Source organism: Turicibacter sp. H121 (assembly GCF_001543345.1).
In the GTDB taxonomy this organism is placed as follows: Bacteria; Bacillota_I; Bacilli_A; order MOL361; family Turicibacteraceae; genus Turicibacter; species Turicibacter bilis.
Genome location: NZ_CP013476.1, coordinates 2355686 through 2471028, shown reverse-complemented (window position 1 = coordinate 2471028; position 115343 = coordinate 2355686). Strand labels below are relative to the sequence as shown.

General features: G+C 34.7%; 120 protein-coding genes (2 of these 120 running past the window's edge). 19 read left to right on the top strand and 101 right to left on the bottom strand.

Translation table 11 applies throughout. The annotated features are described in order from the left end of the window. Nucleotides 1-858, bottom strand: the 5' portion of a protein-coding gene (locus AT726_RS11865) for an MATE family efflux transporter (RefSeq protein ID WP_055275736.1). It extends 561 nt beyond the left edge of the window; only the first 858 of its 1419 coding nucleotides appear in the window; it begins with the start codon at nucleotides 856-858; its stop codon lies beyond the left edge, outside the window. 286 nt (nucleotides 859-1144) lie between these two features. Continuing rightward, a complete protein-coding gene (locus tag AT726_RS11860; RefSeq protein WP_006785622.1) occupies nucleotides 1145-1345 on the bottom strand; it encodes a cold-shock protein in 201 nt (66 codons plus the stop codon). A 479-nt stretch (nucleotides 1346-1824) separates the two neighbouring features. Here AT726_RS11860 and nhaC point away from each other — a divergent pair, with 479 nt between their 5' ends. Further along, nucleotides 1825-3222 (top strand): Na+/H+ antiporter NhaC, encoded by a 1398-nt coding sequence (gene nhaC, locus AT726_RS11855; protein ID WP_068759659.1) that lies wholly within the window; start codon nucleotides 1825-1827, stop codon nucleotides 3220-3222. A 42-nt stretch (nucleotides 3223-3264) separates the two neighbouring features. On the opposite strand, the gene AT726_RS11850 is transcribed toward nhaC, so the two are convergent. The 4 genes from AT726_RS11850 to AT726_RS11835 form a co-directional block, all read right to left on the bottom strand. Beyond that, the gene (locus AT726_RS11850; protein ID WP_068759658.1) at nucleotides 3265-3717 is read right to left on the bottom strand and encodes a hypothetical protein; all 453 of its coding nucleotides are present in this window, start codon (nucleotides 3715-3717) and stop codon (nucleotides 3265-3267) included. Between the two features lie 2 nt (nucleotides 3718-3719). Beyond that, nucleotides 3720-4262: a GNAT family N-acetyltransferase gene (locus tag AT726_RS11845; RefSeq protein WP_068759657.1), complete on the bottom strand. Its 543-nt coding sequence runs from the start codon at nucleotides 4260-4262 to the stop codon at nucleotides 3720-3722. An 18-nt stretch (nucleotides 4263-4280) separates the two neighbouring features. Beyond that, entirely contained in the window at nucleotides 4281-4868 is a 588-nt protein-coding gene (locus AT726_RS11840) for a hypothetical protein (protein WP_068759656.1), read from the bottom strand. Nucleotides 4869-5011: 143 nt separating this feature from the next. Continuing rightward, nucleotides 5012-5491, bottom strand: a complete 480-nt coding sequence (locus AT726_RS11835; RefSeq protein ID WP_068759655.1) for a hypothetical protein — start codon at nucleotides 5489-5491, stop codon at nucleotides 5012-5014. A gap of 195 nt (nucleotides 5492-5686) precedes the next feature. Here AT726_RS11835 and AT726_RS11830 point away from each other — a divergent pair, with 195 nt between their 5' ends. Both AT726_RS11830 and AT726_RS11825 read left to right on the top strand, forming a co-directional pair. Next, a complete protein-coding gene (locus AT726_RS11830) occupies nucleotides 5687-7201 on the top strand; it encodes a bifunctional metallophosphatase/5'-nucleotidase (RefSeq protein WP_068759654.1) in 1515 nt (504 codons plus the stop codon). 410 nt (nucleotides 7202-7611) lie between these two features. Further along, nucleotides 7612-9564 carry an aryl-sulfate sulfotransferase gene (locus tag AT726_RS11825; protein ID WP_055275722.1) on the top strand — a complete coding sequence of 651 codons (1953 nt, stop codon included), beginning with the start codon at nucleotides 7612-7614 and terminating at the stop codon, nucleotides 9562-9564. Between the two features lie 208 nt (nucleotides 9565-9772). Here AT726_RS11825 and AT726_RS11820 read toward each other — a convergent pair whose 3' ends face one another. Together AT726_RS11820 and AT726_RS11815 are read right to left on the bottom strand one after the other, a co-directional pair. Next, nucleotides 9773-12556 (bottom strand): calcium-translocating P-type ATPase, PMCA-type, encoded by a 2784-nt coding sequence (locus AT726_RS11820; protein WP_082704909.1) that lies wholly within the window; start codon nucleotides 12554-12556, stop codon nucleotides 9773-9775. Nucleotides 12557-12581: 25 nt separating this feature from the next. Beyond that, entirely contained in the window at nucleotides 12582-13436 is an 855-nt protein-coding gene (locus tag AT726_RS11815; protein ID WP_055305845.1) for an SGNH/GDSL hydrolase family protein, read from the bottom strand. Between the two features lie 273 nt (nucleotides 13437-13709). Here AT726_RS11815 and AT726_RS11810 point away from each other — a divergent pair, with 273 nt between their 5' ends. Continuing rightward, nucleotides 13710-15080 (top strand): MATE family efflux transporter, encoded by a 1371-nt coding sequence (locus tag AT726_RS11810; protein WP_055275719.1) that lies wholly within the window; start codon nucleotides 13710-13712, stop codon nucleotides 15078-15080. A 50-nt stretch (nucleotides 15081-15130) separates the two neighbouring features. Here the strand turns inward: AT726_RS11810 and AT726_RS11805 are convergent, their stop codons facing one another. The 12 genes from AT726_RS11805 to AT726_RS11750 all read right to left on the bottom strand — a co-directional run bounded on the left by AT726_RS11805 (nucleotide 15131) and on the right by AT726_RS11750 (nucleotide 25541). Continuing rightward, nucleotides 15131-15517: a Fur family transcriptional regulator gene (locus AT726_RS11805; protein ID WP_055243631.1), complete on the bottom strand. Its 387-nt coding sequence runs from the start codon at nucleotides 15515-15517 to the stop codon at nucleotides 15131-15133. 124 nt (nucleotides 15518-15641) lie between these two features. Beyond that, nucleotides 15642-15890 carry a GIY-YIG nuclease family protein gene (locus AT726_RS11800; protein ID WP_055275717.1) on the bottom strand — a complete coding sequence of 83 codons (249 nt, stop codon included), beginning with the start codon at nucleotides 15888-15890 and terminating at the stop codon, nucleotides 15642-15644. Between the two features lie 611 nt (nucleotides 15891-16501). Further along, nucleotides 16502-16858 (bottom strand): hypothetical protein, encoded by a 357-nt coding sequence (locus AT726_RS11795; RefSeq protein ID WP_055243626.1) that lies wholly within the window; start codon nucleotides 16856-16858, stop codon nucleotides 16502-16504. 534 nt (nucleotides 16859-17392) lie between these two features. Then, nucleotides 17393-17524, bottom strand: a complete 132-nt coding sequence (locus tag AT726_RS13460; protein WP_257720686.1) for a hypothetical protein — start codon at nucleotides 17522-17524, stop codon at nucleotides 17393-17395. A gap of 264 nt (nucleotides 17525-17788) precedes the next feature. Next, nucleotides 17789-18052, bottom strand: a complete 264-nt coding sequence (locus AT726_RS11790; RefSeq protein ID WP_068759653.1) for a DUF1294 domain-containing protein — start codon at nucleotides 18050-18052, stop codon at nucleotides 17789-17791. A 1-nt stretch (nucleotide 18053) separates the two neighbouring features. Next, nucleotides 18054-18536, bottom strand: coding sequence for a Cys-tRNA(Pro) deacylase (gene ybaK / locus AT726_RS11785; protein WP_055305851.1), 483 nt, complete (start codon nucleotides 18534-18536; stop codon nucleotides 18054-18056). Nucleotides 18537-18677: 141 nt separating this feature from the next. Next, on the bottom strand, nucleotides 18678-20330 hold the full coding sequence (gene aspD / locus AT726_RS11780; protein WP_055305852.1) for an aspartate 4-decarboxylase: 1653 nt from the start codon (nucleotides 20328-20330) through the stop codon (nucleotides 18678-18680). Nucleotides 20331-21161: 831 nt separating this feature from the next. Further along, the gene (locus AT726_RS11770; RefSeq protein WP_055243617.1) at nucleotides 21162-21713 is read right to left on the bottom strand and encodes a type II toxin-antitoxin system PemK/MazF family toxin; all 552 of its coding nucleotides are present in this window, start codon (nucleotides 21711-21713) and stop codon (nucleotides 21162-21164) included. Between the two features lie 4 nt (nucleotides 21714-21717). Continuing rightward, entirely contained in the window at nucleotides 21718-21891 is a 174-nt protein-coding gene (locus AT726_RS11765; protein ID WP_237252561.1) for a hypothetical protein, read from the bottom strand. 765 nt (nucleotides 21892-22656) lie between these two features. Then, nucleotides 22657-22896 (bottom strand): hypothetical protein, encoded by a 240-nt coding sequence (locus AT726_RS11760; RefSeq protein WP_055243611.1) that lies wholly within the window; start codon nucleotides 22894-22896, stop codon nucleotides 22657-22659. Nucleotides 22897-22960: 64 nt separating this feature from the next. After that, complete coding sequence (locus tag AT726_RS11755; RefSeq protein ID WP_055275712.1) at nucleotides 22961-23608, bottom strand: hypothetical protein; 648 nt, start codon at nucleotides 23606-23608, stop codon at nucleotides 22961-22963. 220 nt (nucleotides 23609-23828) lie between these two features. After that, nucleotides 23829-25541 (bottom strand): glycoside hydrolase family 13 protein, encoded by a 1713-nt coding sequence (locus AT726_RS11750; RefSeq protein WP_055243607.1) that lies wholly within the window; start codon nucleotides 25539-25541, stop codon nucleotides 23829-23831. A 727-nt stretch (nucleotides 25542-26268) separates the two neighbouring features. On the opposite strand from AT726_RS11750, the gene AT726_RS11745 reads away from it, so the two are divergent. Further along, nucleotides 26269-27129, top strand: coding sequence for a hypothetical protein (locus AT726_RS11745; protein ID WP_055305855.1), 861 nt, complete (start codon nucleotides 26269-26271; stop codon nucleotides 27127-27129). Nucleotides 27130-27211: 82 nt separating this feature from the next. On the opposite strand, the gene AT726_RS11740 is transcribed toward AT726_RS11745, so the two are convergent. The 3 genes from AT726_RS11740 to AT726_RS11730 all read right to left on the bottom strand — a co-directional run bounded on the left by AT726_RS11740 (nucleotide 27212) and on the right by AT726_RS11730 (nucleotide 30154). Beyond that, nucleotides 27212-27823 (bottom strand): hypothetical protein, encoded by a 612-nt coding sequence (locus tag AT726_RS11740; protein WP_144436977.1) that lies wholly within the window; start codon nucleotides 27821-27823, stop codon nucleotides 27212-27214. Then, nucleotides 27817-29088, bottom strand: a complete 1272-nt coding sequence (locus tag AT726_RS11735) for an ISL3 family transposase (protein WP_068759650.1) — start codon at nucleotides 29086-29088, stop codon at nucleotides 27817-27819. The genes AT726_RS11740 and AT726_RS11735 overlap by 7 nt, the downstream gene beginning before the upstream one ends. A gap of 556 nt (nucleotides 29089-29644) precedes the next feature. Continuing rightward, nucleotides 29645-30154, bottom strand: coding sequence for a Yae1 family protein (locus tag AT726_RS11730; protein WP_068759649.1), 510 nt, complete (start codon nucleotides 30152-30154; stop codon nucleotides 29645-29647). Between the two features lie 194 nt (nucleotides 30155-30348). Between AT726_RS11730 and AT726_RS11725 the strand changes: the two genes are divergently transcribed. Continuing rightward, nucleotides 30349-31011, top strand: a complete 663-nt coding sequence (locus AT726_RS11725) for a hypothetical protein (protein ID WP_068759648.1) — start codon at nucleotides 30349-30351, stop codon at nucleotides 31009-31011. A gap of 87 nt (nucleotides 31012-31098) precedes the next feature. Here the strand turns inward: AT726_RS11725 and ltrA are convergent, their stop codons facing one another. From ltrA to AT726_RS11630, 19 genes are all read right to left on the bottom strand, one after another. Next, complete coding sequence (gene ltrA / locus AT726_RS11720) at nucleotides 31099-32376, bottom strand: group II intron reverse transcriptase/maturase (RefSeq protein WP_068759647.1); 1278 nt, start codon at nucleotides 32374-32376, stop codon at nucleotides 31099-31101. Nucleotides 32377-33071: 695 nt separating this feature from the next. After that, nucleotides 33072-33866 (bottom strand): endonuclease/exonuclease/phosphatase family protein, encoded by a 795-nt coding sequence (locus AT726_RS11715; protein ID WP_055306062.1) that lies wholly within the window; start codon nucleotides 33864-33866, stop codon nucleotides 33072-33074. A 10-nt stretch (nucleotides 33867-33876) separates the two neighbouring features. Continuing rightward, nucleotides 33877-35532: a PTS transporter subunit IIBC gene (locus AT726_RS11710; RefSeq protein WP_068759646.1), complete on the bottom strand. Its 1656-nt coding sequence runs from the start codon at nucleotides 35530-35532 to the stop codon at nucleotides 33877-33879. A 36-nt stretch (nucleotides 35533-35568) separates the two neighbouring features. Then, nucleotides 35569-37233, bottom strand: coding sequence for a glycoside hydrolase family 13 protein (locus AT726_RS11705; protein WP_068759645.1), 1665 nt, complete (start codon nucleotides 37231-37233; stop codon nucleotides 35569-35571). 293 nt (nucleotides 37234-37526) lie between these two features. Continuing rightward, nucleotides 37527-38480, bottom strand: coding sequence for a carbohydrate kinase family protein (locus AT726_RS11700; protein ID WP_055275467.1), 954 nt, complete (start codon nucleotides 38478-38480; stop codon nucleotides 37527-37529). Between the two features lie 155 nt (nucleotides 38481-38635). Further along, the gene (locus AT726_RS11695) at nucleotides 38636-38938 is read right to left on the bottom strand and encodes a Dabb family protein (RefSeq protein WP_055243468.1); all 303 of its coding nucleotides are present in this window, start codon (nucleotides 38936-38938) and stop codon (nucleotides 38636-38638) included. Nucleotides 38939-39031: 93 nt separating this feature from the next. Next, nucleotides 39032-40408 (bottom strand): CehA/McbA family metallohydrolase, encoded by a 1377-nt coding sequence (locus tag AT726_RS11690; RefSeq protein WP_068759644.1) that lies wholly within the window; start codon nucleotides 40406-40408, stop codon nucleotides 39032-39034. 131 nt (nucleotides 40409-40539) lie between these two features. Continuing rightward, nucleotides 40540-41088 carry a hypothetical protein gene (locus AT726_RS11685; RefSeq protein WP_068759643.1) on the bottom strand — a complete coding sequence of 183 codons (549 nt, stop codon included), beginning with the start codon at nucleotides 41086-41088 and terminating at the stop codon, nucleotides 40540-40542. 18 nt (nucleotides 41089-41106) lie between these two features. Then, nucleotides 41107-41466, bottom strand: coding sequence for a zinc ribbon domain-containing protein (locus AT726_RS11680; protein WP_055243465.1), 360 nt, complete (start codon nucleotides 41464-41466; stop codon nucleotides 41107-41109). Next, nucleotides 41463-41747 (bottom strand): hypothetical protein, encoded by a 285-nt coding sequence (locus tag AT726_RS11675; protein ID WP_055243464.1) that lies wholly within the window; start codon nucleotides 41745-41747, stop codon nucleotides 41463-41465. Before AT726_RS11675 ends, AT726_RS11680 begins: the two co-directional genes overlap by 4 nt. Nucleotides 41748-41790: 43 nt before the next feature. After that, nucleotides 41791-42204, bottom strand: coding sequence for a sigma-70 family RNA polymerase sigma factor (locus AT726_RS11670; RefSeq protein ID WP_237297116.1), 414 nt, complete (start codon nucleotides 42202-42204; stop codon nucleotides 41791-41793). A 237-nt stretch (nucleotides 42205-42441) separates the two neighbouring features. Then, the gene (locus AT726_RS11665; RefSeq protein WP_201023061.1) at nucleotides 42442-43443 is read right to left on the bottom strand and encodes a PTS transporter subunit IIC; all 1002 of its coding nucleotides are present in this window, start codon (nucleotides 43441-43443) and stop codon (nucleotides 42442-42444) included. A gap of 266 nt (nucleotides 43444-43709) precedes the next feature. Continuing rightward, nucleotides 43710-44237, bottom strand: coding sequence for a transcription repressor NadR (locus AT726_RS11660; protein ID WP_068759640.1), 528 nt, complete (start codon nucleotides 44235-44237; stop codon nucleotides 43710-43712). Between the two features lie 103 nt (nucleotides 44238-44340). Continuing rightward, entirely contained in the window at nucleotides 44341-45522 is a 1182-nt protein-coding gene (deoB, locus tag AT726_RS11655) for a phosphopentomutase (protein WP_068759639.1), read from the bottom strand. 75 nt (nucleotides 45523-45597) lie between these two features. After that, nucleotides 45598-46539, bottom strand: coding sequence for a site-specific tyrosine recombinase XerD (gene xerD / locus AT726_RS11650; protein WP_068759638.1), 942 nt, complete (start codon nucleotides 46537-46539; stop codon nucleotides 45598-45600). Between the two features lie 48 nt (nucleotides 46540-46587). After that, on the bottom strand, nucleotides 46588-47037 hold the full coding sequence (locus AT726_RS11645) for a Fur family transcriptional regulator (RefSeq protein WP_055243458.1): 450 nt from the start codon (nucleotides 47035-47037) through the stop codon (nucleotides 46588-46590). Nucleotides 47038-47082: 45 nt separating this feature from the next. Further along, complete coding sequence (locus tag AT726_RS11640) at nucleotides 47083-47805, bottom strand: stage II sporulation protein M (RefSeq protein WP_055243457.1); 723 nt, start codon at nucleotides 47803-47805, stop codon at nucleotides 47083-47085. Nucleotides 47806-47997: 192 nt separating this feature from the next. After that, the gene (locus AT726_RS11635) at nucleotides 47998-48543 is read right to left on the bottom strand and encodes an NUDIX hydrolase (protein ID WP_055243456.1); all 546 of its coding nucleotides are present in this window, start codon (nucleotides 48541-48543) and stop codon (nucleotides 47998-48000) included. A gap of 2 nt (nucleotides 48544-48545) precedes the next feature. After that, nucleotides 48546-49736: a DNA polymerase IV gene (locus AT726_RS11630; RefSeq protein WP_055275454.1), complete on the bottom strand. Its 1191-nt coding sequence runs from the start codon at nucleotides 49734-49736 to the stop codon at nucleotides 48546-48548. A 95-nt stretch (nucleotides 49737-49831) separates the two neighbouring features. On the opposite strand from AT726_RS11630, the gene AT726_RS13085 reads away from it, so the two are divergent. After that, on the top strand, nucleotides 49832-49975 hold the full coding sequence (locus AT726_RS13085; protein ID WP_172676275.1) for a hypothetical protein: 144 nt from the start codon (nucleotides 49832-49834) through the stop codon (nucleotides 49973-49975). 377 nt (nucleotides 49976-50352) lie between these two features. Here the strand turns inward: AT726_RS13085 and AT726_RS11625 are convergent, their stop codons facing one another. The 15 genes from AT726_RS11625 to AT726_RS11565 form a co-directional block, all read right to left on the bottom strand. Continuing rightward, a complete protein-coding gene (locus AT726_RS11625; protein WP_068759637.1) occupies nucleotides 50353-51033 on the bottom strand; it encodes an Ltp family lipoprotein in 681 nt (226 codons plus the stop codon). A 194-nt stretch (nucleotides 51034-51227) separates the two neighbouring features. Continuing rightward, nucleotides 51228-51353: a hypothetical protein gene (locus tag AT726_RS13455; protein WP_257720685.1), complete on the bottom strand. Its 126-nt coding sequence runs from the start codon at nucleotides 51351-51353 to the stop codon at nucleotides 51228-51230. Then, entirely contained in the window at nucleotides 51347-51553 is a 207-nt protein-coding gene (locus AT726_RS11620) for a hypothetical protein (RefSeq protein ID WP_068759636.1), read from the bottom strand. Before AT726_RS11620 ends, AT726_RS13455 begins: the two co-directional genes overlap by 7 nt. Before the next feature lie 10 nt (nucleotides 51554-51563). After that, a complete protein-coding gene (locus AT726_RS12900; RefSeq protein WP_158508554.1) occupies nucleotides 51564-51767 on the bottom strand; it encodes a hypothetical protein in 204 nt (67 codons plus the stop codon). Between the two features lie 264 nt (nucleotides 51768-52031). Then, entirely contained in the window at nucleotides 52032-53867 is a 1836-nt protein-coding gene (locus tag AT726_RS11615; RefSeq protein WP_068759635.1) for a glycoside hydrolase family 10 protein, read from the bottom strand. 188 nt (nucleotides 53868-54055) lie between these two features. Beyond that, entirely contained in the window at nucleotides 54056-54865 is an 810-nt protein-coding gene (gene spo0A, locus AT726_RS11610) for a sporulation transcription factor Spo0A (RefSeq protein ID WP_055243453.1), read from the bottom strand. 207 nt (nucleotides 54866-55072) lie between these two features. After that, entirely contained in the window at nucleotides 55073-56251 is a 1179-nt protein-coding gene (spoIVB, locus tag AT726_RS11605) for a SpoIVB peptidase (RefSeq protein ID WP_055243452.1), read from the bottom strand. Between the two features lie 129 nt (nucleotides 56252-56380). After that, nucleotides 56381-58066, bottom strand: coding sequence for a DNA repair protein RecN (recN, locus tag AT726_RS11600; RefSeq protein WP_068759634.1), 1686 nt, complete (start codon nucleotides 58064-58066; stop codon nucleotides 56381-56383). A 12-nt stretch (nucleotides 58067-58078) separates the two neighbouring features. Continuing rightward, nucleotides 58079-58885 (bottom strand): TlyA family RNA methyltransferase, encoded by an 807-nt coding sequence (locus AT726_RS11595; protein WP_068759633.1) that lies wholly within the window; start codon nucleotides 58883-58885, stop codon nucleotides 58079-58081. 16 nt (nucleotides 58886-58901) lie between these two features. Further along, nucleotides 58902-60773, bottom strand: coding sequence for a 1-deoxy-D-xylulose-5-phosphate synthase (gene dxs, locus AT726_RS11590; RefSeq protein WP_055275443.1), 1872 nt, complete (start codon nucleotides 60771-60773; stop codon nucleotides 58902-58904). Nucleotides 60774-60959: 186 nt separating this feature from the next. Next, a complete protein-coding gene (locus AT726_RS11585) occupies nucleotides 60960-61835 on the bottom strand; it encodes a polyprenyl synthetase family protein (RefSeq protein WP_055243448.1) in 876 nt (291 codons plus the stop codon). 3 nt (nucleotides 61836-61838) lie between these two features. Continuing rightward, nucleotides 61839-62066 carry an exodeoxyribonuclease VII small subunit gene (gene xseB, locus AT726_RS11580; protein ID WP_055275441.1) on the bottom strand — a complete coding sequence of 76 codons (228 nt, stop codon included), beginning with the start codon at nucleotides 62064-62066 and terminating at the stop codon, nucleotides 61839-61841. A 14-nt stretch (nucleotides 62067-62080) separates the two neighbouring features. Further along, a complete protein-coding gene (gene xseA / locus AT726_RS11575; RefSeq protein WP_068759632.1) occupies nucleotides 62081-63433 on the bottom strand; it encodes an exodeoxyribonuclease VII large subunit in 1353 nt (450 codons plus the stop codon). 15 nt (nucleotides 63434-63448) lie between these two features. Beyond that, a complete protein-coding gene (gene nusB / locus AT726_RS11570; RefSeq protein WP_055243445.1) occupies nucleotides 63449-63928 on the bottom strand; it encodes a transcription antitermination factor NusB in 480 nt (159 codons plus the stop codon). Nucleotides 63929-64074: 146 nt separating this feature from the next. Next, nucleotides 64075-64446 carry an Asp23/Gls24 family envelope stress response protein gene (locus tag AT726_RS11565; RefSeq protein ID WP_055243444.1) on the bottom strand — a complete coding sequence of 124 codons (372 nt, stop codon included), beginning with the start codon at nucleotides 64444-64446 and terminating at the stop codon, nucleotides 64075-64077. 431 nt (nucleotides 64447-64877) lie between these two features. Here AT726_RS11565 and AT726_RS11560 point away from each other — a divergent pair, with 431 nt between their 5' ends. Continuing rightward, nucleotides 64878-65111 (top strand): FeoA family protein, encoded by a 234-nt coding sequence (locus AT726_RS11560; protein ID WP_055243443.1) that lies wholly within the window; start codon nucleotides 64878-64880, stop codon nucleotides 65109-65111. A gap of 17 nt (nucleotides 65112-65128) precedes the next feature. Then, a complete protein-coding gene (gene feoB / locus AT726_RS11555; protein ID WP_068759631.1) occupies nucleotides 65129-67261 on the top strand; it encodes a ferrous iron transport protein B in 2133 nt (710 codons plus the stop codon). Between the two features lie 258 nt (nucleotides 67262-67519). Here the strand turns inward: feoB and AT726_RS11550 are convergent, their stop codons facing one another. The 14 genes from AT726_RS11550 to AT726_RS11490 form a co-directional block, all read right to left on the bottom strand. Then, nucleotides 67520-68347 (bottom strand): Cof-type HAD-IIB family hydrolase, encoded by an 828-nt coding sequence (locus AT726_RS11550; protein WP_068759630.1) that lies wholly within the window; start codon nucleotides 68345-68347, stop codon nucleotides 67520-67522. Between the two features lie 102 nt (nucleotides 68348-68449). Continuing rightward, a complete protein-coding gene (locus tag AT726_RS11545; protein WP_055243440.1) occupies nucleotides 68450-68629 on the bottom strand; it encodes a hypothetical protein in 180 nt (59 codons plus the stop codon). A 183-nt stretch (nucleotides 68630-68812) separates the two neighbouring features. Continuing rightward, nucleotides 68813-68986, bottom strand: a complete 174-nt coding sequence (locus tag AT726_RS13080; protein ID WP_172678165.1) for a hypothetical protein — start codon at nucleotides 68984-68986, stop codon at nucleotides 68813-68815. A 135-nt stretch (nucleotides 68987-69121) separates the two neighbouring features. Continuing rightward, entirely contained in the window at nucleotides 69122-69640 is a 519-nt protein-coding gene (locus tag AT726_RS11540) for an amidase domain-containing protein (protein ID WP_055245327.1), read from the bottom strand. Nucleotides 69641-69725: 85 nt separating this feature from the next. Further along, a complete protein-coding gene (locus tag AT726_RS11535) occupies nucleotides 69726-70655 on the bottom strand; it encodes an ATP-binding cassette domain-containing protein (protein WP_055244523.1) in 930 nt (309 codons plus the stop codon). Next, nucleotides 70655-71722, bottom strand: coding sequence for an ABC transporter ATP-binding protein (locus tag AT726_RS11530; RefSeq protein WP_068759629.1), 1068 nt, complete (start codon nucleotides 71720-71722; stop codon nucleotides 70655-70657). The genes AT726_RS11535 and AT726_RS11530 overlap by 1 nt, the downstream gene beginning before the upstream one ends. A 16-nt stretch (nucleotides 71723-71738) precedes the next feature. Then, nucleotides 71739-72656 carry an ABC transporter permease gene (locus tag AT726_RS11525; RefSeq protein WP_068759628.1) on the bottom strand — a complete coding sequence of 306 codons (918 nt, stop codon included), beginning with the start codon at nucleotides 72654-72656 and terminating at the stop codon, nucleotides 71739-71741. Beyond that, entirely contained in the window at nucleotides 72656-74149 is a 1494-nt protein-coding gene (locus AT726_RS11520) for an ABC transporter permease (RefSeq protein WP_055244517.1), read from the bottom strand. Before AT726_RS11520 ends, AT726_RS11525 begins: the two co-directional genes overlap by 1 nt. A gap of 77 nt (nucleotides 74150-74226) precedes the next feature. Further along, nucleotides 74227-76257, bottom strand: a complete 2031-nt coding sequence (locus tag AT726_RS11515; protein WP_068759627.1) for a peptide ABC transporter substrate-binding protein — start codon at nucleotides 76255-76257, stop codon at nucleotides 74227-74229. Between the two features lie 1075 nt (nucleotides 76258-77332). Further along, nucleotides 77333-77536 carry a hypothetical protein gene (locus AT726_RS11510; protein ID WP_055244513.1) on the bottom strand — a complete coding sequence of 68 codons (204 nt, stop codon included), beginning with the start codon at nucleotides 77534-77536 and terminating at the stop codon, nucleotides 77333-77335. A gap of 73 nt (nucleotides 77537-77609) precedes the next feature. Further along, nucleotides 77610-78077, bottom strand: coding sequence for a hypothetical protein (locus AT726_RS13340; RefSeq protein ID WP_055275430.1), 468 nt, complete (start codon nucleotides 78075-78077; stop codon nucleotides 77610-77612). A 95-nt stretch (nucleotides 78078-78172) separates the two neighbouring features. Continuing rightward, nucleotides 78173-78949, bottom strand: a complete 777-nt coding sequence (gene murI / locus AT726_RS11500) for a glutamate racemase (protein WP_055275429.1) — start codon at nucleotides 78947-78949, stop codon at nucleotides 78173-78175. 175 nt (nucleotides 78950-79124) lie between these two features. Next, the gene (locus AT726_RS11495) at nucleotides 79125-79400 is read right to left on the bottom strand and encodes a hypothetical protein (RefSeq protein ID WP_237297114.1); all 276 of its coding nucleotides are present in this window, start codon (nucleotides 79398-79400) and stop codon (nucleotides 79125-79127) included. Between the two features lie 13 nt (nucleotides 79401-79413). Continuing rightward, entirely contained in the window at nucleotides 79414-80070 is a 657-nt protein-coding gene (locus tag AT726_RS11490; protein WP_055244505.1) for an FMN-dependent NADH-azoreductase, read from the bottom strand. A 132-nt stretch (nucleotides 80071-80202) separates the two neighbouring features. Here AT726_RS11490 and AT726_RS11485 point away from each other — a divergent pair, with 132 nt between their 5' ends. Continuing rightward, nucleotides 80203-80844 (top strand): phosphatase PAP2 family protein, encoded by a 642-nt coding sequence (locus tag AT726_RS11485; RefSeq protein WP_068759626.1) that lies wholly within the window; start codon nucleotides 80203-80205, stop codon nucleotides 80842-80844. Nucleotides 80845-80946: 102 nt separating this feature from the next. Here the strand turns inward: AT726_RS11485 and AT726_RS11480 are convergent, their stop codons facing one another. The 10 genes from AT726_RS11480 to queD all read right to left on the bottom strand — a co-directional run bounded on the left by AT726_RS11480 (nucleotide 80947) and on the right by queD (nucleotide 88803). Further along, the gene (locus AT726_RS11480; RefSeq protein WP_055244500.1) at nucleotides 80947-81408 is read right to left on the bottom strand and encodes a GNAT family N-acetyltransferase; all 462 of its coding nucleotides are present in this window, start codon (nucleotides 81406-81408) and stop codon (nucleotides 80947-80949) included. A 26-nt stretch (nucleotides 81409-81434) separates the two neighbouring features. Continuing rightward, nucleotides 81435-81845, bottom strand: coding sequence for a methylglyoxal synthase (locus tag AT726_RS11475; RefSeq protein WP_411039961.1), 411 nt, complete (start codon nucleotides 81843-81845; stop codon nucleotides 81435-81437). A gap of 267 nt (nucleotides 81846-82112) precedes the next feature. Beyond that, nucleotides 82113-83609 carry a glycoside hydrolase family 32 protein gene (locus AT726_RS11470; protein ID WP_068759625.1) on the bottom strand — a complete coding sequence of 499 codons (1497 nt, stop codon included), beginning with the start codon at nucleotides 83607-83609 and terminating at the stop codon, nucleotides 82113-82115. A gap of 187 nt (nucleotides 83610-83796) precedes the next feature. After that, nucleotides 83797-84291, bottom strand: a complete 495-nt coding sequence (locus AT726_RS11465) for a GNAT family N-acetyltransferase (protein ID WP_237252409.1) — start codon at nucleotides 84289-84291, stop codon at nucleotides 83797-83799. A 71-nt stretch (nucleotides 84292-84362) separates the two neighbouring features. Continuing rightward, the gene (locus tag AT726_RS11460; protein ID WP_068759624.1) at nucleotides 84363-85862 is read right to left on the bottom strand and encodes a carboxypeptidase M32; all 1500 of its coding nucleotides are present in this window, start codon (nucleotides 85860-85862) and stop codon (nucleotides 84363-84365) included. A 72-nt stretch (nucleotides 85863-85934) separates the two neighbouring features. Then, nucleotides 85935-86432 (bottom strand): preQ(1) synthase, encoded by a 498-nt coding sequence (queF, locus tag AT726_RS11455; RefSeq protein WP_068759623.1) that lies wholly within the window; start codon nucleotides 86430-86432, stop codon nucleotides 85935-85937. Nucleotide 86433: 1 nt separating this feature from the next. Beyond that, nucleotides 86434-87093, bottom strand: coding sequence for a 7-cyano-7-deazaguanine synthase QueC (gene queC / locus AT726_RS11450; RefSeq protein ID WP_055275419.1), 660 nt, complete (start codon nucleotides 87091-87093; stop codon nucleotides 86434-86436). Nucleotides 87094-87105: 12 nt separating this feature from the next. Beyond that, a complete protein-coding gene (folE, locus tag AT726_RS11445; RefSeq protein ID WP_055275417.1) occupies nucleotides 87106-87702 on the bottom strand; it encodes a GTP cyclohydrolase I in 597 nt (198 codons plus the stop codon). Between the two features lies 1 nt (nucleotide 87703). After that, nucleotides 87704-88372 (bottom strand): putative 7-carboxy-7-deazaguanine synthase QueE, encoded by a 669-nt coding sequence (gene queE / locus AT726_RS11440; protein WP_068759622.1) that lies wholly within the window; start codon nucleotides 88370-88372, stop codon nucleotides 87704-87706. After that, on the bottom strand, nucleotides 88372-88803 hold the full coding sequence (queD, locus tag AT726_RS11435) for a 6-carboxytetrahydropterin synthase QueD (RefSeq protein WP_055244484.1): 432 nt from the start codon (nucleotides 88801-88803) through the stop codon (nucleotides 88372-88374). Before queD ends, queE begins: the two co-directional genes overlap by 1 nt. Nucleotides 88804-89864: 1061 nt before the next feature. Here queD and AT726_RS11430 point away from each other — a divergent pair. After that, entirely contained in the window at nucleotides 89865-90809 is a 945-nt protein-coding gene (locus AT726_RS11430; RefSeq protein ID WP_055305798.1) for an IS30 family transposase, read from the top strand. Between the two features lie 210 nt (nucleotides 90810-91019). Here AT726_RS11430 and AT726_RS11425 read toward each other — a convergent pair whose 3' ends face one another. Further along, nucleotides 91020-91796 carry an endonuclease/exonuclease/phosphatase family protein gene (locus tag AT726_RS11425; protein ID WP_068759621.1) on the bottom strand — a complete coding sequence of 259 codons (777 nt, stop codon included), beginning with the start codon at nucleotides 91794-91796 and terminating at the stop codon, nucleotides 91020-91022. A gap of 172 nt (nucleotides 91797-91968) precedes the next feature. Then, on the bottom strand, nucleotides 91969-93132 hold the full coding sequence (locus tag AT726_RS11420) for a CD0519/CD1768 family membrane protein (protein WP_068759620.1): 1164 nt from the start codon (nucleotides 93130-93132) through the stop codon (nucleotides 91969-91971). 548 nt (nucleotides 93133-93680) lie between these two features. On the opposite strand from AT726_RS11420, the gene AT726_RS11415 reads away from it, so the two are divergent. Further along, nucleotides 93681-94502 (top strand): hypothetical protein, encoded by an 822-nt coding sequence (locus AT726_RS11415; protein ID WP_055275412.1) that lies wholly within the window; start codon nucleotides 93681-93683, stop codon nucleotides 94500-94502. A 237-nt stretch (nucleotides 94503-94739) separates the two neighbouring features. On the opposite strand, the gene AT726_RS11410 is transcribed toward AT726_RS11415, so the two are convergent. The 5 genes from AT726_RS11410 to AT726_RS11390 form a co-directional block, all read right to left on the bottom strand. Further along, complete coding sequence (locus AT726_RS11410) at nucleotides 94740-94982, bottom strand: hypothetical protein (protein ID WP_144436976.1); 243 nt, start codon at nucleotides 94980-94982, stop codon at nucleotides 94740-94742. A gap of 335 nt (nucleotides 94983-95317) precedes the next feature. After that, a complete protein-coding gene (gshAB, locus tag AT726_RS11405; protein ID WP_068759619.1) occupies nucleotides 95318-97627 on the bottom strand; it encodes a bifunctional glutamate--cysteine ligase GshA/glutathione synthetase GshB in 2310 nt (769 codons plus the stop codon). Continuing rightward, nucleotides 97611-98939 (bottom strand): MATE family efflux transporter, encoded by a 1329-nt coding sequence (locus tag AT726_RS11400; protein WP_055275407.1) that lies wholly within the window; start codon nucleotides 98937-98939, stop codon nucleotides 97611-97613. The genes gshAB and AT726_RS11400 overlap by 17 nt, the downstream gene beginning before the upstream one ends. 13 nt (nucleotides 98940-98952) lie before the next feature. Beyond that, on the bottom strand, nucleotides 98953-99351 hold the full coding sequence (locus tag AT726_RS11395; protein WP_055275405.1) for an arsenate reductase ArsC: 399 nt from the start codon (nucleotides 99349-99351) through the stop codon (nucleotides 98953-98955). Nucleotides 99352-99356: 5 nt separating this feature from the next. After that, a complete protein-coding gene (locus AT726_RS11390; RefSeq protein ID WP_068759618.1) occupies nucleotides 99357-99656 on the bottom strand; it encodes an ArsR/SmtB family transcription factor in 300 nt (99 codons plus the stop codon). 358 nt (nucleotides 99657-100014) lie between these two features. Here AT726_RS11390 and AT726_RS11385 point away from each other — a divergent pair, with 358 nt between their 5' ends. Further along, nucleotides 100015-100509: a DedA family protein gene (locus AT726_RS11385; RefSeq protein ID WP_055275404.1), complete on the top strand. Its 495-nt coding sequence runs from the start codon at nucleotides 100015-100017 to the stop codon at nucleotides 100507-100509. A 174-nt stretch (nucleotides 100510-100683) separates the two neighbouring features. Here AT726_RS11385 and AT726_RS11380 read toward each other — a convergent pair whose 3' ends face one another. Both AT726_RS11380 and AT726_RS11375 read right to left on the bottom strand, forming a co-directional pair. Then, nucleotides 100684-101097, bottom strand: a complete 414-nt coding sequence (locus AT726_RS11380) for a YtxH domain-containing protein (protein ID WP_055275402.1) — start codon at nucleotides 101095-101097, stop codon at nucleotides 100684-100686. Further along, complete coding sequence (locus AT726_RS11375) at nucleotides 101097-101381, bottom strand: hypothetical protein (RefSeq protein WP_070099785.1); 285 nt, start codon at nucleotides 101379-101381, stop codon at nucleotides 101097-101099. Before AT726_RS11375 ends, AT726_RS11380 begins: the two co-directional genes overlap by 1 nt. 306 nt (nucleotides 101382-101687) lie before the next feature. On the opposite strand from AT726_RS11375, the gene AT726_RS11370 reads away from it, so the two are divergent. Further along, entirely contained in the window at nucleotides 101688-102290 is a 603-nt protein-coding gene (locus tag AT726_RS11370) for a DUF445 domain-containing protein (RefSeq protein WP_068759617.1), read from the top strand. A gap of 167 nt (nucleotides 102291-102457) precedes the next feature. On the opposite strand, the gene AT726_RS13335 is transcribed toward AT726_RS11370, so the two are convergent. The 3 genes from AT726_RS13335 to AT726_RS13450 all read right to left on the bottom strand — a co-directional run bounded on the left by AT726_RS13335 (nucleotide 102458) and on the right by AT726_RS13450 (nucleotide 103917). Then, nucleotides 102458-102988: an alpha/beta hydrolase family protein gene (locus AT726_RS13335; protein WP_237297112.1), complete on the bottom strand. Its 531-nt coding sequence runs from the start codon at nucleotides 102986-102988 to the stop codon at nucleotides 102458-102460. 5 nt (nucleotides 102989-102993) lie between these two features. Next, nucleotides 102994-103503 (bottom strand): alpha/beta hydrolase, encoded by a 510-nt coding sequence (locus AT726_RS13330; RefSeq protein ID WP_237297110.1) that lies wholly within the window; start codon nucleotides 103501-103503, stop codon nucleotides 102994-102996. A 285-nt stretch (nucleotides 103504-103788) separates the two neighbouring features. Next, the gene (locus AT726_RS13450) at nucleotides 103789-103917 is read right to left on the bottom strand and encodes a hypothetical protein (RefSeq protein WP_256644721.1); all 129 of its coding nucleotides are present in this window, start codon (nucleotides 103915-103917) and stop codon (nucleotides 103789-103791) included. Nucleotides 103918-104793: 876 nt separating this feature from the next. Here AT726_RS13450 and AT726_RS11350 point away from each other — a divergent pair. Beyond that, the gene (locus AT726_RS11350; RefSeq protein ID WP_055242286.1) at nucleotides 104794-105009 is read left to right on the top strand and encodes a helix-turn-helix domain-containing protein; all 216 of its coding nucleotides are present in this window, start codon (nucleotides 104794-104796) and stop codon (nucleotides 105007-105009) included. A gap of 159 nt (nucleotides 105010-105168) precedes the next feature. Here the strand turns inward: AT726_RS11350 and AT726_RS11345 are convergent, their stop codons facing one another. Continuing rightward, nucleotides 105169-106479, bottom strand: a complete 1311-nt coding sequence (locus tag AT726_RS11345; RefSeq protein WP_068759616.1) for a GNAT family N-acetyltransferase — start codon at nucleotides 106477-106479, stop codon at nucleotides 105169-105171. Between the two features lie 400 nt (nucleotides 106480-106879). On the opposite strand from AT726_RS11345, the gene AT726_RS11340 reads away from it, so the two are divergent. The 3 genes from AT726_RS11340 to AT726_RS11330 all read left to right on the top strand — a co-directional run bounded on the left by AT726_RS11340 (nucleotide 106880) and on the right by AT726_RS11330 (nucleotide 109714). After that, nucleotides 106880-107563, top strand: a complete 684-nt coding sequence (locus tag AT726_RS11340) for a response regulator transcription factor (protein WP_055242238.1) — start codon at nucleotides 106880-106882, stop codon at nucleotides 107561-107563. Further along, complete coding sequence (locus AT726_RS11335; RefSeq protein WP_068759615.1) at nucleotides 107556-108845, top strand: sensor histidine kinase; 1290 nt, start codon at nucleotides 107556-107558, stop codon at nucleotides 108843-108845. Before AT726_RS11340 ends, AT726_RS11335 begins: the two co-directional genes overlap by 8 nt. A 110-nt stretch (nucleotides 108846-108955) precedes the next feature. Next, nucleotides 108956-109714, top strand: a complete 759-nt coding sequence (locus AT726_RS11330) for an exodeoxyribonuclease III (RefSeq protein WP_055275386.1) — start codon at nucleotides 108956-108958, stop codon at nucleotides 109712-109714. Nucleotides 109715-109743: 29 nt separating this feature from the next. On the opposite strand, the gene AT726_RS11325 is transcribed toward AT726_RS11330, so the two are convergent. The 6 genes from AT726_RS11325 to AT726_RS11305 all read right to left on the bottom strand — a co-directional run bounded on the left by AT726_RS11325 (nucleotide 109744) and on the right by AT726_RS11305 (nucleotide 114257). Further along, entirely contained in the window at nucleotides 109744-110802 is a 1059-nt protein-coding gene (locus AT726_RS11325; RefSeq protein ID WP_237297108.1) for a chloride channel protein, read from the bottom strand. Beyond that, nucleotides 110799-110996, bottom strand: coding sequence for a hypothetical protein (locus AT726_RS13325; protein ID WP_237297106.1), 198 nt, complete (start codon nucleotides 110994-110996; stop codon nucleotides 110799-110801). The genes AT726_RS11325 and AT726_RS13325 overlap by 4 nt, the downstream gene beginning before the upstream one ends. 57 nt (nucleotides 110997-111053) lie before the next feature. Continuing rightward, the gene (locus AT726_RS11320) at nucleotides 111054-111860 is read right to left on the bottom strand and encodes a CPBP family intramembrane glutamic endopeptidase (protein WP_068759614.1); all 807 of its coding nucleotides are present in this window, start codon (nucleotides 111858-111860) and stop codon (nucleotides 111054-111056) included. Between the two features lie 167 nt (nucleotides 111861-112027). Beyond that, nucleotides 112028-112600, bottom strand: a complete 573-nt coding sequence (locus tag AT726_RS11315; protein WP_055242233.1) for a hypothetical protein — start codon at nucleotides 112598-112600, stop codon at nucleotides 112028-112030. Between the two features lie 103 nt (nucleotides 112601-112703). Next, nucleotides 112704-113564 (bottom strand): DMT family transporter, encoded by an 861-nt coding sequence (locus tag AT726_RS11310; protein ID WP_068759613.1) that lies wholly within the window; start codon nucleotides 113562-113564, stop codon nucleotides 112704-112706. A 102-nt stretch (nucleotides 113565-113666) separates the two neighbouring features. After that, nucleotides 113667-114257 (bottom strand): glycosyltransferase family 32 protein, encoded by a 591-nt coding sequence (locus AT726_RS11305; RefSeq protein ID WP_055275380.1) that lies wholly within the window; start codon nucleotides 114255-114257, stop codon nucleotides 113667-113669. A gap of 279 nt (nucleotides 114258-114536) precedes the next feature. On the opposite strand from AT726_RS11305, the gene AT726_RS11300 reads away from it, so the two are divergent. Then, nucleotides 114537-115166, top strand: coding sequence for a hypothetical protein (locus AT726_RS11300; RefSeq protein ID WP_055275378.1), 630 nt, complete (start codon nucleotides 114537-114539; stop codon nucleotides 115164-115166). A gap of 96 nt (nucleotides 115167-115262) precedes the next feature. On the opposite strand, the gene AT726_RS11295 is transcribed toward AT726_RS11300, so the two are convergent. Then, nucleotides 115263-115343: the 3' end of a PTS fructose transporter subunit IIABC gene (locus AT726_RS11295; RefSeq protein ID WP_068759612.1), read on the bottom strand. The gene runs 1827 nt beyond the window's last position; 81 of the gene's 1908 nt are visible here — the last part of the coding sequence; its start codon lies off the right edge, out of view; it ends in the stop codon at nucleotides 115263-115265.

The window sequence follows — 115343 nt, the reverse complement described above, 5'->3', positions numbered from 1 at the left end:
CGATTCAATCTGTGATCCCACTTTTTGAACCGCAATTGGAACTGCTCCATAAACCGCGACTAATCGTCCTAAAATCATCGCAATTAATGTAAATGACCCACTTTGGACAGCCCCTGGAAGTCCGAGTCTACAGAGTGTTTTCATGGATACAATATCCGGTTTCTTAAAAAGATCCACTTTTAAATCATTCACTTTACTTCTAATCATTACCACTACAAAGCAAATTGTGACCATAATTTGTGCAGCAACAGTAGCTAACGCGGCTCCTAATACCCCTAAGGCTGGAATAGAACCAAATCCTAAAATTAATAATGGGTCAAATATAATATTGAACAATAACCCAATCGTATTAATAATAAATGGAGTTTTACTATCCCCTGATCCATTAAATATAGCAGTTAAAACAGGATTAATAAAATAAAAAATCATTCCGAATGCCATCACCTCTAAATAGGTATATGACATCTGAATAATCTCAGTATCACCTAAGTTAAAGAAACTAATCAACGGTTCTTTTAAAATAAGTAAAACTAGCATATAGATTATGGCAAGTATTAAGTTAATTTGAATGGCACTTCTAACATACATTTTCGTTTCATCAAAACGCTTCGCTCCAGTTGATTGAGCGACCTTAATCTCAGCTCCATTTTTTGAAATCATGATAAAAGCCATCGCAAGCCACGTAAAAAAACCAGCCGTTCCGATAGCAGCCACTGCCTTACTTCCAACTTTACCAATCCAAATCATATCCGTCAGATTATAAGCCATTTGGATAAATGATGTTCCCATAATTGGCAATGCTAATTTAACTAACGTTCTCACAATGGGACCTTTGGTTAAATCAATACGCTTCTCCAAACTATAACACCCCTTTTAAAATTCATCTCTTTTAATTCTTCCTATTCATCTTTAACATTCCAAACTGAAAAAAACAAGAGATTTTTGATGTTTTGAATCAACTTTTGCTACTAGCTTCTAATCATTCATCTCATTTTAAACCTCATTGACAATTAGCGCATCATGACTCAATCATTGTTTTCTATAAAACATTTTACTAGATTCTCCATCTTCATTTAATCTTTTAATCCATAAGAAAAAAGCTAGTGATAAAATGATCACTAGCTCTAAAAAATGTTATGAATGATTATAATTTAACAACGTTAGAAGCTTGAGCTCCACGGTTTCCTTCAACGATATCGAAAGAAACTTTTTGTCCTTCTTCTAATGTTTTGAATCCTTCACCAGTAATTGCTGAGTAATGTACGAATACATCTTCTCCGCCTTCAACTGAAATGAATCCGAATCCTTTTTCTGCGTTAAACCATTTAACTGTACCTGTATTCATAATAAATACCTCCGAAAACAAATAAAAATTTGTTACTTAATACTATTTTGCTACCCACATCATTACCCTTAGTTATAAACCCCAAGAAAATTTATTCATTTGAACCTGTGAAAAATACCAAAAGAATTATTAAGTACAGGTTAAATATAGCACGTTTTTCAGAAAAAGACAACCTTATATATAATATAATTTGAAAATCATTTCAAAAATATTCCTCTTCCCCCTCATCTTTTTTATTTTTTTGTTGGAAAACAGTGGTTCATGATGTTTAATTAACCCTGGATTAATTACCAAAATTTACGTTTCATTATTTTCAAAAAAACATTTGCAGTCCATCTAAGAACATGTTATATTATGTTTCGGCAATTCTCGATATTTTTCGTTTTTTTATTGAGTAAATTCTCATTAAATTCGGTTCATTAGACTAAATTCAATGTCAATAAACCATCAACATAATTGAGAGGAGAAGAGAGAATAAGATGAAACAACAACGAAAAGCAACACTATTTGAATCATTGATTCCTATCGTATTTTTAATTATTATTTTAGCGTTATCCTTAATGGTCTTTAAGGTGGATCCTCAAATCCCACTTTTATTAGGAACAGCTGTTGCTTCCTTAATCGGAGTCTATCGACTTGGCTTTAAATGGTCGGAGCTTGAAGACGGAATTATCGAAACGATTAAAATGGCTATCCAAGCCATTCTGATTTTATTAATTGTAGGAACACTAATTGGAACATGGATTTTAAGTGGGGTTGTTCCTTCAATGATTTACTGGGGATTAAATATTTTGTCACCTAGTATTTTCTTAGTGGCAACGTTATTAATTTGTTCAATTGTTTCTGTTTCAACAGGTTCGTCTTGGACAACTGCGGGAACAGTTGGGATTGCTCTATTAGGAATTGGTCAAACATTAGGAATTCCATCACCCGTTATTGCAGGAGCCATTATTTCAGGGGCTTATTTTGGTGATAAAATGTCACCTCTTTCAGATACAACCAATTTAGCACCAGCTATGGCAGGTGCAACTTTATTTGATCATATTAAGCATATGATGTATACGACTGTTCCGGCTTATGTCATCGCAATCGTCATCTATGCGATTCTTGGCGTTAAATATGCCGGTCAATCATTAGATATGGCTCAAATTAACATCATTAAAGAAACATTAGTTTCAAACTTTAACACCTTATCTCCAATTCTTTTATTAGCTCCTGTCTCTGTTATTGCCATGGTTATTTTAAAACTTCCTGCACTTCCAGCCTTATTAACAGGAACATTAATCGGTGGTGCTTTTGCAATCATTTTCCAAGGAGCAAGTTTAGGTGATGTCATGTCAGCCATGCATTACGGTTATCAGTCACATACAGGTGTCGTAGCGGTTGATGACTTATTAACTCGTGGTGGATTAGATAGTATGTTATGGACTGTTTCTTTAGTTGTATGTGCACTATCATTTGGTGGAGTCCTTGAAAAAACAGGTATGCTTGAAACGATTGCAACACGTATCTTACAGTTTGCTAAAGGAACATTCGGTTTAGTTTTTGCAACAATTATCACATGTATCTTTACAAACATTGTAACTGGAGATCAATATTTAGCAATTGTCATGCCTGGACGCATGTATAAAGACGAATATGCGAAACGTAACTTAGCAGCTAAAAACTTATCACGTGCGATTGAAGATAGCGCAACAGTAACATCAGCTTTAATCCCATGGACAACCTGCGGTTCATACATGATTGCCACATTAGGGATTAATCCAATTGCCTTCTTACCATATGCTTTCTTTAACTTATTATCGCCTATGATTTCATTAATTTTAGCAGCCACAGGATGGACAATGGAAAAACGTCAATCAACAGAGCAAAAATAGAACTTAAAAAAACTCTCGATTTCGAGAGTTTTTTTTATTTCCTTAGTCTACTAAGATTAATGACGGATGAAAAAATGTCACCCCAGTAACAATCCCCTTAAACCCCCAGCCAACTCTAACATAACAGTTATCTGCAGGAATAGGATAGGTCACACAAATTCGTTTAAAATGTGGAGTCACTTCAGAAGCAACATTATGACAACAAACATCAATACAAGAATCAGCTTCATTATAAAACGCAACTTTATAATTGATTTCATCCACATCATTTCCCCGAATAATCAATCCAATGGTCAATTGTCTTTTACCTACCGTGTTAATTGTTTCAGTATAAACTAAGCGCTCATAATCCTCTTTACTAAAACTAAGGCTACCAACCTTATAACCATCAATCTCTGTTTGATCAAAGTGAAGTTGTCCATCCGTTTTAAAATATCGGGGAAACTCCCCTTCCCTTTCACACCACACACTATTTTTAATGCTATTCCCTTTCATATTCACTCCCCCAATATTTCATACGATTGGCTTAAAGAAAGCTGATAAATATCTGTATTAAACCAATTCGGTGCTTGATTTTGCTTGTAAATCATTTCAACTTGAAATCCCACTTTTTGATAAAGCATCAACGCTCGGTGATTAGTTGAAAACACACTCAATCTTAACGTTTTAAGATGCCAATTGGTAAAGCAATCATCAATGAATGCTGTAAGAACCTTTGTTCCTATTCCCATGCCCCACCAAGTTGGCTTTATACCTATACTCATCCAAGCCTCACTTTGATCCTCATTAAAGTCAGTTAAACTAATAAAACCTATCCATTCTTTACCGCCTTCCATCCAAATTGAAAAGTAATACTCATCCAAAGAATGAATAGAATGCTCATACCAATCTTCTAACTGTTGTTTTGTCTGTCTGTCTTCATCTATTTTTCCGTATCCTTGAATAAATAATTTATCCTGGTATAACTTTAACAGTTCTTCTAAATCAGATTGATTTAAGGCACGATAACTAACGCTCACTGACTCTTCTGCTTTCAACATCTTAAAACTCCTCTAGACTTAACGTCCTTTAAATAAGATAATTCTTAAATCTAAACAAATAAACACCGTAATGATAAGGTCAATAATCCATAATAGATAACTTAAAAATAAAACAAAGCCTGGAGTAAAACACCAGCTAAGAAAAAATCTATAGATAACGATTGAAACCAAAATCCCAATAATCAAAGCAGCAATTAACGTCACCGGAGTCAAACATTTATAAAGAAAATGCATATCTCCAAAAAAGAGCAAATACACAATCGCCACAAGGGCTGCTCCTGTGAATAAAAAGTATCCGACTCCCCATAGCCAGCTCTTATAGCAAAACTGAATTAAAACTTGTGAGACTAAAAATAATGATAGAATACTCGCTAAACTTCCGAAAAGATAGCATTCTTTCATGACTTTCCGACCTTTTCCTAAATTAGAATTCATAAATAGTGATAAAACTCCGATAATAGGTAAAATTAGAGCAAATAATTCGATTAAACCAATACTAAACCGTAGTGCCAGAATACAAATTAGCGTGACTATAAAACAAAAGGCATTAATCCCACAATGAACCTGTAAAATGAATTGTCGTTGATATTGGATTGGACCTCTCATCCTCACCCGCCTCCCTCATAAAGTCATCTAGTACAGTGTATTCTCGATGACTTTAAAACATGAATAAAGAAAGGTTCTATAATCAAACACATTTTGATAAGAAAAAACAGCTAAGAAAGGATTCTCTCTTAACCGTTTTGATCTTATGACTTTTTACTAGTCACCACTCCATAAATCGCTGCCACTGTAAATAAAGCAACCGTTCCATAGCCCATTGTTTTTTTATGTTGTTCACTGAAAAAATACTGATCTCTTTCATCACACTTTTCAACTTTAATGGTTAATTCTTTTAATAATTCAATTAACTCTAACTTTAATTCATGAGCAATATCATCACGCTTTAGTAATTTCATAATCGCTTTTGACACTTTATAATAATATTTTTTCGTTCGTTTACTTGATTTCATGGCCTGTTTCATCGTTTTATGACTTGATTTAAGGACAAGTTTACTTTGTTTCACTAATTGAGGAACTTTTTTAACAGCTAACTCATAAAGTTCAGCATCCAGTTCTGCTCCCGATATTAATAACTCTAAGAATTCAGTTCCCTCTAAATCTTTCCATTCTTTAATTGGTGACATGTTGATTTCAGACTTGTTATAATCAATTATTTTTTCTGTCATCTTTATTCTTCCTTTTTAATCCAAGTGTCTTTTTTATATTTTATCATAGTTTAGTGAATTACCTAGTATTTTTCACCCTTTTTTCCGTTACATCATTATTTTTTACATGATTTCATTAAATTATGAGACAATAACACTGTAGAAAAACAGTTTAATGTCGATTTTTGTGGTATAATTCGAATTGAGGTGTTACATATGAAACAGTTAAAAATTTACTTTACATCTGATTTACACGGTTACGTCTACCCAACAGATTATACCGATACAACAGAAAAACCAATGGGACTATTAAATATTTTGTCTCACTATCAAAAAGATGGAAACACATTAATTATTGATGCTGGTGATACCATTCAAGGCTCACCATTTATGACTTTTTTAAGTACTGAAAATCTAGAAAAACATCCGGTTGCAACCGTTATGAATCAAGGTGGATATGATTATATCACCTTAGGTAACCATGAATTTAACTATGGCTATGACTATTTAAAATCGTATTTAACAAACTTAAACGCGAAATGTTTATGTGCTAATATCATAGATAAAACTGGCATTTTACCGATTGCATCATCTGACATTAAAGTCATGGAAAATGGATTAAAAGTAGGTGTCATTGGATTTACAACTGACTTCATTCCAATTTGGGAAAAAGCGTATAACTTAACTAATTTTGATGTATTAGATACATTTTCTTCGATTCAAAAGATTCATGATGAATTAAAACCACAAGTTGATGTTTTAATCGGGATTTACCACGGTGGATTTGAATATGATTTAGAAACTCACGAACAACTGAGCACATCATCTGAAAATATTGCTTATAAAATTTGTAAAGAATTACAGTTTGATCTCTTATTAACTGGACATCAGCATGTCCCACTTCAAGATCGAGATTTATTTGGAACGCATATTATCCAGACTCCACACAATGCCTCTAAGTACGCTCAAGTCAATATAACAGTTGCAGACGATCAAAAACTTTCTATTCATTCGTCTTTAAATGCCGTCTCAATCAATCCTGAACCCCATTTATATCAAGAATTAATGCCGTTAGAAACTCGAGTTCAGCAATGGCTAGACTCTCCAGTGGGTTATTTAAATGTTGAATTACAACCTGCAGAGCGTATAGATATGGCAGTAAATGGTTTACTATTAGCGAACTTTATTAATCAAATCCAATTAGAAGTAGCTGAATCCGATTTAGCCTGTACATCCTTTGCTAATGCAATCAAAGGATTTGATACAAGTGTAACTGTTCGTGATATCGTGTCAACGTACGTTTATCCAAATACGCTTGTCGTCCTTGAAGTCACTGGGACGGTCTTAAAACAAGCATTAGAAGTTTGCGCTTCATACATTCATAATGAAAATGGTAAACTCTCAGTTTCTCGTCGTTTCTTACAACCAAAAGTCGCTCACTACAACTATGACTTCTTCTCAAATGTCTTCTATACCTTTGATTTAACCAAACCAGTTGGTGAACGCGTCACATCCATGATCGTAAATGACAAAGAAGTTCAACCTGAAGATACTTTCAGTTTAGTCATGAACAACTATCGTTCAAGTGGTGTTGGAGGTTATGAATTCTTCCGTGACTGCCCAGTTATTAAAGAAATTCAAATCGAAATGACTGAGATTATCATCAATTACTTCAAAAAACATCAACACATTACCGTCGATGATCGTCAATTTATTAAAGTCATCAGATAAAATTAAGAAAGCCGTCCGTTTAAATGACGGCTTTTTCTGTTAATCTTCTTCTTTCACTAGGCTACAAAAGATATGATAAACGCTAATCACAAACAGAGTAGCCATCCCCCCCCAAAAACCATTGTCCATCAAAAGCACATTCTTCTATAAATTCGATGTTTAAAAAATGAGTAAGAAAGATAGACATAAATTGTAATAATCCATCGTTCTCTAGTCATTTATAAATCTTCCTAAACTGAGTATGTTATATGCGCTTATTGATGTTAAAATATATGGAATTTACATCATTTTATTAAAATCTCCCCTATTTTTGAAAAAAAACATAATTTTGCTTAGAATTTACTAATTTTTATTATTATTTATATGATACTATAAGAAGGATTTTACAATCTTTTAGAAAGGAGACTTTTATGAAAAAAAGTTATCGACAATACTTACTAGGCTGCATTTGTCTAATCATAGCAATACTCGTTCTGTTTTTATATCACTCTAATTCCCCTTCTGTTGAAATCGTTCAAGATACCTTAACTTCTCAACAAGAGATTGATTCTACCTTAAGCGAAACGATCACAAATGGAACGTATACTCTAGAACAACCTTTTGTCATTCTGAATCCTTACGGGAATGCTCCTTTATCAGCTTTAATTGCCTTTTCAACTGAAAAAGAGACGTCTGTAACGATAACAGTTGCAGGAAAAGATGAACAATCAACCTTCACGCATGAGTTTGGTCAAGCTACCTCACACCTAATTCCTGTTTATGGACTTTATGCTGATAGCTTAAATCAAATCACACTCACTTTAAGTGATGGTCGTACACAAACAATTGAAATCCAAACGGATCCACTCCCTAACGACTTAGCACTTCCTTCATCTGTCTATGCGGATAAATCTAGGTTAGAAAATGACCTCTATTTCGTGACTCCATCCTCTCAAGGCTATACAGCTGCATATGATATCAATGGCGATGTCAGATGGTATTTAACTAGTAAAAATGTTTGGGACGTCAAACGTCTAGAAAACGGAAATCTCTTACTCAGCTCTGATCGAACGATGGCCCCACCTTATTATATGACCGGTCTAATGGAAATGGATTTACTCGGTAAAGTCTACGTAGAGTACGTCCTTGAAGCAGGATATCACCATGATGCTATCGAACTTCCAAATGGAAACCTATTAATCGCTGGTAATAATCCAGATCGCATGACGGTAGAAGATTATGTTGTGGAACTTGATCGTACAACAGGACAAGTCATCAAATCTTGGGACTTAACATCTATTCTCCCCACTGAGGCAGCAAAAAGTGAAAATTGGACTGAGCATGATTGGTTCCATAATAACTCCGTTGATTTTGATGAAGCAAATCAAGCCATTATTTTATCAGGACGCCACCAAGATGCTGTCATCAGTATTGATTACAAAACAGGTGATTTAAACTGGATTGTTGGGGATTCAACAGGTTGGCCTGAAGAAATGCAACACTATTTCTTTACTCCTATTGGCGAAAATTTTGAATGGCAATGGTCACAACATTCTGCAAAAATCTTCCCAAGTGGAGATCTTGCGATTTTTGATAACGGAAACAATCGTTCAAAGAATCCTTATAATTATGTCAATCCAAATAATAACTATTCACGAGGCGTGATTTATCACCTAGACACTAACAATATGACGATTGAACAAGTCTTTGAATATGGAAAAGAGAGAGGAAGCTCATTCTATTCTCCCTATATCTCAGAAATTGATTACTTAGGTGCAAACCATTACTTAATTCATTCTGGTGGTATCGGATCCATCAATGGGGAAGCTTTAAATCAGCCGGCTTTCTTCTATGAAAATGCCAATTTATCTAGCCAAACCGTTGAAGTTTTAGATGGTGAGCGCATTTTTGAACTCGATTTACCCAGTCATTTTTATCGTGCATCTAAGTTAAGCCTTTACACTGATTCAAATAACTATTCACTAACACCTGGAAAACGCGTCGGAACACTTGGAGAAACCAAAACCTTACCGATTAAAGTCAAGGGGTTACGTTTTAATAAAAATGAATTAGGTGAGGAGTATCAAATTAAACTCACGCAAGAGTCCGATCGTTTAATATTAACTGGAAATTTCAAAGAAGGACAAAAAGTCAAACTTATTTTAAATAAACTCGGTGATCAACGTGTCTATGACATCAGAATTACAACGACTGCTTATACGGCCATGTGTGTTGATTTATTCAATCCTGATCAGGTGACAAATGCTGATCGTCTAAGCATTACTAAATATGTCAATGCAGAGGGATTACTTGGACAATATGAACTATATTTAGAAGTTGACAATATCGTCTACCCTCTTCATCAATCCGTTACTTTTCAATAGTGATTTCCCCTATCACCTTCTTTGGTAGCTAAAAAGTTCTTTATGTTTGATCAAATGATCATTACTACTTAATGAATAGGGAGAAATAGATTTATTAATGTATACTTGAAATAAATCTTGTCACCTAAGTACAACTTGTATATCTTTCAAAGAAAAAAGGATATCTGCTCGATATCCTTTTTTGCTTGTTTAAAGAGTTAGATTAATTCTAATTTGAAACCACAACGTCATGTTTTTTTGCACGACGTGCTCTCTTACGTGATTGATTAATTAAACGTAAAATCCATTTAAACACTTCATTAAATAAAACGACGGTTGAACCAACTCCGATAATCTTTAACCACATCACTCCACTTAATGGAACTGTGTGGAAGAAATCTCCTGCTACTTGTGTCACAATCACCTGGATTCCAAATGTTAGCGCTAAAATGAGAAGAGCAATTTTATTTTTAAAGAAATTCATAAAGATACTAACTAGTCCAAATTCTCGACAGTTTAAGGCATTAAACAGAACTAAGCTAACAAACAGACTAAAAATAACTGTTTGCCCTTCACTTGCACCACTGGTCACATGATTTAAATCCGCTCCAAGGAAGTTAAATTGTAATTGACCTAATAACACAATAATCATAAATAAACTATTAATCACAATGGTATGAATCATAAAGCGGTTAATAATATTTGCATTTTTTGATGTTGGCTTACGTCTCATTACCGTTTGTCGGACAGGTTCCATTCCTAGAGCTAACGCAGGTGGACCATCCATGATAATATTTACCCATAATAAATGTATCGTTGTAAATGGCAGCGGTTTGTCCATTAATTGAGTGATGATCGTAAGTAAAAAAGCAATGACATTAACTGTTAACGTAAATTGCAAGTAACGTTGGAAGTTATTATAAATCCCTCTTCCCCACTTAATTGCCTCAACAATCGTATTAAAACTATCATCTGTTAAGATAATATCTGCTGCATTACGACTCGCTTCAGTTCCAGCAATCCCCATGGCAATTCCAACATCTGCTTTCGTTAAAGCTGGGGCATCATTAATCCCATCTCCTGTAACGGCTACGACTTCTCCATTTTTTTGAAGCGCAGCAACAATTCGCATTTTGGTATTTGGCATTGAACGTGCCACAATCGCAATATTTTTAATTTCTTTTCTCAATTCAGTATCGGTTAAGCCATCAATATAACTCGCTTCAACCGCACGTTTATCAGGTGTTAAAATACCTAGTTCATTTCCAATGGCGATGGCTGTATGGATATTATCCCCTGTCAAAATTTTTGTTTCGATTCGTGCCTGACGTGCACATTCAATAGATTCTTTAACGCCCTCGCGTAACGGATCATTAATCCCAACAAATCCATGAAACGTAAATTGCGCACTCCAATGATTTTTATCCATAAAATCTTCTTTTTTTGTCGTTTCTTGATAAGCAAAGGCAATAATTCGCATAGCATTTGATTGTAATTCTTTCATTTTATCTAAAATGGCTTGTTCACGAACTTTTGTTAATGGACGAACTTTTCCATCAACGATCTCATTTTTACATTGTTTTAAAATGACTTCTGGGGCACCTTTAGATAAGATGAGATACCCAGTTGGTCGCTTAGTGACCGTTAACATATATTTGTTCGATGAAGTAAATGGAATTTGATACACAATCTGTGCCGATTCTCGAACTTGTTGATAACTTGGATTGTTAATCATCGAGATAATCGCACCCTCAGTTGGATTCCCAATGTAATTTTGATGAGTTCCATTAAATTCAACATCAGCCGAACTGTTAACTAAACAGTTTTCAACTAAAATCGGATGTTCATTTACCTCTTTAAATAAAGTTTCATGGCCATCCACAAAAACTTTTCCAACTTTCATTTTATTCTCAGTCAATGTCCCTGTTTTATCGCTACAAATCACACTAACAGACCCTATTGTTTCACATGCTTCTTTCTTGCGAATTAAGACATTAATTTTGGCCATTTTAGCCATTGTCATAGCAAGCGTGATATTAACCATGGTTGGTAACCCTTCTGGTACGGCAGCGACAATCAATCCGACACAAACAACAAAAGCCGTTTTAATACTTGGGAATACCATGTTAACATCGTGTAAAGAATGAACGAAAGCATCCCAGCTAGAGAATTTCAACTGAATTTGACTACCTTTAAAGATTTGAATAATCATGTAAATAAAGAGCATCGCTGCAACTGCAGAAGAAATCGAAGAAATTCGCTGTCCAAGTTTTCCTAATTTTAACTGGAGTGGCGTCATTTGTTCTTCTTGATTTAAATCTTTTGCAATTACTCCCATTTCTGTGGCATCCCCAATTTTAGTCACCTGCATTAGGCCATATCCGTTTCCAACGAGTGTTCCGCCGTAAACAATATGTTCTTTTTCTTTTGTGACCTGATCAGCTTCACCTGTTAACATATCCTCCCGCAACTTTAATTCTGTCGCCTCTAAAATGACGCCATCTGCTGGAACCATATCTCCTGTTTCTAGATAAACTAAATCATTAGGCACGATTTCGGTTTTGTGTACCATCTGTTTTCGTCCATCTCGTAACACTTTAACTAAAACGTCGTCTGTCATTTTAGCTAATGATTCAGCGGCTTTTTTTGATCTTCCCTCTGTGACGCGTCCGATAATAATTCCGAGTAGCACAGCCATACAAATCCCTATTCCATCCTGATACTCTCCTACTAAAAAGCTCATTCCACTGGCAATAAATAAAATCACCATGAGTGGTTCCTTAAAAACATCAAGTAACTCAAATAATAGGCCACGTTCTTTTGGCTTTGTAAATTCATTAGCACCGTATTGGGTTCTTAAAGATTCGACTTCTTGCTGTTTTAATCCTGTTTTTAAATTTGTAACGACGATATTAGCTGATTCTGCTTCATTTGCCAAACGTTTAATGACCGACACCTTCTTTCTTTTTGTTTTACAATCAACCCTATGCGGATTAACTAAAAAATAGAACAAAAAAAGCTCCTCTTAGGAGGAGTTTTTAATCATTCATTTCTTTTTCTAAAAATCCACGAACTAATTGTTCAATCATTTGAGCTGCCATTTTATTTTGATGGACGGTGTCAATTGTTAAACTTAATCCCGCTTCCTGTGAGATTTCCTCCCAGGATTTTTTCATAACATAATGCTTAAAAGATGGGATAAAATAAGCGAAAGGAGAACGAACCACTCGTTTCTGTTTAGTCGGGCGATGGGTTTCATAATATTCGAGCTGACGCTCGTTTAGTGGTAAATAGGTGATGTTAGTTTCTTGCGCTACGGCGTGAATTTGTTTACTATACTCAACAGCCGCTTTAAAAGCAACTGAATCACTATCTTCGCTAATCAACGGCAAAGATAAAATCGCAATTTTAGCATTCGTGTGTAACTTAAGTAAGCTAATTAACTGTCTCAGATTTTGAATAAACCATGATTCGGTCGGTTTCTGTGGTAGCTGTTTTTTGATTTCAAAATGAATTTCGTTTGACTTACTTAAACGAGCTAAAATATCGTTCGTTCCAATTAAAATAATAATATAATCTGGTTCACATTCAATAACATCTTCCACACGGTGTAACGCATTATAAACTAAATCCCCATTCACTCCTGCATTAATAAAATCATATCCTTTATCCCCCATCTGAACGGCTAAATCATTTACAAAGTTATGAGCCATCGTTCCTTGAGTATGACTATCCCCTAAACAAGCTACAACCTTTCGAGAAAAGTGTTCTGACTTGAGAAATTTTTCAGGTGTATTGGCGGGACGTTTACTAAAGCGATACACGGTATACCCAGCAATCGTCGTCACAATGCCCCCCACTGTAAATAACAACCATTTTCTTTGTTTTTTCATTTGAGACCTCCCACTCATAAGCTTCTCATCTATTCTATCATTGATTTGCTTCATAATCATCGTCTCATCTTGATGATTTATTAAATCCAATAAGAAACAAGGTCTAGCTTGAGCTTCTCTTTCTCATGCCATTTATCCAACACACTCCTTTGATTCATTCTAATAACCAATAAAGCTAACTTATTTTTTTCCATTTCATATTTCCCCTTACGTCAAAATATAGTATCATTATTTGATGAGAAAAGTAATTTTATTTTCTATAGGAGGAATATGATGTCTACACAAACAACAGATTTAGGGAGAGATTCTATTGGAAAACTCCTTTTCAAATTGGCTACTCCCGCTATTATCGCCCAGTTAGTCAATGTTTTATATAATATCGTAGACCGAATTTTTATTGGCCGATTACCAGAAGGAGATTTAGCAATGGCAGGTATTGGCGTAGCCTTCCCAATTATCATGCTAATCTCAGCAACCAGTGCTTTAATCGGAATGGGAGGTGCCCCACTCGCAGCCATCAAAATGGGAGAACAAGATCATGATGGGGCAGAAAAAATTATGAGCAATGCACTCTCTATGCTAGTTATCCTTTCAATTTTATTAATGATGAGCTTACTAATCTTTAAAGAGCCTTTATTATTAGCATTTGGCGCTAGTAGCCAAACCTTAGTTTATGCCAATGATTATTTAGGTATTTATATTCTAGGAACATTATTTGTTCAAATCGCTATTGGAATGAACCCTTTCATTAATACACAGGGCTTTGCTAAAATCGGGATGATGACCGTAATGGTTGGAGCAGTGGTTAATATTATTCTTGATCCCATCTTCATTTTTGGACTCAATTTAGGGGTTAAAGGAGCTGCATTTGCAACGATTACCGCTCAATTTATTTCAGCCATTTGGGTCATTCGCTTCTTATTCGGTAAGAAAAGTACATTAAAGATTAGAAAAGAGTTCTTAATCCCTGAACCAAAAGTGGTCTTACCTATCATGGCCCTTGGAGTTTCACCATTTATTATGCAAGCAACAGAAAGTATTGTATTAATTTCATTAAATAATCAATTAGCACACTATGGGGGAGATTTAGCAGTTAGTGCCATGACGATTATCAGTAGTGTGAATCAAATTATTTTATTACCCTTAATGGGATTAACCTCAGGAGCTCAACCGATCATTAGTTACAACTACGGAGCGCAACAGTTCGATCGCGTCAAAAAAACCTTTATCCTGTTGCTAATTGTTTGCTTGATTTATACAACTACGATGTGGTTAGGCATCCTGCTCGTTCCAGAAGTCTTCGTTAATATCTTTAATGATAAACCAGAATTGGTGGCCATCACATCTCGTAGTCTTCGTATTTTCTTCGCTGGAATATTCGTTTTTGGTGTACAAGTTGCTTGCCAACAAACATTTTTAGCATTAGGACAAGCTAAAATCTCATTAGTACTTGCCTTACTTCGTAAGATGATCCTATTAGTTCCATTAATCTTCATTTTACCAGCGACACTAAAAGCATTTATGGCCCCATTAGACTTAGTCTTCATGGCTGAACCCGTCGCTGATATTATTGCAGCCTTAACAACAGTCATTTGCTTTATTATATTCTACCGTAAAACATTTGTCCATTCCCCACAAGAATAGGAGCTTGAAACTTAAAAAAATCCGTTTAGATATTATCTAAACGGATTTTTTTAGTTAACGTGTTTTGATTTACATTTTGGACAAACACCTTTAAATGCCATTTCACATTTTGAGATGTCGGCACCTGTTGATTGTTCCACAACTGATCCGATTCCATATAATTCTTGAATGAATAAATCTTGAACTTCTCCACACTCTAAACATAAAAAGTGGAAGTGATCTTCTAAGGTTCCATCGAAGCGATCAGGATAGCCAGGAATACTGACTTTTCTAATCATATCATGATCCGCAAGCTGCGATAAATTACGATAAACAGTCCCTAAACTTAAGTTCGGATTATCTTTCTTTAACATTTCATAAATGGCATCGGCAGTTAAATGCATCGGGTTATCCTTAATACAATTATAAATCATTTCTCGTTGTTTTGAATATTTCATCTAAACCACCTATTCTACATTTTAATACCCAATTATAGTATATACCAATATTATAATAATAATGATTACTAATTTAAGTATAGAAGAATAGTTTGAGAATGTCAATATGCTTCACCATATAAACTTAAGCTTTCTTTTTGATTAACTCTTCTTTTTTCACACGTGATAATTGCTTAATCTCATATTCACGTCGACAAGCTGCTTGACGACTTTCAAAACTTTCTGCATATCTTAAGACAACGGGACGACGGCATCGAGTATACTTTGCTCCTTTTTTAGATTCATTATGCTCTTTAATCCGTTTCTCAACATTTCGTGTATACCCCGTATAGTACGTTCCATCTGAACACTCTACAATATAAATCCAGTGCATCTCTTTCTCCTTTACTTCTTCCAACCTCATCTATTCCCTATTTTACCGAAGTGAATTCTAATTGACAAATCATAAATTTTGTCAATCAGAAAAAGATAGGATTCTATCTTTTTTATTTAATCATTCTTAAGTATGGATTAATCTCCTCTACGAGTAGAACCAGAAATTCTAACGTCATGACACATTGATTCGTCAGACTAATACACTTGATTTAATTCTTGAACCTCCCTATCTGTTAAGTTGGAGTCATCAATGACATTCCTACTAAATCAAATAATACCCGCTACCTCTAGCTTAACGAATTGTTCATAACGTGCAGCATTTTAACCTTCCATTAATCAAAACGATTCTGCATTTGGCGGCTATCCGATAGGTCTATTTCTAAGACATCATAGGGTTCTAAGATCTTTAATTCAAGCGGCGAAACATCATTTGCTCTGACTTCACATGGCTCTAATTCATAATAAATTTGAGGAACTTCTAACTCTTGAGATCATAAACTCATTGATTTTAACTCTTTTTAACTTCCCCCAATTCGGACAAATCCCAGGTGTTTCAATCGTAAAACAGCACACCCTCTTTATAAATCATGTCCTCCCCCATTAAAATGATTAAAGTTGTTCACTCTGATTGACGATATATTCAATTAAAGTTTCTGTCATCGGAATAGCATCTGTTAAGTAACAGTCAAATTGTTCATAATAATCAATCGGATCTTCTACTTTCCCAAGTAAAAACCGATATCTCTTACCATATGGCCTTGGGATATATAATAATTGAATATAGGATCCAGCATGATTCCAACCTTTTGCTACCACGACATATCTGACTAATGCTCCATCACCTGCTTCATAAGTTCCCATCTCTAACTTTTTTAACTCCGCTAGTTGATCAAGATATTCAATTAATAATCCGACACGAACAAATCCATTTCGTTGATGATGAATCTTGTCTAAGTCTTTAATCATCTCCTCGCACTCCTTTATGTGCCTTACTTAACTATATGCAGCATAAAACTCTCACATGAGTTCTGAGGTGATGATTTCCAAAGTAATAGCCAAAATGAATTAAAATTTGATGTTTTCTACTTTAACTCGCCTCATAAACACAACATTCATTCACAAATGTTTGTCACACTTCAGTTTTTAATCAATCGATCGGCTCCAATTCAAAGATATCTTGATTTAAAACAATAAAGTCCACAAACTTTCCAACGTTTAACGAACCTTTTACACACTCTTTAAGTGTTAAAGCTTCTTTTATATTCCACCTGATTCTAGTTGTCCCGATAAATCTTGACGTATGATCGCACAATATAAATTAAGACATATTCAACCCCACCATCCGTTCCAAGGGAAATATAAATCCCTTTATTCAACATTATTTTAAAGGCGTATAATGCTTAAAATCCCCCTTATCCATACGACGATTAATAATTGGCATATCAAAATTTAAGAAAACCAGTTGAGTATAAGTGAATATATTCAGCTTTACCAATCGTTCTAATAACCCATCATCGTGATTTGACAACGGCCAATTCCACGTGGATGATCTTGATGATATTGGAGTGATCCAATGCCATTTAAAGCAGTCTCAATCGCTAAATCTCCAATGGCGTAAACGGCCACCTGCATCTTAGACTTATGATCTCATTTAACGTTTCTTGTGAATAACAAAGATCGGTTGATGGAAATAGGGCTGTCTCATCCCTGCAATTCTTCCACCAGGTGATTGCTGTTTTCATTTCCTATCCCTCTATTCGACTTCCTCATGTAAAAAAAGTAGGTCGGTGTTGACCTAGCTTCATCCCGTCAGTTTTAAAAATAAGCTTCTATCTCATACCATCGCCTTATTTCTTACATCTATAAAAAACGATATCGTCTATACTACATTTTTTGTCATTTCATCATTTGAAAGCCATAGCTAACCAATAAGAGTTGAATGACCATCAAACAAGGAATGCCGATTTGAAAAGACCAGTGTTTCGTTTTATGCCGAAATTGCTGCATGCCCGCGTACACTCCAAAACTTCCAAAACAAGCGGCGCATGTAAATAATGCTTTTTCACTGATTCGCCACTTTCCCTGAATAGCACGTCGTTTATCAATTCCCATTAACGTATAGCCCACTACATTCATGCCAATCCAAACAAACCACCACATCCTATGATTCCTCCACAACAACTGAATCAAACACGACTGAAATAACCTTTGATAAATCTTGTGGATTGAGTTCCATCTGTAATCCAATCTTTCCTCCACTCACAATAAATGAAGAAAGGTCTTTTGCACTTTCATGAATGATCGTTTGATAATTTTTCTTCATTCCAACTGGTGAGCACCCACCTCGAATATATCCAGTTAATTTATTAATCTCACTGACTGCAATCATCTCAATTTTTTTCTCTTTCACCACTTTAGCTGCTTTTTTTAAATCTAATTCTTTAGCGACTGGGATGACAAAAACATAAATCTCTTTACTATTTCCTCGTGTCACCAGCGTTTTAAAAACTTCTTCTGGATCACGTCCTATTTTATTTGCAACTGAAACCCCATCAATAGCCTCCCCCGCTTCATACGTCATGAGTTCATAACTAATTTTATGTTTATCTAGTATGCGTATGGCATTTGTTTTAACTTTTGACATCATGTTAACCTCCTGATTATTCGATAAATTTATTATACAATGATTTTCTTAGTTTATCATACCTTTCCCTTAGATTTATGTAAAAACCTCCCACATCTACGCTAGATGAGGGAGGTTTTGATTCATTTATCAGTTTAAAAACTACGCAAACGCTTTTTGATGTAGACGCCAATCTTTAGCATATTCATCAAATAGTTCATTAATGGCTTGACCAATTTGTTGATAATCTTGCTCGTTTAAGTTAGCTAATGATACACGAATAGACCACGCTGGACCTTCAAATCCACTTCCATTTAAAAGAACAATGCCATAGCGATGTGAAAGATCAAATAAAAATTCTAAAACACTTCGTTCATTTTCTAAATAAGTGGCGAATGATGCCCCGTATTTTAATTTTGCCCAAACTAATAAATCATATTTATTGTAATAAGCCGTATTCAATTGGTTCTCAAGATACGGATAACCTTTTAACTCATTGTAAACTAATTGCTCACGACGACGACAAATAGCTTTTGTTTGTTCTTTATAACGATTTTCTTCATCAAGAATCGCAAAGACTGAGAAAATGGCCATCTGTACTTGTTGTGGCGTCGATAATCCAGCAGTGTGATTTAAAGCAACCTGACGACTATCTGCCACAATGCGATCAATAAACGGAATGGCATGAGGTGTTGTTGTTAAAGCTTCATAACGGTGGTGTAAGATTTGTTTTTCTTCGGCTGGTAACTTTGCCATCAAGTCGTTATAAACATTCTCTTTAGCTAACGCAATGACACCTAAGCGCCATCCTGTCACCCCAAAATATTTAGAATAAGAGTAGACACCTAATGTATTGTATGGCATCGTTACCATTAATGATTTAAACCCATCACAGAATGTCCCATATACATCATCTGTAATAATCATTAAATTAGGATGATAGGTTGTGACAATTTCATTTAAATAAGCCATTGATGCTTCACTCATCGCAACTGCTGGTGGATTACTTGGATTGACCACACAAGCTAATTTAATACTTGTATCTTTTAATTTATCTAATTCCTCTTTTGGATATTGCCACGTTGGTATCCCATCTTCATTTACCTCAGATGCATGAATCATAACAATCTCGAACTCATTGGATGGTAAATTTGCAATTTCAACATATGGAGTAAAAATAGGCACAAATAACGCAATTTTATCTTTTGGTTTTAAAAGATAATTGGCTTTTAGTGAATCAAAAATACAGCACATCGCCGCTGTTCCACCTTCAACAGCAAATAAATCATGCGTCGACGTTTTAACATCTCCACCCATTTCTTTTATTAAATAATCTTTAACCACTTGTTCAATTTTAATCAGCATTCGATCAGGAACTGGATAATTATCACCAATGATTCCATCCACTAATTCAAAGACCCAAGCATCTGGATTAAACTGATGTTCTTCAATTCCATATTCCACAATGGCACGCAATAAATCAATACCTGGGGCTTCTTTATGCGTTTGAACATAGGCTAAAAAGCGCTCATAGGCTCCTTCTTGCTGTGGCATTCCCGCCAAATCCCCCTCACACCATGTTAACTGCGTTTCTTCAACAGCAAACTGACCTAAGGTAAAAAAGGCTTGGCGTGGTGTAGCCGCCGTCCAATTGGGATTTCCACGTCCTGCATTTAAAATCTGATGATTACTCACCTGTTTTGATTTTTGTGCCATTTTAATAAATTCATCTTTTAATTCAAATGGACTTAATGTTTTTACTTTTTCAATTAATTGTTTAATGTCATTTCTTCTTAAATTTCTCTTTGTTGTCATACTTGTTCGATACCCTTCTATTATCAACTACCTATCCTTCCACACTTTCTAATAAAGGCCGGATTTTGCTAGATATAAATAGCTTCTGATTTAAAAACAAAAGCTATGTTAGATGTTATTCCCCATCAAAGAATCACTGATATTAATCCTCTTGTGATGAGAGAAATCAACTCATTCTTTGAATCAATATATAATTAATACCAAATTCAATCTGGTCATCTAACCAATCTACGATTAAAAGCTTCATCTAGCATAACTAATTTACCATACTCTTGATTGAAAACAAATAGCTTTAACATAATATTCGATATTTTATTCTCGTTTAATCTAACTGAATGACATGAGATCAATCTACCGCCATCACCTCATTCATTTTGAACCGATTATAGTCATCACCTTTTGGGGCATAGATCCTAAGATACTAACTATAACCTATCCTCTTATTTTGTACAATATGACACCTTAGACTAGCATGATTATTGCACCCCCCATGAACTACCACCAAATAAATCACTAAATCGTTCCATCTTTTTAATATGCTCATAAGAAAAGGGCCACCATTTCTATGATAAAAAATAGGATAATAGCTCGCCTTCTCAACCTTTATTAAAAGGACTTCTAACATCTCATTTCATCCTTCCTCTAAAAATAAAACTTTGATAAATGAAACTATTCCGATATAAGATAACGTCTATTTGTCTAATCCAATAGAAATTTTAATTTTCTTTAAAAGGCAGCGCTATCAACGTTTTAAAACCTCAATAACATGGTCTAACAGAGCGAAAAATAAAAAGAGGAATGTGAGCTCATTCCTCCTTACGTATCCTTTACTTATTCTGAACGTATTTTTTTGACAGCTAAGCACTCAGCAAAGCGCATCATTAATTCATCCATATCAATGTCGCTTTCTTCAATTTTTAATCGCCCCTCTACATAAAATAACGTATTTTTATAAACACGCTTTGGATCATTCACGGTAATGTAACAGTCATTTCCAAGATAGTAGAACTGATCCAAATCATTATGTTCAATGAGTCGTTTAAAAATAGGGCGCTGCTTATGTTCTTTCGTTAATGTCGCGATCGGTAGAACGACGACAAATGGATACTTTTCATTATGGTTATACTGATCTTTTTGAATAATAATGCATGGGCGTAACTTAATTCCTGTCACCACTTCAAGACTTTCTGAACGACGTTTTCCGGTTTCAGGTTCTGAGACTCCTTCAAATCCATCTGGTCGTTCGATGATTCGATATAAGTCTTCATGCTGTCCATCTTTCTCGACAAACCGAAACGGTCTTCCCTGCGTATACGGTAATGCGACATAGAAGATTTTCCCTCGATGGATATCTTTACTTTGAACAAGTCGGGGTAAATCCATTCGATTATTCTTCTTTCTTCACAGCATCTTCAAACTCTTTAACACCTGAACGATTTTCTTCTAAGTCAATGATATCGAATAAATTTTCTTCAAAGAAAGCCGCGACGTCAAATTGTTGAAGAGGTGTTTTTTTGTGGTTACGCGTACTTGAGGAAGACTTTGTTTCTCTTTGTAACATACCTTTATTCCACCCATCTTTGCCTCGATTAACCATTTTCTTCACCTCGAATTAGAGATTTCCTAAGTTCTTATCCTACTTTAAAATAACTACAATCCTTGCTCTACTGTATCTTATTCGTCTTTAGGTTTGAAATATATGTAATCGCCCGATGAATCGTAGATTTAACAACTTTATTCATGAAAAAAGAAGCGACTAAAAACTCTTCCTCATATGGTTAACAAAAGGGGTAACGTCTTTTTTGACGTTACCACATCTTTTATTCCTGTTTTAAATACTTATTAGAATCTTCATTAGTAGATTTAGACTCTAATAAAAGATCCTCAACTTTTTATTTCAAATGATTTCCATATAAGACTAAAATTCTTAAAATAATGTGACCGAATAGATCATAATTGGGAATTAACTCGATTCCACATACTTGAACCATCAGTGGAATTAATGAAAATAAACTTAGCTAAAATCCATAATTTCTGACACGCCACTTTAACTAATCTAATAGTTGTTTCATTTCAACTCATCTCCTGAGGGATTGATGAATTTTATTCTTCTAGTTAAGTTTACTACGTCAAGTGAGACAAATAAAAGCCAGAAGCAATATCTGTGATTTAGCTATCTATCCATAGAACGGTACGGGGGTGAACCCTTCCCCCACGATACTATATGAAATAGAAAAAAATTTGACTTTTCCTTTGTCTCATTCCACTCAAACAAAAAAAGACCTCATCATCCCTGGCCACTTCTGCAAGGTCTTAAGGTCTTTTTTTATTTTTTTTCTTGTTTTTGAATCAGATAATAACTCCATACACAACCAATCAATGCAATAATCACACACCCATAGCGTAACCCTTTCGTTTCAATCCAAGGTAGCATACTTTTAGTTAAACCTAATAAACCTAAAGTTATTAATGTGACTAACAAATACATCTGAGGCTGTCTTCGGTACTGTTTTAGCACGATTATAAAACAAGCCATCAAAATCATTAGTTGAATAGCGACTTTCACAACGTTCTCCTTTATTCATCTAGCTTAGTTTAATTTTATCAATGGAAAATAGCTAAGACAATAGCTATTTGAATGATTTATTTAAAAGAGCTAAAATCAAGTCCGCACTCTCCTCTTGTCTTAACGAATTACTCAAGACCGTCACAACTTTATTTTTTGTCTCTATTCCTTTGGCCTCTAATAACTTATTTCCCTCTAATCGAATGGCATAAACATGGTCATCCTCTGCTAAAAGATAATCACTTGAATCGATTCCCTCTACTTCTTGTAACAGTTCATCCAGTGGTTTAAAAAGTCCTTGTTCGTAAAAATATGAGAAATCATTCTCCTCCAAGATAAACACATCCAGTTCACTAATAGCCACTTGAGCAACAAACTTCTCTAAATAGACTTGGGTTAAATCACTAGAACTACTTTCGATATTATTAAAAGGATAAGTATAAATGCGAATCGTTTCGTTCTCTTCTGCTTCAGACTTAACTAGTTGAGTTAACTGCTGTTCTAACTCCGTTACATCCGTCCTTTCATTGATCATTTCTGAAATCACGACATTTAGCAAAATAGTTGACTGGTTAGCTACCTCCCTTATAACAGTTCCCATCAATACAAGAATTAAACAAGCCCCAATCACATGATATCGATAATAATCCCAAAAATAACTGCATCGTTTTTTCATGGTCATCTCTTTTAACTTAATATTTTGTTTCACCATCTCTACTCCCCCTTTATCTTATGATGGGTCTATTTTACCAAATAATTTAGAGATTGAGTAGCATAAATGCAACCGTTTTCTATTTTTGAAATTGAATCCTGTGTTTAACTTTCAGTAACACCTCCTAACGAAGGCAATGAACCCTATTTCTTCTCTAAAAAAATCCGGCATGAAACTGATTCAACAGTAGTTTCATGCCGGACACTAAGATTCAATTAATTTATTTCTCTAGTTCAAAAATAATCGATTCAAATGGTCTTAGAGTTAAACAAGATAACTGCATCGATGAATCTTTGTAATTTGATAAAATAATTTGTTTAGCTGTAAATTTAGGTAAACAAATAATCGCAGGTTTCTCAAAGAAGTTTGAGACAACTAATAATTGTTGATCATTTGATGTTCTTAAATAAGCATAAACATTCGGATGGTTCTCACTTAATTGTGTATACTCACCGTAAACAATGACATCTTTATAAGAACTAAAACGTCTTAATTCAATTAATTTACGGTAATGTTGTAAAATTGAATCTTCGTCATTGATTTGATCTTGAACATTAATCGTTTGATAATTCGGATTTACTTTAATCCATGGTGTTGCCGTACTAAATCCGGCATTTTCTTCATTACTCCACTGCATTGGTGTTCTTGCATTATCACGTGCCGTTACGGCAATATGACGTTTAACTAATTCTTTTGGATGTCCTGCTTGCAATAAGAGGTCAATACTTTCAAGAACTGAAACATCACGATAATCTTCAAAATTTTCATAATTAGCATTTGTCATCCCAATTTCTTCACCATTATAAATAAATGGCGTTCCCCACATCATAAATAAACTTGTGGCTAACATTTTTCCAGATTCTTTATGATAATGAATCGGGCTACCGTATTGTGACATGACACGTGGATGATCATGATTTAACCAATAAAGTGGATTCCATGCCTTATTATATAAACCTAATTGCCATTTTTTAAATACTTTCTTTAGTTCGATTAAATCGGTTTGATTACTCCATGTTTCACTTAACGAATTAAACCCATTATTTAACCAACAGTGATCAAACGTAAATACCATATCTAACTCATTAGATGAAGTCGACGCATATAATAAAGCATCGTCTACACTTGCTCCTCCACCTACTTCACCAACAGTAAACATATCATAATTTGAGAACACTTCTTGATTTAACTCTTTTAAGTAATCATGAACCTTTGGAAGATTTGAAAATTTTGACCAATCTGGTTTATATCGGCCATCACTTTCTAATGTTGAATCAGTAAACGTTAAATCGCGATCAAGATGCGCTACCGCATCAACGCGGAATCCATCAATTCCTAATTCAAGCCACCATTTCACCATTTTATATAAATCTTTACGCATTTTTTCGTTTTCCCAGTTTAAATCAGGCATTTTTCTTGAAAAAATATGCATATAATATTCATTTGTCGCCTCATCTTTTTCCCAGCAAGACGGTGTGAAAAATGAAGCCCAGTTCGTTGGCTCTGTTTCATTTCCAAATTCATCGACTTTTCCTTTTTGCCAAATATAGTAGTCACGATAAGGACTATCAACAGATTTTCTTGCCTCTACAAACCATGGATGTTCATCACTTGTATGATTTAATACTAAATCCATCACAATTTTAATGTCACGTTTTTTAGCTTCTTCTAATAATTGTTTAAACTCCTCGATGGTTCCAAATTCTTGGGCAATTTGATAATAATCTGAGACATCATATCCATTATCATCCATCGGTGACTGATAAACTGGACATAACCAAATAATATTAATTCCTAAATAGGCCAAATAATCTAGCTTACTAATAATCCCTTTTAAATCACCAATTCCATCTCCATTGCTATCACAAAAGCTTTTTGGATAGATTTGATATCCTACGCCTTCTTTCCACCATTTACGTTCTGCTCCTGTCATTAACTTCATCCCCTCTTAGCTTTTGTTAGTTACAGCACCATTTTATCATAGGTCTGAAACGCTATCTAATCATTCCTAACTGTAATCGTTTCCATGTTATCACTTTATTGGTATAATATCTCGTTTTTTTATTTAAGGTAAAAACGACGTCATCACTGTTATAAACTAATCATTCATTACATGATAAAAGAAATTAATATTTAATCCTATAAATAAGGTTAAACTTGCTGTTAGGTAATGCCTAATTACTATTTGGATTTTCTCTCTTACAATAACTTGATTCGTCTCTTTAAATAAATCAGACGTTTTACTAAATCACATAATTCATCTCACCAATAAGACATTCGTCTCATTTCGAAAATTAAATCATAAATTTTCATGTCATTGCTAGGCTTATTTTCAATTTTCTTATCTTAATTCTCATTACTGAATGATAAGTGTTAACTGAGCTCATTGGTACATCCCCATTCAATATTTAGTTCAATAGGACGCATATGCTATAAAACATTATCCATTACTATAAAATTCACGACTTTTACAAGATATCCATATTCTTTTGAATTTTATACCATTAAAAGCCAATTCGATGCTAATTTTCAACATTTTTTATGTTTTTTTTATGTTCTTTGTTAAAAAAAACACAAAAAGGACTTACTTTATTGTTCCTTTATTGCTAGAATATAGCTTGTCTTTGAGATACAAAATTAACCGTAGGGGGTATAAACACATGTTAAAAGGTAAACTTTTAATCGCATTAGCTTCAGCTGTCTTATTCTTAGGGGCTTGCTCAAATGAGACACCACAAGAACAAGAACAACCACAAACAACTCAATCAGAATCTCCTTCAGAGACAACTGAAGGATACACAGGAGCATTAACTTACGAACGTTTATATGATCCAACTGGAGCAAAAACTGATGTTGTTTCAATCGTCATGGAATTTGAAAACGGAAAACCTACATCAGTTGATATCGACGTATTAATGGATGGGCAATCTAAAAAAGAATTAGCTGCTAGTGGTGAATACGTAATGAGCACAGAAGAAGGTGCATTACAATGGGATGCACAAATCGTAGAATTAGAAAAAGCTTTAGCAGATAATAACTTTGACACAACAAAAATCAACATCACTGATGATGCTGGACATACAGATTCAGTAACAGGAGTATCAATTAAAGTTGGAACTTATGTACAATTAGTACAAGAATTGATCGATGCTGTTGCACAAGGTAATACTGACTTTGAATTCTCTGGTGTGAAAACAACAGAAATCGAAGGTGAAAAAGGAACTAATATCATCGAAATCGTTTATGATAATGGAAAAGCTGTTAACTTAAACATCGATATGATTCAAGAAGACGGATCTTCTAAACGTGCCGCTTCTGAAGAAGGAACTTATGACATGGGTGGAGAATTAGCTTGGCATGAGCAAATGGACTTATTAGAAGACTTCATCGTTGCAAACAACTTTGATTTATCAAAAGTAAACTTAACTGATGAAGATGGACACACTGATGCAGTTTCTGGTGTATCAATTAAAGTTGGTTCTTACTTACCATTAATCGAACAAGCTTTAGAAAATAAATAATTTCTGATTTAAGAATAGATTGAAAAAAAGGTGTAGAATGCTGATTCTACACCTTTTTTGTCATTGTTTTAATCAATTAAAATCAGAAGTCATTTCCAAACGTGTTGTTTCTACCGCAACATTTGCAGCAATTTTGACGACGACAAGCGCACCATCCGCGACGATAACCTTCACGTAACCCTTGTTGATAAGCACGGCGAGCACAACAACAGCAATTTTGACCCCATTGACAGTTACTAGATCCTTGATTACTGTATTCTTGATTAGCAGATTGAGAAGAGGTTGTTGATGAAGACGTATAACTTCCCATCCATTCATCAGAAGCGTTATACATCGATGCTGTATTTGTACTCGCTTGTGAAGCAGCCATTCCCCTATTACCAGATAATTGATAAACAGACCCTGTTGCTAATACATTTCCGGTTGCTAATACTTCTTTATCTGTCATGATTGGACGTTCATGAGGTTTTAGAGGCGGTTTTTTACCTCTTCCTCGTTCTTTCTCATCTTCTTTTTTATCTCGCTGTTTTTTACAACGTTCTTTTCTGTCAGAGTCTTTATGACGTGCCTCTTTAGCATCATATTTTCTTTCATCATCGTCTTCTTCAGCATATTCCCAGTCGTTGTTTTGTTCAAAACTAAAACTTTCATCACAATCAAGATATTTAGTTGTAATATTATAATGGCTCAACACCAAAATTGGTTCTTGACACTTAATTCATCTATAAAAAATCGTTCATTACATTCTAAGAAGATTCTATTCTCATAGATCATTCGATTCGGAAGAAAATAACTTCTTCGAATTAATGTTTTAATTTTATTATTTCGTCCTTCTACTGAACCATTTGTGTAACGACACTTATGGTAATTAGAAATTTCTTCTGTCCAATTTTCAAAAGGTTTAAGCGCTTCAGTTAATTCAGGAATATTTAGGGCTTTAGCTCGAGCAATCCATTGAATTAAACGTCTATAAGAATTTGTTTCATCACTTAATTCATACCAATTAATCAGTGATTCTTTAATGGCATACACTTCCGTCAGTTCTTTTGAATAGTTTAGAAGTTTTCCTAATTTTCGTTCTTCTTTCTCGCTCAAAGAATCATATCGTTTACCGATAAGGTTTTTATTTCGTTTCAGATATTTACGACTTTCCGGTGTTAGCGATAAACTAATCCGTCTTCTCACAGCCTGTAAGGCATCTGTTAGATAACGATTCACATGAAATCGGTCAGCAATTCGGATAGCATCAGGAAAAACTTCAGCGACAAATTTGTGATAAGAACGTGCTAAATCCATCACAACAGCGTAGGGTTTCAATTCTTTGAGTTGATTCATTAAGCCTTGATTTTGAATTAACGTTTGATAAGTTCTTCCCATGACTAATGTTAACAGGCTACCATTTCTTAGGTCATGAAATCCTGTATTATAAGTATGACCTTTTCGAATCGCAAAATCATCAATGCCTAATATGAGCCGAGTTGATCCTTGAGCAGCAGCTATCACTTTTCTTTGAATAGACGGAATTAAATGAGCAAGATGTTGCTTAATGAAGCGTTCACCAGTTGAGTAAGGGACCTTAAACGTATCTGTTAGTTGTTTAACAGTGGTACCGACTAACGGTTTAGAAAGTTCACGTTTATAATCGTTTGTATAACGAGTTTTACCTGTCAAAAATGCATATTGATAGGTAAAGGAAACTTCACACTGTTTACAGAAAAGCCGCTTCATCGGAATCAATAAAATGGTTTCACGATTGAAACAACGTAAATGTCTAACTTGACGTAGTTTTTGACGGCTACCTTTACAAATAACAAATGCTTGAGTATGGCAACAAGGACAAGGTTGTTTACTCTTTGTTGGACACAGGCTTAAAACTAAAACATTATCTTCAGAAATATGATAGTTACTGACTGTAACATCTTGTAATTGAATTAAATCATTGATATGATGTAAGTGCATCTAAAATCTCCTAACTTTAGTTTGGTCGCACTTACTAAAGTACAAGATTTTAGATGTTTTTTTTATAGGTAAATATAAGCATTTATTTAGTCAAGCACCATTTCTGGTGAAGACTCATTATAATTATTATACATTTCGTTGTCCCCTTTGTTCGTTGTAATTTCAACTACAGTATAACTTATTCATTTATAAAAATAATGGATATAGTTTGGCCTATAGACACTATGAATTCTAGAAAATACTCAAACTAAATCCGCTAGCAACAAGACCAATGTTTCATAATGAGCACTATCTAATAGCCACTAACTTGCGATGCAGCTACCTCCTTATCTGACTGTTGGAGCATAGGCACACAAGCTTGATTCAGTCACTTATAGAAAACACGCTATCATTAACAATAACTTCCCTTATTTAGTTTATAATCATTGAATTACCATAACTATTCACATCAAACGAGTTTACATGACTTTAGTCAAATCCTATTATTAAAAAAGTTATATCTAACTTGTCATAACAACAGCTTAGATATAACTCATTTTTATGAATTAATTAATGTCTAAAATAAAAAGAAATCATCAGCATTGTTCATGTTTGTATTTGTAGTTGAATTATTTGCAGTGAATCGACTGTTTCCAAAACTGCATCCATTGTTTGATCCTTGGCGGTACCCATCTCTAAAACCTTGTTGATAACCTTGACGACACCCATCTCTAAAACCTTGTTGATAAGCACTGCGACTGCGACAGCAACATCCACCGCGTGTCATAGATGTTCCAGTCGTACTTCGCGTACTTGATGTATTTGAAGTATTTGAAGTCAAGTTCTGATTACTAATTGTAGAATTAGTTGAGTTACCTACACGGTAAACATTCCCTGTTGCAAATACATTTCCAGTTGCTAAAACATCTCCACTTGTAATGATTGGACGATAATCACGTTCTCGATCATCAGGATGACGACGATTTCGTCTTCTACATCCACAGTTATCATCGTCATTATCAAAATTAAAGATTGAATCAGGGTCAAAATTAGTAGTATTTATATTATTATTATTTCTATTACGCATATTTCTTCAGCTCCTTTGAACATGTTAATTTCAACTACACTATAATTTATTCATGAACTTTATTTTTGCATATGCTTTTATCAATATTCTTGCATGATGTTGATATTTATCGTTTAACCATAGAAATATCTAACATCTTTTGTTATAATGACCTAATGGATTAGAAAGAATATACAATAGAGGTGATCATCAGGATGACGCAAAATAAAAATCAATATGAAATCGATAATGATGTGGTTAAATTAACAGTTTTCAACAAAAAAGGAAAATCCTTTACGGCTCAATTTGATTTAGAAGATCTTGAAAAAGTTAAAGCATTAGGAACGTGGCATGCCCAATGGAATAAAGACTTTAATAACTATATCATTCAAACTAGTACAGAAGTTATTCAAAAAGGTAAAAAGCGTTATATTAAACCTACCCTACAATCAACCGTCTTAGGAACAAGTCCTAACGCACCAATCCGTCATTTAAACGGTGATTTATTAGATAATCGAAAATCGAACCTAGAAATATATAATCGTCGTCAAATCAACGATTATGATGTTTTAGAGAATCAGGTCATTGCCATTCATTTAAAGGACCGCTATGGAAACTTAGTCAATAAAGCATTAATTTCTGCTGAAGACCTGGATCAAGTCGTAAATGAAAAATATACATGGGTTTGTCAGAAGAAAGCAAATGGTCAACCTTATGCCATTGCTCATACAGAAGCGGGACGTGTTTACCTAGATACTTATTTAACAAACTGTCAACCAGGGTTCCGTGTTCATCACATTAATAAAAACCCATTAGATAACCGTCGTCAAAACTTAGAGGTTAAAGCACTAGAGATTGCTGAACCAACTGAAATCTAATCGAGTAGGAGATAATTAATTAATTTAATCATCGTCCTCTCACACCACCGTACGTACGGTTCCGTATACGGCGATTCTATTTTATCTCTAAATATGAACGGTTTGATAGTGGTCTAGTAGTGATACTAGACCTCTTCTTTTTAGTCTTTCATTCGTGATGGTTCGACATAAAATAAATGAGCGAGCGACTCTCGCATATCCTTTTCGGGTATTTGCCCATTCCCACGCCTTATCCTTATCGATTCCCAACCTCATTAAACTTCTATATTTGGTTTGAACCTTCTTCCATTGTTTCCATATACACATTCTTAATCGGAATCGAATATTTTTATCTAGATTTCCACATACCGTCCTCATCTTAGCAATTTTAAAATAATTCACCCATCCGATGATTAACTGCTTTAGTTTCTTCAGTCGATAGTCAAAACTCACACTCCAACTTCGTCGGGTGAGTCTTTTTAATTTCTCTTTCACTCTCATGATCGATATCTGGTGAGGTTTAGCTTTGAACTGATAGGCATTTTTATCCCAAAAGAAACCGAATCCTAGAAATTTAATTCCACTTGGTCGCTCAACCTTACTTTTTGTCACATTGACTTTAAGACCTAGCGTTTCTTCAAGGTATTTCGTCATGCTTTTCATCACTCGGTTCGCTGCCTTCTCACTTTTCACTAGAATTAAACAATCATCTGCGTATCGGACAAAATTTAACCCTCTTGCTTCTAGCTCTTGGTCAAGTTCATTTAACATGATATTGCTCAGTAATGGGGATAGATTGCCTCCTTGTGGGGTTCCAATCACCGATTCTTTATATTCATCATCCATCATGACTCCACTGACTAAGAATTTTCGGATGAGTGAAATGACATCTCCGTCCTTAATCGTATTTGATATCAACCTCATTAACTTATCATGGTTGACTTTATCAAAGAACTTTTCTAAATCGATATCAACAATCCATGTATACCCATCATTCATGAATTCTAGACTTTTAATAATCGCCATTTCTGCACATCGTCCCGGTCTAAATCCATAGCTGTTTTCATGAAACTTTTCTTCATAGATAGGGGTGAGAACTTGAGCCATCGCTTGTTGAATGAATCGGTCAACCACGGTTGGGACACCTAAATTTCGCACACCCCCATCTGCCTTGGGAATCTCGATTCGTTTCACCGGTTTAGGTTGATACGAACGCGTACGAATTTGGTCCTTTATCTCTTCACCATTTTCTTTTAAATAGTGTCCCAATTCATTAATCGTCATCCCATCCACTCCTGCCGCACCTTTATTACGCTTAACTTGTAAATAAGCTTGGTTTAGATTATTTGGGTGTAGGATTTGTTTTAATAAATTCTCTGTGTTCATATTTGTTACCTCCATGAGTTTCGTAACCTTCCATCCATCGTATCTATTTTTTTTAGATATGTGTCTTATCACCTAATGGTTAATTAGGAAGGTGCAAGTATCATTTCTTTAACGGATAAAATAGTTCGGTCCTTCGCTCCTTTTAGTTTTCACTAACTCTCTTCACTACTACGACCTCGGCTGACTTCTTATATTCCATGTTTACCTCACGGTCAACCTTTGGGATAGAATATAAGACCTCCCCGGGTAAGGTGTATTATCTTCCCTTCCATCTATCTGCCACATTTACAACATACATTTTTTTTCTGTGTAGCTATTGGACTTTAACTTGTTATGCAGTCTTATCCTTGTATCCTGCCTGATGTGATTCCTGTTCGTCAGACCAGAAGTTTGCCCACGGACTTCCTTCAGATTCCTCCTCGCAGAGGACACCCTTGTCTTAGGCTATGTACTTTCCGCTACTTGGACGTACTCGGGACTTTAACCCGTTAGATAATACCCATGCCGGGCGCACATAAAAAGCAACTGAAATCTATCAGTTGCTTTTTATGTTCGTTTAATGATTATTTTCATAATTTAATAAACTCCAGAAAACATTTTCAATTACCGCAATCCTTTAATCGTTCTAAGAAGCTAAAGTACAGCTTTTCCCATACCCCATAAAAACCCCGCTACCAAAGTAGCGGGGTTTTGTATTAATGAGTTAATTCTAATTCCACTTCGACACCAAAATGATCCGAGACCACTTCTTTATTTTTGCCATTAAAAATAACATGTGATGACTTGACTCTGACTGGTTGATTCGTTAAAACTAGATCGATACGTAAATCTTTTTTATTGTCAGACCACCCATCGATCTTACCTTCAACGGTCATTCCCTCATCGTTTATGTTCGCTACCTTATAAGTATCGATTAAACCTTTACTTAATAAATAGTCATATCCTTCGTCACGAATATTTGCATCATTGTTAAAATCTCCCATAACGATATTGAGATGATTTGGATTTAACTGCGCAACTAATTCATTCACTTGCCCTTGAAATGGCTCTTCTTCATCATGATACCAACCTAAATGACATGAGTATACCGTAACGGGTTGATTTTCATGCATGATTTCTAACCCAATGACACGACGAGTACGGAAGTTTTTAATATCGTCACTCTTTGTCACTAAAAAAGATTTTGCATTGTTAATTTCACATCGTGTTAAAATGGCTAATCCTTCTTCATAAATATCAAACCCAATATGAGCAAGATCCCACACAAATTTATAATCATTAACGCCTAACTTCATTAATTCACTTAATAAAACGACTGCATAATTATCTTGTTTTACTTTCTCTGAAGTCGTTGTGTCAATTAACTGCATGACTTCTTGTAAAGCAATGACATCATATTGTTTTTCTTTAATGACTTGTGCTAAATGTTGAATTTTTTCAATTTGGTTTTCTTCTTGCCAAGCATGACAATTTAAGGTTAATAACTTCATAAATAATCTCCTATAGACCTAAAATATCTTGAATTTCTGATTTTAACACGTCTGCTTTTGGTCCATAAATCGCTTGGATTCCATTATCTTTAATGATTAATCCTAATGCTCCTGTTGCTTTCCAATCTGGTTGGTCTGAAACAGTTCCTGAATCTTTAACTGTCACACGTAAACGAGTCATACAAGCATCTACATCTACAATATTTTCAGCTCCACCTAACAAGAAAATGATATCATTTGCTAATTGACTACCAGATGCTGCTGTTGTTGATGTTGATCCTTCTCCTTGTGTTTCATCTTCTTCATTATAATTTCCTAATCGTCCTGGAGTTGCGATTTTGAATTTTTTAATCGCAAAGTTGAACACCCCGAAGTTTAAAGCAAAGAATCCTAAACATGCTAAGACAAAGTTAATCATATCTCCCGTTAATCCTGCATTCGCCATCATTGGAATACGAGTCATAAACTCAATCATACCAAAAGCATGGATACGTAAGTTAATGATATCAGCTAAAGCAAATGCTAATCCCGCTAAAATTGCATAGCATAAGTATAACACAGGTGAAATAAACATGAACATAAACTCTAATGGTTCAGATACCCCTGTTAAGAAGGTTGCTAATGCTGCTGAAATAAACATTGATTTGTATGCTGATTTTTTATCTGAATCGACATTTCGGAACATGGCAAAGGCAGCTCCCATTAAAGATGCAGTTGATAAAATAACTTGACCTGCTTTAAAGCGAGCTGGAGTCACTGCATTTAATAACGAGTTATAAGCTTCCATATCACCTGCTGATTTTAAGTTATTTAAATCTGTTACCCAAGCTAACCATAAAGATTCTTGACCTGCAACGATTTGTCCAGCATTTGACCCTGTTAAGATTTCATACGTTCCACCTAATTCTGTATAATTCATTGGAATAGTTAACATATGGTGTAAACCGAATGGTAATAATAAACGTTCCCCTGCTCCATACACGAATGGTGCAAGAATTGGTGCTGTATCTTGTGAAGTTGCAATCCATTGACCAAAGTTATTTAAAGCTCCTTGAGCAAATGGCCAAATAATTGATAAAACTAATGCTGTCACTACTGATCCACCGATAACAACGAATGGAACAAATCGTTTCCCATTAAAGAAGGCTAATGCTTGTGGTAATTTATTAAAGTTATAGTATTTGTTGAATAATGATGCGCCTAAGAACCCTGAGATAATCCCAACAAATACTCCCATATTTAAAGCTGATGCGCCTAAAACTTCAGTGAAGTAATCTGAAACAACCATCTCAGATCCAAAGAATGATTGAACCGTTGCAGTTGGATCTGCCAACATTGCTGTTGATACTCCAAATAATGCTCCTGTAATACGGTTAATTAATATGAATGCAATTAAAGCTGCAAATGCTCCACCTGCACGTTCTTTTGCCCATGACCCCCCGATGGCTACCGCAAATAGGACGTGTAAGTTTCCAATAATTGCCCATCCGATATCTTCCATAACTTTTGCAATTGTTGCAATTACGGTAATATCTCCCCCAGACATTCCAACTAATTTCCCTAAGGAAATCATAATCCCTGCTGCTGGCATTACAGCAATTACGACCATTAAGGCCTTTCCAAATTTTTGCCAGAAATCAAACGACATAAATCCTGGTTTTTTCATAACTATTCCCTCCTGATAACTCTATATCATCATAGCTTAATTTAAGCTGTAGATGCGTGCTTCAAATGGCTTTAATGTTAACTCTTGAATTGACTCATGTTCCTCAACTGGGATATTTGATAATAATAACTGATCCGTTGAAACTGTGATCTTTTCTAAGTTAATACTTGTTTGCTTATTCGTTAAGTTACATAAGATAAGCACACGTTTTTCACCTAATGTTCGTGTATAAGCATAAATCTCTTGATGATCTTCAAACACTAAGTCATATGTTCCATAAACGAAGATATCTTCTGATTTTCTTAAAGCAATCATTTCTTTATAGAAGTTTAAAATCGAATCTGGATCTTCTTCTTGTGCTTCAACATTAATGGTTTGATAGTTTGGATTAACTGCTAACCATGGTGTTCCAGTTGTAAATCCACTATTAACTCCATCATTCCATTGCATTGGAGTTCGACTATTCCCACGAGCAGTCGCCCAAATAATTTCCATAATATCTTCATGACTCATTCCTTGTTCAAGTTTAGAATAATAAAGTCCAGTACTTTGAACATCTTGATAATCCTCTACTTTATCAAACTGAACATTTGTCATTCCAATTTCTTGACCTTGATAGATAAATGGTGTTCCCTTCATCATAAAATACATCATTCCAAGAGATGTTGCACTTTCTTTCCAATAGTTTTGATCATCTCCCAGTGTGGATACAATACGCGCTAAATCATGATTTTCAATGTATAACGCATTCCAACCGACACCTTCTAATCCTTTTTGCCACTTTGTTAAGATTTTTTTCAATTGACGAACATCTGTTCCTTGATCGCCATTATCCTTCCATAAACCTAAGTGCTCAAACTGAAACACCATATTAAATTTTCCTTCTTCTTCGCCAACCCATAGATGAGCATCCTCAATTTTAACGCCGTTAGCTTCCCCTACCGTCATAATATCGTATTTATCAAACGTATTTGCCTTTAAGTCGTCTAATAAAGGATGAATCCCTTCCACATTCATATGTTTATCAAATGATGAAACATATTTTAATGCGTGGGGATTTGGCATATCTGTTAATCCCTCTTCTTTTTTAATATGACTAATCGCATCTACTCGGAAACCATCAATTCCTTTATCTAACCACCAATTCACCATTTCATATAATGCTTCACGTACTTCAGCATTTTCCCAGTTTAAATCGGGTTGTTTTTTTGAGAATAGATGCATATAGTATTGTCCAGTATTTTCATCATATTCCCAAGCTGAACCACTGAAGATACTTTCCCAGTTATTAGGTTCCGCTCCATTTACTCCATCTCGCCAAATATACCAATCTCGTTTTGGATGATCAACCGATGAACGAGATTCGATAAACCATGGGTGTTCATCACTTGTATGATTGATGACTAAATCTGCAATTAATTTCATTCCACGCTTATGTACCTCTTCTAATAAGCGATCAAAATCTTCCATTGTTCCAAACTCATCCATAATATCTTTATAGTCACTAATATCATAACCACAGTCATCATTTGGTGATTTATAAAATGGGCTCACCCATATGACATCGATTCCTAACGCTTTTAAATAATCAAGTTTTAAAATAATACCGTTGAGATCACCAATTCCATCTCCGTTCGAGTCCATAAAACTTCTTGGATAGATTTGATAAGCCACAGCTTCTTTCCACCATACTTTATTCATCTTCTCATACGACTCCTTTTTCTTCTTTCCTGCTGCTTATGGTAAAGTGTCACCTTCATTTAAAACGTTTACAACAAAAACTGTTCCGAAAGTAAACGCATTACTTTCTTCGACACCTTGATTATATCACTTTCACAATAAGAAGACAACAGACAATCAACATGTAACCGATAACACGTTTTTCGACAATAACTGTTCTTTTGTATAAAAATAGTTATAAAACTTATTTTTATACAAAAGAAAAAAGATGTCGTTATAAATAACGACATCTTTTTTCAAAGGTCTATAAGATTTTAGAATGTTGTAACAGTCCATTCAATAGCATCTATTTTTTCCTTAACATAATCAACTGCCATCTCCGGATGAATCGTTTCTTCGTGTGAAATTGTAATGATTGACATGGTTTGTGCTAATTTAACTGTTTCTAAAATTGATAACTGATTTAAATACGCATAACCTACACCTGCAATAAATGAATCACCAGCACCTGTTACGTTGATGACCTCTACACGATTCGGTTTAACAATTCCTTCTTCATCAGCTGTACAATAATAGACACCATCAGCATCTAAACTAATAAAGACATGTTTCACACCTAATGAAAGTAAATACTGACCTGCTTTACGAACATCTTCAACTGTATTAATCTCAAATCCACATAAAACTGCTGCTTCATGACGATTCGGTTTAACGGTATGGAAGTAAGGTAATAAATGTTTAACCTCTACTGCTTTCGCAGCAGATACTGGGTCTAAAACAAACTTTGTTTTACCTTCATATTTTTTTACAATATATTCAAGAATTTCAGGATTATCAGCACCAAAGAACATATATTCTGCTCCTTCAATAACTGACGCCTTTGAATCAATAAACGCTTCCGTGATATGATGATCCACATTAATATCAACAATCGCAGAAACCATTTCACCATGTTCATCTAAAATCGCAACATATGTTGGTGTTGAAGCTCCTTCAACAATAAGTGAATCTGACATATCCACATTCATTAGTTTTGAATGTTCTAAGATACTCTTTCCTTTTTCATCATTTCCTAATACAGAAATAAACTTCGTATTTGCACCGACACGAGCCATATTTTCGGCGATATTACGACATACTCCTCCAAAGGATACTTTCACACGTCCAGGATTTGAATCATGAGAACGATAGTTCATATTTGTAAATCCAAAAATATCATAAATTGATATACCAAAGACTAAGTTATATGCTTCGTGATTGTTTTTCATGCTTGCTAGCCTCTCCCTTTAGTTAAAATGGTAGATCAAAGTGAATTCTACTTATTCTGTCATTATATTATATTTTTCGATAACCGACAAGTCATCTCACCTTTCTCCACTAAAAAAACAAGCAATAACAACAAGTCGTCATTGCTTGTTATTTATTACATTTCGTAATCAACGACAATGCGAGAAGTCGCAGCTGGTTTAACAACCTCTGTTGCTGCTTTAACATGTAGTGGATGATTTTGATAAAAATCTAATGCCTCTTTGTTTGCTAACTCTGAATATAAAACAACATCATAAGATGCATCTGATTGTAAGAAATCAATTCCAACTTCTAAATGAATTAATCCTTCGATTTTTCCATTTAAATCTTCTAATGTACGCTTAATTTCTTGTGCAGTCTCTTCTTTAGATTGACCATTAACACCTTGAATCTTCCACATAACGATATGTTTAACCATCATGTACCTCCATTTATTTTTACTTAATTTTATTTTACTGAAAATTTACACAATATTCAATACTTCGACGACTTTTGGCTTATTTTTTTCTTATCATTTTAAATAAATTGGGTTTGAAATCGCATACTCATAAGATTTACTAATCACTTCGAACACAACCCATTGATAGTTTGACAAATTTAAATTAATCGTTCCAAGTGTCGGAACATCTTCCGCTAATGGAATGGTTTCAATCACTTGCCCATCTGCGATGACATTTAATGCTTCTAACGAGCCCTGATTAGAAGCGATAAGATACGAAATTTCTGCTTCATTAGTACTAACCACTCGATCACCAAAAGTTGCTTCATTTAACGTTACATCCATTAACGGACCATTTGTAATAAAAACATGTCCATCTTTAATTCCTTTTAAAATGCCTTCAACACTCTCTTCCTCTACTTTTACATAGTTTCTAGGATTTCCATTATATAACCCTTGGGCAATCCATTCGTTAAACTGCTCATTTTCACTAATTGGTGCCGTTATACTTTCACTACTAATATCATGATTATCTGAGTTACCAAGTGCCGTTATTTTAACTCCTTCTGACAATAAATCAAACCACTTCTGTTTACTTATTTGATTATATGCAAATTCTTCATCAATATCGTTCAAATTCGGAATGGGTGGCATCGCCTGTCCATTCCAAATTTCTATCGCATCAAATTGCCCCCCTACGTTCCAAAATGAAAAATTTCTTCCTGGATGATTAATTTGTATCATCCCACCTTGATGATGAGCTTCATCAATCATTTGATCTATTTCATCTTCGGAAGTAAGAGCGGTCACATCAATTAAATTAGACGTATTTAAAGCTAAGTAATGTCCCTGATTTGTTGTAATCTCTTGTGCTGGAATCGCTAAATAACTTAGCTTTTGTGATAATGATAGCCATTCGTCATTTCCATCCACTGTGTTATGATCAGCCATTGCTCCAAAATCTAAACCATTGGCCAGATTTGCAATTAGAACTTCTTCAACTGTATTAAGTCCATCATCACTAAACTGAGAGTGTTGGTGTAAGTCACCACACAAATAACTTTTAGCTGTCCAATCCATTAATCGTGTAAGACTTATCGACTTTAAATTAAGAGGATTTTCTTTCTTTACTTCAATCGGCAATTGTTTCATCTCATATTCATAACCCTTAGATACTTCTAAGTTATAATGGCCTTCATCTAATAGGATTTCAAAGTTTCCGTCTATATCCGTTTGAATTCGCTTAATGAGTGCTCCATCACTATCAAAAAACCTCAATTGAGCAATGACTGGCTTTCCATCCTCTCCCACAATACTTCCCTTTACCTCTCCTTGTACAATTTCTACCCATTGAGAAGCCAATTGCTCACTTTCTTGAATCAGGGGTTGAAGTTGGCATAAACCTAAGATTGAATATAGTATCATTAAACTATGAATCCAGCGTCTCATCAATATCACCTTTAAATTTCAACATTCCACTCTACTCTACCCAGTTGATGCCTCATTTATTCATCACTCATAAAAAAAGCAATCTATTATCGATTGCTGTTTTATTATCATGAATGACTATGAAATATGTTTTACTTCATGAGATTTAAATGAATGGTTGTACTACCTTTAAAAAAATTAGCATTTAATAAAACTCCATAATTCCCTGATTTTTCGATCTTAAATTCGCCTTCTGCACCAATCGCTAAATACTCCTCTACCCCATTTTCACTTAATAAACAATATTCTGCATAACCTTCTTCTACGTTACCGGTTGCTCTCCATTTAAGAGTAGTCCCTTCTTTTAAATACCATTCCTGTACCATCAATTGTTTACTTTTTATTTTAGAAAACGTTTCTTCTTTTGTGAACTGAACTTGGTTCCCATTCCAACTTGGGTGTTCTAGATTAGCTGTTGAATCCATCTTTAAATTCACTGCTTGATAGACATAATCTTCTGGAAGTGAACTTTGGTAATCATAATCATTTAAATAGCCATTAAACGTCTCTACCATCGTGTCATGCTCACTAAATGTGATAGACATAAATCCCCACATCGATATAGCGGGTAAAATTGCAAGCAAAAGAGACACCATCACGACTGCTATAAATGTTTTTTTATATTTTAAAATAATCTTCATCTCTTTTTCTCCTTTATTTTATAACTCTTTTGAACAGCTCGGACAATAATTCCAACTTTTTTCAATTGAACGTCCACAGTTTAAACATTTTTCTTTTAAATGTTGACCACAACGTGGGCAAGTGACATAATCTGGTCTAATTTTTTCATTACAAGTTGGACATGAAGACGCATAGCTACGACTAATAAGTAAATAAACAATAAGTGGTAGTGGTAATAAATAAGGCATAAAAATAGGAAATACCGCAAAAAGAGCCCAAACGACCTTCAAACGATCTCCTCGTTCTTTAGCATCTAAATAAATCCAAACAACTTGCCCAATTCCAAAACAAATACAAACAAATAACAGTAGACACATCAGTAAAGTTACGATTATCACAATACATTTCCTCCCTCAACTAATACACGAACTAACAAAATAATGGTTCCTATTAAAAGATACACCCCACCTATCAAAAACATTTCTTTTTGAAATCCAAAGAGTTCAAACCAAATCCATTGCCCTAAAAAGCAACATCCGATCATAAGTATAATCAAAAGTTTTAATTGCTTTTGACGTTTTTTGATTTGTCGTTGATTCGCCTCTTGGATAATTTTTAACGTATCAATTTTAGGAATTAGTCCCGCTTCTTCTAATTTTTCATCTTTCAAACACTCCATAACTATTCCTCCTATTCTAATAATTTTTTTCGCATCGATTGAGTCACATAATGGATTCTTGACTTCGTTGTTCCTCATTCATTTGTTGCAAGGTGTCTAATGCCTCTCTAAATTGTAATTGAGTAAATACTTCACCTTCAGCATTAACACTCAAATGCTGCAACGCCTCATCATCATAAATCATCCGTTGTTGCTTTCGAACTTCATTTTTATAGCAATTCGTTGCAATTTCAATTAAATAGGTTGAAAACTTACAATCCCCTCGAAATTTTTTTATATTTAGCGTTGCCTTTAATAATGACTCTTGTACTAAATCTTCTGCCAAATGAACATTTCCACACAATTTAATTAAATAGCCAAAAACCATTTTGTAATGCATATCGAATAAAATATTTAAACAGTGTCGATCACCAGCTCTAGCTCGTCTGACTAGTTGCTCGTCATCCAAAACTCTCACCCTCTTTCATCCATTAGACCTCATTCTCTTGTTTATTTTTTCCTCTCTATTTATTAAAGTTAGATTATTTGAATGATGAGGTATCTCCGTTTAAAAAAAGTTCATTCCTATTTTTATAGCTTCATGAAACTTTTTCTCTCACTAATAAGACACACAAACTGATAAAAAGTTCATTATTTTTTTTAAAATTTTAATAGAAAAAGACTATTTCTGATCAGAAATAGCCTCTAATGTCATTTAATTTAAAGATAATTTCAAATCAGCTTGCTCAATTAATCCTTTTTGATGCATTACTTTTGAAACGACTAAACTAAAAACAGCAGGAAGGATAAAGTGCAAAATCACAAGAGCTGGAATCACGCGGGGTCCCATGACAGCGATGGTTTGTATTTGTCCAACGAATCCACTACTTCCCATGCCTGCTCCTAAACTATTACATTCAATCTCAAAAAGAGTCGTCGATAGCATTCCACATAACAAACTGGCGACCATTGTAGGAACAACAATGTACGGATTTTTAACAGCATTAGCAAACTGAAGCTTTGACGTTCCAATTCCTTGTGAAAGTAATCCATTAATTCCGTTTCCTCGATATGAAATCACTGCAAACCCAACCATAGAACATGCACAACCAACAACAGCGGCACCACCAGCTAACCCTTCAAGTCCCAAACTGACAGCTAAAGCCGCTGATGAAATGGGTGATAAAATGACTAAACACATGACAACGGAAACAATGGCTCCCATATATAACGGCTTTAGTTGTGTCGCCTCATTGATAAACACACCAATCATTTTAGTTACTTGAGCCATGGCAGGTGAAACAAAGACCCCCACTAATCCTCCGATAACTAAACAAATCATAGGAACTAAAATAATATCAACCTTTGTTTTGCCAATCACTCGGTTTCCAACCCATGCTGTTGTTAACGCTGCTAAATAGGCACCTGCTGGTTCACCGATACTTAAAACAATTTGTCCATCTACTGAATCCATAGCTCCTGCTCCAATCGTGGCAGTTACTATAGAGGCAAATATCACAAGTGGCTTAGCATTTAAAGCATAAGTGACCCCTACTCCAATAGCAGCTGCCATGAAGACTTTCGCAAATCCTCCCACTTCATTTAACAATGAAAGGTTTAAAAGGGTTCCTATTTGAACCATAATAGTTCCCACCACTAAAGTGGCTAACAATCCAGTTCCCATTCCATTTAACGTTCTAATCAATTTATTCTTCACTTCAATCCCCCTATTGTGTCAACTGCTGTCTTGTCACCAAGTTTTTTTAAAAAATTTCATGACCAAGCCATGAAATTGATTAATGATAAATTCACCATATTTTAGGATCATCACCAAAATTGGTTCTTGATTTTAAAAAAATATTTTCTTATTTAAAATGATGTTTAAATTACACGGAAAATAGCTAATTTTAAGACTAAAATTAATAGTTTTAATAGCAAGAAATTGTCAAGCGCCATTTTTGGTGAAGACTCATATTTTATTTATTATTTCAATCGCTCATGAATGAAATGATGTTGTTTTAATTCGTTGACAATCTCTTCATACATCTGTTCATTTTCGACTTCTAACGTATGATAATGAATGCCCTCTGTTAACAAAGATAGAGGCTTTGTTTGAGCTTGACTCACTTTTTCAATAAACGTTTTGACATCGTTTAAATAATTTAAGTTTAAAACGACTCGAATCTCACCGTAAACCGGATGTTCAACAATCACATCAATCACTTTTCCACCATACGAAATAATTAACTCTAATTCCGTTTGTAACTCTTCAATCGTATGTCCATGTTTACAGCAAATCGTTTTCAAAAGACCTGAGGCTACAGGTTCTTGAATCATATATCCAGAAGGAGTTGCCACTACTTGGATTCCTTTCGCACGTAATAATGCGATATCTTGCACAATAACTTGACGACTCACTTGATACATTTTAGCCAGTTCACTACCTTTAATCGGTTGGATGGCCTTCGATAACGTCTCATAAATCGCCTCGCGACGTGTTACTGATTCCATATTTCTCACCCTCTTACATTAAAGCTTTTCTTTATTTTAATAAAAATTTACAACGCTGTCTACTTCTGAATAAAAACTCAAGGTTACCCTTGAGTTTTTCAAATTAGTTTAATTGATTTAAATAACTTTCTCCAATGGCTGGCATTTCTACACCAAAGTTTTCGGCCACTGTTGCTCCAATGTTAGCAAATGATTTACCGATTGGTAACTCCCCACTTGCTTGCATCGATGGTGAATACATAATGACTGGGATATACTCACGTGTATGATCGCTTCCTGATGCAATTGGATCATTTCCGTGGTCAGCAGAGATAATTAATAAATCATCTGCTTTCATTTCTGATAACACCTCTCCTAATTGAACATCAAATGCTTCTAAACATTTCGCATATCCTAATGGGTCACGACGATGTCCATACATCGCATCAAAATCAACTAAGTTTAAGAAGGCTAATCCATTGAAGTCACGTTTCATCACATTTAATAATTGATTCATTCCATCTTCATTTGATTTCGTTAAGATAGCTTCTGTTACACCTTCTCCAACATAAATATCATTGATTTTACCAATCGCAATCACTTCTTGACCTGCATCTTTTAATTCATTTAAGACCGTACGTCCGAATGGCTTTAACGCATAATCATGACGATTTGGTGTACGTTTGAATTCCCCTCTTTTCGGCCCAACGAATGGACGTGCAATAATACGTCCAACTTTCCATTCTTCTTTCATTGTGATCTCACGTGCAACCTTACACATATTCCATAACTCTTCAACTGGAATAACACCTTCATGAGCTGCAATCTGTAGCACAGAATCCGCTGATGTATAAACGATGATATCACCTGTTGTCATGTGCTGCTCTCCCAATTCATCTAAAATTTCCGTTCCAGATGATGATTTATTTCCAATTACTTTACGACCTGTACGCGCCTCTAATTCATCAATTAACTCTTTAGGGAATCCCGTGTCCGTGAAGGTACGGAACGGTTCTGTAATTTTAAGCCCCATGATTTCCCAGTGTCCAGTCATCGTATCTTTCCCTACTGATAACTCTTCACACTTCGTATAATATCCTTTTTCTGGTCGAATCGGTGCCACACCTTCAATTTCAGTTAAATTTCCTAGTCCTAATGCTTGCATATGAGGCATATTTAATCCTTTAGCAGTCTCTGCAATATGTTTTAACGTATTTGCCCCTGTATCATTATAATCTTTTGCATCTGGTAATTCCCCAGCCCCTACAGAGTCCATAATAACTAAAAATATACGATTATACTTCATAAATAACTTCCTTTCTAACGTACAAACTAATACAAACTTAGTATTAATCAATCCCGTTTACTTATTTATTATATTTCATTTTTCCAAACTTTGCGAGAAAAAGCCTTCATTTTCAGCACTTGTTTTCCCGCTTCGTGGATGCGCTTGCTCAAATACCCCACGTAAATGATCTTTACTAATATGCGTATAAATTTGAGTGGTTGCAATATCAGAATGCCCTAACATTTCTTGTACTAAACGTAAATCGACCCCATTTTCAATTAGATGTGTGGCAAAGGAATGGCGAAGCTTATGGGGAGATAATTCTTTTGTAATCCCCGCCATTTGAGCTTGTTTTTTTAAAATTTTCCAAAAACCTTGGCGTGTCATCATCTCACCGAAACGATTTAAAAACAAGACATCTGTCGGTTTCTTTAAAAGTTTAGGTCGGGCAATTGTTAAATAAAGATCTAGCACCTCAGCAGCCACTTCACCAATCGGAACGATTCGTTCTTTATTTCCCTTTCCTTGACATTTAATAAATTGCATCGATAAATGTAAATCTTCAAGTCTTAAATTCAAAAGTTCAGTGACACGAAGACCTGAGGCATATAATAATTCGACCATCGCTCGATTTCGAAGGTCTCCTGGTGTATCTTGTTTAAAACTTTCAAGTAATGCATCGACTTCCTCGATACTTAGAATTTCCGGTAAATCACGTGTTAACTTCGGGCTTTCAATTAAATCACATGGATTTTTCACACAAACTTTCTCAATAATTAAATACTGGTGAAACGCCCGAATCGCTGACAAATGACGAGCGACTGACTTAGTATTGAGCCCTCGCTCATATAGTTCAATCAAGTAAAGCTGAATCTGCTCGCGCTCAATTTGATTGAGTTGCTCAACAGATTGCTGTTTGATAAAGCTTAAGTAACTTCTTAAGTCTCGTTCATAATTCTCTTTTGTATTTAAGCTTAATCCACGATCAATCATTAAATATGTTAAAAATCCGTCCAATTCCATTTGATAGTTCATCTATTTCTCTCCTTAAAAAGAAAAGAACTTCTACTTAAGTAGAAGCTCTTAACATTCCTTTGATTCTTGACATGATGCGCATGTTCCATAAAGGGTTAGGTCATGATCAGTGACATTAAATCCATACTTTTCTTTGATAAAGGCCTCATAACTTTCTAATTCATCCGCAATTTCAATGATGCGATTACACGTGGTACAAATTAAATGGTGATGAAAATGATTTTGCTCATCTAAATCAATTACATCATAATAATTAACCCCATCATTTTTTATTTTAACGTTGCGAACAATTTTTAGCTTTTCAAACAGCTCCAACGTTCGATAGACGGTTGCAATTCCAATCGAGCTGTCAATATGTCTCACTAAATCATATAACGTTTCGGCAGAAAAGTGTTCATCTGAATGATCAACAATGACTTTTAAAATTTGTTTACGCTGTTTTGTTAATTTCGAACCTGATTTAACGATCATTGCTTCATATTTTGAAAGTTGTGTCATTTTTTCACCATCTTGCTATTAAAATCTAAATTTAGTTATAGTTTATTATAACACTTCTCTTTCAAAATTAATATTTATTTGCAACATTAGATTTGATGTCGCATCAGAAGACGTCGAAATAAAGTCATCAGCTGACTGTTCTACGGGCTGAGCTTGACCTGCTTTTTCAAACTGATGGTAGACAATCGGTTGGATTAAGTACGTCACTCCTGAAGTCACCAATGTTAAAACCATAATAATGAATAACTGATAAAAGTAATATAGTAAATGCTTTTTTAAAAGAGTCGTATTCTTCTTAAAGAAAATAATTTTGACCGCCATAATTACAAAACGAACACTAAAATAACCACTTAAAATGGTAACACCTAAAATAAGTGAATACTGAATTAACCAAAGAAAACTTGTCCAAATGGCTTGCATAGGTGCTAATGTTTGAAAGATAAAGAAGACATTAAATCCAGCAATGACTCCTTTTAAGAAAACTAAAAACAAATTGACGACGACACCAATGACAGTTAATCCTAACACCCACATACTTCCTTGATACATGAATTGTTTATAAAATAATTGATTAAATGACCATTGAGTTTGATCAAACGCATTAATATTTTCATTCACATAGTTCACCATTAAACTTTGTGACGATTGTTCCAATTTAATATAAAGTGAAGACCCAATAATATCACCAATGATGACGAGTAGTAGTAGAACATACATGACATATAAGACATAAGAGAACGATTTTTTGCGACGTTTTTGTGCGACCATGAGCACTTCCCCCTTTCTTTTCTAACTTTATGAAAGAAAAAGAGAGACTATGCTAAAAAATAGTAAAGATTTATGATTATTTTTTAAAATCAAAGACTGCCGACACATTCGCTTAATATTCCTCAATGATATGTTCTAGTTTAACGATGGTTTCTCCCCCTATGACAACTCTTGTCAGTTTAAGAATGCTGATTACCACTGATGATGAAGGATCAAGTATTGAATCGCATAAATCGTTTTAAAATCACAAATACGCCCTTCCTCTACGAACTTTAAGGCTTCCTCTTTTGTAACATGATATAAATTAATAAATTCGTCTTCATCTCCAGCCACTTCATAATCTAGCTTTTGGGGATTAATGACTAAAAAGTTTTCAATATATTCATTACAAAAACCTGGTGACGTGGCGAAACGACCAATCATTTTTAACGATTCACACGTGTAGCCTGTCTCCTCCTCTAATTCACGCTTAGCTGTCACACTAGTTTCTTCTCCGGGTTCAATTTTACCAGCTGGTGTTTCCAAGGTCGCTTTTTCAATCGGATAACGATATTGCTCGACTAACATTAAACGATTCGCCTCATCTAGGGCGATTAAATTTACTCCTCCTGGATGATGAACAACGACACGTTTGGCCTGTTTATCATTCGGTAAAATGACCTCATCCTCTGTCACCTTTAAAAATGAGTTGCGGTAATACTCCTGACTTGTTAATTGTTTTTCTTCCAATTTTTTCATAATCACTTTTGTCCTTTCTGAATCCCTTTTTGAATAAGATGGGTGCCATGTTTTGTTTTTATTTGTTGAATGGTTTGGTTTAACTTCTCTTCACTCGCAAACGACTGATAATTAAAGAGATTTAATTGTTGAGTCACTTTATTCGTATTGACTAAATTCGTCGTATTCACTCCAATTAAGCGCAGGGCTTGTCCTTCCCAATGTTCATCAAATAGCTCTTCAATGATTGGATAGAGTTCATTGACACTTTGAATCGGAACTTGAACCGTTTGACTCCGTGTGATTTGTTTAAATGACGTATCTTTTAATTGAATACTAATCGTCTTAGCGTATAAACCATATTTTTTTAATCGATTCGACGTCTTAATACACATTCGCTTGGCCTCTGCTTTTATTTCCTCATCAAAACAATAGTCTTTAGAAAAGGTCGTCGAATGACCGATGCTAGATGGAACTTCATACTTATTTGGGTTGATTGGATTTTGATCATTTCCTTTTGCATTCTCAATCCATTTGAGTGCATGATGCCCAAATAGTTGCTCAATTTTATCAACGTCTTTATAATGCACCAAGTCGCCAATTGTATTTATCCCTAATTGCTTTAATTTAGGTGAAGAGGCTTTACCTACCCCAAACATCTCCTCAATCGGCATCGGCCATAGGATGTGTGGCAAATCTCGTTTCCTTAAAACCGTTATCCCATTCGGCTTTTTCATATCAGAAGCCATCTTTGCTAAAAACTTATTCGGTGCGACACCAATACTGCATCCAATCTTTAATTCATTGAATATGCGTTGTTGAATTTGTTGTGCTAAGTGAAGCGGGTGAATCTCTTGATAAAGGTGAGTGACATCCACATACGCCTCATCAATGGATGCCTTTTCAACTTGATCACTATATTCATGTAATAACTGAATAAATTGCTGAGATATTTTTCGATATAAATCAAAGTTCGCCGATGCAACCACTAAATGTGGACACTTTTTTTTAGCTTGCATCAGTGGCATGGCACTATGAACCCCATATTGACGAGCAACATAATTTGCAGTAACCACAATTCCACGCTTCGAAGACTTCTCACCTGTAATAGCCAACGGTAAGTTTTGCAATTCTGGTCGTAATATCGTTTCACACGAAGCGAAGAAAGCGTTTAAGTCAATATGGAATATAATTCTAAATATCGGCGTTCCCAAAGTTAAATCCTCTTCCTTTTTCTAAGCATTTATATTATAATAGACTAAGTTACAGTATACATTATAGCAAATTTTGTCTATGAGGTGAATTTAGTATGGCTAAAAAAGCACAACATAATTTAAACAAGATGAAGGGCACAAAAATCTTATTATTAATTTTAGCATTATCATTCGTCGTTGTCCCTTTAATTTCATTAATCGTAAGTATTATCAACCTTCGCGATATGCCTTTCTTTTAATAGAAAAAAATCATTTACTGACTTAGTAAATCAGTGAAGATTTAATATTACTTAATAAAAGATATTTAACATTAATGATACCATTGGTATTACCATATTTCTTTAAAGAAGTATATTTATTTTAAATTATTTGGCTCTGTTAGACAAAAATGTTGTTATTGGTTATTTATTTACTTGAAGTGGATACAATCTTTAAAAACTGGACTTAATGATCGTTGGTATCAAGCGATTCGTTACCAACAAAATTGTCTAACAGAGCTAATTATTTTAAATGAATGAAGATTAATATCAATGATTTTATTTATGGTGGCAAATCAGATGGCAAAACAAAAAAATAAAAAAACAACAGATGGCAATTGCCATCTGTTGTTTTTTTGTTATTCTAAATTGTCGATTGCATACTGCGCTTCTTCTGGTGTGAACTTTTCACCGTATTCAGATACTAATTGATCGTAGATAGCGGCTGGTGACATGCTCATAGTTTCTTGATAGTTTTTTGCACATTTTAAGGCATTTTCATTATAATCTACTTCTAAGTTATCTACTGCGTATTGTGCTTCTTCTGCCGTGAACTTCTCACCGTATTCTGATATTAATTGATTGTATAACCCTTGTTTTGACATGTGCATCATATCACTATAGTTTTTTGCGCTTTTTAGTGCGTTCTCTTTGTAATCCACTTCTAAATTATCAATGGCATACTGGGCTGCTTCGGGTGTGAATTTATCTGCATATTCTGACGTTAATTGATCGTATAACCCTTGTTTTGACATGTGCATCATATCACTATAGTTTTTTGCCCTTTTTAAAGCTGATTTGTATTCTGTTGGCACATCGTTCTTCTCTTCTTCTTCCTCTTTTTGTTCTTCTTTTGTTTGATCAGTCGACACTTTTTCGGCTGATGCATTATCACTTTGAGCAACTTCAGATTCCCCTTGTGTTTTAACGTCACTACTTTCAGGCGCTTCTCCCTCACCTGAACCAGCCACTCCAATCACAACAACAACGATTAACCAGAACCACCATTTTTTATAAAATGGTTTCTTTTTCTTTTCCATATCATATATCCTCCCTGATTTTAAACTCAAGTACAATTATACATAATTTTCCTTAATTTTACAAAAATATTTTTTTTATGAAAGTCTACTGTATCATCGCTGATATCATAATATTTAAATTTAGAGAAGTTTGACATATCTCGTTTAATCTACTGGACGCCCTTCATCTGTGGTTTCTTATCACAGACTGATATCTAGAGAAAATGGTCGGTTAGTAATTCAGCGACTTTTGAATCAGTTTTACGGCTACGAATTAATTTTTTATACTTCTCTTCATTCGTAAATGTTTTTGTATAATCTACTTCAATAAAAGCTACCAATTTGATTTGATAATACTCAAACTCAATTTGCCATCTGGCTTTTTACCTGCAACAATAACACGAATTCCTGTTAAGTCTAACGCCTGGGAATGATTTAAGATAGTAATCTCATAAAAACGACTATTGTACTCGTATTCAACAGTGTAAATCGGTACGTAATTCGGTTTGTCAATTTCTAGATATACAGGTTTAGTTAACATTTAGTCACCTCTATAATAAATATTTTTTATAATCATTGCTGTAACGATAGACTAATTTTCTACTTTCTAAATCAACGATTAATGAGTAATCTCGTTGCTTATCGCCATAGAAGCTCATATCACTAATTCCATAACTAATATTCTTAATCTCACCTGTCCGTTTAAAATAAAAAACAAAGAAGTAGGTGTTAATGTAAAAGTGATTTAGGAACATTTAGGGCATTCGAACATTGGAACAACACTAAATATCTATAGTCATGTATCTCAGCGATTAGAACGCAACTCTATCGATAAATTCGAACAGCTTTTTGCCACCAAAGAATAAGTTTTGATGGCAATATTAAAAAATAGTTAATTGCTAACCATCAATTAAATTTAAAAATATGATAATATCAATAATTATAAAGGTTATCTAAAATAATTTTGTGTAACAATAAGAAAAAAATCATTTACTGACTTAGTAAATGATTTTTTTTATTTAAGGAATATATACAAATGAAACAGGGCTTGATTCTACTTGCGCTTGTGATAACGCGGTGACCGCATAAGTATAAACGGCATTTGGATCAGCAGTTGTATCTGTATAATGTTGAACAACTTCTCCTTTATTTTTTCCAATGACATCTAAAATATAACTTGCATCTGAAAAATCGATCGTTTCACGATATCTTGCTCGAGGAACCCGATAGATCACATAGTATTGACTATTATTTTCAAGTGAATCTTCAAATTGAATTAAAGTACATTCTTCATCACATGGTGTCACCATTAAATTTTGTACCGGATTAGTCACACGCATTTGTAACCATGGTCGAGGGGGTACAAGACTATAAGTGGTTAAGACTTCATTTTCTAAACGAGAAAGAGCCTGATTTAACACTTGTTGACCGGGCTCATTATTATCATAAGCAATTAAATTATGATAAGTAAAGAACACATAACCATCATTATCAGAAAGGGTGCGAAGATAACGTATTTGGTCGACGATTTCTTCAGGATTTTGCCAAGCTGGGTGCTGATAGTCTTCATTATAAAGATATAAACCTAATCCCATATAAAGTTGGGTATGAGAATTCCCAACCACTTTATTCCACCAGGCAGCTACTTCCGCAAACGATGAAAGAGAATCTGACAATGACCAATAATTTTGTGGCACAATATAATCTAACCATTCTTCATCCACCCATAGTTTTGAATTCACGTATTCACTTAAAGAGGATAACTGGGCTGATGAAGTATTCGAACCTACGCCCTCCGTTTCTTCAGCTGAGGCCCAAACCCCAAATGGACTGATTCCAAATGCAATACTTTTTCCATTTTCAACATCATATTCATGAATGGTGCGTGATAATGTGTAGACTAACTGATTAATATTTTGTTCTCGCCAGGTATCGATATCTTGATTAGGTTCATGATTAGCTTCATAAGTCGCATAATCTGGACTTTCATCAGCAAAGCTAATGACCGTTGGCTGTCCATTAACTTCTGCTTCATATGAATACGGATAGAAGTAATCATCAAAATGTACGGCATCAATGGCATAGTTTTGAACAACTTCCATGACGGTTTGAACAATAAACTCACGAACTTCTGGAACACCTGGATCTAAATAGATTTGACGATTAAAATAATAAACCCAATCAGGATGACGTCTCGCATAATGTGTATCACTCAATGAATTTAATAGACTTTGTTTCGTTGAGTTTGGATCACCCACTGGTGTTAAGCGGTACGGGTTAAACCAGGCATGAAATTCAATCCCTTCTTGATGGGTCACTTCAATCATCCATGTTAAGGGATCAAAGTCACCCCAATCGGGTTTAACGCCTTGTTCACCTGTTAAGTAAGCACTCCATGGATTGACACCTGATTCATAAAAGGCATCTCCTTCAGGTCGAACTTGAAAAAAGATTGCATTTAAAGTTAATGCTTTACAGCGACGAAGAATTGCTAAAAATTCAGATTTAAATAATTCCAGATTAAACCCATTCTCATAAACTGCCTTACTAGGAAAGTCATTGTTACGTACCGTTGTAATCCAAACCCCACGCAATTCCTCTTTTTTAGGTCCTAATACTTTCGGTACATAAACCACTTCTCCACCAACTGTAATAGGTGCCTGTGTAAAGGCATTGTTCAAGGTGATTAAATTGCCTTCGGATGTATCTTGTCGAGCCGTTTGTCTCATTAACTCATGACTCGTTTCTTGTGCCACCTCTGTATTCGATTGCACGGATGCGTTTGATGAACGAATTCGTTGACAATATGGACAATCACACGTTAATTGATAAGTATGAATTTTATAATATCCCATCTTCTCTTTTAAGAGATTGATGAAGTTTATTCATCAATCATCTTATTCCTCCTTTCATTATCATTTTCAGTCATGTTAGTCTCTTGATGTGAGTTACTTCCATTCTGAATTAATATATGATAAAAGTACAACGATGTTGAATACTATAAAAAAAGAGCATTGGAACTCAATGCTCAAGGATTAGACAATTAAGATGCAACTTTATTTTTATGTTCTAAACGTAGTTTATCTGCAATCATCGCAATAAACTCTGAGTTTGTTGGTTTTGATTTTGAAACGCTTACTGTATACCCAAAGATATTTGAAATAGCTTCGATATTTCCACGGTTCCATGCCACTTCAATCGCATGACGAATTGCACGTTCAACACGTGAAGCTGTTGTCTTATATTTTTTAGCCACGTCTGGATACAATACCTTTGTAATTGATCCAAGAAGTTCAATATCATTATAAACCATATTGATTGATTCTCGTAAGTATAAGTACCCTTTAATATGTGCTGGTACACCCATTTCATGTAAAATATTTGTAATCTCTGACTCTAAATCAAACTCTTTTACTGCTGGACGATTTCCATATAAATGGTTGACCGGCTTTGATACTTCTGTCGTATCGAAACGAACATTAATATCACGAATGATTTTAACAATTTTATTAATTTCAAATGGTTTCATAATGAAATACGATGCCCCTAATTCAGCAGCACGCATCATGATTTTCTCTTGATTGAATGCAGTAAACATAATAATATGTCGTGGACGTTTATATAGGGTTGGATTTTCTTTTAATTCTTCTAATACACTTACCCCATCTAGATCAGGCATAACAACATCTAATAATAAAATGTCGATGTCGCGTTGTCTTAAAACAGATAATACCTCATTTCCATTTCCCGCTACTTCTACAACTTCCATGTCCTCTTGTAAGGAAATATACTCAGATAATACCGTTATTAATTCTTTATTGTCGTCAGCTAATAGAACTTTTAATTTATTCATTTTTTGGCCCCCTAATTTTTCCGATTATATATCTATTAAATTACAGTTCCTTACATTTTTCAATAATTACTTCTCATTTTTTGAGAGATTATAAATTTTCATAAATATATTCGACAAATATTTTTTATCATGTTTTGTCTTTTATTTCGTTTCGGTTTAGTTTATCTTGTTGTTGTCTGATTATGTCGAAAAAACGAATATCACTTATTAGGCTGCATCAGATTGTGCTTCTTCGCTACGATAGTTGATTCCCGACTCTTGTAACATCCATTCAATAAAGATACCATATCCCATCGTTGAATCATGAACTAAAACGTGAGTCACAGCACCAACAATTTTACCATCTTGAATAATAGGGCTTCCACTCATCCCCTGGACAATTCCACCTGTTTGATTGAGTAAACGTTCATCTGTTACCGTATATTTAATTCCTTTTATTGCTTTTTGTGTTTGCATATTAACTTCGGTAATATTAATATCAAACGCTTCCACTTTATTTCCATTTAAGACAGTTAAAATTTGTGCGGGACCTGCTTTTACTTCATTAATATAAGCAATGGGCATTAAATCTTTTTGATTATGTAACTCTGAACTCATAACACCATAAATACCAAAATTATTATTTTTTTCTAATGTCCCTAACTTATCATCAAATAAGATGTCGGCGACTTTTTCACCAGGTTTACCACTTGTTGCTTTACGAACAGAAACTACATTCGAATTAATAATTTCACCATTTTTTATACTAACTAACTGATTCGTATCTTGATCGATTATTTCATGACCTAATGCTCCATATTTATGTGAATTCGGATCAATAAAAGTTAAAGTTCCGATTCCCGCTAATTTATCTCTTAAGTATAGCCCAGTTGTCATCACTCCATCTGTAGAGATCACAGGGTGAACAGTTAAATGTGATGTCTTTCCTTGACGGTTAATGGTTAAAATCATTTGTTTACTTTGCTCTGCGAGTAAAAGCTGCTCTTTATACTCCTCAATCGTTGAAACCTTCTGATTATTAACTGCTAAAATTAAATCACCTTTCATAATCCCAGCATCTTTAGCTGGATTAATAGTTCCTTCTGCTGTATTGACTTGATACGTATCTACCACCACAAGACCATCTGTCTGAATTTTGATCCCAATCGCGTCACCACCCGGGATTAACATATAGCGTCCTTCAGTTTGGTTAACTGGTGTCGATTCTTCACTTGAAGAATAAGAAACCTCATAGATTTTTCGTTTTTCATCAATATGTAAAAGTTGTTCATTATTAGATTGTGCCCATGCATACTCTTGTGCAGGAGCGCTAATACTTAATAAAGAGAAGACAAATATTAATATATTATGAGCTAAAAAGCTTTTTTTATTTATTTTTTTATTCATATTGCGCCTCCTTTCAACTTCATTCGACACGAACTACGCTATTATTATGGCTTTTTCAACACTAAATATAGAAAAAAAAGAATTCCAATTTTTTTGTTCAAATGAATAAAAAAATTGGAATTCTTTTCATTAAAGTTGTTGTAGGAGTTGTTTAGCATTTAACAAGGCAGATTCAGTCACATTATCACTACTTAACATTCTTGCAACTTCATGTATTCGTTCATCTGTTGTTAATTTTTTAACGGCCGTCACTGTTCGTCCTTCTTTTTCATATTTACTAACATGAATATGATGATCGGCAAGTGAAGCAACTTGTGGTAAATGGGTGATACACAGAACTTGCTTTTGCTTAGCAATTTCTTTCATTTTTGAGCCGATACTTGATGCCACTTGACCACTGACCCCCGTATCAATTTCATCAAATATAATGGTAGATATGTATTGCCCTCGATTGAGAATCGTTTTTAAAGCTAACATAATACGAGATAATTCACCACCTGAAGCAACTTTATTCAGTGGTTTCATTGGCTCACCTTTATTTGTACTTAATAAAAACTGAATTTCATAAATTCCATGTGTCGAAAAAATAGTATTAATCATATCATCTGTTTTTAAACGTGTAAATTCAATATCAAACTGAGCATTAAATAATTGAAGGTCTTGTAGTTCAGCAATCAGCTGTGTCTTAATTCTATTTGAGATTTCTAAACGTTTTTGATTTAATGCTTCTCCCGCTTCAATTAAGTGATGATACGCTTTTTCTAAAACTTGATACAAGGAATGCTCATAGTGTTCTGAATCTTCTACCTGCGCTAGTTCAGTTACAATTTGATCATAATAAGCCATGATTTCATCAACTTCTAAACGATATTTACGTTTGAGTTGTTGGAGTTCATTGAGGCGCGATTCAATTTCTTCAAGTTCTTCAGGATAGTAATTCAATTCATCTAATTTAGATGAGATTAAATTAACAAACTCCTCTAACCCATAATAAATATCACCCATTTGCGTCACAGCAGAAGAAAGACTTTCATCAATATTAGCTAAGGTTTGCGTCGCATTATATGCTTGATATAGTCGTTCTACTGCCCCACCGTCGCAATTTAAACCATGTAAAATCTGACCGTATGTTTTGTGAAGCTTATCTGAATTCAATATCAGGTGACGACGCTCTTCTAACTCTTCAAGCTCACCTTTTTTTAAGTTAGCCTTCTCAATTTCATTCTTTTGAAACAGAATTAAATCCAGTCGTTTTTGAATTTCTTCAGCGTTCTTTTTAAAATTAATGTAAGCCTGTTTAGCTTGATTATATTCTTTAAGTGCTTGTTGATAAACGTCGTTCGTTACACTAACTTGCTCCGTTAAATCAAAATTATCAATTAATTGATAGTTATACTCGTTATGGAATAACCGATGCGTATCATGCTGTACGTGAATATCAACTAAAAATTGTCCAATTTCCTTTAATTGATTCGCCGATAATAATTCACCATTAACACGAATCTGACCATTTCCAACTCGTTTAATCGTTCGTTTAACTAATAATTGTTCTTCAACTGGAATATTTTGTTCTAAAAGATAAGCTTTTAATGGCTTATTTTGTTCAATTTCAAAAATACCTTCAATTACTGCCATCTCTTCATGATGACGAATAAGATCAGTTGACGCACGATCGCCGATTAATAAAGAAATAGCATCAATAATAATTGATTTCCCTGCACCTGTTTCACCCGTTAAAACAGTCATATTTTTATTTAAATCTAATTGTAAAGATTCGATAATCGCCATGTTCTGAATTGACAAATGCGATAACATATTAACCACCTACTATAACTGACTATGTGCATCGCTTACGATTTGAATAATATCTTTTTCGTAAACGTTTGTTCGCATATTTTCATTATAGCCTATATGTACTAAAAATTCAATATTTCCTTCTCCCCCTTTAATTGGCGAGTAAGTTAATCCAAGCACACTTAAATCAAGGGCTGTAATAAATTCAAGAATGTCTTGAATAACTTTAATATGTACCTTAGCATCACGAACGATTCCTTTTTTACCAACTTGATCTTTTCCGGCTTCAAATTGAGGTTTAATTAATGCAACAATCTCACCCTCTTTAGCCAGTAATTGCTTTAAGACAGGGAAAATGATTTTTAACGAAATAAATGAAACATCGATACATGCAAACTGAGGAGCTCCAAACTTTAAGTCTTCAGGTGTCATATATCGGAAGTTCGTACGCTCCATGCAAATAACACGCTCATCCTGACGCATCTTCCAATCTAATTGATTGTATCCTACATCAACAGCATACGATAACTTAGCTCCATTTTGCAGGGCACAGTCCGTAAATCCACCTGTTGACGCCCCAATATCGATAATCGTTTTATCGGTTAAATCAATATTAAACGTTTTAATCGCTTTTTCAAGTTTAAATCCTCCGCGGCTAACATATGGACATACATTTCCTTTAAGCGTAATTTTTGCTTCTACAGGCACTTTTTCTCCTGGTTTATCGACGCGTTCTTGATCGACTAAAACAAGACCCGCCATAATTGCACGCTTTGCATTTTCACGTGAATTAAAATATCCTAATTGTGTTAATAACACATCAATACGTTCTTTTTTCATGTTTTTTGACACCGACCTACTTTTTAATTACTTGATTAATTTCTGCTTTAATATCATCTAATGAAAGATGGAGTTCTGCCAGCACCTCTGGGACACTACCATGTTGAACATAAACATCTGGAACTCCTAATCGTTTCACCTTAACTGTTTGGTTTGTTTCATTATAATACTCTAAAATGGCTGTTCCTAGTCCACCAATCATCGCTGACTCTTCATAAACAATGAGCGGAACCTCAAGTTTTGCTAACTCATCTAAAAGACGAGTATCTAGTGGCTTAATGAAGCGGGTATTAATCACTCCAACGTTAATTCCTTCGGCTTCACTTAAATCTTCCGCTAATTGAACTAAATCATCAAGAATCGGTCCCATCGAAAGAAGATAAGCATCTGCTCCTGATTTAAGCGTCGTCCAAGAACCAACAGGTACTGATTGCCACGACTCATAATTTGGTACCACATTGAAAACATCACCACGCGGATAACGAATCGCAACTGGTCCATTAATTTCATATGCCGTATACAATAAATCATACGCTTCTTTCGCATCTTTCGGCATCATGATTGTCATATTGGGAATGGGGCGTAACATTGGAATATCATATAGCCCTTGGTGAGTTTCTCCATCAGCCCCTACAATTCCTGCACGATCCACGCCAAATACAACATTTAAATTTTGTCTTGCAACATCATGGTGAACTTGGTCAAACGCACGCTTAAAAAACGTTGAGTAAATGGAAACAAATGGCTTCATTCCTTGAGTTGCCATTCCACCAGCCATTGTTACCGCATGTTCTTCTGCAATCCCTACATCTATTAATCGATCAGGGTAAAGCATTTGATAATCATTTAATGCTGAGCCATTAATCATAGCAGGTGTAATCACTGAAACGCGTGAGTCATGTTTAGTTAACTCAATTAATCCGTTACACATTAATTTACTCCAAGAAACACAATTTTCTTTTTTATGAACTGAAACTTCACCCGTTTCTTTATTAAACTTCCCAACACCATGCCACGTTCCAACTTTATCTGCTTCTGCAAACGAATAACCTTTTCCCTTTTTCGTTTTCACATGAACAATGACTGGCTTGTCTGCTTTTTTAGCAAAGTTTAAATTTTTAATTAAATCATCTAGATTATGTCCATCTACGGGTCCAAAATACTTGAATCCCATCGCATCAAATGGTGTCTCACCGATAACAAAACGTTTTAAACTTCCTTTCGCACGATACATCACACGATTTAATAATTGCGTATTTTTCAATAACTTTTTCAGACGACGTTTCGTATTTAAGTACGATTCATTCGTACGAATACTTCCAAAAATATTATGAAGCGCCCCTACATTTGGTGAAATGGCCATTTCATTATCATTAATGATGACAATTAAACGTTTATTCGTATGACCGATATGGTTTAATGCCTCATAAGCCATCCCACCTGTTAAGGATCCATCACCAATCACTGCCACTACGTGATAATTTTCATCATTTAAATCTCTAGCATAAGCCATCCCGACTGCTGCTGAAATCGAAGTTGAAGCATGTCCTGTTTCCCAGCAATCATGCTCTGATTCTTTGCGCTTGGGAAAACCAGATAATCCCTTATATTGTCTTAACGTTGAAAATTGATTTGCTCTTCCCGTTAACATTTTATGAATATATACTTGATGTCCAACATCCCAAATGAATTTATCTTCTGGCGAATTAAACACTTTATGCATCGCCACTGTCAACTCTACTACCCCAAGATTTGATGATACATGACCACCTGTTTTTGATAAAGAATCAATCAAAAATGTTCTAATATCCTGACATAACACTTGCATTTCTTTAGTTGACAAATTCTTGATGAATGAAGGATTTGTAATCTTCTCGATGTCATACATCTTAATCACTCCAACCTTGTTTCACATATTTATTATCTGTCATTTTAGATAAAAATTCTATTTTTTTATCTCTTTTTATCATACCATATTTCGACCTTAATTCCTATAAACTACCTCTTCTTTTCCTCGGTAGATCATTGACTTTAAACATAATAAAAGGCGATTATATAAAAATCGCCCCCTAATTTATGCTTGACGTTCTTTGACGTAATCGGTGATCGCCGCTAATAATGAAGTCTCATATGGTAACTCCTCTAATATCGCTAGAGCTGCTTCAATTTCTTCATTGAGCATCACTTTAGCTTCATCTAATGAAGTTAATGAAACATAGGTACTTTTCCCATTTTCCATATCGCTTCCAACATCTTTCCCAATTAAATCACCTTTACCTTCCACATCCAAGATATCATCTTTAATTTGAAAGGCTAATCCAACATGCCCCGCAAATTGACGCAGCAATTGAATCGTCTCTTCAGATGCCTGTGCAATAACAGCTGCGGCAACAATTGAAAACTCGATTAAACGTCCCGTTTTATTGACATGAATCTGCTTTAACTGTTCAAGTGTAATTGGCTTCGTCTCCGCTTCCATATCTAACATTTGTCCAGCTACCATTCCCATAGGCCCAGCTGCCATTGATAACATTGAAACAAGCTCTAAACGTTGTTGTAACGATAAACCTTCATCACTACAAATCACCTTAAACGCATGCGTAAGCAAACTATCTCCAGCTAAAATCGCAGTTGCTTCACCAAACACTTTATGATTAGTTGGTTTTCCACGTCTTAAATCATCATCATCCATAGCAGGTAAGTCATCATGAATAAGTGAATACGTATGAATCATTTCAAGAGCAGAAGCGGTTTGATAACCACAGGTTGCCTCTAATCCTAATGTATCTAAAACAGCAAATAATAAAATTGGTCTTAATCGTTTTCCACCCACAGAAAGCGAATAAAGCATCGATTCTTTTAACTGGTTTGGAATGGCTTCACCTTCAATTAAACTCATCATGTACGCATCGAATGGTGTTTTATGTTTTGCAATATACTGTGCTAACATCTATTATTCCCCCGATACCTCAAAATCAGTCATCGAACCAGTTGGATCCACGAGCTTAGCAACCTCTGATTCAATCTGTTGTAATTTTTGATGGCACTCATTTGAAAGCAACATTCCTTGCTTATATAACTCAATTGAGCGCTCTAATGGTAAGTTTCCTGCTTCTAATTGACGCACGACTTGTTCTAATTGCTGTAATGCTTCATCAAAATTCATTTTTGATTCACTCATTCAAAATCACCCCTTTAATTGCTTTCACTTGGTTGAATTTCTTTGATCGATGCTTTCACGGTTCCATCATCTAAGGCAACTGAAATGATCTGACCTACCCTCATAGATTGAACCGTTGTAATCATCTCTTCATTTTCATCAGTAATCACTGAATATCCTTTTTTCAAAATGGATAATGGATTTAACATCTCAAGTTTCGTTAATAGCACGTGATAGTTTTGCTTATGCTCTGATAGGTGCTCACTCATCAATGCTTTTAACTGTTGAGTTAAAAAGGCGACGTGTTGTTTAGAACTGTCAACCTTGACCATTGGATTAAATTGAATTAATCGATGATAATCCGTTGCAAACTGAGCTTTCCGTTTAGTTAACTGATCTTGTAAAACAAATTGTAACTTATCATTCAATTGATTCACATGCATTAATCGTTGCTCAAATAAAGCATGTGGATTTTTCATAATATAATGATTACTTAGCTGTGCTAATTGATTCTTCTTTTGTTCAAATTGAACATTGAAATTATGATTGAGTCGAACATTTAGTTGATTAAAATGCTTTAACACATCTGGTAAATTGGGAACGGCCATCTCTGCCGCTCCTGTTGGAGTCGGTGCACGATGATCTGCCACAAAATCAGCAATGGTAAAATCTGTTTCATGACCTACGGCTGAAATAATTGGAATTTTTGATTCAAAGATTGCACGAGCTACACCCTCTTTATTAAACGCCCATAAATCCTCAATTGAACCTCCTCCACGACCAACAATTAACGTATCCACCAACTTCATTTCATTCGCTTGTTTAATACATGATACAATCGAAGCTTCTGCCTGTTCACCTTGAACAAGTGCTGGGTACACATAAACTTTGACGAGTGGGAAACGACGTTTAATCGTGGAAAGAATATCACGGATCGCAGCACCTGTGGGTGAAGTAATCACCCCAACCGCCTGGGGGTAAGTTGGGATAGGTTGCTTGAATCTTGCATCAAATAATCCCTCTGCCCCTAAACGCTCTTTCATTTGCGTAAAAGCAACATAAAGATTTCCAACTCCGTCTTCCGTCATTTCTTTAACATACATTGAATAAGAACCGCCCGCTTCATAAACGGTAATATGGCCTTTGACAACCACTTGCATTCCCTCGGTCGGCACAAAAGTTAAATGTGAAGCCGCACTGGCAAACATCACCGCATTAATTTGTGCCTCATCATCTTTTAATGTGAAGTAAAGATGTCCACGTGAATGTCGTTTGACGTTTGATAATTCTCCCTTTAGAAGGAGGTGTTGTAAATTTTTATCATAATCGAATTTTAACTTAATATATTTCGTTAACGCCTTAACGGTTAAGGGTTGTCTCTCCTCCATCGGTTTCACATCCTACTATGCAAAGTGCTTACTAATTTGGTCTAATACTTTATTATTAAAGCTACGTGCTTTTCCATCTCCAGTATCTGAGAATTCTTTTGTTAATTCTACCGCTTCATCGATGATAATTTTATGAGGTGTCTCTTGACAGAATTTCATCTCATATGTTGCTAAGCGTAAAATGGCTTTATCAACTTTATTTAAACGTGAAAAACTCCATCCTTTTAAGTTTTCATCAATGATTTGATCTAAATCTTCTTTATGAGTTAAAACACCGTTTACTAATTCAAAATAGAACTCATCTAATGTAAATTGACGTTCGACTTCAAGAATTTGATGTGGTGTTACTTCTTCAGCCATTAATTCCATAGCTTCTTCTTTTAAACCTTCAACCATCCATTCAACGTTTTCGATGGCTTCTTCTTTGGTCATCTGCCCCACTTCCATTTGGTATAATGTTTGTACTGCAAATTGACGTAATACATGACGAATCACAAAAATCCCTCTTTCTATTCAAATCTTCTAAGTTGCTACAACTATATTGTATACTATTTTTAAAGGTTTCAACTATATATGTTATCATATTTATCAAGAATTTGCCGAAAAAAATAAAAATAAACCACTAAAAGTGGTTTATTTTTTTAATCAAAATCAATCGATACGACATGAACGTAAATTTCAGACGTTTTGACAGATGTCATATGATAAATCATTTGATGAATGTTTTTTTGGATTTTCTCAGCGACTTCATTAATGGCATAACCCACTTTAATACTCACATATACATCAATAACTAATCCATTTTCATCAAATTCAACTTCAACACCATTACGGTGTTTTTTACTATTAAAAGTATCGGCAATTGATTGTGAGATACTTTCAAACATCTTTGAAACCCCTTCAATTTCTGCTGTGGCGTTATGGGCAATCACTTCAAAAACTTGTGAATGAATTTCAATATTCCCAATTTCTTGGTTTGCTTCTTCAATACGATAATATTTTGACACAGCCATCAATATTCTCCTCCAATCATATGCAACTACTATAATAATACTATAGTTTGAACCGTTGTGCAAATACTATCCCATCCATTAAACAAAAACTGTAAAAAATGAATGATTTTGTTTTTTGTCACCTTTTCTCACCTTTCTCATACGATATAGGGACTAGCATTCAAAAGTTAGCCTCGGCTAAGATTTATCAATGGTTGATAGAGAGCCAGAACCCTCTAAATTCCCTTCAGTTCTCCCCTGCTTTTGACGAATCTGCCCATTTTTATAAAATGACACGAAACGATGTGCAAACATACGTTTTATATCATATTTTATACAAGTCAATGAAATAAAAGATCCAAGAGTCAATGAAGAATCACCTTCTCATTCGATTATCTTCTCTTTTATTCCAAAAGTTAGCCATAGCTAAAATATTAATTGGAGTGATGATAATGAAAAAATTAAACGAAGTTGAATGCCAAACGACAGTTAAAGTTACAAAACTCACAGCAACAGGCTTATTACGTGAACGTTTATTAGCATTAGGAATTACGACTGGTGCTTTAATCGATGTCATTAAAAAAGGACCTAAAAACAACCTTACCGTCTATAACATTCGCGGAGCGATGATTGCACTACGAGAAGAGGAAGGAAGTTTAATTATGGTTAAACCCATTCATGATTAATAAGGAGGAATGACTCAATGGGATTGACGTATAGTTCAACTAAAAGGAAGGCTTTACAAGATTTATTTAATATTGATAGACGAGACGACCAATTCGTGATCGCCTTAGCTGGGAATCCGAATACCGGAAAGAGTACAGTCTTTAATACGTTAACAGGACTACATCAACATACCGGAAACTGGCCAGGAAAAACGGTGACCAATGCTCGCGGAGAGTTTAAAACAGCCACCCACGATTATGTCTTAGTGGATCTCCCTGGAACCTATTCTTTATTTGCGACCTCAGAAGAAGAAATCGTGGCTCGTGATTTCATTTGCTTTGGAAAACCCAACCTCGTCGTTGTGGTCACAGACGCCACTGCCTTAGAGCGTAATCTTCATCTGGCCTTTCAAATTATGGAATTAACTGATCGTGTGATTTTATGTGTTAACTTAATCGATGAGGCAAAGAAAAAAGGAATTGTCGTGAATAAAGCGGAAATTGAAGCAGACTTAGGCATTCCAGTTGTTTTAACCTCGGCTCGAAACGGAGTCGGAATCAATGACCTAAAAGCTGCCATCGATCAAGTCATTGATGAAAACTATGACTTTCATCAACAACCTCTGCTGTATAATCAGGAAACTGAAGCTTATGTGAACGAACTGATGCCGCTTCTTGACAAGCAATTCCCCAATCTTAATCCACGCTGGTTAGCCCTTCGTCTCATGGATGGTAATGAGAGCATCTACCAATCTATGAATCAATATTTAAGCTCTGAACAATCTCAATCCCTAACTGAAATTGCTACTCACATCCCATTGCCTCTTAATAAGGAACAAATTCGTGATCACTTAACTGAAGTTAGTTATGCTAAAGCTGAACAAATCAAAAACGATTATGTTTATACACTTGATCAAAAGCAACTCGCACGCGAACGCGATTTAAAAATTGACCGTGTCATCACTTCAAGATGGTTCGGAATCCCACTAATGCTTCTTCTTTTATTGGTAATTTTTTGGTTGACCATCGTAGGTGCGAATGGTCCATCCCAACTACTAGCTAACTTTTTCTCTTGGGTAGAAGGTTATATTGATCAATTCCTAGATTGGATTCACACACCTACTTGGCTTCATAACATGCTTTTATCCGGTGTTTATCAAACCTTAGCAAATGTCGTCTCTGTCATGTTACCGCCAATGGCTATTTTCTTCCCACTCTTCACTTTACTCGAAGATTTAGGCTACCTTCCTCGCGTCGCCTTTAATCTCGATCACTTATTTAAAAAAGCCTGTGCTCATGGGAAACAATGCTTAACCATGTGTATGGGATTTGGATGTAATGCAGCAGGAATTATTGGATGTCGGATTATCGAATCCCCTCGAGAAAAATTGATTGCCATTTTAACCAATAACTTTGTCATTTGCAATGGACGATTTCCCACTATTATCGCGATTGCAAGTGTCTTACTACTCACCTTAAACTTAAACACTTTTCAAAACAGTTTAATGAGCGCACTTGTCGTAAGCTTAATTATTATTTTAGGTGTCATCATTACGCTACTTGTTTCTTATGGGTTATCTAAAACCATTTTAAAAGGAGTTCCCTCATCCTTTACCCTTGAGCTTCCTCCATATCGTACCCCACAAGTAGGACGCATCCTTTATACATCGATTATTGACCGTACCCTCTTCGTGTTAGGACGTGCCATCATGATTGCGGTTCCTGCAGGAATTATCATTTGGTGCATGGCCAATCTCTATATTGGTGACTTAAGCATTTTAACTTATATCGCCAATTTCTTAAATCCGTTTGCCCAATTCATCGGACTAGATGGTTTCATTTTAATGGCTTTTATTCTTGGATTACCTGCTAATGAAATCGTTATCCCTATTCTGTTAATGGCGTATTTATCCAGTGGTTCCATGGTGGAATTTGATAGTATCACGACTTTAAGTCAAATCTTAAAAGATAACGGATGGACATTATTAACTGGACTTAATGTCATGCTGTTTACCTTATGTCATTGGCCTTGTTCGACCACATTAATGACGATCAAAAAAGAAACTGGAAGCTATAAATGGGCAGCCCTCGCGTTTATCATTCCAACTTTAATTGGGATTGCCCTCTGCTTTGTTACCACTGTGATTTTCCATTTATTTGGATGGGCCTAAATGAAACCGAGTCGTTAACCTGACTAATCGCATTTAATTAAGCAAGAGCGACTCTTTTTTATTAAGTCACTTCCTCGTTCATTTTATTAATGGTCTTAAAAACAGAGAGAACAAGAACAATGTCCATGGATAACTAGCCATTACGAAAATAGATAAATACATTTGAAGCGTTTTAATATCGGAGCAAAAGAAAAAGGGTTGTCACACCGCTAACGAAATCAGTTTAGTTAGCAATTTGACAACCACTTAATTTTATTTTTAAGTAGATTCATGACGCTCTTTTAAGTATAGGGCAATAGCGTCTTCATCATGATGACGAATAACATTAGTTGCCACTGCCTTAATTTCATCTACTGCATTTGCTGGAGCGTATGCTTCATCTGCTAGTTCAAACATCGGTAAATCGTTTAAATTATCTCCGAATCCAATAATTTTTTCAAATTCAACATATTTTGCTAATGCTTTAATCCCATTTGCTTTTGAGGCATTAGCACTATATAATTCCATGTATCCAAATCCTTCTTCACGAGTCGGATAATAAGTCGCATTAATTCCTTCAACTTTTTGAACTTGACGATAAGCTTCTTCAATTAACTCTAACTTATCAAAGACAAGTATATTTACAATTTGGTGAGTCGCCACAACAGATTCAAACTCATCAACAGAGGTAAACGTCTTTAGAGTTTTATCTTTACGTTGCTCATAAAAATTTGTTGAAACCGGATTATTAATTTGACGATAAAAGACTGATAATTGATCATCTTTAATGCCGTAAACCATTGGCTCTAATCCTAATTGATCAAAAATTTCTAACGTTTGCTGCGCCGCTACTTTTGAAATATCAACAATCTCAAGATATTTTCTATTTTTTAAATCGTAAATTCCTACTCCATTCATAATGGCGATAGGCATTTGAATATTTAATCCTTCTAATAATTCAATAACTGTAGCATGTGTACGAGCAGTTGCTACTGTAAACTTTACCCCTTTTTCAATTAACTCATTAATAATCGTGCGACTATTTTCAGAGACTTCACTTGCTTTATTTAATAAGGTACCATCTAAATCAGAAACGAATAGTTCCATATCCTCACCCTTCCTTCATGTTGTTATCTATCATTATACTAAAAAAAGACACAAAACGCTATGAGAAAATCATTCGCGCTTTGTGTCACTAACCTTAAAGATTTAGTAAGTTTTTTTGTTTTTATTTGGATGTTCTTGAGTCGCTAATTTATTGGTTGACGCCCACTCATTACTAAATTCAGTTTTTTCTACATGATCACTGCTATTTCCAATTGCTGCTTGACCACACCATTGATTATTTGTTTCTGTTTTTGCTGCTTTTGCTTTAGATTTACAACTCATAATCGTAACCTCACTTTCTTGTCGAAAAACGACACTATTAGTATGAGAAAATGACTTAGAATCATTCGTGTCAGAACAACCCTATAAAGCTTATTTTTTCCTATTAATCAATCACAAATAAAAAAATCATGACATTTGTCATGATTTTTTTATTTCAACATTTTAGGATTTGGATTGCTTAAACTAGCATTCTTTGTTGTTTGAATTGTTTCTGCAATTGTTTGAAGTAGCAAAATCAGTCGCAAACTCTACATTAGCATTTGTGTTTGCATTAGATTTGTTACGGTTAGATTTTGCATTTACATTTGCATTATAGTTTGCTTGATTTTTATTGTTGCTGTTATTATTATTTTTCATTTTGAATTCCTCACTTTCTTTATTGTTGTCTTAAACAACAGTAATAGTATGAGTCCAAAATTCGAAATCATTCTTCTTTTTCAACAGTTCAACGAGGTATTTTATAGAATAATTGGATTATTTTTTTATAAAGAATTAGGCATAATAACCATGAATTTTAATATAACTATGAACACCATCTTTTTGTGATAACGGAAAATCTTTTAAATCATAAGAATGTTGACAGACTAAATAGTCAACAATATTCCCGTACCGATCTAATACTTTTGAAGTCACAATCATCGTGTGTGTTAAAACACCATTCACCCGTTTTTGGACTAAATCCCCAAGTTCAAGTTCATCATATTCACAAAATGAGGCATAAATCCCATAATTTTTTGTCCCTTCTTTATTATTATTTAATAAATAGGTCTCAAATGGTTGAGCTGCCGTCCAAGAGGGTGTCCGTGAGTAATCACTGTACCAATACCATTTCGTTGTCACATCTCGCCCTGATTCATCAAATGGGATATCTCCTGCATGCAAACACTGAGAAATATAATTCGTACAATCACCCCCATATTTTTCATAATCATGATACACAGGATTTCGCCCTAACGCCCATGCTCTAGCATAATCAATAGCTTTCTGACGCTCATAACGTTTAAGTTGCACCACTATCACTCCTTTCTATATAACCTTATTCTAGCATGATCTATTTAAGACAAAAAAACGACTCAATGAGTCGTTTTTTTTGAATTTATTTAACTTTAGCCGCTTTTCGGTACGCCTTTGCTTCAGCTTCATTTGCCCAAACAAAGTGACCAGCTGTAATTTCTGTCCATTTTGGTTTATCTACACTATAATCGTGTTCTTCACCTGTATAAACAATCAATTTTTTATTTTTCTCAAGACGTGGATCCGGAATTGGAATAGCAGATAATAAAGATTTAGTATATGGATGGAATGGATTTAAAAATAATTCCTCTGCCTCTGCTAATTCCACAATACGTCCTTTATGAATAACCGCAATACGATCTGAAATAAAGCGAACGACTGATAAATCATGAGCAATGAATAGGTAAGTAAGCCCACGTTCAGCTTGCAATTTTTTTAGTAAGTTTAACACTTGGGCACGAATTGAAACATCCAGTGCCGAAATCGGCTCATCTGCAATGATAAATTCTGGCTCCATGACCATGGCACGGGCCATCCCAATTCGTTGACGTTGTCCACCTGAAAATTCATGAGGATAACGTGTGACGTGCTCTGGTAATAATCCAACTGACGTTAAGGCATTAACCACTTTTTGTTTACGATCTGCCTCATCTTTATATAAATTGAAATTAATTAATCCTTCAGAAACGATATAATCAATCGTTGCACGTTCATTTAATGAAGCAGCAGGATCTTGAAAAACCATTTGGATATTTTTAACGATATATTTATTCATATCGCGTGTAATTTTTCCATTAATTTTTTTACCCTTAAATAAAATATCACCTTTAGATGTTTCATTAATACGGATAATGGCACGTCCAATTGTCGTTTTTCCCGATCCTGATTCTCCGACGAGTGAAAACGTTTCTCCTTTATAAATATCAAAATTCACATCTGAAACAGCTACGAAATCTTTAAATTTAATTTCAAGATCACGAACTGAGACTAACACTTCACGCTCTTGTGCCATTAGTTCGCACCTCCTTGTACTGACCCATAAATTGAAACAAGTTTTTCATGTAAATTTTGAAGAGGTTCTGGCATCTCTATTTTTGGAGCACGCGGATCACGTAGCCAAGTTTTTGCAAAATGAGTCGGTGAAATCTCAAAAAATGGGGGTTCTTCTTCAAAATCAATGCGCATCGCATATTGATTACGAGGGGCAAAGGCATCTCCGATAATCTCATTGTATAAAGATGGCGGTGTTCCATCAATTGAAAATAACTCACTCCCTTTTTTCCCTAACTGAGGAAGTGATGAAAGAAGGGCCCAAGTATAAGGGTGAGCGGGTTCATAGAAAATTTCTTCTACTTCACCATACTCAACAATTTGCCCAGAATACATCACCACGACACGATCGGCAACATTTGCTACCACCCCTAAGTCATGCGTGATATAGATGGTTGTAAATCCATACTCTTTTTGTAAATCTTTAATTAACTGTAAAATTTGTGCTTGAATGGTGACATCAAGCGCCGTCGTTGGTTCATCACAAATTAAAATTTTCGGACGACAAGCTAAAGCAATGGCGATGACAATCCGTTGGCGCATCCCTCCTGAATATTGATGTGGATAATCTCCAAAACGCTTCTCAGGATCGTTTATTCCAACACGTTTCATTAAATCAATGGCTTGTGCTTTCGCTTCTTTTTTAGATACTTTTTGATGCTTAATAATAACCTCAGCAATTTGTGATCCAATCGTACGAACTGGGTTTAATGACGTCATCGGATCTTGAAAAACTGTTGCAATCTTTGCTCCACGAATCCCTTCCCATTCTTTATTTTTCGTCTTTTTACTTAAGTCTTCACCCTCAAACAGGATTTCTCCTCCACTGATGATTCCATTTGACTCTAGCATTCCGGTAAATGATTTAATGAGAACTGATTTCCCTGATCCTGATTCACCGACAATCGCTAACGTTTCTCCTTGATATAAATCTAATGAAATTCGACGAATCGCATTTAAATAATGATTACGTACTCTAAATTTTATTTCTAAATCCCTGACTGTTAAGACAGCTTCTTTTGTACTCATACTATCACTCCCTTTCCTACATATGAGTTCTTGGATCTGATGCATCTGCTAATGCTTGACCAATCACATATAACGAAACCGTTACAATGGCTAATGTTAAAACTGGAGCCCAGAATAAATGAGGATATCCATTAAAATAATTTGAATATTGATTGATCATACGTCCTAGTGATGGAATTGAAACGTTTAACCCAATTCCTAAGAATGATAAAGTCACTTCTGTTGAAATGGCAGCTGGAATTTCAAGTGAAACACTGGTCATCACGACTGAAAGTAAATAAGGTAAAATATTTCGAGTGACTAAGCGAAGCGTTGGTGTTCCTAAGCACTTTGAAGCTAAGTTATATTCACGATCGCGAATAATCATTACTTGTGTTCGAATAAAATAGGCAGTTCCCAGCCATCCCGTTAAACACATCGCTAAAACTAATTGCCAAAATCCACGTCCAAATGCATAAAGTAATACGGTAACAATTAAAATATAAGGCACACTGGAAATGATGTTATAAATTTCAAGCATGACTTTATCGATTGCTTTTGAGAACCCCCAAATCGCTCCAACTAAGACACCAATAAAGGTATTCACCCCTGTGACAATAAATCCAACTAGTAAAGATGTTCTTGTTCCAGCCCAAACGACGTCCCAAACTGAACTTCCGACCCCATCCGTTCCATAAGGATACTGGAATGATATTCCTAAAAATCGCATTTCGGGATTATTAATATTCGGTGAAATCATTGGATCATAACCCGATAAAGCTGGTTGAATAAGAGCAATCAAACTCAATAAAACAATTACAATTAATAAAAATACAGTTAATTTTTTTCCAAAAAACTGCCTTGAAACTGAGCGCCAATAAGAATATGAAGGCGCTGCAATATGTTCAGATGCACTCGCATCATGGGTAACAAATTCAAATCTTGAATCACTCATTATCGGCTTCCTCCTTTTTCATCTAGACTAATACGTGGATCAACTAATGTTAATAACCAGTCACCTAGGAAAGTTGATAAGATACTTAATGAAGTAAAGATAAACGTTAATCCAATGACCATTGAGTTATTATAAATCGAGATAGAATCAGGTAAGATTTTCCCCATCCCCGGAATACTGTAGACACCTTCTGTAATTAACGCTCCTGAAATACACAAAATAACCGCAGCTGGAAGTCCATGAGCAATTGGACCAATGGCATTTCTAAAGATATGTTTATAGAAAATTTCATTTTCAGATAATCCTTTAGCACGAGCAAATTTCACATAATCCATCGTACTTTGATCAATCATATAGCGACGCATCCACATCATACGACCGGCTACTGACCCTAACGTTAATGAAATAATTGGTAAAATATACGATTTTGGATGACTTGCTCCCAGCATAGGAAACATTGATGGTAACCCAAAATATTTTCCTCCAATAAATCGAACTAAGACAATATAAGCAAGCCCTGGAATAGCATTCATGAATACAATATACCATTGACCAAGCTTATCGACCCATTTACCTTTATGATTCGCCATTTGAATTCCAAGTGGTAAACCGATGACATAAGTTAAAAGTAATGAAATAATTCCCATCGTAAATGAAATTTGCATCATAGATGGATCACTTTTTAATGTTTCACAATCTGCATAGTGATCGGTAAAGTTTTTCTGATCCATATTATCTAAGGTTTCCTTATACTTACAGGTGTAAAAATTTGTTGAAGATTCTTTAACCTGACCATTTGGCATCATGACCTCTTTTTTGACTTTTTCTCCTTGTGAACTTGTCACAACCTCCAATACGCCTTGTCCACTATAGGTTGGATACGAAGTCCCTAAGTTAATACTAATCCAGTTTTGATGAATAAATGGAAAGTTCCCATCAAAATAAACGAGATATTTATTTTCACATCCTGTACACATTAAGGCAGGACGCCCATTAAAGTCTTGGCCAACATAAACTTTACGTTCTAATTCTGTATTCTCTGTTTGAACCTTTCCTGGATAGTCAATTTCAATTAAATTTGCCCACCAATTTAATGCCCGTCTTAAGATCGGAACTTCTTCGACTGCATACGCTTGTTTTGAGACTTCAAAGAAGTCAACGTCCCAACCTTCTTTTTCTTTCAACGCAACATAATCTGCTGTTTCAGACGATTCAGGTAAGATACAGTTTGAATATTGTTCATTAGCTGATCCATATAATTGTTTACAGTAATCTTGAATCGTATCATAATTTAAGTACCCAAGTTTTTCCCATTGAACATATTTATAGTTAGCATAATCGTCTGGTCTTTTTTGAATCTTTTCAATATTTGTATCCGAAAAGAACACACGATCACGAGGGATAACTGAGTAAATTAAAGTAAAAACAATCGTTAAAACCATGAAAATTGAGAATAACGATCTTAGAAATCTTTTAAACATATAACGCTTCATTGGCTGTCCCCCCTTATTTTTATATACAAAAAGATTAGGGTTTCACCCCAATCTTTTTGTATACTTTTAAACTTGTATTATTTTTTCAACTCTTCTTGCCACTCTGCAATGATTTCATCACGTTGTGCTTTTGTTACAACTTCATCGGCCACTTGTTTATATTTGTATTTATCATCTGATAAACCATAAGCCCCATATAAACCACTACGTGGAACTAATTTTGACACACTGTATCCTCCACCATTTGAACAATATGGGATGAAGATGGCATTATCTAATAAGAATGCTTCTGCTTTGGCATATAATTCAAAGCGTTTATCGTTATCATCTACCACAGCATCTGCTGCATCTTTTAAGGCTTGGAATTCATATAAGCCAATGGCTTCTTTCGCTGCTGCATCGTTACCTACTTCTGATCCCGTCCAGTTTAATCCTTGATAGGCTAACATGTCTCCACTATCTGGATCGAAGACATCAACATAAGTTTTTGGATCCCCGTAGTCTGGTCCCCATCCACGACCAATATACATATCCCAGTTCATTTGTTCGGCTTGTTTAGCGGCATTTAATGTATCTGTATCTGAAACAATGATATTCACCGCAACAAAGTCAGCTAAATTGGTCTCTAATGTATTCTTAAAGGCTTGAGCCACACGAACTGTTTTTTCACCTGCTCCATCAACTGAAATATCTAATTGAATTGGGAACTCTACGCCTTCTGCGCTTAATTCTTCTTTTGCTTGATCCGCATATTGTTTAGCTAAGTCTAAGTTATAATAAGCTAATTGTCCATCTGATAAGTCAAATCCTTCTGGATATTCTTCTGGATTCATTTCTGTTAAAGCCGCTGATACTAACTCTTCATATGGTACCCCTTCGCTTGTTAAAACGAATCCTGGTTGAGTTAATGTATTACGTAAGCGTCCAAGTTTTAAATCATCTCCAACGACTTGCGCAGTTAAATTAGAAACATCTAATCCGTACATAACCGCTTTACGGAAGGCACGATTTAATTTTGCTGCTGTAGTATCTTGACGCTGTTTATCAGTTTGTGGTGAAGCATCGACTGTTTCATCTGCCACTGATGAATAAGCATTACGGTCAAAGTTCCATGAAATCCAGAATGATGATGAACTTAAATCTGAAACATAAATTGAATCTCCATATTTATCTTTAGCCGTTTTATAAATCGCTGCATTATCTGTATAAACAGGAGCAGCTGAATAATCCCCATTATCAAATCCTGTGAATAAGCTATCTGGATCTTTTCCATCATAATAAACTAACTTAACTTTTGGAATATAAACATGTTCTGCATCCCAATAATCTGGATTAGCTGTATACTCAATCACTGATTTAGATACATAGTTTGATAAGATATAAGCACCGTTATAAAGAATTCCGTCCGCTGCAACTTCTCCGAATGAACAGTTACCTGGATCCGGTGCACCTAATTTACATCCCTCACCTTTACTTTCTAAAAATTCTTGATTGACTGGCATTAAAACTGAATAAGTTGTAATGGTATGGAAATATGGGGTTGGGGCTTCAAGTGTATACTCTAATGTATAATCATCTAACGCTTTAATTCCAACTTCTTCCCATTCCACTTCGCCATTCACATAAGCATCTAAGTTTTTAATTGCATATTGGACTAAGTACATGGTTTGTGATTGAAATTCTGTTGCGTGACGTAATCCAGTCACAAAGTCATGTGCTGTTACATCAGCATATTCTTCACCTTCATCTGTCACCCATTTTACACCTTCACGAATCTTGAAAGTAAAAACAGTTGCATCTTCATTGACTTCATAACTTTCTGCAATCGCTCCAACTAATTGTCCATAACGATCATGTTCTAAAAGCCCGTCAACAAAGTTAGCTGTGTGCTCATTATCAGCAACTTGGAATGAATATACATAGTCAAACGTATCTGGATCTTCACTATAGACATAGTTATAATCATTTCGATAAACTTCTGTTTCTTTTGGTGTTTCATTTGGTGTTCCACTGTTTTCTGGTGTGTCAGCTGGCGTCTCACTGTCATTACTACATCCCCCAACAGCAAGTAAACATGCTCCAGCTAACCATAAATGTTTCTTATTCATTTCTGGTCCCTCCTTCAATCTCATCACTATTTTTTGTGATGTTATTGTGTATTATATTTCCAATATTTGTAAAAGTAAATAGTCTTTAGTGATAAAATCGCTTTCAAGTGTAAAAAATATGGTTATTTAATGACTATTTAATGTTTTTAATGTGTCTAATTCATGTTCTTTCTATTAAATCATCTTATTTCTTATAAATTAATTATTTCTTTTTTATTATTTTATACTATACATAAGCTCAATTTTTCTCTGATTTTGGAGCGCACACTAATAAATTTGATTTTTTAATCTTTTGTTATGAAACGGTTAAAAATGATTCAATTGTCAGTTGTCAACATAAGGGAGATTCCCCCTTTTTCAAATCTCATTCCAAAACTGAAAGACATACTGAGTAGTGTTATTGCTGCTCACTGTCTAAATTAAGTTTCATTCTCAGTACAAACTAATCACGATCCAATTTTATTTGCTAAAATTACTTATCATTCAACTCTTACTACCTCTCGTTCTGCTTATGCCACCATCTCATCAGAACGTATTCAATTTTGAACTTAATAATCCATCAACCCATATAGTCACTATAAGGGATTCCTTTTGATTCTGTGTAATGTTTAACTGAAGTTGAATACGGAATGAATAACGCCTTATCGTTTAGATAGGGCTTATTCTTTGCCTATAACTTGAACTATTTATCATCGTTATCTACTGCAACCCAACGTCTTTTCATGATTGAGAATCATATCATCCGATGACGCTTTGACAACTGTCTCATCTCACTTCAGAACAATGCCAGTTCACCCCTCACTATCGAAATATACCTACGTTCTCTGCATCGAATCCCTCGACCTATATTTTTCAATCGCCAACTTGAATCCATCACTCAATCACGTTTCATTTGATTAGCTGTTTTAGAGATAGATAAGATTGTTCACTCAGAGACCATTAAATTGACGTTAACAGATCTTTCTCTAAAATAGCTTAATAATTTTAAGCCATTTTTAAATCTGATCATTCTTCCTTTTATCAAGATAAAAAAATCATAAAGAAACAGTCGTTCTTTATGATTTTCTATTTAAGCTTATTTATTGTCTTTGTTATTCATTAACATTTCTTCACCGACTTCAACCAAGCGTTTTGTAATCATCCCTCCTGCTTTTGCTGATAGAAAGGCACGTTGGGCTTCTTGATCCAAATAATGGTCTAATGGGGCAAAGTCAGAACCAAACTCAACATCTAGTTGCTGATGTTTATAAGGAGAAGCTTGATGACTGTAGTGTTTCATGCATAATCACCTCCGACATACTTAGTATGTGCAAAGAAAAAAAACTCATGTTAAAAATTCATTTTAACATGAGTTAATCACTGTCATTCATTGCTTTTAAGTTTTTTATTTCCTCTTCTAATTGTTCCATTCTAAGCATGAGCTTTTCAATGGTTTCTTGTAACTTTATGATATGTAACTTATCGTCTGTTGAGCGCATGTCGGTGTGTGAATCATCGGCTCCACGTGATGATTTCGGTAAAATCTCCTCTTGCTCTGGCGCTTGACCTGAACTACTGACAGTTGATCCACTTTGTGAACCTTGTTCATTATTTTGACAAAATGGATTATCCACATTAAAACTATCAGGTGTAAAATAACGACCCGGCCCTTGTTGATAATATTGTTGTTGCGCATTATAAGTTTCAATTGCCTGCCCAACAAGTTGTAGCCAGTTGCCAACAGCATTTTGTACGTTAAACGGTAATTCATTTGCAATGACGTTTCCAAGCAATTCACCCACGACGATAAACAACTCAGGATTTACGTTTTGAAAGTCCATGTTATCACCACATTTTTTATAAAATAATCTGACAACTCAAGACAATTTTATGATAGGGTTTAACGACATATGACTGTTGATTAAAATTCTGACAATTAAATTGCCTTTAATTGTTTTAAGATTTTTGTGAAAGGTTCAATCTCTTGACTTGACTCAAGTTTCTTACTTGAGCGGTAAAAGGTCAGTGAAGCATTGAAACAAGGCTCTACCTTTTGTGCTAAGATTAATTTTTCTAAGTGAGAAACCGTCCCGCTACTTCCGTCAATTAATCGAACCTCACTAGAGAAGATTTTTTCAAAATGATGAGAAAATAATGGGAAATGTGTACATCCTAGAACAACTGCTCCATAAGCACTAATATCAAAAGATTGTAAACATTGTTTCAAATAAGGAAGAATCGCTTCATCCGAAAATTCATACGACTCTGCAAAACGAACAAGATCGGGTAATGGCAATAAATCTGTTTGATGGTGTTTATCTAGTCGCTGAATTAACTGTTTTAATTTTTCTTCTTTTAATGTGAGGGGCGTCGCAGTGACCAACACACGCTTTGTACTGTTTTCTACAGATTCAATGGCGGGTTTTACAGCAGGTTCCATTCCAATAATCGGAATAGAATATTTTTGACGTAACTCGGATACAGCAATACTTGTTGCCGTATTACAAGCAATTACAATGATTTGGCATCCCTCATTTACTAAAAATTCGATCGCCTTAAAGACATACTCACGAACTTCTTCCTTTGGCTTTGGTCCATAAGGCGCATGCTGTGTATCCGCATAATATAAGTATTCATGATTGGGAAGTCGTTTTAACGCCTCGCTTAGAACCGTTAGTCCCCCAATTCCTGAATCAAAAAATCCTATTTTCATGTTAACCTCCAAAACTTTTATATTTTAAAAATTTCTATATAAAAATTTCATACGTATGAGCATTATATCATGAAAGTTCTATTTTTGACTACCTTCCCTAGATAAACAGGCTACCTCCATGAGATAGCCTGTTTATTTATTTATTTATATAACCTTAAAAAGTTTTTCCAGCCCTCTAAGAGTTCTTCACGGCTACCAAAGTGATTTTTGTGATTCCAGGAACCGCATTATCATTTTCATAAACAAAATCTACATCATAACCGCCACCGTCTGGAAACGTAATAATCCCATATAAGTGTACTCTTTCTTGTAACTGTTTAACGAGTGTGATAGCTGCACGCTCGTGACCTTCACGATCTTCAAAGTACTCCTCATCAATTTTTATAGCATCATAATAAGGGTGGAAACTCTCTTCAAAATGTTCAACTTCATCTCTTACACAAAATTGCATTCAAATACCTCCTTTATTCTTTTTCGAATTCTAGATGTTTCACAACTGCCTTAATTTTCTTTTTCGCTTTTTCAATTGCTTTTTCTTTTTCTTCCGGTGTCTCACCTGTTCCATCAACTAATAATTCTTCAAATTTCTTAATTCCCATGAATTTCATCATATCTTCAATGTAATGTAGGCCTTTATTAAATAATGGATTCATCATCCACATGATATTAGCACCTGAGGATTGAACATAAACAACTGTTCTTGGTTTATCATCGAGTAATCCCTTTGGCATCATTCCCTCAAAAGAGATTGTTTTACCCACTTGAATAATACAATCCATATATTCTTTTAAAGGAGCGGGAAAAGACAAGCTCCACATTGGAGTGGCAATAACAACGACATCAGCCTCTTTAAATTGATCACATAGCTTTACAATTTTATGAACTTCTTCTTGCTCTTTTGGAGGTAATTTCTCTAAAGCTTCTTTTTCAACCATGCAATTACGTGAGGCAAAATATTGATACTCAAGTCTCGGAATATGGACTTTATATAAATCTAACTCCTCAACTTCAAATTCAGGATAGGTTGAGGTAATCTCATTGACTAACGCACGTCCAACAGTTCGACTTGCCGATAATGTCTCTGGCTTGGAATTGACTGTGATATATAATAACTTTTTCATGTTGCCACCTCGATTTTAATCAATTGCTATATTAGTATAGACATCCTGCATTCAATTATGTAATAAATCCATTGGAGTGAATTCGATAGTTTTTGTTATACTAAAACTATATCATAACTAAGGAGCGTCATTATGAAACGTCAATTGAATCCTATGATTCCTTTTCTAATCGCCGTTATTTCAAGCGGCTGCTTTTTTATCCTGGCAGACTATATTTTCACATCAGATTTAACAAACTTCCAGCAGTCTGTCTTTAACTTTATTAGCCGTCTTCGTAACCCACATTTAAATACCCTCATGATCATACTAACAAAGACCGCTAATCCATTTCCCATTAGTGTATTAACCTTAATATTGACGTTTATTCTCGTCTTCAAACATCAAAAAAAAGAAGCTCTATTTAGCTTCTTACTCATCCTTTTAACCGCAGGAACAAATACCCTTTTAAAACACCTGTATCTTCGTCAGCGCCCAATCGTTGGTTCATTAATTCATGAAACAGGTTTCAGTTTTCCAAGTGGTCATTCAATGATTAGTTTAGCACTAGCCCTGTTACTTAGCTATCTCTCTTTTCATTTTTTATCTCGTAAGCTCATTGCTTACTTATTGAGTGCCTTCTTGTTAGCTTATACCTTTTTAATCGGATTTAGCCGTGTTTACATTAACGTTCATTATGTAGGAGATGTATTAGGCGGTTGGCTTGCCTCTATAGTAGTTTTTTCTATTCTCCTTTGTTTATTTAATCTATTTTCTCGTACAAAAAGACCATTATGATGAACATGAAAAAAGAAACGATTTAAATCATAGTTTCTTTTTATTTTTGAACATAAGATCTTTACCTAAAGTAACCGGTTACCGTTAACTTCAAAAAAATAATTAACGTTGTTCAGTTAATTTTTTGTAATAAATCTTATTTGTTTTTTCATTTAAGTCGCTCTCTAATTCTCGCCATCCATGACGGCGATAATAATCGGTTTTCCCTGTTGTAAGATAAACTTTAGGATACCCTAGTAATTGGGCACGATGAATGACATGATTCATTAATAACTGCCCATAATTACGCCCTCGATAAACTTCATCGATATATAATGATGTAATCCAAGGATATCGATCAGCCTTTTTTAAGACATCATTTTTAATTAATCCGCAGCATCCAATAATTTTTTCATCATTGACTAGCACATAAAAATCATTTAAAGAGTCACCTGCTAGTGATAAATGGCAGATTTCATCATAAAACTGGGACACTTGATTTTGATGATTCCAAACATTTTGAATATATTGAATAGCTTTCTCTGTCCCGATAGGACTTTGTTTAATATTTACGACCTGTAACATGTTTTCCCCCCTATCAAACACATTTGTTACGAATGTTTTTTTCTTAATTTTCGCCAATCTAAATCGCCATTATCGAGTGCTCTTACAAAAATTTCTGCTGATGCTAAATTTGTTGCAATCGGTACATAATGAACATCACATAAACGAATTAAAGCTTGAATATCCGTCTCATGCGGTTGTGGTGTTAATGGATCACGTAAGAAAATGACAAGATCAATATCTTCTGTAACAATCATCGCTCCGATTTGTTGATCTCCACCTAATGGTCCAGATGCTAATTTATGGACACTTAAAGCTGTCCCTTCTTCAATTCGTTTTCCAGTTGTTCCTGTTGTATACAACCCATAGTTTCTTAAGATATGTTGATATGCATAACAAAAATTCACCATTTGATCTTTCATTTTATCGTGTGCGATTAATGCGACATTTAGTTCCAAGTTCTTCACCCTCATTTCACATGGTTTCCTTAGGCGTACACCTATATTACCATTTTTGATTTTGTAATTCCAACTTTTTCAAACTAAACATTTCTACGTTTTTTGACAGACTAAAAAAAGACATGACAACTAACGTTAAAGTTTAGTTATCAAAATCTGATTTTTTCATGATAAATCTTCATCTCTCTATCTCCGAACCTAGCACTTCGACTAAAGCTAAGGGGGAAGTACTTTAGTCGATTTTACTAAGTTAATAAAATAGATTATTTACACGTTTAATTCCCACTTATGAACCGTCATTTCTACTGTTCGATCTGCAATAAATTCAATCCCTTCTGCACATAAGTCCGAATAAACCGTTGAAGTCATCGTATGTGCACCTTCTTGAGCAAATAACTCAACTGAATACGTATCTATTAATAAACGAAGTGATAACTTACCGTCTACTAATGGAACTGGCATTTCACGATAGTTTAATCCATCAATACCACTTCTACTTTGACGACGATCAAAACTTAAGACATGACGATCCACGTCATACACGATATTTGTTTCTTGATCTTCACCTTTCATGACTTTAATTTCAAAATATTTTGCCTCTTTGAAGTCAATGACCATTTCCAGATCTAAATGACGTCCCTTTACTCCTGCTAATGTTTTACTTCCTTCAAATATGACTGACTCATGACCAATATGACCACTACGATATTTCTCAATTTCACGAACTGGCCATTGATACATGACATCGCCTTTAATGCTTAATTCACGGGGAATCGTCATTGACGTCACCCATCCGTATTTATCGGTTGGCATATTTTGATGCCATGATTGCATCCAAGCAATCATAATCCGACGCCCATCTAAGCTCTCTGTTGTTTGTGGAGCATAAAAGTCTAATCCATAATCGATTTCTTCCATCACACGACGCTCAAAATGAGCCGTTTCATAGTTTAACTCTCCTAAACAGTAAACCGTTGTATTCGTATTTTTATGGCGAAATTCTTCAACAGGAACCCCTTGTGGTGACATGATTAACACATCTTGTCCATCTAAGTGGAATAAATCTGGACATTCCCACATATAGCCAAATTCATGATTACTTTCCCCTACTATTCCAACATATGTCCAATGGACTAAATCTACTGATTTATAAAGTAACACACGTGCACTGTTCTCATCACTCTTACTTCCTAAAACACAATAGTAGACTCCATCTTTAACCCATAATTTTGGATCACGGAAGTCAGTTAAACTTGAATGCTCCGGCATTTCTTCGGTCTTAATGACTGGATTATTCACATACTTATGATAATTAACCCCATCCCCAACAGCTAAGCACTGAACTTGACGGACCCAAGATTCATCCTCAGGATTTGGATTAGTATGTCCTGTATACATTAAAACGTGTTTTCCATCCACTTCTAAGGCACTTCCAGAGAAGCATCCACCTGTTTCATACTCTTGATCAGGCGCCATCGCAACTGGTAAGTACTCCCACTTAATGAAATCACGACTTTTTACATGGCCCCAATGCATCGGTCCCCATTTGACATCATATGGGAAGTATTGATAAAACAAATGATACTCGCCTTGATACACTGAGAAACCATTTGGATCATTCATCCATCCTACTTCGGGCATATGATGAAACTGATTGCGCTCCTTTAATGATAAAATCTCATCTTTTTTAGATTCTACATAGTCACGAGCTTGCTGTAACTTTTCACTTGTTCCCTGTAATAACTGTTCCTTTTCAATGAACATTTTATCCACACTCCTTTTTCTTACTCCCCAAAAACGTCCACTTCCTCTGAAAAGTCCTTCTTTTAATAAAAGCGTTTTAGGTACCCTTTTATCTTATAAGATTTTTAATATTTTATCAACTTTTTTATTAAAATTTTAGTTAATTTTTTACTATTTAATTACCAAAAAAAGTCGTCTATTGGACGACTCAATCCTCATAACTCATCACTTTAAATTTAATATTTTGACTATTAAACTCCCCAATTTCTTTAAACCCTACCTTTTGATAAGTCTTGAGGGCACGTTGATTAAAATCGGCCACAGTTAACCTCAACTTTTTAGCCTTAAAATGATTTTTAGCGTAAGCCATTCCTACTTGAACAAAACTTGCCCCATGTCCCTTTCCACATAATAAAGGATTCATACCAAGCCCTATATCTAAATACTCATGATCACGATAAAAACCTTCCATCTTTCCAGCTGACACTTGAGCCGATTGGCCAAAACAGAAAAAGCCAATCAGCTGTTCTTTCTGATTAAGTACTGAATAATACTCATCATATAATAACTCTTCTAAACATTCTTCACAACCTTCAAGATTATACCAATCATACGGGGGAGAATACTGCCAAAATAATATTTTAAAGGCATCTAATTCACTCATCTTTCTAATTTTTAACTTCATATCCTCACTCCAATCCATCAAAAAAACTCCAGTGATAAAATAAATCCTCACTGGAGTATATGATACATTGCCCGCTTCAATTAATTAAATTAGAAATGATAAATTCTTGAATATTTTTCATTTAAATAATCTAGGAAATATTGTGGATTCAATGGTTCCCCTGTCACACGTTCGACTAACTCAGCTGGCGTATAGAGATTTCCTTGTTCATGAACATTCGTTTTCAACCAGTTAAAGATTTCTGTTAAATCCCCCGCTTCAATCTGCTCAGTGACATTTGGAATATCTTTTTTCATTTGATGATAAAATTGAGCACCATATAAATTCCCTAAAGCGTAACTCGGGAAGTACCCAATTAAAGCTTCCGACCAATGAACATCCTGCATTAACCCTTCTGAATCATTCGGCGGTGTGATTCCTAAATACTCTTCGTATTTTTGATTCCAAAGTGCTGGTAACTCATCTACACTTACTGCACCACTAACCATGAGCTTCTCGATTTCGTAACGAATAATCACATGTAACGAATACGTCACTTCATCCGCTTCTGTACGGACTAGCGATGGTGTCACTTTATTAATGATTCGGTAAAAGTCTTCTAACGAAATCTCTTGATACTCAGGGAAGATTTTTTGTAACTTTGGATAAAACGCACGCCAAAATGAAAGGCTACGGCCGATTATATTTTCATAGAATCGAGACTGCGATTCATGAATCCCCATCGATGGTGCTTCATCTATTCCATACTCCGCTAACTGATGGGGCATATTTTGATCATAAATCGCGTGTCCCCCTTCATGAACTGAACTAAAAATCGCACTTTCGATACTTTCTTCATAATAATGTGTCGTAATACGAACATCCTTGGGTCCTAAGGATGTGGTAAACGGATGTTCCGTCTCATCCACACGTCCTGATTCTTTATAATCATACCCCATCGCATCTAAAAGCATCAGGGATAACTGCTCCTGACGACCTTTATCAAATTCCCCTTCTGGATGATGAGGTTCACCTTGCTTCGCTTTCATGATTTTATCTAACAACGCTACTAATCCATCTCGAAGTGGTGGGAAGATACGATCTAACTCTTCGACCGTCATTCCTTTTTCAAAATCATCTAAGAAAGCATTATAAATATGCCCTTCATACCCTACACATTCAGCTTGTTTTATCGCTAGATCAATCACCTGTTTTAAGTACGGTTTAAAAATCTCATAATTTTGTTGTTCTTTTGCTTTTTTCCAATATTGACTTCCTTTTGACGTCGCAATTGTTAGTTCACGCTGTAAAGATTCAGGGATTTTTTTATTTTTTTCATAAGAATCTTTAAAATTTTCCACTAGTTTCGTCTCATGTTGAGTGAGACTTATTTCACTACTAAGCGCCTCTAAAGCCTCTCCAATACGAGAATCCGTTGCTAATTGATGATATTGTGTCGATAAATATCCCATCACTTCACTTCGATAATCAATCGCCTGGCTAGGTGCCATAACTTCCATATCCCATGATACGATGCTTAACGTTGAACCTAGATAATTCATCGTTTTTAATTGTTCTTTTAAAAAACTTAATGCTTCTTCTTTATTCACGACATACTCCTCCTTTTTTTAGGCTTCTACGTGATAGTTTACCACATTTTAGGAGTATCAAACTAGGTTTGACTAACGATTATCTACCTTTTCTGGATATAAATCATGATTCATTAAGCGATAGTTTGCCATTTCTTCGTATTTCGTTCCTGGGCGACCGTAGTTACAATACGGATCGATACTGATTCCCCCACGTGGAGTGAATTTCCCCCAAACTTCAATATATTTTGGATCCATTAACTTTACTAAATCTTTCATGATAATATTCATGCAATCCTCATGAAAATCACCATGATTACGGAAACTAAATAAATATAACTTTAATGACTTACTTTCTACCATTTTCTCTCCTGGAATATACGAGATATAGATGGTTGCAAAGTCAGGCTGTCCGGTAATTGGACAAAGACTTGTGAATTCCGGACAATTAAACTTCACAAAATAATCGTTATTTGGATGTTTATTCTCAAACACCTCTAAAATAGTTGGATCATACGAATATTGATAAGTTGTTCCTTGATTCCCTAGTAACGTAATGTCTTTTAACTCTTCTTTTGTTCGTCCTGCCATGTTATTTTCCCTCTCCTTTTCGTGCTAAATACGTCTCAAGTCCTCGTTGTCTAAGTTCACAAGCTGGACATGTTCCACACCCATTTCCTTTAATTCCACGATAGCATGTTAAAGTATGCTCACGAACATACTCAAACTTCCCAAGCTGATCAGCTAGCTCCCACGTCTGTGCTTTATCTAACCACATCAACGGTGTATGAATGACAAAATCATAATCCATACTCAAATTAAGCGTCACATTCAATGATTTAATAAACATATCTCGACAATCTGGATAACCAGAAAAATCTGTTTCACAAACGCCTGTGATGATATGTTTTGCGCCTTTAACTTTAGCTAAAACTCCCGCAAAGCTTAAAAATAACAAATTTCGCCCTTCAACAAACGTCGAAGGCAACCCGCCATTTTCTCCTGTCTTAATGTCAATATCTTGACGTGTCAACGCATTCGGCGCTAATTGGTTTAATAATGACATATCTAATAGATGATGTTCAATTTCGAACTCTTCACAAATTCGTTTAGCGCAATCTAACTCCGCCAGGTGACGTTGATTATAATCGAAGGTAACAGCAATCACTTCTTCAAATTGCTTCATCGCCCAAAATAAACACGTTGTCGAATCTTGCCCTCCACTAAAGACCACGACCGCTTTTTGATTCATTTCTCTCACTCCCTATTTCATTAACATTAATAATTCTTGCCTTAAATCTGAATCATGATTGATTCGTTCGCCTCGGTAAGTCACCGTTGTCGTTAACGTTCCTGGCTTTTTAATTCCTCTTGACGTCATACAACTATGCTCACCATGAATCATAACAATGATGGCGTCACTTTCTGTTATTTTTTCAACAATCTCGGCAATTTCCTCACCAATACGTTCTTGAAGTTGTAAGCGTCGTCCGACCATATCAGCAATACGTGCGATCTTACTTAATCCAATCATTTTTTCTTTCGGTAAATAAGCGACACTAACTTTCATGTTGTACATTAACGCTAGGTGATGTTCGCAGTAACTAAAAATTGGAATATCACGAACGATCACACAGCGATTAGATGATTGCTCAACCATGTCCTCTTCATCAAAGGTCGTTCCAAATAACTGCGCAATTTCATCGTTACTCAACGTCATTCCGGCAAATACTTCTTCATACATTTTAGCCACACGCTTCGGAGTGTCTCTCAATCCTTCACGGTCAGGATCATCCCCTAAGGCGATTAAAATTTCTCTAATGCAACTCGAAATTTTTTCAATATCAATCTGACGTTTCATCTTAAACTCCTCTCATTTCTTTTGGCCAAATATATTTATGAAGTTGCAATTGCAAACGAACGTCATTTAATTGATGCTCTTTCATAAATTCAACGATTTTTGATGGTTCAATGAACTCAGTGACGGGACTCAAATAGACGCGACATTTTTTTGTTAAATGATAACTTTTAATAATCGATAAGGCCATATGTAAATCTTCATAACCTGCAACGACAAACTTATAAACATCTTGCTGATCAACGACATTTAAATTTTGATGACACATTTGCGCACTCATCTTACTAGTAGGACATTTATAATCCAAAATAAAATGAATATTAGAATTTTTATACCTTTCCTTTAAACCCGTAATATCGATTGATCCATTACTTTCAACATGGATACTCAGCGCCTCATCCTCAGCTAGTGCATCCAATAACAATTCGATATTTGGCTGAATGAGTGGCTCACCACCGGTCAAAGTCACATTTTTAGTTCCTGCTTTTTTAATCAACTCATAGATTTCTTTCGTACTCATCTTAGTGATACAAGCTGTCCCATCCCACGAATAGGTTGTATCACACCATATACATTTTAAATTGCAACTTGAAAAACGAATAAACGTGGCTAACTCTCCTGATGTGGGCCCTTCCCCATCAATCGAGACAAACGTTTCAATGACATTAAACATTAATCTTCCTCCGTATAAATACAACTATTCGTTGGCGTTTCAAATAACTCAACCTCTGTTACTCGTACCCCTCGTTTTTTAATCTCGTTAAAAATATGACGCGACATTTCTTCAGCTGTTGGTCGATAAGGAACAAATAAAATCTCAAACACTTTCCCTGATTCATTTAATTTTTCCACCACTCGCTTTCCTTCTTCATTTTCCTCAATGACTAATTTATGATCAAATAAATCATGAACTTCTTTTAACACAGCTTTTACTTCCGAAAAATCATCTACCATTCCGCGTAATTGACCGCTTTCATGTAAAGTTTGGCTAGACACTTTAACAACTAATCGATAACGGTGACCGTGGATATTCTTACATTTCCCAACATATCCACTTAAATAATGGGCCATATCAAATTGAATTTCACTTTTGAGTGTAAACATAACATTCTCCCCTTAATTTAAAAAAAGCTTCTTTTTGTATGAAAAACTAGACATACAAAAAGAAGCTTTTATTTCTATGATAGCAATAAAAAAGGGCGCACAAAGGCGCCCATAGTTTCTTATCTATACGAGCCTAGTTTTGTTTAAAGACAGGATGGTCTGAATGAACTGTCTATTTAAATTAACAACCTATTTATACCATTAATATTAATTTTTTACAAGTAATAATTCGAGTTTTTCTTCATTTCAAAATACCGTGACATAAAAAAAGGAGGTTCTTTCGAACCTCAAAACAGGGGATGATTTATAAATATTGGGATGAAAAGAGAGAATATTACGAAGTTTTTGGGGGAACTTCGTAAATATAAATTAGGGTAGTGTCTTGTTCTTCAAGACATTTACCATTATGCCACATAACTCCCACTATTTTGTGTTCTTTTTGTGTTAAATGTCGGATTTTGATATTTTTTTGTTCTGCTTATCTTTTTTAAAAATAAAAAAAGGAGGTTCTTTCGAACCTCAAAACAGGGGATGATTTATAAATATTGGGATGAAAAGAGAGAATATTACGAAGTTTTTGGGGGAACTTCGTAAATATAAATTAGGGTAGTGTCTTGTTCTTCAAGACATTTATCATTATGCCACATAACTCCCACTATTTTGTGTTCTTTTTGTGTTAAATGTCAGATTTTGATATTTTTTTGTTCTGCTTATCTTTTTTAAAAATAAAAAAAGGAGGTTCTTTCGAACCTCAAAACAGGGGATGATTTATAAATATTGGGATGAAAAGAGAGAATATTACGAAGTTTTTGGGGAACTTCGTAAATATAAATTAGGGTAGTGTCTTGTTCTTCAAGACATTTATCATTATGCCACATAACTCCCACTATTTTGTGTTCTTTTTGTGTTAAATGTCAGATTTTGATATTTTTTTGTTCTGCTTATCTTTTTTAAAAGACAGATTGTAATATTAAGTGCGACACATAAAAAAAAGCTCATAAATAGGATCTTTGTTATAGAATGAAGTTACCACACCAAATTCTTAACAAGGAGATCTATTTATGAGTTATAACCATCTTAACACATTTGAGCGTACACGTATAGAAGTTCTTTCAAAAATGGGCTATTCAACGAGACAAATTGCTCAGCAATTAAATCGCCATCATTCAACGATTGCTCGTGAACTGAAACGAAATACTCAAAAGACATATCAGGCTGAGTTAGCAGACGAATTAGCTGAGCAACGTCGCTTAGTTTGTCATCGTTCAGAGAAGAAATCAGAACAATTGATACAAACGATTCAAAAATATTTAGAGCTAACTTGGTCACCCGAACAAATTTCTAATACAGTTTTAAAGGGTGTGATTTCATTTAAAACCATTTATCGTTGGCTTTATGATGGAACGATTTTGTTAGGAGATTTAAGTTGTTTAAGACAAAAAGGAAAGCGCCGAAAACCACGAGAAACACGTGGACGATTTAACATTGGAACCTCGATTCATCAACGTCCTAAAGAAGTCAAAAAACGTGAAACGTTTGGACACTGGGAATTAGATACGGTTGTTTCAAGTCGTGGGAAGAGTAAAGGTTGTTTAGCGACTTTTGTTGAACGTCAAACACGTTTTTACGTCGCCGTGAAAATAGAAAATCGCTCAGCAACAGAAATGTACCGAGCGATTAGCGACTTATATGAACTCTTTCCTAAAGACACCTTTAAAACCTATACCGTTGATCGAGGAAAAGAGTTTGCTTGTTATTCCAAAGTAGAAGCTGACTTAAAGGTTCCTGTTTACTTTGCAGATGCCTATTCGTCTTGGCAAAGAGGAAGTAATGAAAATGCCAATGGTCTTCTTCGAGAGTTTTTCCCGAAGAAGACTGACTTAGCACGAGTCAGTGATGAAGAGATTAATGAGGCACTCTACCTCATTAATCATCGACCACGAAAATGTTTAGGTTGGAAAACTTCATTCGAACTATTTTATGAGAAACTGTCGCATTTGTATTGACAATTCGTCAAAAATAAAAAAAGGAGGTTCTTTCGAACCTCAAAACAGGGGATGATTTATAAATATTGGGATGAAAAGAGAGAATATTACGAAGTTTTTGGGGAACTTCGTAAATATAAATTAGGGTAGTGTCTTGTTCTTCAAGACATTTATTATAATGTCACACTTTAATTATGGTATCTTTTTTTGTTTTTATCATTAGTTTCTCTGCTAAATTAAACAAACATCTGCCAATAATGGATAATGATCAGATGGGAATCTCCCATTCACATTATCTTTCACAATTTGTGTTCTCAAGACTTCATATTCAGGTGAGACAAAAATGTAATCTAAATGCATGCCGTGATGACGGTCTTTAAAGCCTCCCATGGTTGCTTGCTGATAAATCGATCGATCAATCTCTTGTACCGCAATCAGCTGTTGAGTATTTAACTCACCTTCAAAAAAGCCTTTAATTAATCGATGATTAGGATTCGCATTAAAATCCCCCATTAAAATGACGGGAAGTTTTTCAAACTCTTGTTGCTTTTCGATATATCTCATAATTTTTTTCAGTCCATATCCTCGTGCAGGGGATAGATAACAATCCAGATGAGTATTATAAACGCGAACAATCATTCCCTCCTCTAATTGAATCTTTGCGGTTGTACAAATACGAGGAAAAATAGAATACCAAATGGAACTTCCTATTTTTTTAGGCTGATTCGATAACCAAAACGTCTCTTGATCTAAAATTTTATGACGTTTGGAAACTAATATATTATTATGTTCAACAAAGAATTTTTTACTTCTTGCTTGTCCAACAATTTGATAATCATGTAATTTATTTTCTAAATCGGCATGCATTTTTAATGTCACTTCTTGTAATCCAATAATATCACGTGCATATTTATCTAAAATATCGTATACAATTTCCTTTCGACTATTCCAGCGATTTTTCCCATCAAAAATCGAATCTGAACGAAGGTTAAACGTCATAACTCTCATCTTACACTCACTCCTCTTTAAATCATAAAAATTACTAAATCCCCCCTATTTTTCATAAGATTATTATAACACGTTGTGATATATTCGCCTCTACTTTTTTTCCTGTTTTTTATAAAGTCACCTCTTCCTCATTATTACTGTATATAAAAAAAGTTGCCAAAATAGCAACTTTTTATACAAATAATAAATACAAGAAATGCGCAACCATTCCTGCAGCAATTCCACCAATCGTATGAGAAATAATGGCTTTACTACTTAATTTACGCACACCTAAGGCATCCATCATCCCAACATGTGTACTTAAATATCCACTCCAGCACATTCCCATTGCGGTGAAAACGGCAATATCGTTTGGAGTAATCACATTTTCAGTAATAAATCGTGGAACTAAAGACATTGCGGCTCCAACAGCTCCTAACGATGTAACTGGAAAAGCGATTGCTTGAGCATTTGTAAATCCAAATAATGGATTCAAAATAAACATTAATTTCTCACCTAACGCTGGGAGTAAAGCGACTCCTTCATAAGCGACTCCTAAATAGACAGCTTCTCCTGTTACTGGATCAGTCGATGGTCCAAATGTTAACAACATCACAAAGGTACAAATAATTAACACACCTGGGATAATCGATAATCCCATCTCGACCCCGGCTTTCCCACCTTCAAGCATCGCATCCAGCACTCGTTGGAATAAATTACCATCACGAATTTCACGGTAATCTAGTCGTTCAATAACTTCTTCCTCGTTACTTTCTTCTTGTGGTTGATTGGCATAATATTTTTTTGTAAAATGAAGCATTAATCGAACACTGATGATACTTCCAACAATCGCTCCAACATTTCCAATTAAAGCAGGAACAATGAAATCTGATCCAAGCGCCATCATGAATGTTGTCACAATTAATCCCATTCCAAATGCTGTTCCTAAGTTACATAAAGCTGGAACTTCGTAACGTTTGAAAAATTTTTGAAACTCTTTATCTTTAGCAAATGAAATAATCGCTGGATTATCTGATAAATAAGTAGCAATCGCTCCAATAATACTTGCCCCTGGCAATCCATATAAAGGACGAATAAACACTGATAATAATCTATTAATTAAGGTAATGACTCCAAATTCAGATAATAAGGCACTCAGTGCTCCTGCTAGGACTGCAAGTGCCATAATAAAGAACACCGTATCTAATAATAAGTCATGGGCTGTTTCCATAATGACGCTAAACATGATTCCCGCGCCCATTTTGTTACCAATATAACCAAATCCAACTAATAAAACACCTAAAAACACAAAGGTTTCAAGGCTAATCGATTTGACCTTTCGTTTTTCTTGATTCATTTCTTTGACTCCTTTTCTCACTTTAACTCATAACCTCATTATATTTAAAAAGCACTCCTTATTCAACGACAAAACCTGACACAATTTTTACCATTTCATCATCTATTATTGAAAATAATTCCAAAAAATAAAAAACCACAGTTTAACTATGGTTTTCAAGTACATAATTGTATTTTTTTGACGTTTAAAACAAATGAACATCATATCCTAAACCTTTCATAAGCCCCTCGTGATTACCGATTTGAATCATTCGCCCATATTCAAACTAATGTATCAATAGTTTGACCTAACCCTGGCAGAAATAACATCTGAATACAAGCGGATAAAAACACAAACACAATCCCAATTAGATTAGAGACTTTATAGTCTTAAAAAGCTGATTATTACTTTTTTTCATCATCCTCATCTCCAACCTAACATCCTATCACCTATCAATTTAACATTTTTCATAAACGAATAAATATAATTTTGAAATTTTTTAACTTTTATGATAAAGATTCCACTAAATCGACCATAATATTAAAAACTAGTTTTTTTGGGAGGCTATCATGAAAATTAAACAAATTATACCGTTATGTTTTCTAGGAGGTGTATTCACTCTCTTCGGTCTTTACACCACAAGAATTCCCTTTAAGCCTGAGTTGATTCAAGAGTCCTCTATTAGACTCGACTCAAGTCGGACTGTTTCAACCCCTCTTTCTAAATTATTGGAAAATCAGACTTCGACATTAGTAAATGCTACTTCGCAATTCCAACTTCTTAATGAGCAACGTGAAGATTTAGAAATTGAAATTCAAACCCTAAAACAACAGATCGACGAATTGATGATTCAAAGAAATATTTTAGTGGAAGAAATCAGTCCTTATATAGAATCGATTTCGATTCAAATTTTAAATCCTTTAACAAAAATTCAACAACAACTTGAAAAACAACTTCAAAAAAAATCACAAGATTCTGTGATTGAGGACGTTCTTTATGTAATTAGCCACGCTACCAATGCCGTTGAGCAATATATGACAAATCCAAATGAACCTACTTATGAGACCTCACTCCAAACTGCATTTAGACTCATGGATGATGAACTAGCTCAACACGATGTTAATTCTGTTATGAGTGTTGCTTCTGAAATGATACAATCTGGCTATACGAATACTATGATTCGAATGAAGCTTCAACAGTCAAAGGAACTATTACAAGCCTTTGAAGCCAATTATATCGCGGTTGAAAATGATGAGACTGCCCAGTTCAAAAGAAGTAAACAACAACAATTAGCTACGGAAGACGCTTTAAATTTAAAAGCACTTCAACTCGATGAGTTAGCCCTTCGTTTAAGTGGAATTTTAGATGAAATCGAGCAAGTCACCCAATAAAAGAACAATCTAAGAGTAAACAACTAAGAAAATACATCGAATTAAAAAAATTTAAAAGACTTTATTATTAAAAACCTAAGAAAATAAGTATATCAATGCTTTTTTCTTAGGTTTATTTTTTCTTATATCATTTTTACAATCTCAAGTGAATGAGAAAATTATACCCTTAGTTCATCTTAAAAAATGATAATCCTCTCTTTACTTAAAGTCGAAATCACATGATGTGTTACCATTCTTTTATTCTCTATCTCCTGTTTCCATCCCCAACATTGCACCATAAGACTCAAATAAATTGTTATTAGTTTGTTCAATAAATGCTTCATGCTTGTTTTTGTTCAAAGACGTAAAGTTATTCAGATCACTTAAACCATCCATACTAATTCCTTGTTTGATGACCTCTTTAATCAAACTTTGTGTCACTACGTCTAAATCTTCAAATCCTACTAATGAAAATGGTTGATGCAATTTATAACATATCATTTCTCTTATTCCGATATCCCCCCCTATTTAAACTAAATATAACGCTAAACCTAATTAATCATGCATTCAAAAATGTAAAACAACAAAATGAACGATGCTACTTTCTAAGGTTTTAACAATATAGACTATCCTAACGCATGTTATATTTAAGAATTATGTGTTTAATATTCTTAAACGTACCCAGGATTCCTACTCTTATCATTCTTTTGAAGCTATCTTTTTTTGCTCTAACTTTTTATGCTTCAAAAATTTCTATACTCATTAAAGCATGAACTAATAAAAAAAGGTTATCTCTCGATGACTATAAAATTTTAGTCATTTTGAGATAACCTCTTTTAACTAATGAAATTTAAAGCTTTCAAAATGGACTGAGCCACTGGACGACCTTTTCCGATTAACGGATATGTATGAATATGAATGGCAGGATTATAATTCATTTCAATAATAGAATAGTTAGATGACTCATCTCGCCAATCCTCAATAATCATATCAACCCCGCAAATGGCAACATTTAAATCTTTAGCTGCTTTTCTAGCAATCTCTTTAAAACGTGAAGGCATTTGATCCGTCATGTCAACACTATCTCCACCAGTACTAATATTAGAATTTTCTCGTAATTGAATCTTCTCACCTAGTTTAGGAATAGAGGTAAGTGTTAGCTGTTGCGCCTCTAAATAAAGATGTAAACTAGCATCAATTTTAATTTTTTCTAACGGGCGATTATAATTTACTCCCCGTATTGGGTGTTCATTTTTTTGTTGAATTAACTGTTCAATCGTATGAATTCCATCACCTGTTACATTAGCTGGAATTCGTTGTAAAACACCAACAACCTCATCATCTATCACTAAGAAACGATACTCATTACCCCTTTGAAATTGTTCAACTATTACGCTTTGATCATGGTTAAAAGCAATCTCGAGTGCTTGCTGAAACCATTTTTTCGAATTCAATTGTTCAATCATTGTAATCCCAAGACCAAAGTTTGTACTTTTCGGCTTAATTACAATATGTTGATTAATAAATTGCGAATATGAAGCTAATGCAGCTGGTAAAGAGGTAAATACTTCTCCCATCGGAACAGAAATCCCTTTATCCCTTAACATCCTCTTTGTTATCACCTTATTCTCCATTGCTAATACCGCACTGTAAGAATCCAATGATGTTTTAGTTGCTTGTTGAATAAACTCTTCCCGCTTCCCTTTCTTTAAGCAGATGAAATTATCTGAGCGATCAAGCACTTCTATGTGAATGCCTTGTTTAATGGCCTCCTTGATCAAGATTTGTGTAGATAGCTCCAAATCTTCAAATCCAGCTAAGGAATAAGGCTGATCCAACACGTTCTCTTGATAGGCTTTAGCTAATTCAAGATTCACCTTCACATAATCACTATCAGAAACAAGCTCTATCATTTTTGCCGAAATCGTTTCATTTGGATTTAAAATTTGATGACGTTTATCTTCTAAAATATCATCTAAATTAAATGAAAATGTCTCATTAATTGTTTGCATTTTATCTAAAATAGATTGTGCCCAATCTGACAATAAAATCTCCTGACCATTTTGAATCAACCATAATTCTGATTGTAATCCATCCATTGCCACTCGACGTTCATTTTCAGTCGCCTCTTCTTGCCACTGGTCGTATTCTCGCTCATCCATTTCAAGTAAAAACAGAATAAATAAATGGATAAATTGTAAATCTGCCAATGAAATTCCAGTCGCCTCAAAGGGATTTAAGTCAATGGAACGGATTTCAATATACTCAATTCCATCCTGAAGTAGTGATTCCATTAAATGAATAGGATCTTTTGCTTTTAAGCGAATTGGACTATAAAACTCTTTAAAACTCGAGATATCTCCACGTTCAATATACTCATTTAATGAATGAACGTAATGTGCCGCATCTGTATAATCAACATAAATCGGCATGTGATTTTGATAACCACATGGACTATTCCTAAAAGAAACTGCACCTAATTTTGAGTAACTATGTGGGGCAACCTCCTTTGATGAGACGCGACATTCACTACAGTAGCTCTCATCGACAACCGGTGATGCCCCTAAAAGATAAATCAATAACCAGCGATAGCGGATATAGTTGCGCACCACTTTTAAATAGATTTGATCCTTAAATAATCGATAGTCTAAATTTGTAGAGCTTGCTTCATATAGCTTTTGAATTAACGATTCATTAAATGAAAAATTGTAATGAATGCCTGAGATCAGTTGTTTTTTTCCTCCATACTTCTCAAGCAATGCCTGGCGATAATTCATTGCGGCCCTTCCCGCTTCACCCTCTTCATAAAGGGCAATTGGAATTTCTTGCTCCATACTAATGAGACAAGGCATCGATTGTGGCCATAAATATTCATCTTCTAATTCAGATACGGTTATCTGATAAAGCGCATTTAAAAATTGGTAAGCTTCTTCGACAGTTGAATAAGTTGGGGTAATCATTTCAATTTGACTTTCTGAAAAATCAGTGGTGATATACGGATTTGACAGTTTGTTCCCAAAAGCTTTTGGATGGGGTGTTAACGCTAACTCTCCTTCAGGTGTCACACGTAGTCCTTCACGCTCGATTCCAAAATTAGCATACCACAAATCTTCTTTATGTAATTCTTCTTTAAATTGCAGCAACATCCATGATTCCCTCCTTTCCTTTTTTATAATAAACATAAGCTGCTAAAATACCTTTTAATACCATACTTACACTAATACTCAACCAAATTCCATTCACACCCATCCATTGAGTAAATAGCCAGGCCATTGGAATTCGTGCTGCTGTAAAAACAATACTAATCGTAGCGGGAATTTTAGGCATCCCTAATCCCACAAAGGCTCCATTAAAAATAATTTCAATTGCCATAAAGACTTGAGTTAAGCCAACAATTCGCAAATAATTAGCAGTAATTTCAATCGTTTGTCTATCCGTCACAAAATATCGAGCCAACGACTTAGGGAACACTAAAAATAAAACCGTTGTTAAGAGCGCGTAAAGCAATCCTATGATGATTGCCACTCGTACCCCTTCTTTAATCCGATTAAAATTCTTTGCACCATAGTTTTGTCCAACAAAACTCGCAATCGCACCATTTAGTCCACCAATCACCATATACGTGATTGATTCAATTTGTAAGCCTATTTTTTGTGCCGCAATAGCCTCTGTGCCAAACGACGTAATCATTTTCGCTAAGAAGATACTAACCAGAGTAAATAACAGTCGTTGAGAAGACATCGGAAGTCCAAGTCGAATCATTTTCAGATACGTTGAAACTCCATATTTAGCGGTTAAATCTAGCTGAAACAACTGTTTTGATTTGATATAAAAACAAAGTGTCATGACCACATTAGCGATTAATGTGGCTAACCCCGCTCCTAAAACGCCTAGTTTGAAGGTATAAATAAAGAGTGGATCTAACATGATATTTAAAACAACCCCAATGGCACTAATTTTTAATGCCATTTTATTTTGTCCAAAACTATTAAAAACACGCGTATACCAAAAATTAAAAAATGAAAAGATTAACATTGGTGAACTGACGACTAAATAGGCATAGCCTTGTAACTTAACCCATTCATTTTGAACATTTAAAAACGAAATAAACGGCTTTCCTATCCAAATAACAAACAGAGCAAAAAACAATCCAAATAATAAATTAAGACGAAACCCCGTACTTAAATACTTTGATTGTTCTTCTTCATCTTTTCGTCCAATAGCATGCGAAACTAAAATCCCAGTACTAATCACAATACACGCTTGAATGGCATTGGCTACTCCAATTAAAAAACTTGACGTTCCAATACTTGCAACGGCGTCACTTCCTAATCGTCCAACTAAAAGCATATCTACCAGATTATACGTGAGTTGTAACACTGAGCTCGCCATAATAGGTAAAGCTAAGGCTACTAAGACAGAAACGACTTTTCCTTGTGTTAAATCAATTTTCTTCATAGCCACACCTCTTTTATAACTCGTTTCTTCGAATACGCTTGACTAAATCCTCCATCTTTTCTTTAATCACATCGCGTGTCTGACGAAAGATTTCATCACTTTTTCCACTTGGATCTTCAAGTCCCCAATCCTCTCGATGTGTACATGGTAAATGAGGACACTTTACATTACATCCCATAGTAATTACAATATCTACTGATGGAATTTCGCTTAATAACTTGGGACGCTGTGTTAAAGTCATATCAATCCCAATTTCTTTCATCATGCGAACGGCATCTGGATTAATACAATCACGTTCTTCTGTTCCTGCAGAATAAGACTCGAAGACATTTAAACCTAATACTTTTCCAAACGCTTCTGCCATTTGTGAACGGCATGAATTATGAACACAAACAAATGCTACTTTTTTCATTTTAACTACTCCATTCTTTCCTTATGATGAGCAGATTGCTCATTTACTTCTTGAATTAATTGTGCAACAAACGGATAGCGGATAAATACATTTTCTGGTATATAATAATGGACCCACTGTCCTCGCTTGGTTGATTGAATTAGACCTGCTTGCTTTAGCTTGATAAGGTGCTTGGATGTGGAAGACTGAGAAATCTCTAAAGCCGGTTCAATTTCACAGACACATTTTGTTCCTTGCATTAATAAGCACATGATCTGAAGTCTTTTTTCATCTGCTAATGCTTTTAAAACATCAACATAGGTCATAGTTACCTCCTTATATTCCAATTCGAGAATATTCTCTTATGGGAATATATTAACTTAAATTAAATTGTCTGTCAATTTAAATACTCCCCTTTAAAGTGTATTTTCAGTTCAAGTGATTCAACCACTAGATAGAAACAGAAATGTATTCTATATTTCTAAATCAGTTCTAGTTGGTGATTTGCTTTAATACTAAAGCGGACTATATTCGAAGACACTGTATCCTCACTTGCAGGTCCTAAAATTTTTTAAGCTGTACAAACTTATCTTTACTGACATAAGTTCAGAGAAAATGTTAAGATGCTTCCTCACTTAATTTATGCTATAATGAATTTAAAACTTATAAGTAGAGGAATGAATCATGCTATCATCTGATATTTTGAATTATTTAGACCAATATGGGCCACTGCTCGTTTTTGTCATTATGTTTTTAGAAGCCTTAAACTTAACTGGGATTCCTTCTTACATCATTTTGCCGGCAATCGGTTTTTTTATCGAACAGAGCCCATTTAGCTTTTTATTTATTTTGGTCATGACGCTTCTTGGGAGTATTAGCGGTTGTCTCCTATATTATATCGTGGCTCGAAAATTCGGTCGTTCAATGTATAACTACTTTTATCAAAAGTTTCCTTTAGCCAAACGAGGACTAGATAAAGCTAGCGAATTAAGCGAACGTTATGGAGCCATGATGTGCTTTACTGGACGAATTATCCCTACTGTTCGCGTCTTTATCTCACTCATGTCTGGAGTTTTCCAAATTCCATTTAAAACTTATCTCATTTATTCTGCTGCTGGAATCACAGTATGGAATTTTATTACGCTATTCATTGGATATTTAACCGCCATTTATTCATAAAAAAAACCTCCAATCGGAGGTTTTTTTAGATTCTATACTATGGGGTGTAGGTGACATTCTCCCCCCTCTTCTTTCGGACAAAAAAATAAAAGGAATCAAACCGCTCAAAAAGCAGTTAAACTCCTCTCGATTACATTTATAAAAATTCTTTACTCATACGAGTCGACAAACAACCTATTTTTCTAACGCTTCAACTTCTTCTAAGTCTTCTAATGTTTGTAATGTCTCAAGCATTTTTTCATCTTCTAATTCATCAGCTAAAGCTAATGGTGGCATTGTTTCAGTTTGATGTTCTTCAATCACCACTTTTAAATTTGCTACTCGTTCATTTAATGCTTTAAATTTTTCTTCAATGATTTGAATCGATTCTGAGAAATCAAAATTAGTAATCGATGTTTTAATTTCTTCTAGCTGTTCTTTACAAGTTGTCTTAAACGCCTCTTGATCAAAATCTTTAATTTTATCTTGTAAATCTTCCACTTTTTCTAATAAATCGGCTTGTAATTCTTTCCCTGATTTAGGTGCTAAAAATAAAGCAGCCGCCCCTCCAACTAAAGCTCCTAGTGCGAAAATATAACGTTTTTTCATTAACTCATCATCCTCTTTTTTAATTTTCGTTTCTTTCTTTGACGTCTAACAAACATAAAAATGCGCCAACTAAGTTTTAGACGATCTTTCATTTCATTCAGCTTTGAATGCATCTCCCAAGTTACTGACTCAGGTATTGCTTTTAACTGCTCCGTACTACGTTTAATTTCAAGTGTTTGCTGATCAATATTTTTTCGCGCACGATTTAGTAAAAAAGTGCCTGAAAAAGTGATGACAATTAAACATGCAATTGATGTGAGCATTAACCAATCATACAATGTCAAGTGTATCTGCCCTTCTTTCTCCTAATGACTCTGCTTGTATTATAAACCGGTTCAAAAACTGATTCAACACCTTCGTGCGTTTCATTAGAAATTTTTACATTTTATAGTCTATTTTACCGTATAAAAATGTCGACTTCCATTAGTATTCATCTATGCAAGAAGAAAATTAATCTAGCTCTTATTATCCCCCTTCTTCACAAATATCCCCATTCAGCATCAGACAGCTTATCTATTCAAACAAGCTATTTTACTTTTTACCTAGTCTTATGTTAAAATGAAGGATATTTTCGTTTAGGAGGAAGCTACATGAATCACTTGATGACCATCGTTATTTTAACAATTGTAGGGGCCTTAATTGGATGGATTACAAATATTTTTGCTATTAAGCTTTTATTCCGTCCCCTTCACCCCATTAAAATCCCATTTACCCCATTCGTTCTCATTGGTTTAATACCAAAACGTCGCGCAGAACTTGCTAAAACGATTGGAGAAGTGGTTGCTCACGAATTACTTTCCGTTGAGGAATTGATTGATGAGACCGTCACTGATGAAGACCTCCGAGAAATTAAAGGCTACGTCAAACGAAAAATCAAAACTGTAATTGATGAAAAAATGTCGATAGTTCCCTTTCCATTTAAGGCGATGATTCAAGGACCAATTGATCAGATGATAGATGAAGAAGTCGACCAAGGATTAAATGAAGTCATTGTTAATATTAAAGATATCGTTCAAACCCGCTTAAATATCGAGCAATTGGTTGAAAAAAATATTAATGCTCTAGATTTAAAAGAACTTGAACAAATCATCTTAAAAGTGGCCAAAAAAGAACTTCGACATATTGAATGGCTAGGCTTTTGTCTAGGAGGCCTGATCGGACTCGTTCAAGGAGTTATTTTAATGTATTTATAAACAAAAGACTGTATCGCATTTGATACAGTCTTTTTTACTTCGATTTAACTTTTACTCTTATGAACTAAATCTCGGACTTAAGACAACTGATGAAACTAATTGCTAATAACATTTTATGTGACATCAATGAAGATGACAGTAAAATAATCACTTGTCATAATCATTTCTTATTCATACTCTTTGACTATCCATTGATTATAAAAATCGATGATTTGTTGCATGACCGATAAATCTAGTCGCTTTTCTACATCATATAAGACATCATCATACATCTGACGAGTTTCTTTAGGCATTGCGTGGTAGGAACCATACTCTTCTTCTATTTGAGTGCGTAGCGTTTGATTTAACCTTTCATCCACAACAACATCGTGTCCTCGATTTTGATAACTAATAAATTTAAAATTGCCTCTCGTTCCAAATAAGGCTTCATACTTGGAAAAGGATTGATCATAACTAATTACCTCATCATCTTTACTATGCATAAACATGACATTAACATTCGTATTTGCTAAAACTTCTAAGCCATTTAAACTCGCATACTCCCCAAATTTAAGCTGTTCATACAACCTAAAATAAGGTTTTAATAGATGAAAGACTGAACCAAACAGTCGACCTCCAAGCTCATCAATAATGTCTGTCGATTCATAAAAACCAGACCGTTCAACAACTGCTGTAATATCTAAATGATGATTTAACACAGCTATTACGGCATACCCCCCATACTATGACCGTAAAGCATGATAGGTAAGCCGTCAAATTGTTCATCGTCTTTTACATAGTTAATTGCATAATCTAAATCAATCACCGCTTGTGGAAGTCCAACAATACTTTTTCCTTCACTCTCATCATTCCCTGTCCCATCATAAGCAAAAACGGTATAACCATTTTGAGTCATATAATAAATTTCAGGTAAATATGTATTATGTCCCGCTCCTAATCCATGAGCAACAATAATCACTCCATTCGGATGGACGACTTCTGGATTGGTATAGACATATCCAGCCAATAACTGATCATGATTTGACTTAAAGTATGCTGGAGTTTGCTCTAAATTTTCAAAATCAGAAACCTCATATTTTAAATGTTGGGGTGTTTCATTACGACTACCAAACTGCTTTTCATAGATGATCACACTAATCGTCATCGGGATTACAAAAAAGATGAAGATACTAGTTAGTAAACCAATCACGAGGTACTTTTTTCGCTGCCTCAATCTAGCTCCCTCCTCATTTTCTCACGGATTGCTTGCTAGATTATATGTATGAATTTTATAGTTATTCTATGAAAAACTCCCAATTACCATTAATTTCAAGAATGAGTCGATAAAATTTAAAGTCTAAAACAGATGCTTTTGAGTTTAAATATAATTCATATAGTCTGCCCTCACCATTTGGAGAATCTGTCGTTTGATAGAGCAAAAATAATGGATTCTTTTCATTTGTATCACTTAATCCCAAATCAAGTAAGCAATTATCTCCTTGATTAAATTCATTAAACTTTACCTTAAAGGGATAGTTTGTCCTTCATTAAGGCTATTTGCATTTGCATCTCTTGCCCCATCTGTTAGTGTGATTGATGTAATATCTATTTTAAATCCATTAATGACAAATGTCTTTGTTTCCTCCATCTTCTCATCCCATTTCTCACCTATTAATACGTTTAAAATCTTTAATATCCCTTAAAAACAAAAAAAGTCGCTCAAGCGACGTTAAAAATTAAAATGATTGGATGATTCAGTCAAATATGTGACCAAACTAACCATCATCCGAATAAGGTAACCGATCATTAAAAAGAGAATGATGGCTATTGTACACAACATAAAGGCACAAGCAACCTTTGTTAAAGCTGTGACCTTAAGCAAAAATTGAGTTAAACCAATTATACAACCACAACAAAAAATCGAAAATATAACAACCACTATTATTACGAGTAATATTAAAAGTTCAATCATCTAATTCCCCCATGATTCATGATTACTATTCATTTAGTTTTACTCTTATTTTAACATATCTATCTCACATTTTACATAAATAACCTATATTTGTTAATGATATTAAAGATTTACTCACATCTTTCAATGGATTGAATATTATTTTTACACTCTCATACTGCCTCACCGTCAGTCTTGTCGTTTCTTTATTCATAAAAAACAATAACTTATTTGAGAAAGACACTAAAAATCAAGTCTAATTAAGATTATCGAATTAAAAAGAACTTCGTCATTGACAAAAACTGATAAACTAAGCCGATGTGATGTACACCCCAAATATTAGACTTAAAACTCTAATGTTACGGGGTATTTTCATGTTGAAATATAACTTAGAATTTAAAGGACAAACATTTAGAAGAATCTTCAAGTTATACTTCCCTTGATTAGAAAGATAAAATTCTAAGTACGAAACAAATTCAGGAATGGGTGAGACAACACAAACGATATAGGGGAAAAAGAATTGGTACAAAACAAACATATGCTGGTAAATTTAAGTTAAATGTATTAAACGATATGAAAACAACAGGTGCCTCATATAGTATGACTGCAAATCACTTTGAAGTTTCAGAGATTAGAACAATCGCCAATTGGAATACGAAATTTCTTAAGGCTGGGATCGAGGCTTTATTTAGATCGAAAGGAAGGCCTCGATACGACATGACAAACCCAAATCAACCGAAAGAAACGAAATCATTAACTTGCGAACAACCATTAGAAGACGTTAAATGATTAAGAATCGAGATTGAATCCTAAAAAAGTGCAAGGCGTACGGATTGGAACCCTGGAGTTAGAAAACGAAAGCTAAGCGAAAAATTATCCAATAACTAACGTCTGAAGTTGATAGAGGCTTTACTCAACGCTCCTCAGATTGAGTACTGATGTCTTTTCTCAATTAAATTCTGTCGCATTATCAGGTAATGAATTAATTCGATGTAAAAACTTCGTGACTATCTCACCTTGCGATTGATCGTAATCATAGCCTAAAGTTTGAGCAATTTCAATCGCTATTTTTTGAATAAATGACCCCATGAAAAATAAACGATCCCATATTGAGTTATAGCATTTATTTGGATATAAATGTAGGTAATCATTGTATATACTTTCAGGTAAATATCGTTTTAACCATCGTTTTTTTCGTCCTAAATCTATTTTCCATTCATATTTCAGCCCAATTTTCCAACTTAATAGTGTCGTAACTCGTTCAAGTAACATTTCTTCATAAATAGAACTAACTAAAGTAACTTCATCTCGATACATTGCTTTCGCCACTTCAATTTGATACCACCAAATGTCATTTAATAACTGATTAAACTCTTCTTCAGTTGGGCATTGAAGATAATGGGCACTATCGTTAGGATCATCAAGAGGAGGTAAGAGGCCATCTTTATCTAAAATGACTCGACATAATGTTTCTTCGTAAACAGCTCCCCATAAATTAACAAGTGAAATAAATTCTAAATCCAATCTCACTCCATCTTGAAATTGTATTTGAAATAAGTAAGCAGACTTTGAAAGAATTGTTTTTTTAACAATCACTATATCACCAAACTGATGCATCCAATCGGTACAATTTAAATAATCTAAAAAAGTTTCTTCATTAACAAAAAGACGGTAATGATAATCACGCATTAAGTCAATCGGCGCATTTCGATTAAGACGTAAACCGGTTTGCATTAAAATTCGAATCTCTTCTTCATTTTTAACAAATTGTAGCACTTGACTATGCACTAAACTAGATGAACGCATTTTCATCATGGTTAATTGTTGATAATTAGTTAATGTATAGATGACTAAAGCACAATCATGAATCATTGTTTTTTCCTCTAACCGCATCCCGAGTCGTCTTAGAATACGAATCATATCAAAGTTGATGGCGCGGACTTGAATCATTAATCGTTGAATTTTGAGAGAGTTAAAAGAATAATCAATCTGTAATTTTAATAGTTCCTCCATTAAATCTAATCCTATTTCCTCTCGATCAACATGATAAATCATTTCAAAAGTCACCATATCTGGTAATTGTTTCAAAGCAATAGTCCCCACTTGTTTTTCAGTTTCATCTAAAATAATACTCCACTCTAAATATAAGAGATTATCTTCTGGTTGAATGAGTGGATACGGTAATTGGTCCCACTCATCAACGAGAAGGTTTTGACTTTTATTTTTGACTAAGTGACAGTGACTCGTGTGTAAATACATCTCGAACTCTCCCATTTCAGTACAAGTTATTCGTTTACATTCTATCTTAATCTTATGCTTTTCGATAGGTTTTATGTATCTCTAAATGAAAACTAAGTAAAATACTAATCAATCAAATCAAATTAAATCTTCTATTTGCTTTTTATTCCTTTTCTTTCTCATGATGACTTGCAATGTATAATCTTTTTTGATCTAGCCACCATCATATTTTCACCTTCTAGGTAGAAGTAGATAATTTTTTGTAACTCTTACCTTTAAATGAACACCTTAAACTATGCTGAATAGAAACTAACAACAAAAATTGTAAAAATGACTACTTCTTATATATTTTCTCAATCTTCTTTTTTCTTTCAGATTGTTTTAAGATATCTGTGCTAAAATAAAAAAAGAGGTGACAAATATGAGGATTTTACTAGTAGAAGACGAAAGACGATTAGCCGACGCTATCGGGCAAATTTTAAAAAGCCAAAAATATATAGTTGATATTTTCTACGATGGAACTACTGGACTAGACTACGGACTAAGTGGAATTTATGACTTAATCATTTTAGATGTCATGCTCCCAAAACTAAACGGATTTGAGCTTTTAAAAGAACTTCGTCAACATAACATTGTAACACCAGTGTTGTTTCTAACAGCAAAAGATGAGATTTCAGATAAAGTTCACGGACTCGATTTAGGGGCCGATGATTATTTGACCAAACCATTTGCAACAGAAGAATTGCTCGCTCGTGTTCGTGCTTTATTACGCCGTCAAGGTGAAGTGGTGACAGATGACTGCCTTAAATTTGAAGATAGTCAACTTAACCTTTCAACTCATGAGCTTTGGTGTCAGGAGAAAAAAGTTCAACTTGGATTAAAAGAATTTAATATTCTCTCTTGTCTAATGAATCATGGGAATCAGATTGTGACTAAAGAGCTATTAATCGAAAAAGTTTGGGGATATGATGCAGATGTTGACTATAATAACGTAGAGGTTTATATTTCATTCCTTCGTAAAAAGCTTCAATTTATTAAATCCTCTGTTTGTATCAAAACAGTTCGCGGGGTTGGATATTGCCTTGGAGTAACAACAAATGATTAAAAAATTAAAACATCGCTTCATTTGGATTAATCTATCGATTTTATTAACGATTTTCTTTGCCATCTTTAGCAGTACTTATTATCTCATGTATCAATCAGGAAAAGTCCAAGCAATTAAAGTCATGGAGCAAATCGCTCAAAATGAGGGAATAATTATGAGAACGCCATTTAAAGATTTTAATGCCCCTCTTAAAAGAAATCCAGTGCCTATTAATCAAACGTTAATGCGCTCAAGTTTTACCCTTCTTTTAGATAGCTCCAATCATCTCATTAAAACGATATCAAACATGCCGGAAGAAACCAATTTAAGTAATCCTGAACAATTAGTTGAACAAGTACTCTCATCTGACAAGGACACTGGGATTATTTCTTTTAATGACTTAAAATTACGTTATTTAATACACGTTCGTCCTAATGGCAGCAAACTAATTGTCTTTCTTGATCGTTCGACCGAACTTGCTACCTTATCCCAATTGATTGTCGTTCTTGTAGCAATTGGAGGCGTTAGCATTGTTATGCTTACCATCATTAGCTATTATTTAGCGAATTGGGCCATTAAACCGATTGCTCTCGCTTGGGAAAAACAACAACATTTTGTAGCCGATGCTTCTCATGAACTGAAAACACCACTGACTGTTATCCAAACGACCACTGATATCCTTTTATCCAATAAAGATCACACCATTCGTAGTGAACAAAAATGGATGGATTATATCCAATCAGAAACTGAGCGTATGTCTAAACTAGTCAGTGATCTCCTCTATCTTACAAAAGTAGATAACAATGAATCTCTTATAAAATCAAGCTCTTTTAATTTAAGTGAATCGATTATGAATGTCATCCTTCCATTCGAATCCCTCATCTTTGAATCTGGAAAAGAGCTTCAAATGAACATCGAACCCAACCTCATGTATACCGGTGAAGAAGCACGTTTACAACAAGTCGTCGTTATTCTCCTTGATAACGCCCTTAAACACGCCCCTATTCAGACAAAAATCGAAATAAATCTTCATCGAATTGGAGCTATTTATCAATTAGAAATTAGCAATGAAGGTGAAGGAATTTCTAGAGAACATCTTCATAAAATTTTTGAACGATTTTATCGAGTCGATTCTTCTCGAGCACGAGAAACGGGAGTATATGGTCTTGGATTAGCCATTGCCAAATCAATTATTGACCAACATCAAGGAAAGATTTCAGTCACCAGTACTGTAAATGGCTTAACCACCTTTCGTGTTACACTTCCGACAAAACCCATTCATAAACGTTTTAAATTATATTAAACCCAAAAGGTCGATCTCATTGATCGATCTTTTTACATAGATTCTCAATCATCCAATTGGACTTTTTGACTGATTTACGGTAAACTTATCGAAAAAGGAGGAAGATGAGAATGAAGTTTATCTCTTGGAATGTAAACGGGCTACGTGCCTGTGTCAAAAAAGGATTTTTAGACTTTTTCAACGAGGTTGATGCCGACTTCTTCTGTGTTCAAGAAACAAAGCTACAAGAAGGACAAATCAACTTAGACTTGGATGGATACTATCAGTATTGGAATTATGCTATAAAAAAAGGGTATTCGGGAACAGCCATTTTTACGAAGCATGAACCTTTATCGGTGGCTTATGGAATTGGGATGGAAGAACACGATCAAGAAGGACGTGTGATTACATTAGAGTATTCAGATTTTTATTTAGTTACGGTTTATACACCAAACTCACAGAATGAACTTGCTCGTTTAGAGTATCGTATGCAATGGGAGCAAGATTTCCGTTCGTATTTAACAGATTTAGAGACTAAAAAACCTGTGATTATTTGTGGTGATTTAAATGTCGCTCACCAACAAATCGATTTAAAAAATCCAAAAACAAATACGAAAAATCCTGGATTTACACCTGATGAGCGTAACCAAATGACACATCTTTTAAATGCTGGATTTGTTGATACGTTCCGTCACTTTTATCCAACAAAAGAAGAATGTTATTCATGGTGGTCATACCGTGCGAATGCTCGTGCTAAAAATGTTGGATGGCGTATTGACTACTTTATTGCATCAGCCAAGTTAACCGATCGCTTAGCAGATGCTTGTATTTATCCTGAAATTTTAGGTTCTGATCACTGTCCGGTCGGTCTAACGTTAAAAGCCAACTAAAAAAGATAGGGATACCTATCTTTTTTCATTTATGATTTAATTTGTGCTTCAAATAGTTCCTTTTTTCCTTTCGCAAGTTTGTTAGTACTAAAAAGGTCATAAAACCCGGAAATCATATAAGTGATGGTCATGACAAGAATAATGGCCATCACTTCATTCGCACCAAAGTACTCGATTGCCATAACTATTCCGGTTAAGGGTAAACTAGCAGCTCCACAAAATACACCGATCATCCCTAACGCGGCAACAGAGGGAATACTGAGATTAAAGTAAGGAGCGATGGCACTCCCAAAGGTCGCTCCCACAAAAAAGGTTGGATTTCCACGCCCACCTTGAAAGACTGAACCTAATGCTACAGCCGTAAAGATAATTTTCCAAATCCATTCCATCAAACTCACAGATTCTTCAAACGACTTTGCAATAAAAGATTGGCCTAAGCCATTATAATTATCCCCTGCAATCCAAAATAACACAATCGTTAAACATCCCCCTACAATCCCTTTAACGACTGGATTTTTGATTAGTCGACTATAAACTTTAGGTGCTGTATCTAGTGCGATATTAAATAAAATGGAAACAAATCCAAACAAAATTCCTAAACCGATTAACTTCACAATTAATAGCAATGAAAAACCACCTAAGTCCAATGCTGGATAAACAATTGCTTGATCTCCTAAAAGATATGCCACTTTATTCGCGACAACGCTACTTACAAAAGCAGGAACCAACGCTTCATAATGAAATTTCCTTTTCAGCACTAATTCCATGCCTAAAATGGCTCCTGCTAGCGGTACATCGTATAATACGCCGAATCCACTTCCAACACCTATCACGACGAGTGTTCGTTGTTCCTCCTCACTTAATTTAAAACGATGAGCAATGGCATCGGCTAGTGTCCCTCCCATCGCAATCCCCGCTGCTTCTTTTCCAGCCGATCCTCCAAAAAAAGTCGTTAAAAGGGAACCAAAAAAGACAAGAGGAACCATATAAATAGGAATATCTTTTGAGGCTTGCATCACTTCAGACTTTAATAAATTTTCTCCTGTATATGCATTTCGGCCTACTTTGACATATAAATAACTAATCAATATCCTGCGAAAGGGAGTCCATAAATTAACCATGGATGATCAGCACGATATTGATTAGCTAAACTTAACACCTGTTTAAAAAAACCAACGATAATTCCCACTGGAATTCCCATAAATAAACTCAATCCGATCCAACGAAATAGTGGAACCATGTATTTTTTAATTGATTGAATCACTGATTGTTTTTCATTCACAACTATCACCCTTTTTAATCGATTAACTGCTTCTATTCTCCCCAACAAAAAACGTCTCTATTCGGGACGTACTAAATTCAATCGTTTTATGGTGAAAAATAACAATATCATTCCTACGCTTAACAATACTAATCCCTCTTTAAACTGATGATCAATATAACTTTGAGTCAAGGCGGCTAATGATGGATGAACCTCTTGCCTTAACGAAAAGGATAAGCAAGTTAACGCATTGTTTAAAAGATGAACTAAAATAGGAGCCCAAATATTTTCGAATTTGAGATATAGCATTCCACATAAAAATCCAAATATAGTTGCTCCGATGAAATCAACCCCATGAAGAAAACCAAAACAAAGCGCCATGATGGCTAACGCTCCTATCATTGAAAACCAATTCATGAATCGGGACAGAATCACTCCACGAAATAGAAACTCTTCAAAGATGGGTACTAAAATCGAGACAGTGATACACGCAAATAATAAATCTTGCTGGCTACTAAAGCGAAGTAAAGGTTCTTCATAAACTTGAATCGCTAACCTCTCGTTCGTATAAAAAAGGATACTTAAAACAACTTGATAACCTCCTACTGACATAAAATATTGAGTCATAAAAACGAGTAAAACACACAAAAGTAACTCTTTATTTTGCAACCCTTCTATATCTTTTTTAAAAGTTTTCAAACGATAAGTTGACTGCCAAATGATATAAGCACTCATCATAAAATAACAAATGGCTTCCACTCCCCAAGATAATTCTATCACGGCACTTGCACTCATCCATTGACTCATCATCGCCATCAAAACTTGGATGATTCCACATCCTATAATGGCGCGAAAAATTGTGACTTTTGAAAATTCGCTTCTCAATGCTACTCCCCCCTTATCCCCTCGAACATGAATTCACTCTCCTCTATTCAAAACTCTTTCAATCCCTAAGTCATTTCCTCCACTAAAAGTGAATGATTTATTAATAGTATATGCACTTTATTAATCACTAACAATAAAAAAGACCATCTAACCCAATAGATAGTCCATTAACTTTGCTTTTGTCTCATCTCTGCTCGATTAAATTGATGTATCTCTAATAAATAAGTAATTTGATTTTGTAGATAATGATAATTGTGATTAATCTCTCCAATAATTTTAAACGTATAAATGATAAATATAAAACTCCATATCAAGCTAAACATCATCATGTCTGAGGCCAATCGATAGGTATAAATGGTTGGTAAAAATAATGTTAACAGGAGTAGCAACATTAAAACTACAACACCACACATATTCATCCGTAACCTAGCACTAATTCCGACCAATAACTTTAATGTATCTGCAAGTTTATAATTTCTCATCTCTAATAATCGGCCTGGAACTTGATTTTTCGATTGTTTAAATGACCGAGTCATGTTTTTTGTTAAAGTCAATTGAATTAATAAATACTGCCGAACCACTCCAACAACGATACCATTCGTTACGATTAAAATTAGGATCAAACTATATATCTGAATGGTCTGACTATTTAACAAGGCTCCACCTAGTGAAATTAATGCTAAAATAGCCCCCAAATTAAATCCTTCCAAAAATGTTGTAAATGATTTAGGATTTTTCATCATGCTTCCCCCTTCATATTCTCTTATTTTACCATGTGAAAAAGAAGGAACTTGTCTATCTCTGTCATGCATAAAAAAAACATCTCACACTTGTGAGATATTTTTATTTATCTTTTGTAATCGAATAGGACGATAGCAAAATAAATGCACAACCAATCAGTTTCATGATTGAAAGTTGTTCATTTAATAATACTACTCCACAAACAACACTTGTAATCGGTTCAGCTAAACATAAAATAGAGGCCTTTGTACTTCCGATTAATCGAATGCCAATTTGAAGTAAAGCTACAGCACCTACTGTTACAAGTAATGCTATCATAAGTGTCAAAAACCAAGACCATGGTGTTAATGAGAATGCCAAGGTTTGTGTCGAAATTCCATAAATAAAGACACAGATGGACACCACTAGACTTAAATAAAAGGTCAATTTAAATGGATCCATCTGTTTTAAGCCACTCTTATCAATATATAAGATATAAAAAGCATAGGTTACGCCTGATAAAAATGCTAAGAAAACGCCTATGAAACTAATATCCCCTGTTTGATCAATAAAAGTCAACATCCCAAAAATCGCTAAACCAATAGCAATAATTTTGGCAGGTGACCATGACTCATGATAGTATAAAACACCTACCAGTACCACAAAAATAGGATAGATAAAATGTAACGTCGTTGCCATTCCAACTGATAAATAATCATACGATGCATACAATGTTAACGTTGTTAAAGCTTGTCCTAAACCACCCACCATTAATAAATGCATGACTTCTTTTTTGGTAATCTTTAATGAAACTCCTCGACTGTTTAGAATAATATACAAGACAGGAAGCGCCATAAATGAGCGATAAAATGTCAGGCTAATGGCGTTGCTTCCTCCTACATAAGTCCACTTTGCTAAGATGGGGGTAAATCCAAATATAAAAGCTGATAAAAGAGTTGCTAAAACCCCATAATGTTTTCTCATATTATTGATATCCTTTCAAATATTAATCTTTAAAGAAGAATATCAAATTTATGAGATGGAATCAAGAGAATTGACTAACACTTAAAGGATGTCTAACTCCCCCTAAAGAGAGGCTAATAATTTAGCCCGATGAGCGGCATAACTTTTTTTAAGATTAGCTTGGCAATTTTGTTCTGGAAAAAAAATTTCCTGTTCAACAACTGTAACTTGAGGCATCCATAACAAATATTTCGTAATATAAATTGGTCCACTCTGCTCATCAATCGTCAAATTATAATCAGACTTTATAGAAGCAGGTATTCCTTCAACTAATTCACACATGAGCTCATGATAAGGAACACAGCCCATCAATTCATTTGAAAAATAAAAATCATCTTCAGTACCGACAAAAAATTCAACCCCATCTAACAATGGCTCAATGTTTTTGAAACATTCCATATCAATATCCACATAAACTCCTCCAAAACGATATAGTAATTCATATCGCGCGATATCCGCTTTTTGTCGAATGTTTGTCGTTGAATCATAAAGCTCTTGATTCTGGAGTTTAATCATATTTTCATCAGTCCATAATCGATACTCCCAATCTGAATGATGTTTTTTCCATGAATCGATATACTGTAAGCATTGTTTAGGAATTTCTGAATCGCCAATCCATATTTGATGAATAATTTTAGGAATCATTTGACTCATGTTGATCTCCTCCTTTCCTTTTCTATTAGTTTATGCAACTCTATTAAAAAAGTTCGACATTTTTAACAACACTTTCATTTTTCAATCACTTCCTTTACCTTTCTTTTCACATTTGAAATCTTTTATTTTAAACTCAAGAAAATAATCTAAATTGTAAACTATTTCATCTTGCTTAACTTAAGGTTTCAAGTTATCATTTAGTTCGAGATTATTCGTTCTTAAATGACTGAATTCAAGAAAATGATATATCATTTTACAAAAAAAGAGGAGAGAAACGTAATGAATGTTATAACAAATTTTCGTGTCTATGATTTAGAAGAGACTCTTATTTCAAGTGGTTATGCAATGATCGAAGAATATGATGAACAACACTGTATTGAACAAGCAAGCCTTTTAAAGGAAGAGATTAATGGTGAAAATCGTCACTATGCGCGCGCATTAAAATTATTAAAAGCTCCTCTAAATAGTGGACACTGTTCATTTGCTAAAGGAATTGTTGTTAATATGGACATTACTTTTACAAATAAAGCTTGGATTGAATTTCAGCGTTATCACTTTGCGGATATCATTACAGGGATGAGTACAATGCATCGTATTAGTAAATTTGATTTAGAAGCAGCGTTTAATGAATATACGGACTCAGTCATTATTGAGCGTTTAAAAGAACTTCAACAAGTTTATAACGAAACAAAATCAAAAGAAGATTATTTAAAACTTCTATACTCAACACCTGCTGGCTTAAAAATGACGGGACGTATTTCAACGAATTATCTACAATTAATGAACATCTGGTCACAACGCCATAATCATCGTTTACCTGAATGGCGTCAATTTTGTGATGAATTAATCGTTAAACTTCCATTATTTAAAGAATTCTTAATTGCCAATGGACAATTAAAAGATTGCTAATAATCATTAACCTTAAGAGCTATCTATGACGATAGCTTTTTATTATGTCATAATAAAAAGCTTGAGACACATTGATCTCAAGCTTTTTAGCGCTAGCTATGCTTCATTTTTTGAACGTTTTAAGAATCCTAGAATCACCGCTCCAACAATTGAGCCAACTAAAATAGCTACTAAATA

Excerpts from the sequence above, each read along its gene's own strand:
- AT726_RS11860 (WP_006785622.1), bottom strand. The coding sequence starts at position 1,345 with ATGAATACAGGTACAGTTAAATGGTTTAACGCAGAAAAAGGATTCGGA.
- nhaC (WP_068759659.1), top strand. The coding sequence starts at position 1,825 with ATGAAACAACAACGAAAAGCAACACTATTTGAATCATTGATTCCTATC.
- AT726_RS11850 (WP_068759658.1), bottom strand. The coding sequence starts at position 3,717 with ATGAAAGGGAATAGCATTAAAAATAGTGTGTGGTGTGAAAGGGAAGGG.
- AT726_RS11845 (WP_068759657.1), bottom strand. The coding sequence starts at position 4,262 with ATGTTGAAAGCAGAAGAGTCAGTGAGCGTTAGTTATCGTGCCTTAAAT.
- AT726_RS11840 (WP_068759656.1), bottom strand. The coding sequence starts at position 4,868 with ATGAGAGGTCCAATCCAATATCAACGACAATTCATTTTACAGGTTCAT.
- AT726_RS11835 (WP_068759655.1), bottom strand. The coding sequence starts at position 5,491 with ATGACAGAAAAAATAATTGATTATAACAAGTCTGAAATCAACATGTCA.
- AT726_RS11830 (WP_068759654.1), top strand. The coding sequence starts at position 5,687 with ATGAAACAGTTAAAAATTTACTTTACATCTGATTTACACGGTTACGTC.
- AT726_RS11825 (WP_055275722.1), top strand. The coding sequence starts at position 7,612 with ATGAAAAAAAGTTATCGACAATACTTACTAGGCTGCATTTGTCTAATC.
- AT726_RS11815 (WP_055305845.1), bottom strand. The coding sequence starts at position 13,436 with ATGAAAAAACAAAGAAAATGGTTGTTATTTACAGTGGGGGGCATTGTG.
- AT726_RS11810 (WP_055275719.1), top strand. The coding sequence starts at position 13,710 with ATGTCTACACAAACAACAGATTTAGGGAGAGATTCTATTGGAAAACTC.
- AT726_RS11805 (WP_055243631.1), bottom strand. The coding sequence starts at position 15,517 with ATGAAATATTCAAAACAACGAGAAATGATTTATAATTGTATTAAGGAT.
- AT726_RS11800 (WP_055275717.1), bottom strand. The coding sequence starts at position 15,890 with ATGCACTGGATTTATATTGTAGAGTGTTCAGATGGAACGTACTATACG.
- AT726_RS11795 (WP_055243626.1), bottom strand. The coding sequence starts at position 16,858 with ATGATTAAAGACTTAGACAAGATTCATCATCAACGAAATGGATTTGTT.
- AT726_RS13460 (WP_257720686.1), bottom strand. The coding sequence starts at position 17,524 with ATGCAGGTGGCCGTTTACGCCATTGGAGATTTAGCGATTGAGACTGCT.
- AT726_RS11790 (WP_068759653.1), bottom strand. The coding sequence starts at position 18,052 with ATGTGGTGGTTTGTTTGGATTGGCATGAATGTAGTGGGCTATACGTTA.
- ybaK (WP_055305851.1), bottom strand. The coding sequence starts at position 18,536 with ATGTCAAAAGTTAAAACAAATGCCATACGCATACTAGATAAACATAAA.
- aspD (WP_055305852.1), bottom strand. The coding sequence starts at position 20,330 with ATGACAACAAAGAGAAATTTAAGAAGAAATGACATTAAACAATTAATT.
- AT726_RS11770 (WP_055243617.1), bottom strand. The coding sequence starts at position 21,713 with ATGGATTTACCCCGACTTGTTCAAAGTAAAGATATCCATCGAGGGAAA.
- AT726_RS11765 (WP_237252561.1), bottom strand. The coding sequence starts at position 21,891 with ATGTTACAAAGAGAAACAAAGTCTTCCTCAAGTACGCGTAACCACAAA.
- AT726_RS11755 (WP_055275712.1), bottom strand. The coding sequence starts at position 23,608 with ATGGTGAAACAAAATATTAAGTTAAAAGAGATGACCATGAAAAAACGA.
- AT726_RS11750 (WP_055243607.1), bottom strand. The coding sequence starts at position 25,541 with ATGACAGGAGCAGAACGTAAATGGTGGAAAGAAGGCGTAGGATATCAA.
- AT726_RS11745 (WP_055305855.1), top strand. The coding sequence starts at position 26,269 with ATGTTAAAAGGTAAACTTTTAATCGCATTAGCTTCAGCTGTCTTATTC.
- AT726_RS11735 (WP_068759650.1), bottom strand. The coding sequence starts at position 29,088 with ATGCACTTACATCATATCAATGATTTAATTCAATTACAAGATGTTACA.
- AT726_RS11730 (WP_068759649.1), bottom strand. The coding sequence starts at position 30,154 with ATGCGTAATAGAAATAATAATAATATAAATACTACTAATTTTGACCCT.
- AT726_RS11725 (WP_068759648.1), top strand. The coding sequence starts at position 30,349 with ATGACGCAAAATAAAAATCAATATGAAATCGATAATGATGTGGTTAAA.
- ltrA (WP_068759647.1), bottom strand. The coding sequence starts at position 32,376 with ATGAACACAGAGAATTTATTAAAACAAATCCTACACCCAAATAATCTA.
- AT726_RS11715 (WP_055306062.1), bottom strand. The coding sequence starts at position 33,866 with ATGAAGTTATTAACCTTAAATTGTCATGCTTGGCAAGAAGAAAACCAA.
- AT726_RS11710 (WP_068759646.1), bottom strand. The coding sequence starts at position 35,532 with ATGAAAAAACCAGGATTTATGTCGTTTGATTTCTGGCAAAAATTTGGA.
- AT726_RS11705 (WP_068759645.1), bottom strand. The coding sequence starts at position 37,233 with ATGAATAAAGTATGGTGGAAAGAAGCTGTGGCTTATCAAATCTATCCA.
- AT726_RS11700 (WP_055275467.1), bottom strand. The coding sequence starts at position 38,480 with ATGAAAAACAATCACGAAGCATATAACTTAGTCTTTGGTATATCAATT.
- AT726_RS11695 (WP_055243468.1), bottom strand. The coding sequence starts at position 38,938 with ATGGTTAAACATATCGTTATGTGGAAGATTCAAGGTGTTAATGGTCAA.
- AT726_RS11690 (WP_068759644.1), bottom strand. The coding sequence starts at position 40,408 with ATGAGACGCTGGATTCATAGTTTAATGATACTATATTCAATCTTAGGT.
- AT726_RS11685 (WP_068759643.1), bottom strand. The coding sequence starts at position 41,088 with ATGAAGATTATTTTAAAATATAAAAAAACATTTATAGCAGTCGTGATG.
- AT726_RS11675 (WP_055243464.1), bottom strand. The coding sequence starts at position 41,747 with ATGGAGTGTTTGAAAGATGAAAAATTAGAAGAAGCGGGACTAATTCCT.
- AT726_RS11660 (WP_068759640.1), bottom strand. The coding sequence starts at position 44,237 with ATGGAATCAGTAACACGTCGCGAGGCGATTTATGAGACGTTATCGAAG.
- deoB (WP_068759639.1), bottom strand. The coding sequence starts at position 45,522 with ATGAAGTATAATCGTATATTTTTAGTTATTATGGACTCTGTAGGGGCT.
- xerD (WP_068759638.1), bottom strand. The coding sequence starts at position 46,539 with ATGAACTATCAAATGGAATTGGACGGATTTTTAACATATTTAATGATT.
- AT726_RS11645 (WP_055243458.1), bottom strand. The coding sequence starts at position 47,037 with ATGACACAACTTTCAAAATATGAAGCAATGATCGTTAAATCAGGTTCG.
- AT726_RS11640 (WP_055243457.1), bottom strand. The coding sequence starts at position 47,805 with ATGGTCGCACAAAAACGTCGCAAAAAATCGTTCTCTTATGTCTTATAT.
- AT726_RS11635 (WP_055243456.1), bottom strand. The coding sequence starts at position 48,543 with ATGAAAAAATTGGAAGAAAAACAATTAACAAGTCAGGAGTATTACCGC.
- AT726_RS13085 (WP_172676275.1), top strand. The coding sequence starts at position 49,832 with ATGGCTAAAAAAGCACAACATAATTTAAACAAGATGAAGGGCACAAAA.
- AT726_RS11625 (WP_068759637.1), bottom strand. The coding sequence starts at position 51,033 with ATGGAAAAGAAAAAGAAACCATTTTATAAAAAATGGTGGTTCTGGTTA.
- AT726_RS11620 (WP_068759636.1), bottom strand. The coding sequence starts at position 51,553 with ATGTTAACTAAACCTGTATATCTAGAAATTGACAAACCGAATTACGTA.
- AT726_RS12900 (WP_158508554.1), bottom strand. The coding sequence starts at position 51,767 with ATGTTCCTAAATCACTTTTACATTAACACCTACTTCTTTGTTTTTTAT.
- AT726_RS11615 (WP_068759635.1), bottom strand. The coding sequence starts at position 53,867 with ATGGGATATTATAAAATTCATACTTATCAATTAACGTGTGATTGTCCA.
- spo0A (WP_055243453.1), bottom strand. The coding sequence starts at position 54,865 with ATGAATAAATTAAAAGTTCTATTAGCTGACGACAATAAAGAATTAATA.
- spoIVB (WP_055243452.1), bottom strand. The coding sequence starts at position 56,251 with ATGAATAAAAAAATAAATAAAAAAAGCTTTTTAGCTCATAATATATTA.
- recN (WP_068759634.1), bottom strand. The coding sequence starts at position 58,066 with ATGTTATCGCATTTGTCAATTCAGAACATGGCGATTATCGAATCTTTA.
- AT726_RS11595 (WP_068759633.1), bottom strand. The coding sequence starts at position 58,885 with ATGAAAAAAGAACGTATTGATGTGTTATTAACACAATTAGGATATTTT.
- dxs (WP_055275443.1), bottom strand. The coding sequence starts at position 60,773 with ATGTATGACATCGAGAAGATTACAAATCCTTCATTCATCAAGAATTTG.
- AT726_RS11585 (WP_055243448.1), bottom strand. The coding sequence starts at position 61,835 with ATGTTAGCACAGTATATTGCAAAACATAAAACACCATTCGATGCGTAC.
- xseB (WP_055275441.1), bottom strand. The coding sequence starts at position 62,066 with ATGAGTGAATCAAAAATGAATTTTGATGAAGCATTACAGCAATTAGAA.
- xseA (WP_068759632.1), bottom strand. The coding sequence starts at position 63,433 with ATGGAGGAGAGACAACCCTTAACCGTTAAGGCGTTAACGAAATATATT.
- AT726_RS11565 (WP_055243444.1), bottom strand. The coding sequence starts at position 64,446 with ATGGCTGTGTCAAAATATTATCGTATTGAAGAAGCAAACCAAGAAATT.
- AT726_RS11560 (WP_055243443.1), top strand. The coding sequence starts at position 64,878 with ATGAAAAAATTAAACGAAGTTGAATGCCAAACGACAGTTAAAGTTACA.
- feoB (WP_068759631.1), top strand. The coding sequence starts at position 65,129 with ATGGGATTGACGTATAGTTCAACTAAAAGGAAGGCTTTACAAGATTTA.
- AT726_RS11550 (WP_068759630.1), bottom strand. The coding sequence starts at position 68,347 with ATGGAACTATTCGTTTCTGATTTAGATGGTACCTTATTAAATAAAGCA.
- AT726_RS11545 (WP_055243440.1), bottom strand. The coding sequence starts at position 68,629 with ATGAGTTGTAAATCTAAAGCAAAAGCAGCAAAAACAGAAACAAATAAT.
- AT726_RS13080 (WP_172678165.1), bottom strand. The coding sequence starts at position 68,986 with ATGAAAAATAATAATAACAGCAACAATAAAAATCAAGCAAACTATAAT.
- AT726_RS11535 (WP_055244523.1), bottom strand. The coding sequence starts at position 70,655 with ATGGCACAAGAGCGTGAAGTGTTAGTCTCAGTTCGTGATCTTGAAATT.
- AT726_RS11530 (WP_068759629.1), bottom strand. The coding sequence starts at position 71,722 with ATGAGTACAAAAGAAGCTGTCTTAACAGTCAGGGATTTAGAAATAAAA.
- AT726_RS11525 (WP_068759628.1), bottom strand. The coding sequence starts at position 72,656 with ATGAGTGATTCAAGATTTGAATTTGTTACCCATGATGCGAGTGCATCT.
- AT726_RS11520 (WP_055244517.1), bottom strand. The coding sequence starts at position 74,149 with ATGAAGCGTTATATGTTTAAAAGATTTCTAAGATCGTTATTCTCAATT.
- AT726_RS11515 (WP_068759627.1), bottom strand. The coding sequence starts at position 76,257 with ATGAATAAGAAACATTTATGGTTAGCTGGAGCATGTTTACTTGCTGTT.
- AT726_RS11510 (WP_055244513.1), bottom strand. The coding sequence starts at position 77,536 with ATGAAACACTACAGTCATCAAGCTTCTCCTTATAAACATCAGCAACTA.
- AT726_RS13340 (WP_055275430.1), bottom strand. The coding sequence starts at position 78,077 with ATGGACTTTCAAAACGTAAATCCTGAGTTGTTTATCGTCGTGGGTGAA.
- murI (WP_055275429.1), bottom strand. The coding sequence starts at position 78,949 with ATGAAAATAGGATTTTTTGATTCAGGAATTGGGGGACTAACGGTTCTA.
- AT726_RS11495 (WP_237297114.1), bottom strand. The coding sequence starts at position 79,400 with ATGCAATTTTGTGTAAGAGATGAAGTTGAACATTTTGAAGAGAGTTTC.
- AT726_RS11490 (WP_055244505.1), bottom strand. The coding sequence starts at position 80,070 with ATGAAAAAGTTATTATATATCACAGTCAATTCCAAGCCAGAGACATTA.
- AT726_RS11485 (WP_068759626.1), top strand. The coding sequence starts at position 80,203 with ATGAAACGTCAATTGAATCCTATGATTCCTTTTCTAATCGCCGTTATT.
- AT726_RS11480 (WP_055244500.1), bottom strand. The coding sequence starts at position 81,408 with ATGTTACAGGTCGTAAATATTAAACAAAGTCCTATCGGGACAGAGAAA.
- AT726_RS11470 (WP_068759625.1), bottom strand. The coding sequence starts at position 83,609 with ATGTTCATTGAAAAGGAACAGTTATTACAGGGAACAAGTGAAAAGTTA.
- AT726_RS11465 (WP_237252409.1), bottom strand. The coding sequence starts at position 84,291 with ATGGATTGGAGTGAGGATATGAAGTTAAAAATTAGAAAGATGAGTGAA.
- queF (WP_068759623.1), bottom strand. The coding sequence starts at position 86,432 with ATGGCAGGACGAACAAAAGAAGAGTTAAAAGACATTACGTTACTAGGG.
- queC (WP_055275419.1), bottom strand. The coding sequence starts at position 87,093 with ATGAATCAAAAAGCGGTCGTGGTCTTTAGTGGAGGGCAAGATTCGACA.
- folE (WP_055275417.1), bottom strand. The coding sequence starts at position 87,702 with ATGAAACGTCAGATTGATATTGAAAAAATTTCGAGTTGCATTAGAGAA.
- queE (WP_068759622.1), bottom strand. The coding sequence starts at position 88,372 with ATGTTTAATGTCATTGAAACGTTTGTCTCGATTGATGGGGAAGGGCCC.
- queD (WP_055244484.1), bottom strand. The coding sequence starts at position 88,803 with ATGTTTACACTCAAAAGTGAAATTCAATTTGATATGGCCCATTATTTA.
- AT726_RS11430 (WP_055305798.1), top strand. The coding sequence starts at position 89,865 with ATGAGTTATAACCATCTTAACACATTTGAGCGTACACGTATAGAAGTT.
- AT726_RS11425 (WP_068759621.1), bottom strand. The coding sequence starts at position 91,796 with ATGAGAGTTATGACGTTTAACCTTCGTTCAGATTCGATTTTTGATGGG.
- AT726_RS11420 (WP_068759620.1), bottom strand. The coding sequence starts at position 93,132 with ATGAATCAAGAAAAACGAAAGGTCAAATCGATTAGCCTTGAAACCTTT.
- AT726_RS11415 (WP_055275412.1), top strand. The coding sequence starts at position 93,681 with ATGAAAATTAAACAAATTATACCGTTATGTTTTCTAGGAGGTGTATTC.
- AT726_RS11410 (WP_144436976.1), bottom strand. The coding sequence starts at position 94,982 with ATGATATGTTATAAATTGCATCAACCATTTTCATTAGTAGGATTTGAA.
- gshAB (WP_068759619.1), bottom strand. The coding sequence starts at position 97,627 with ATGTTGCTGCAATTTAAAGAAGAATTACATAAAGAAGATTTGTGGTAT.
- AT726_RS11400 (WP_055275407.1), bottom strand. The coding sequence starts at position 98,939 with ATGAAGAAAATTGATTTAACACAAGGAAAAGTCGTTTCTGTCTTAGTA.
- AT726_RS11395 (WP_055275405.1), bottom strand. The coding sequence starts at position 99,351 with ATGAAAAAAGTAGCATTTGTTTGTGTTCATAATTCATGCCGTTCACAA.
- AT726_RS11390 (WP_068759618.1), bottom strand. The coding sequence starts at position 99,656 with ATGACCTATGTTGATGTTTTAAAAGCATTAGCAGATGAAAAAAGACTT.
- AT726_RS11385 (WP_055275404.1), top strand. The coding sequence starts at position 100,015 with ATGCTATCATCTGATATTTTGAATTATTTAGACCAATATGGGCCACTG.
- AT726_RS11380 (WP_055275402.1), bottom strand. The coding sequence starts at position 101,097 with ATGAAAAAACGTTATATTTTCGCACTAGGAGCTTTAGTTGGAGGGGCG.
- AT726_RS11370 (WP_068759617.1), top strand. The coding sequence starts at position 101,688 with ATGAATCACTTGATGACCATCGTTATTTTAACAATTGTAGGGGCCTTA.
- AT726_RS13450 (WP_256644721.1), bottom strand. The coding sequence starts at position 103,917 with ATGGAGGAAACAAAGACATTTGTCATTAATGGATTTAAAATAGATATT.
- AT726_RS11350 (WP_055242286.1), top strand. The coding sequence starts at position 104,794 with ATGAAAACAACAGGTGCCTCATATAGTATGACTGCAAATCACTTTGAA.
- AT726_RS11345 (WP_068759616.1), bottom strand. The coding sequence starts at position 106,479 with ATGTATTTACACACGAGTCACTGTCACTTAGTCAAAAATAAAAGTCAA.
- AT726_RS11340 (WP_055242238.1), top strand. The coding sequence starts at position 106,880 with ATGAGGATTTTACTAGTAGAAGACGAAAGACGATTAGCCGACGCTATC.
- AT726_RS11335 (WP_068759615.1), top strand. The coding sequence starts at position 107,556 with ATGATTAAAAAATTAAAACATCGCTTCATTTGGATTAATCTATCGATT.
- AT726_RS11330 (WP_055275386.1), top strand. The coding sequence starts at position 108,956 with ATGAAGTTTATCTCTTGGAATGTAAACGGGCTACGTGCCTGTGTCAAA.
- AT726_RS11315 (WP_055242233.1), bottom strand. The coding sequence starts at position 112,600 with ATGAAAAATCCTAAATCATTTACAACATTTTTGGAAGGATTTAATTTG.
- AT726_RS11310 (WP_068759613.1), bottom strand. The coding sequence starts at position 113,564 with ATGAGAAAACATTATGGGGTTTTAGCAACTCTTTTATCAGCTTTTATA.
- AT726_RS11305 (WP_055275380.1), bottom strand. The coding sequence starts at position 114,257 with ATGAGTCAAATGATTCCTAAAATTATTCATCAAATATGGATTGGCGAT.
- AT726_RS11300 (WP_055275378.1), top strand. The coding sequence starts at position 114,537 with ATGAATGTTATAACAAATTTTCGTGTCTATGATTTAGAAGAGACTCTT.